At 70.0% G+C, this 92,944-nt stretch carries 88 protein-coding genes, 2 tRNA genes and 2 riboswitches; of the genes, 45 read left to right on the plus strand and 45 right to left on the minus strand.

Annotated elements, in window-relative coordinates; genetic code table 11:
• Both JLI01S_RS17105 and JLI01S_RS04780 read left to right on the plus strand, forming a co-directional pair.
• Positions 1 to 755, plus strand: a 755-nt coding sequence (locus JLI01S_RS17105; RefSeq protein ID WP_439645560.1) for an Lhr family helicase, incomplete at its 5' end; no start/stop codon positions are given.
• Between the two features lie 3 nt (positions 756 to 758).
• Positions 759 to 1,616 carry a DNA-formamidopyrimidine glycosylase family protein gene (locus tag JLI01S_RS04780; RefSeq protein ID WP_068260817.1) on the plus strand — a complete coding sequence of 286 codons (858 nt, stop codon included), beginning with the start codon at positions 759 to 761 and terminating at the stop codon, positions 1,614 to 1,616.
• A 7-nt stretch (positions 1,617 to 1,623) separates the two neighbouring features.
• On the opposite strand, the gene JLI01S_RS04785 is transcribed toward JLI01S_RS04780, so the two are convergent.
• The 5 genes from JLI01S_RS04785 to JLI01S_RS04805 form a co-directional block, all read right to left on the minus strand.
• A complete protein-coding gene (locus JLI01S_RS04785) occupies positions 1,624 to 1,923 on the minus strand; it encodes a helix-turn-helix domain-containing protein (RefSeq protein WP_068261053.1) in 300 nt (99 codons plus the stop codon).
• A 61-nt stretch (positions 1,924 to 1,984) separates the two neighbouring features.
• Positions 1,985 to 2,461: a CinA family protein gene (locus JLI01S_RS04790; RefSeq protein ID WP_068260820.1), complete on the minus strand. Its 477-nt coding sequence runs from the start codon at positions 2,459 to 2,461 to the stop codon at positions 1,985 to 1,987.
• Positions 2,451 to 3,071 carry a CDP-diacylglycerol--glycerol-3-phosphate 3-phosphatidyltransferase gene (pgsA, locus tag JLI01S_RS04795; RefSeq protein ID WP_068261056.1) on the minus strand — a complete coding sequence of 207 codons (621 nt, stop codon included), beginning with the start codon at positions 3,069 to 3,071 and terminating at the stop codon, positions 2,451 to 2,453. The genes JLI01S_RS04790 and pgsA overlap by 11 nt, the downstream gene beginning before the upstream one ends.
• Before the next feature lie 26 nt (positions 3,072 to 3,097).
• Positions 3,098 to 4,504, minus strand: coding sequence for a 30S ribosomal protein S12 methylthiotransferase RimO (gene rimO, locus JLI01S_RS04800; RefSeq protein WP_068260821.1), 1,407 nt, complete (start codon positions 4,502 to 4,504; stop codon positions 3,098 to 3,100).
• 51 nt (positions 4,505 to 4,555) lie between these two features.
• Complete coding sequence (locus JLI01S_RS04805; protein ID WP_068260822.1) at positions 4,556 to 5,260, minus strand: ion channel; 705 nt, start codon at positions 5,258 to 5,260, stop codon at positions 4,556 to 4,558.
• Between the two features lie 22 nt (positions 5,261 to 5,282).
• On the opposite strand from JLI01S_RS04805, the gene JLI01S_RS04810 reads away from it, so the two are divergent.
• A complete protein-coding gene (locus JLI01S_RS04810) occupies positions 5,283 to 6,308 on the plus strand; it encodes a TlpA family protein disulfide reductase (RefSeq protein ID WP_068260825.1) in 1,026 nt (341 codons plus the stop codon).
• Here JLI01S_RS04810 and JLI01S_RS04815 read toward each other — a convergent pair.
• A complete protein-coding gene (locus tag JLI01S_RS04815; protein ID WP_068260828.1) occupies positions 6,292 to 9,144 on the minus strand; it encodes a DNA translocase FtsK in 2,853 nt (950 codons plus the stop codon). The genes JLI01S_RS04810 and JLI01S_RS04815 overlap by 17 nt on opposite strands.
• Before the next feature lie 121 nt (positions 9,145 to 9,265).
• Between JLI01S_RS04815 and JLI01S_RS04820 the strand changes: the two genes are divergently transcribed.
• Positions 9,266 to 9,910: a prepilin peptidase gene (locus JLI01S_RS04820; protein ID WP_068260830.1), complete on the plus strand. Its 645-nt coding sequence runs from the start codon at positions 9,266 to 9,268 to the stop codon at positions 9,908 to 9,910.
• Positions 9,911 to 9,984: 74 nt separating this feature from the next.
• Positions 9,985 to 10,100, plus strand: a riboswitch (SAM riboswitch).
• 40 nt (positions 10,101 to 10,140) lie between these two features.
• Positions 10,141 to 11,355, plus strand: a complete 1,215-nt coding sequence (locus JLI01S_RS04825) for an aminotransferase class V-fold PLP-dependent enzyme (RefSeq protein WP_068260836.1) — start codon at positions 10,141 to 10,143, stop codon at positions 11,353 to 11,355.
• A 92-nt stretch (positions 11,356 to 11,447) separates the two neighbouring features.
• On the opposite strand, the gene JLI01S_RS04830 is transcribed toward JLI01S_RS04825, so the two are convergent.
• Positions 11,448 to 13,133: a ribonuclease J gene (locus JLI01S_RS04830; RefSeq protein ID WP_068260839.1), complete on the minus strand. Its 1,686-nt coding sequence runs from the start codon at positions 13,131 to 13,133 to the stop codon at positions 11,448 to 11,450.
• Positions 13,130 to 14,026: a 4-hydroxy-tetrahydrodipicolinate synthase gene (gene dapA, locus JLI01S_RS04835; protein ID WP_068260841.1), complete on the minus strand. Its 897-nt coding sequence runs from the start codon at positions 14,024 to 14,026 to the stop codon at positions 13,130 to 13,132. Before dapA ends, JLI01S_RS04830 begins: the two co-directional genes overlap by 4 nt.
• Positions 14,027 to 14,069: 43 nt before the next feature.
• Between dapA and JLI01S_RS04840 the strand changes: the two genes are divergently transcribed.
• The 4 genes from JLI01S_RS04840 to JLI01S_RS04855 are packed head-to-tail and all read left to right on the plus strand — an operon-like array spanning position 14,070 to position 17,285.
• Positions 14,070 to 14,879 carry a thymidylate synthase gene (locus JLI01S_RS04840; protein WP_068261059.1) on the plus strand — a complete coding sequence of 270 codons (810 nt, stop codon included), beginning with the start codon at positions 14,070 to 14,072 and terminating at the stop codon, positions 14,877 to 14,879.
• A complete protein-coding gene (locus tag JLI01S_RS16600) occupies positions 14,876 to 15,835 on the plus strand; it encodes a dihydrofolate reductase (RefSeq protein ID WP_084349205.1) in 960 nt (319 codons plus the stop codon). The genes JLI01S_RS04840 and JLI01S_RS16600 overlap by 4 nt, the downstream gene beginning before the upstream one ends.
• 59 nt (positions 15,836 to 15,894) lie before the next feature.
• Positions 15,895 to 16,524 (plus strand): SatD family protein, encoded by a 630-nt coding sequence (locus JLI01S_RS04850; RefSeq protein ID WP_068260845.1) that lies wholly within the window; start codon positions 15,895 to 15,897, stop codon positions 16,522 to 16,524.
• Positions 16,521 to 17,285, plus strand: coding sequence for a hypothetical protein (locus tag JLI01S_RS04855; protein ID WP_068260848.1), 765 nt, complete (start codon positions 16,521 to 16,523; stop codon positions 17,283 to 17,285). Before JLI01S_RS04850 ends, JLI01S_RS04855 begins: the two co-directional genes overlap by 4 nt.
• A 6-nt stretch (positions 17,286 to 17,291) precedes the next feature.
• Here JLI01S_RS04855 and JLI01S_RS04860 read toward each other — a convergent pair whose 3' ends face one another.
• Positions 17,292 to 18,293: an SMP-30/gluconolactonase/LRE family protein gene (locus tag JLI01S_RS04860; RefSeq protein WP_068260850.1), complete on the minus strand. Its 1,002-nt coding sequence runs from the start codon at positions 18,291 to 18,293 to the stop codon at positions 17,292 to 17,294.
• A gap of 77 nt (positions 18,294 to 18,370) precedes the next feature.
• Between JLI01S_RS04860 and JLI01S_RS04865 the strand changes: the two genes are divergently transcribed.
• From JLI01S_RS04865 to JLI01S_RS04880, 4 genes are read left to right on the plus strand one after another with little or no spacing between them, the layout of a single operon-like run.
• Positions 18,371 to 19,093: an enoyl-CoA hydratase-related protein gene (locus tag JLI01S_RS04865; protein ID WP_068261065.1), complete on the plus strand. Its 723-nt coding sequence runs from the start codon at positions 18,371 to 18,373 to the stop codon at positions 19,091 to 19,093.
• The gene (locus JLI01S_RS04870; RefSeq protein ID WP_068260853.1) at positions 19,093 to 19,647 is read left to right on the plus strand and encodes a GNAT family N-acetyltransferase; all 555 of its coding nucleotides are present in this window, start codon (positions 19,093 to 19,095) and stop codon (positions 19,645 to 19,647) included. The genes JLI01S_RS04865 and JLI01S_RS04870 overlap by 1 nt, the downstream gene beginning before the upstream one ends.
• The gene (locus JLI01S_RS04875; RefSeq protein ID WP_068260856.1) at positions 19,637 to 20,359 is read left to right on the plus strand and encodes an AzlC family ABC transporter permease; all 723 of its coding nucleotides are present in this window, start codon (positions 19,637 to 19,639) and stop codon (positions 20,357 to 20,359) included. The genes JLI01S_RS04870 and JLI01S_RS04875 overlap by 11 nt, the downstream gene beginning before the upstream one ends.
• Complete coding sequence (locus JLI01S_RS04880; RefSeq protein WP_068260859.1) at positions 20,356 to 20,676, plus strand: AzlD domain-containing protein; 321 nt, start codon at positions 20,356 to 20,358, stop codon at positions 20,674 to 20,676. The genes JLI01S_RS04875 and JLI01S_RS04880 overlap by 4 nt, the downstream gene beginning before the upstream one ends.
• 18 nt (positions 20,677 to 20,694) lie before the next feature.
• On the opposite strand, the gene dapB is transcribed toward JLI01S_RS04880, so the two are convergent.
• Positions 20,695 to 21,435 carry a 4-hydroxy-tetrahydrodipicolinate reductase gene (gene dapB / locus JLI01S_RS04885; RefSeq protein ID WP_068260862.1) on the minus strand — a complete coding sequence of 247 codons (741 nt, stop codon included), beginning with the start codon at positions 21,433 to 21,435 and terminating at the stop codon, positions 20,695 to 20,697.
• Between the two features lie 114 nt (positions 21,436 to 21,549).
• Here dapB and JLI01S_RS16860 point away from each other — a divergent pair, with 114 nt between their 5' ends.
• On the plus strand, positions 21,550 to 21,702 hold the full coding sequence (locus JLI01S_RS16860; RefSeq protein WP_157074829.1) for a hypothetical protein: 153 nt from the start codon (positions 21,550 to 21,552) through the stop codon (positions 21,700 to 21,702).
• A gap of 71 nt (positions 21,703 to 21,773) precedes the next feature.
• Here JLI01S_RS16860 and JLI01S_RS04890 read toward each other — a convergent pair whose 3' ends face one another.
• Positions 21,774 to 23,648: an AMP-binding protein gene (locus tag JLI01S_RS04890; RefSeq protein ID WP_068260870.1), complete on the minus strand. Its 1,875-nt coding sequence runs from the start codon at positions 23,646 to 23,648 to the stop codon at positions 21,774 to 21,776.
• Complete coding sequence (locus JLI01S_RS04895; RefSeq protein ID WP_068260873.1) at positions 23,641 to 24,405, minus strand: IclR family transcriptional regulator; 765 nt, start codon at positions 24,403 to 24,405, stop codon at positions 23,641 to 23,643. The genes JLI01S_RS04890 and JLI01S_RS04895 overlap by 8 nt, the downstream gene beginning before the upstream one ends.
• 163 nt (positions 24,406 to 24,568) lie before the next feature.
• On the opposite strand from JLI01S_RS04895, the gene JLI01S_RS04900 reads away from it, so the two are divergent.
• Genes JLI01S_RS04900 through JLI01S_RS04930 form a run of 7 tightly spaced genes read left to right on the plus strand, consistent with a single transcriptional unit; the run spans position 24,569 to position 32,716 of the window.
• Positions 24,569 to 25,450 carry an ABC transporter ATP-binding protein gene (locus tag JLI01S_RS04900; RefSeq protein ID WP_245634529.1) on the plus strand — a complete coding sequence of 294 codons (882 nt, stop codon included), beginning with the start codon at positions 24,569 to 24,571 and terminating at the stop codon, positions 25,448 to 25,450.
• Positions 25,443 to 27,431, plus strand: coding sequence for an AMP-binding protein (locus JLI01S_RS04905; protein WP_068260877.1), 1,989 nt, complete (start codon positions 25,443 to 25,445; stop codon positions 27,429 to 27,431). The genes JLI01S_RS04900 and JLI01S_RS04905 overlap by 8 nt, the downstream gene beginning before the upstream one ends.
• A complete protein-coding gene (locus JLI01S_RS04910) occupies positions 27,428 to 28,300 on the plus strand; it encodes a branched-chain amino acid ABC transporter permease (RefSeq protein WP_068260880.1) in 873 nt (290 codons plus the stop codon). The genes JLI01S_RS04905 and JLI01S_RS04910 overlap by 4 nt, the downstream gene beginning before the upstream one ends.
• A 6-nt stretch (positions 28,301 to 28,306) precedes the next feature.
• Positions 28,307 to 29,371 (plus strand): branched-chain amino acid ABC transporter permease, encoded by a 1,065-nt coding sequence (locus JLI01S_RS04915; RefSeq protein WP_068260883.1) that lies wholly within the window; start codon positions 28,307 to 28,309, stop codon positions 29,369 to 29,371.
• A gap of 53 nt (positions 29,372 to 29,424) precedes the next feature.
• Positions 29,425 to 30,621 (plus strand): ABC transporter substrate-binding protein, encoded by a 1,197-nt coding sequence (locus JLI01S_RS04920; protein ID WP_068260886.1) that lies wholly within the window; start codon positions 29,425 to 29,427, stop codon positions 30,619 to 30,621.
• Entirely contained in the window at positions 30,618 to 31,460 is an 843-nt protein-coding gene (locus JLI01S_RS04925; protein WP_245634530.1) for an ABC transporter ATP-binding protein, read from the plus strand. The genes JLI01S_RS04920 and JLI01S_RS04925 overlap by 4 nt, the downstream gene beginning before the upstream one ends.
• A 38-nt stretch (positions 31,461 to 31,498) precedes the next feature.
• Positions 31,499 to 32,716: a phenylacetate--CoA ligase family protein gene (locus JLI01S_RS04930; protein WP_245634531.1), complete on the plus strand. Its 1,218-nt coding sequence runs from the start codon at positions 31,499 to 31,501 to the stop codon at positions 32,714 to 32,716.
• Positions 32,717 to 32,803: 87 nt separating this feature from the next.
• On the opposite strand, the gene JLI01S_RS04935 is transcribed toward JLI01S_RS04930, so the two are convergent.
• The 4 genes from JLI01S_RS04935 to lpdA form a co-directional block, all read right to left on the minus strand.
• A complete protein-coding gene (locus JLI01S_RS04935; protein ID WP_068260889.1) occupies positions 32,804 to 34,417 on the minus strand; it encodes a DUF8094 domain-containing protein in 1,614 nt (537 codons plus the stop codon).
• Positions 34,418 to 34,593: 176 nt separating this feature from the next.
• Entirely contained in the window at positions 34,594 to 36,999 is a 2,406-nt protein-coding gene (locus tag JLI01S_RS04940) for a polyribonucleotide nucleotidyltransferase (RefSeq protein ID WP_068260892.1), read from the minus strand.
• 167 nt (positions 37,000 to 37,166) lie between these two features.
• On the minus strand, positions 37,167 to 37,436 hold the full coding sequence (gene rpsO, locus JLI01S_RS04945; RefSeq protein ID WP_068260895.1) for a 30S ribosomal protein S15: 270 nt from the start codon (positions 37,434 to 37,436) through the stop codon (positions 37,167 to 37,169).
• Positions 37,437 to 37,584: 148 nt separating this feature from the next.
• Positions 37,585 to 38,982: a dihydrolipoyl dehydrogenase gene (lpdA, locus tag JLI01S_RS04950; protein WP_068260898.1), complete on the minus strand. Its 1,398-nt coding sequence runs from the start codon at positions 38,980 to 38,982 to the stop codon at positions 37,585 to 37,587.
• Positions 38,983 to 39,057: 75 nt separating this feature from the next.
• On the opposite strand from lpdA, the gene JLI01S_RS04955 reads away from it, so the two are divergent.
• Together JLI01S_RS04955 and JLI01S_RS04960 are read left to right on the plus strand one after the other, a co-directional pair.
• Positions 39,058 to 41,355, plus strand: coding sequence for a carbon starvation CstA family protein (locus JLI01S_RS04955; RefSeq protein ID WP_068260901.1), 2,298 nt, complete (start codon positions 39,058 to 39,060; stop codon positions 41,353 to 41,355).
• On the plus strand, positions 41,352 to 41,555 hold the full coding sequence (locus tag JLI01S_RS04960) for a YbdD/YjiX family protein (protein ID WP_068260902.1): 204 nt from the start codon (positions 41,352 to 41,354) through the stop codon (positions 41,553 to 41,555). Before JLI01S_RS04955 ends, JLI01S_RS04960 begins: the two co-directional genes overlap by 4 nt.
• Here the strand turns inward: JLI01S_RS04960 and JLI01S_RS04965 are convergent, their stop codons facing one another.
• From JLI01S_RS04965 to JLI01S_RS05005, 9 genes are read right to left on the minus strand one after another with little or no spacing between them, the layout of a single operon-like run.
• Positions 41,556 to 43,556 (minus strand): penicillin-binding transpeptidase domain-containing protein, encoded by a 2,001-nt coding sequence (locus JLI01S_RS04965; RefSeq protein WP_245634532.1) that lies wholly within the window; start codon positions 43,554 to 43,556, stop codon positions 41,556 to 41,558.
• Complete coding sequence (locus JLI01S_RS04970) at positions 43,553 to 44,041, minus strand: hypothetical protein (protein WP_068260908.1); 489 nt, start codon at positions 44,039 to 44,041, stop codon at positions 43,553 to 43,555. The genes JLI01S_RS04965 and JLI01S_RS04970 overlap by 4 nt, the downstream gene beginning before the upstream one ends.
• Positions 44,038 to 44,814, minus strand: a complete 777-nt coding sequence (gene mreC, locus JLI01S_RS04975) for a rod shape-determining protein MreC (protein ID WP_068260911.1) — start codon at positions 44,812 to 44,814, stop codon at positions 44,038 to 44,040. Before mreC ends, JLI01S_RS04970 begins: the two co-directional genes overlap by 4 nt.
• Positions 44,814 to 45,851 carry a rod shape-determining protein gene (locus tag JLI01S_RS04980; protein WP_068261082.1) on the minus strand — a complete coding sequence of 346 codons (1,038 nt, stop codon included), beginning with the start codon at positions 45,849 to 45,851 and terminating at the stop codon, positions 44,814 to 44,816. The genes mreC and JLI01S_RS04980 overlap by 1 nt, the downstream gene beginning before the upstream one ends.
• 4 nt (positions 45,852 to 45,855) lie before the next feature.
• Complete coding sequence (gene ndk, locus JLI01S_RS04985; protein ID WP_055993944.1) at positions 45,856 to 46,290, minus strand: nucleoside-diphosphate kinase; 435 nt, start codon at positions 46,288 to 46,290, stop codon at positions 45,856 to 45,858.
• A gap of 14 nt (positions 46,291 to 46,304) precedes the next feature.
• On the minus strand, positions 46,305 to 47,132 hold the full coding sequence (locus JLI01S_RS04990) for an undecaprenyl-diphosphate phosphatase (RefSeq protein ID WP_068260914.1): 828 nt from the start codon (positions 47,130 to 47,132) through the stop codon (positions 46,305 to 46,307).
• Positions 47,133 to 47,134: 2 nt separating this feature from the next.
• Positions 47,135 to 47,530 (minus strand): DUF4233 domain-containing protein, encoded by a 396-nt coding sequence (locus JLI01S_RS04995; RefSeq protein ID WP_169797285.1) that lies wholly within the window; start codon positions 47,528 to 47,530, stop codon positions 47,135 to 47,137.
• A 16-nt stretch (positions 47,531 to 47,546) separates the two neighbouring features.
• Entirely contained in the window at positions 47,547 to 48,989 is a 1,443-nt protein-coding gene (locus JLI01S_RS05000) for a bifunctional folylpolyglutamate synthase/dihydrofolate synthase (RefSeq protein ID WP_068260929.1), read from the minus strand.
• Positions 48,990 to 49,008: 19 nt separating this feature from the next.
• The gene (locus JLI01S_RS05005; RefSeq protein WP_157074831.1) at positions 49,009 to 50,619 is read right to left on the minus strand and encodes a bifunctional NAD(P)/FAD-dependent oxidoreductase/class I SAM-dependent methyltransferase; all 1,611 of its coding nucleotides are present in this window, start codon (positions 50,617 to 50,619) and stop codon (positions 49,009 to 49,011) included.
• 90 nt (positions 50,620 to 50,709) lie between these two features.
• On the opposite strand from JLI01S_RS05005, the gene JLI01S_RS05010 reads away from it, so the two are divergent.
• The 5 genes from JLI01S_RS05010 to JLI01S_RS05030 are packed head-to-tail and all read left to right on the plus strand — an operon-like array spanning position 50,710 to position 55,208.
• Positions 50,710 to 51,258, plus strand: coding sequence for a helix-turn-helix domain-containing protein (locus JLI01S_RS05010; protein ID WP_068260935.1), 549 nt, complete (start codon positions 50,710 to 50,712; stop codon positions 51,256 to 51,258).
• Between the two features lie 48 nt (positions 51,259 to 51,306).
• Positions 51,307 to 52,332, plus strand: coding sequence for an iron-siderophore ABC transporter substrate-binding protein (locus tag JLI01S_RS05015; RefSeq protein WP_068260938.1), 1,026 nt, complete (start codon positions 51,307 to 51,309; stop codon positions 52,330 to 52,332).
• Positions 52,333 to 52,342: 10 nt separating this feature from the next.
• Complete coding sequence (locus JLI01S_RS05020; protein WP_218005462.1) at positions 52,343 to 53,362, plus strand: FecCD family ABC transporter permease; 1,020 nt, start codon at positions 52,343 to 52,345, stop codon at positions 53,360 to 53,362.
• Entirely contained in the window at positions 53,359 to 54,414 is a 1,056-nt protein-coding gene (locus JLI01S_RS05025) for a FecCD family ABC transporter permease (RefSeq protein ID WP_068260947.1), read from the plus strand. The genes JLI01S_RS05020 and JLI01S_RS05025 overlap by 4 nt, the downstream gene beginning before the upstream one ends.
• Positions 54,411 to 55,208: an ABC transporter ATP-binding protein gene (locus tag JLI01S_RS05030; RefSeq protein ID WP_157074832.1), complete on the plus strand. Its 798-nt coding sequence runs from the start codon at positions 54,411 to 54,413 to the stop codon at positions 55,206 to 55,208. Before JLI01S_RS05025 ends, JLI01S_RS05030 begins: the two co-directional genes overlap by 4 nt.
• Here JLI01S_RS05030 and JLI01S_RS05035 read toward each other — a convergent pair.
• Positions 55,205 to 55,552 carry a cupin domain-containing protein gene (locus JLI01S_RS05035; RefSeq protein WP_068260956.1) on the minus strand — a complete coding sequence of 116 codons (348 nt, stop codon included), beginning with the start codon at positions 55,550 to 55,552 and terminating at the stop codon, positions 55,205 to 55,207. The genes JLI01S_RS05030 and JLI01S_RS05035 overlap by 4 nt on opposite strands.
• Before the next feature lie 53 nt (positions 55,553 to 55,605).
• Here JLI01S_RS05035 and JLI01S_RS05040 point away from each other — a divergent pair, with 53 nt between their 5' ends.
• Entirely contained in the window at positions 55,606 to 55,941 is a 336-nt protein-coding gene (locus JLI01S_RS05040; protein WP_068260959.1) for an ArsR/SmtB family transcription factor, read from the plus strand.
• Positions 55,938 to 56,444, plus strand: coding sequence for an SRPBCC domain-containing protein (locus JLI01S_RS05045; RefSeq protein ID WP_068260962.1), 507 nt, complete (start codon positions 55,938 to 55,940; stop codon positions 56,442 to 56,444). The genes JLI01S_RS05040 and JLI01S_RS05045 overlap by 4 nt, the downstream gene beginning before the upstream one ends.
• Before the next feature lie 30 nt (positions 56,445 to 56,474).
• Here JLI01S_RS05045 and JLI01S_RS05050 read toward each other — a convergent pair whose 3' ends face one another.
• From JLI01S_RS05050 to ileS, 3 genes are read right to left on the minus strand one after another with little or no spacing between them, the layout of a single operon-like run.
• Positions 56,475 to 57,179 (minus strand): LrgB family protein, encoded by a 705-nt coding sequence (locus JLI01S_RS05050; RefSeq protein ID WP_084349209.1) that lies wholly within the window; start codon positions 57,177 to 57,179, stop codon positions 56,475 to 56,477.
• Positions 57,172 to 57,537 carry a CidA/LrgA family protein gene (locus tag JLI01S_RS05055; protein ID WP_068260965.1) on the minus strand — a complete coding sequence of 122 codons (366 nt, stop codon included), beginning with the start codon at positions 57,535 to 57,537 and terminating at the stop codon, positions 57,172 to 57,174. Before JLI01S_RS05055 ends, JLI01S_RS05050 begins: the two co-directional genes overlap by 8 nt.
• A gap of 7 nt (positions 57,538 to 57,544) precedes the next feature.
• The gene (gene ileS / locus JLI01S_RS05060; RefSeq protein WP_068260968.1) at positions 57,545 to 60,856 is read right to left on the minus strand and encodes an isoleucine--tRNA ligase; all 3,312 of its coding nucleotides are present in this window, start codon (positions 60,854 to 60,856) and stop codon (positions 57,545 to 57,547) included.
• A 296-nt stretch (positions 60,857 to 61,152) separates the two neighbouring features.
• Positions 61,153 to 61,220: riboswitch (cobalamin riboswitch) on the plus strand.
• A 109-nt stretch (positions 61,221 to 61,329) separates the two neighbouring features.
• Between ileS and JLI01S_RS17625 the strand changes: the two genes are divergently transcribed.
• Genes JLI01S_RS17625 through JLI01S_RS05090 form a run of 6 tightly spaced genes read left to right on the plus strand, consistent with a single transcriptional unit; the run spans position 61,330 to position 67,640 of the window.
• On the plus strand, positions 61,330 to 62,604 hold the full coding sequence (locus JLI01S_RS17625) for a prenyltransferase/squalene oxidase repeat-containing protein (RefSeq protein ID WP_068260971.1): 1,275 nt from the start codon (positions 61,330 to 61,332) through the stop codon (positions 62,602 to 62,604).
• On the plus strand, positions 62,604 to 63,527 hold the full coding sequence (locus tag JLI01S_RS17270; RefSeq protein ID WP_068260974.1) for a hypothetical protein: 924 nt from the start codon (positions 62,604 to 62,606) through the stop codon (positions 63,525 to 63,527). Before JLI01S_RS17625 ends, JLI01S_RS17270 begins: the two co-directional genes overlap by 1 nt.
• A gap of 8 nt (positions 63,528 to 63,535) precedes the next feature.
• Entirely contained in the window at positions 63,536 to 64,663 is a 1,128-nt protein-coding gene (locus JLI01S_RS05075) for an energy-coupling factor transporter transmembrane component T (RefSeq protein WP_157074833.1), read from the plus strand.
• A complete protein-coding gene (locus JLI01S_RS05080; RefSeq protein ID WP_068260983.1) occupies positions 64,660 to 66,285 on the plus strand; it encodes an ABC transporter ATP-binding protein in 1,626 nt (541 codons plus the stop codon). Before JLI01S_RS05075 ends, JLI01S_RS05080 begins: the two co-directional genes overlap by 4 nt.
• The gene (locus JLI01S_RS05085) at positions 66,282 to 67,076 is read left to right on the plus strand and encodes an ECF transporter S component (protein ID WP_068260986.1); all 795 of its coding nucleotides are present in this window, start codon (positions 66,282 to 66,284) and stop codon (positions 67,074 to 67,076) included. The genes JLI01S_RS05080 and JLI01S_RS05085 overlap by 4 nt, the downstream gene beginning before the upstream one ends.
• Positions 67,077 to 67,100: 24 nt before the next feature.
• Positions 67,101 to 67,640 carry an NUDIX hydrolase family protein gene (locus tag JLI01S_RS05090; protein ID WP_068260989.1) on the plus strand — a complete coding sequence of 180 codons (540 nt, stop codon included), beginning with the start codon at positions 67,101 to 67,103 and terminating at the stop codon, positions 67,638 to 67,640.
• Here JLI01S_RS05090 and JLI01S_RS05095 read toward each other — a convergent pair.
• Entirely contained in the window at positions 67,627 to 68,091 is a 465-nt protein-coding gene (locus JLI01S_RS05095; protein WP_068260992.1) for a MarR family winged helix-turn-helix transcriptional regulator, read from the minus strand. The two genes, JLI01S_RS05090 and JLI01S_RS05095, sit on opposite strands and share 14 nt — an antisense overlap.
• 84 nt (positions 68,092 to 68,175) lie before the next feature.
• Here JLI01S_RS05095 and JLI01S_RS05100 point away from each other — a divergent pair, with 84 nt between their 5' ends.
• The gene (locus JLI01S_RS05100; RefSeq protein ID WP_068260994.1) at positions 68,176 to 69,984 is read left to right on the plus strand and encodes an ABC transporter ATP-binding protein; all 1,809 of its coding nucleotides are present in this window, start codon (positions 68,176 to 68,178) and stop codon (positions 69,982 to 69,984) included.
• A gap of 30 nt (positions 69,985 to 70,014) precedes the next feature.
• Here the strand turns inward: JLI01S_RS05100 and JLI01S_RS05105 are convergent, their stop codons facing one another.
• Complete coding sequence (locus tag JLI01S_RS05105; protein WP_068260995.1) at positions 70,015 to 70,779, minus strand: lysophospholipid acyltransferase family protein; 765 nt, start codon at positions 70,777 to 70,779, stop codon at positions 70,015 to 70,017.
• A gap of 86 nt (positions 70,780 to 70,865) precedes the next feature.
• Here JLI01S_RS05105 and valS point away from each other — a divergent pair, with 86 nt between their 5' ends.
• Complete coding sequence (gene valS / locus JLI01S_RS05110) at positions 70,866 to 73,487, plus strand: valine--tRNA ligase (protein WP_068261000.1); 2,622 nt, start codon at positions 70,866 to 70,868, stop codon at positions 73,485 to 73,487.
• Here the strand turns inward: valS and JLI01S_RS05115 are convergent.
• The 10 genes from JLI01S_RS05115 to tig form a co-directional block, all read right to left on the minus strand.
• Positions 73,468 to 74,208, minus strand: coding sequence for a hypothetical protein (locus tag JLI01S_RS05115; protein WP_068261003.1), 741 nt, complete (start codon positions 74,206 to 74,208; stop codon positions 73,468 to 73,470). The genes valS and JLI01S_RS05115 overlap by 20 nt on opposite strands.
• Before the next feature lie 40 nt (positions 74,209 to 74,248).
• Positions 74,249 to 75,526, minus strand: a complete 1,278-nt coding sequence (clpX, locus tag JLI01S_RS05120; RefSeq protein WP_068261007.1) for an ATP-dependent Clp protease ATP-binding subunit ClpX — start codon at positions 75,524 to 75,526, stop codon at positions 74,249 to 74,251.
• A gap of 140 nt (positions 75,527 to 75,666) precedes the next feature.
• The gene (locus JLI01S_RS05125) at positions 75,667 to 75,930 is read right to left on the minus strand and encodes a hypothetical protein (protein ID WP_068261011.1); all 264 of its coding nucleotides are present in this window, start codon (positions 75,928 to 75,930) and stop codon (positions 75,667 to 75,669) included.
• 265 nt (positions 75,931 to 76,195) lie between these two features.
• The gene (locus JLI01S_RS05130) at positions 76,196 to 76,870 is read right to left on the minus strand and encodes an ATP-dependent Clp protease proteolytic subunit (protein WP_068261015.1); all 675 of its coding nucleotides are present in this window, start codon (positions 76,868 to 76,870) and stop codon (positions 76,196 to 76,198) included.
• A 31-nt stretch (positions 76,871 to 76,901) separates the two neighbouring features.
• Positions 76,902 to 77,483, minus strand: a complete 582-nt coding sequence (locus JLI01S_RS05135; protein WP_068261089.1) for an ATP-dependent Clp protease proteolytic subunit — start codon at positions 77,481 to 77,483, stop codon at positions 76,902 to 76,904.
• A gap of 202 nt (positions 77,484 to 77,685) precedes the next feature.
• Positions 77,686 to 77,811 carry a hypothetical protein gene (locus JLI01S_RS17630; RefSeq protein WP_281177449.1) on the minus strand — a complete coding sequence of 42 codons (126 nt, stop codon included), beginning with the start codon at positions 77,809 to 77,811 and terminating at the stop codon, positions 77,686 to 77,688.
• Complete coding sequence (gene treS / locus JLI01S_RS05140; RefSeq protein WP_068261092.1) at positions 77,808 to 80,072, minus strand: maltose alpha-D-glucosyltransferase; 2,265 nt, start codon at positions 80,070 to 80,072, stop codon at positions 77,808 to 77,810. Before treS ends, JLI01S_RS17630 begins: the two co-directional genes overlap by 4 nt.
• A 10-nt stretch (positions 80,073 to 80,082) precedes the next feature.
• Positions 80,083 to 80,799, minus strand: coding sequence for a PaaI family thioesterase (locus tag JLI01S_RS05145; RefSeq protein WP_068261017.1), 717 nt, complete (start codon positions 80,797 to 80,799; stop codon positions 80,083 to 80,085).
• Positions 80,800 to 80,880: 81 nt separating this feature from the next.
• Complete coding sequence (locus JLI01S_RS05150; RefSeq protein ID WP_157074834.1) at positions 80,881 to 82,047, minus strand: MFS transporter; 1,167 nt, start codon at positions 82,045 to 82,047, stop codon at positions 80,881 to 80,883.
• 87 nt (positions 82,048 to 82,134) lie between these two features.
• On the minus strand, positions 82,135 to 83,502 hold the full coding sequence (gene tig, locus JLI01S_RS05155) for a trigger factor (protein WP_068261022.1): 1,368 nt from the start codon (positions 83,500 to 83,502) through the stop codon (positions 82,135 to 82,137).
• Between the two features lie 166 nt (positions 83,503 to 83,668).
• On the opposite strand from tig, the gene JLI01S_RS05160 reads away from it, so the two are divergent.
• Both JLI01S_RS05160 and JLI01S_RS05165 read left to right on the plus strand, forming a co-directional pair.
• Complete coding sequence (locus JLI01S_RS05160; RefSeq protein WP_068261027.1) at positions 83,669 to 84,202, plus strand: hypothetical protein; 534 nt, start codon at positions 83,669 to 83,671, stop codon at positions 84,200 to 84,202.
• Entirely contained in the window at positions 84,199 to 84,720 is a 522-nt protein-coding gene (locus JLI01S_RS05165) for a hypothetical protein (RefSeq protein ID WP_068261030.1), read from the plus strand. The genes JLI01S_RS05160 and JLI01S_RS05165 overlap by 4 nt, the downstream gene beginning before the upstream one ends.
• 42 nt (positions 84,721 to 84,762) lie before the next feature.
• On the opposite strand, the gene JLI01S_RS05170 is transcribed toward JLI01S_RS05165, so the two are convergent.
• Positions 84,763 to 86,586: a cation:proton antiporter gene (locus JLI01S_RS05170; protein ID WP_068261034.1), complete on the minus strand. Its 1,824-nt coding sequence runs from the start codon at positions 86,584 to 86,586 to the stop codon at positions 84,763 to 84,765.
• 49 nt (positions 86,587 to 86,635) lie between these two features.
• Positions 86,636 to 86,709, minus strand: a tRNA-Pro gene (locus tag JLI01S_RS05175).
• 90 nt (positions 86,710 to 86,799) lie between these two features.
• Between JLI01S_RS05175 and JLI01S_RS05180 the strand changes: the two genes are divergently transcribed.
• The 5 genes from JLI01S_RS05180 (at position 86,800) to JLI01S_RS05200 (ending at position 90,963) form a co-directional block, all read left to right on the plus strand.
• Positions 86,800 to 86,873, plus strand: a tRNA-Gly gene (locus JLI01S_RS05180).
• A 71-nt stretch (positions 86,874 to 86,944) separates the two neighbouring features.
• Complete coding sequence (gene efeU, locus JLI01S_RS05185; RefSeq protein ID WP_068261037.1) at positions 86,945 to 87,799, plus strand: iron uptake transporter permease EfeU; 855 nt, start codon at positions 86,945 to 86,947, stop codon at positions 87,797 to 87,799.
• A gap of 41 nt (positions 87,800 to 87,840) precedes the next feature.
• Positions 87,841 to 89,007, plus strand: a complete 1,167-nt coding sequence (efeO, locus tag JLI01S_RS05190) for an iron uptake system protein EfeO (protein ID WP_068261040.1) — start codon at positions 87,841 to 87,843, stop codon at positions 89,005 to 89,007.
• A complete protein-coding gene (efeB, locus tag JLI01S_RS05195; RefSeq protein WP_245634533.1) occupies positions 89,004 to 90,281 on the plus strand; it encodes an iron uptake transporter deferrochelatase/peroxidase subunit in 1,278 nt (425 codons plus the stop codon). The genes efeO and efeB overlap by 4 nt, the downstream gene beginning before the upstream one ends.
• Before the next feature lie 106 nt (positions 90,282 to 90,387).
• Positions 90,388 to 90,963, plus strand: a complete 576-nt coding sequence (locus JLI01S_RS05200) for an AMIN-like domain-containing (lipo)protein (RefSeq protein ID WP_068261044.1) — start codon at positions 90,388 to 90,390, stop codon at positions 90,961 to 90,963.
• Positions 90,964 to 90,999: 36 nt separating this feature from the next.
• Here the strand turns inward: JLI01S_RS05200 and trmB are convergent, their stop codons facing one another.
• Positions 91,000 to 91,722 (minus strand): tRNA (guanosine(46)-N7)-methyltransferase TrmB, encoded by a 723-nt coding sequence (trmB, locus tag JLI01S_RS05205; protein WP_084349212.1) that lies wholly within the window; start codon positions 91,720 to 91,722, stop codon positions 91,000 to 91,002.
• Between the two features lie 11 nt (positions 91,723 to 91,733).
• Positions 91,734 to 92,819, minus strand: a complete 1,086-nt coding sequence (locus JLI01S_RS05210) for a PP2C family protein-serine/threonine phosphatase (protein ID WP_068261050.1) — start codon at positions 92,817 to 92,819, stop codon at positions 91,734 to 91,736.
• Between the last annotated feature and the right edge of the window lie 125 nt (positions 92,820 to 92,944).

The following is a 92,944-nucleotide window of genomic DNA, read 5'->3' on the forward strand; positions in this document are numbered from 1 at the left end:
CCCACACGCCACAGCGGCGCCCGGCCGCCCGGAGCCGCTACGGCGGCCGACCGAGGCTGGGCCGCGCCACCCTCCCGCAGCGCAGCGGGCCTCCCCGCGTCGCTGGTCGGTGGTCGGCGCTCCCCCGTGCCGAGACCGACCCCACCGTCCGCCTCCACGCCACGGCAGAGGGACTGCTCGACCGCCACGGCGTCGTCACGCGAGGAGCGGTCGTCGCCGAAGAGGTCCAGGGCGGCTTCGCCGTCGTCCACCGGGTGCTCGGCGCCGCCGAGGAGGCGGGCCAGGTGCGACGCGGATACTTCATCGAGGGTCTGGGTGCCTCGCAGTTCGCTGTCCCCGGGGCCGTCGACGAGGTGCGCTCCTCCCGGGCACCCGAGGGGGCGGTGGTCCTGGCGGCCACCGACCCGGCCAGCCCATGGGGCGCCGCGCTGCGCTGGCCCGAGCGCGACGCGGGACACCAGCCCGGGCGCAAGGCTGGCGCGCTCGTCGTCGCCGTCGACGGGCAGCTCGTCCTCTATGTCGAGCGGGGTGGACGCACTCTGCTCTCCTGGGACACCGGCGAGGACTCGCTCGCCATGGCTGCCCGCGGGCTCGCCGATGCCGTGCACCGAGGGGCGCTCGGACGTCTGACCGTGCAACGAGCGGACGGTGCCCCCGTGCTCGGGTCTGCCGACCCGCTCGCCCAGGCCCTGACCAATGCCGGCTTCACGATGACCCCGCGCGGCCTGCGGCTACGCCCCCGCGGGCGGGGCTGACCCGTGCCCGAGGGCGACACCGTCTGGCGCACCGCGCAGCGCCTCCATGCGGCGCTGTCCGGACGACCGGCGACCCTCGTCGACATCAGGTGGGGCGAGGTCGGCGAAGGGCCCCTGCGAGACGCGAGCATCGATGAGGTGGTGCCCAGGGGCAAGCACCTGCTCCACCGATTCGACTCCGGGTGGACGCTGCACACGCACCTGCGCATGGAGGGGTCGTGGCGGGTCGAGGCCGCCGGGTCCGAGGCAGCCGCGCGCGGCCTACGACGACCTGACCTGCGGGCTGGGGTCGGCAATGCCGCCTGGACCACCCTCGGACTGCGACTGGGCGAGCTCGACCTCGTGCGCCGCAGTGACGAGCACCTGCTCGTCGGGCACCTCGGACCTGATGTGCTGGGCACCGACTGGGACCCCGGCCTCGTGGCACGACGCATCGTCGGGTCGAGCACCGGCACCTCGATCGCTGCGGCCCTGCTCGACCAGCAGGTGCTGGCGGGGGTCGGGACCTTTTGGGCGAGCGAGGTCCTCTTCGCCCAGCGGCTGCACCCGTGGCACGAGGCAGCCAGCCTGTCACCCGAGCAGGTGGACACCCTCGTCGCGCGGGTCCACGAGCTCATGGTGCGCGGGCGGGAGCACGCGATCCAGTCCTCGACGGGCATCCTGCGAGCTGATGCGCGCTCATGGGTCCACGGGCGCTCCGGTCGCCCATGCCGCCGCTGCGGCCAGGCGGTGCGAGTGGCACCGCTCGGTCGGCAAGGAGCTGATCGAGTCTTTTTTTACTGCCCGGCGTGCCAGGGCGGGATCTCGCCCACCGATGACGGGCGGCCGCAGGGACCGTTGGGGGCACGCAGACCCCGGTAGAGCACCATCAGGCTGCGGAGACGACGTCCTCGGAGTGAGTGGCCACCGGCAGGGTGACCGGAGCACTGACGCGCTCGGCGCGACGGGCTCGCTGGGCGACCTCGGTGAAGACGATCGAGAGCGGCATCTCGAGGGCCGTGCAGATCGAGGCGAGCAGCTCCGAGCTGGCTTCCTTTTCGCCGCGCTCGATCTCGCTGAGGTATCCCAAGGAGACGGAGGCAGTGGCCGAGATGTCGCGCAGGGTGCGCCCCTGGGCCCGGCGCGCGTCACGGAGCACATCTCCGAGCTCCTCACGCAGCAACACCATCAGGTCCACCTCCTCCACGTCGTCATCTTGGGACCACGGTACAACGCGCCACCGTCAAGGGTCAGGACGAGTCCCGGACGACCTCGTGACCGAGGTCGATCGCGGCAGCGACGGCGCCGGCACGCACAGCGGCGCGCTCCCCCGTCAACGCCAGGCACCGGGTCGATAGTCCCGACGGGGTCGAGCAGGCGAGCCAGACCGTCCCGGCCGGGTGACCCTCGCTCGGTCCGGGGCCGGCGACCCCGGTCGTGGCGATGGCGACGTCCACACCGAGGCGACGCCGCGCTCCCTGCGCCATCTGGGTGACGACCTGCTCGTCAACGGTCCCGACCCGGGCGACGAGGTCAGGGTCGACCTCCAGGAGAGAGATCTTGACCGCGGGATCGTAGGCGACCACCGAGCCGACGAAGACCCGCGAGGCACCGGGCACCTCGACGACCGTCGCAGCGACGAGGCCACCGGTGAGGGACTCCGCGGTCCCGAGGGTCCACCCCCGCTCGGCGAGGACCGCCAGGAGGTCTGCGACGTCAGCGGCCACGCGCGGCCTTGCGCTCCTGCTTCAGCCGAGCACGCTCGCTCGTCGAGCGGAGGGTCATCGCCTTCATGACGTAGTCGACAGCCGTGGCGATCGTGACCACGAGGGCGGCGATCAGGATGGCCCAGGCCAGCCCGCGCCACAGCCACTCGACCGGCAGGGTGCTCAGCGGCATGACGAAGAGGCCGATGGCCAGGGCCTGGAGGAAGGTCTTGACCTTGCCACCGCGGCTCGCGGGCATCACGCCATGGCGGATCACCCAGAAGCGCATGGCGGTGATGCCCAGCTCGCGGGCGATGATCACGACGGTGATCCACCACGGGATCTCGCCGATCATCGACAGCGTGATCAGGCCCGCGCCGGTCAGCGCCTTGTCGGCGATGGGGTCGGCGACCTTGCCGAAGGTGGTCACCAGGCCCTTGGCCCGCGCGAGATCACCGTCGATGCGGTCGGTGACGATGGCGACGGCGAAGACGCCCCAGGCCCACCACCGCATCGCCGTGTCCTCGCCGCCGTGCTGCAGCAGGAGCCACACGAAGACGGGTACGAGCAGGATGCGCAAGACCGTCAGCGCGTTGGGGAGGTTCCACGGACTCGGCTCGGGGATCGGCATCGAGATGCCGTCGGTCCGCTCGGTGCTCACGATCGCACCTCCGCGACGAGGTCGATGCCCTCGGTGCCAACCACCTCAGCCGTGACGATCTGGCCGACCTCGAGCGTCTCGACGTCGCCGCTCAGCATGGTCATCCCGTCGACATCCGGGCCCTGGTGAGCAGCTCGGCCGCTCACCTCACCCGTCTCCCCGTCGATCTCCTCGACGAGGACCTGCACGATCTCGCCGACGCGCTCCTCTGCGCGCTGGGCGGTCAGCTCCTCGATGAGGGAGCGGATGCGCTCGACGCGTTCGAGGATCACGTCCGCGTCGACCTTGTCATCAAGGAGCTCGCCCTCGGTGCCGTCCTCGTCGGAGTACCCGAAGACCCCGACGACGTCGAGGCGGGCCGCGAGGAGGAAGCGCTCGAGCTCGGCCACGTCGTCCTCGGTCTCCCCCGGGAACCCGAGGATGACATTGGAGCGGATGCCGGCGTCCGGCTGCCGCTCTCGGATGCCCTCGATGAGCGCGAGGAAGGAGTCGGTGTCACCGAAGCGGCGCATCCGACGCAGCAGCGGCCCCGAGGCGTGCTGGAAGGAGATGTCGTACCAGGGCACGACCCCGGGGGTGCTCGCCATGGCCCGCAGCAACCCTGGACGGATCTCGGCCGGCTGCAGGTAGGACACCCGCACCCGCTCGACCCCGTCGATCGCCACGAGCTCGGGCAGCAGCGCCTCCATGAGGTCCAGGTCACCGAGGTCCTTGCCGTAGGACGTGGAGTTCTCGCTCACCAGGAAGAGCTCACGCACCCCCTGGGAGGCGAGCCATCTCCCCTCGGCCACGACATCGTGGGGGCGGCGCGAGACGAAGGCCCCACGGAAGGTCGGGATGGCACAGAAGGAGCAGCGCCGGTCGCAGCCCGAGGCGATCTTGAGCGGCGCCCACGGACGGTCGTCGAGCCGGGCACGCGGCAGGTCGCCACCGGTGTTGTGACCCGGGAGTGCGACATCGCTCGCATCGCGGTCGACCGGGGAGATCGGTAGCAGCTTGCGACGGTCACCGGGCGTGTGCGCCTCGGGCGCATGCCCGTCGAGGACGGCCCGCAGGTGACTGGACATGTCGGCGTAGGAGTCGAAGCCGAGCACGGCGTCGGCCTCGGGCAGCTCGTCAGCAAGCTCCTTGCCGTAGCGCTCCGCGAGACAACCGACCGCCACCACCTTTTGGGTCTTGCCGTGCTCCCGCAGGTCGTTGGCCTCGAGGATGGCGTCGATCGAGTCCTTCTTGGCCTGCTCGATGAAGCCGCAGGTGTTGACGACCGCGACATCGGCCTGCGCCGCGTCGTCGACGAGGGTCCAGCCCTCGGCGGACAGGCGACCGGCGAGCTCCTCGGAGTCCACGTCGTTACGGGTACAGCCCAGGGTGACGAGGGCAACGCTGCGGGAGGGGACGGACATGTGCCCACTCTAGGCGGCCTGCGTGGGTGCAGCCGCCACCGGCGGGCCGGGTCAGTTGCGAGCGCGCATCACGGTCAGCGCCACGAGCCGCGAGATGACCATGGCGACGTACAGGACGCCGGTGAGCTGCTCGATGGTCACGGCGGCTCGCGCGTGGGACTTGACGGGCACGATGTCCGACAGGCCCACGCTCGTGAGGTTGGCTCCCGAGAAGTACAACAGCTCGAGGAAGGTCAGACGCTCACCCGTGGTCTGCCCGACGAAGGATCCGGGCGCGAGAGTCTGGATGGCGACGAAGAGATAGGCAAAGGCGAAGAGCAGGACGGTGAAGGCCGAGGCGACGGCAAACATCTCGTCCTTGGTCACCCACGTGTCGGCAAACATGTAGGACACGAGCCCATACGCCACATAGAGGTAGAAGAACCCCAGGAGCAGGTGTGCGGTGAAGGTCACCGCGACATTGCTGTCGTCCAGGACCGACCACACCTCCAGCACGAAGGCAGGGAAGCCGATCAGCAGGGCCAGCCAGGTCAGTGCCGGCGTGGACCGCACGACCCACACGCCGAAGGTGACCGCCACCAACGACAGGCCGGTGATGACCGCCCGGCCCCAGCTCTCCGACTCCACCCACGGCAGCAGCACGATCGCCAGGAGCTGGATGCTCACGAGGATCGCCGACGGTTGCTTGCGCACCACCGCTGCCCAGTACCGGGCCCCTGTCGGTCGGCTGTCGAGCTCGTACCAGGCCTTCGTCATGAGGCAACCCTAGACTCGCAGCGTGCATGCCAGCCCCCTCCTGCTCCCTCCGCTCCTGCTCGCGGCCCTCCTGATCGTCAGCGGAGTCGCCAAGGTGCGCCATGCCGAGGAGACCCGCAGCGCCTTCAGCCAGCTGCGGCTGCCCCGTCTGCTCACCGACTCGCCCGCCCCGCGGGTCCTGCCGTGGGCCGAGATCGCCCTGGCGCTTGCGCTGCTGGTGGCTCCGGCCCCCTTCGCCGTGGTGGTCGCGATGGTGGCCCTGCTGCTCTTCGTCGCCTACCTCGCGGTGATCGTGCGGGCCCTGGGCTTCGGATATCCGGTGACCTGCAGCTGCTTCGGCAGGCTCGGTCTGGGTGAGGTCACCCGCCGCACGGCCGTGCGCAATGTCCTGCTCGTGGTCGTCGCCGCGCTGACCGTGTGGTCGGCCACCGCGCAGGACAGCGTGGTCGTCCGGCTCGCCGAGGCTTCCGCGACGACCTGGGTGTGGTTGGCCCTGGTCGTCCTGACCCTCGCCGTGGTCATCGCGACCTTCGGTGGGTCGAAGGGGGAGCCCCTCGCCTCGTCCCTCGGTACCGACGTCGAGTCCGAGGGCGACCAGGAGCTGGACTACTCGCGCCAGCCGCTCCCCTTCGCCGCGCTCGAGGACCAGTCCGGCCGGTCGCTGCCACTCACCTCGCTCATCAGCGAGGGCGCCGTCCTGCTCGTCTTCGTCTCCCCCGGCTGTGGGCCGTGCGTCACACCGATCGAGCAGATCCCCGCGTGGGACGAGCTGCTCGGTCCGGTGAAGGTGCGAGCCGTCGTCTCACTGCCCCTCGAGACAGCACTGGGATCCGTTCCGCACCTGGCCGAGCGCATCCTGCACGACCCGCAGGGAACGCTGGCCCGGATCTTCGGCGTCGGCACCCCCGGCGCGGTCCTCCTGGGCGGCGACGGCCTGCTGGCCGGTGGCCCGGTGCAGGGGCGCGAGGCCGTGATGGACTTCATCGAGGACGTGCGCGCCGAGCTCGAGGAGGCCGGCGCGCTGGAGGTCCTCAGCCCCGGTCAGTGAGCGACCAGGCGTCCTCGTCGTCCTCCTCGGTCCACTCCTCCACGACCTCGGTCCCGATCGGGTCCTCGGGGTAACGGTTGTACGGCTGCGCCGGTGAGCCCGTGCGCACGTCGATGACATCGGTGTCGTCGGTCACCGCCACCGGGGGCGCGGCGTCGACCGACTCGATCGGCTCGTCATCCTCGTCAGCCGCTGCGGGCTCCTCGAGCGGCGGCGGGTCCTCTCCCTTCATCAGGGCGAGAGTGGTGGGCAGGTCCTCGGGCGTGATGAGCACATCGCGCGCCTTGGACCCCTCGGAGGGCCCGACGACGCCGCGCGACTCGAGCAGGTCCATGAGGCGTCCGGCCTTGGCGAAGCCGACGCGCAGTTTGCGCTGGAGCATCGACGTCGAGCCGAACTGTGTCGTGACGACGAGCTCGGTCGCCTGCAGCAGCACGTCGAGGTCGTCGCCGATGTCCTCGTCGATGTGCTTCTTGGGGGCCTCGGCCGGGGCTACGTCCTCGCGGTAGACCGGCTTGAGCTGGCCGGTCACGTGCGCGACGACGTCATCGATCTCCGACTCGGTGACCCAGGCGCCCTGGACACGCATCGGCTTGGACTTGCCCATCGGCAGGAAGAGGGCGTCACCCTGACCGAGCAGCTTCTCCGCACCGGGCTGGTCGAGGACGACCCGGGAGTCGGCGAGCGAGGAGGTTGCAAAGGCCATGCGCGAGGGCACATTGGCCTTGATCAGACCGGTGACGACGTCCACGGAGGGACGCTGCGTCGCGAGCACCAGGTGGATGCCGGCGGCACGGGCCAGCTGGGTGATGCGCACGATCGAGTCCTCGACATCGCGCGGAGCGACCATCATCAGGTCGGCGAGCTCGTCGACGATGACGAGCAGGTACGGGTACGGCTGGATGACCCGCTCGCTGCCGGGGATCGGCTGCACCTTGCCCGCCCGGACGGCCTTGTTGTAGTCGTCGACGTGCTTGTAGCCGGAGCTGGCGAGGTCGTCGTAGCGCATGTCCATCTCGCGCACGACCCACTGCAGGGCCTCTGCTGCCTTCTTGGCATTGGTGATGATCGGCGTGATCAGGTGCGGGATGCCCTCGTAGGCCGTCAGCTCCACCCGCTTGGGGTCGACGAGCACCATGCGCACCTCGTCGGGCGTGGACCGCATGAGGATCGAGGTGATCATCGAGTTGACGAAGGAGGACTTGCCCGAGCCGGTGGCACCGGCGACGAGGAGGTGGGGCATCTTGGCCAGGTTGGCGATGACATAGCCACCCTCGACGTCCTTGCCGACACCCATCACCATCGGGTGCTCGTTGTTGCGCGAGACGTCCGAGCGCAGCACGTCGCCGAGGCAGACCATCTCCTTGTCGGCATTGGGGATCTCGATGCCGATGGCGGACTTGCCCGGGATCGGGCTGAGGATGCGCACGTCCGCCGAGGCGACGGCGTAGGCGATGTTCTTGGACAGTGCCGTGACCCGCTCGACCTTGACACCCGGACCGAGCTCGACGACATAGCGGGTGACCGTCGGGCCACGGTGGAAGCCGGTGACATGGGCGTCGATGCCGAACTCGTCGAGCGTGGTGGTCAGGGCCTCGACGACCTTGTCGTTGGCCGCGGAGCGCTCCTTGTGCGGGGCGCCCGGCTTGAGGTGGCTGCTGTCCGGGAGGGTGTAGGTGACATCGCCGGCCAGCGCGAGCTGCTCGACGCGCTGGGGCAGCTGCGTCGTGGGCGGGGCCTCGAGGACCGTCTTGTCGGCGGGCTTGATCGGGGCGACGACGGGGTTCTTGGTCGGCCGCTTCTCACCCGGGCGGGGGCCACCGGTCTCGGCCTGCGGAGTCTCGGCGCTCTCGTCTGCGTCGACGGTGGCAGCAGGCTCACCGGTCGAGGCGGACCGACGCTTGCGTCCCTTGCCGGCCGGCTGCACGACGGCCGCCTGCTCGAAGGCGGTGTCGCCGTCGCGCTCGCCCGAGAGCTCGTCGTCCGCGGGGTCGATGGTCCGGCGGCGGGCACGAGTGACCGCAGCCTTGGGCGCGTCGTGACGCGTCTGGACGTCGGTGGTCGTGACATGGCTCGGGACCTCGCCGGTGAAGGCGGCCCGGATGTAGGCCAGACGCTCCGGGACCTCGTTGAGAGGTGTCCCCGTGAGCAGCAGCAGGCTGAAGAGTCCCAGCAGGACGAGCAGGATGGTGGCCGGCCAGGGCGTGACCGCCGTGGCCAGGGGGTCGGACGCGAGGAAGCCGAAGATGCCACCGGCATCACGCATCGGGCCCGCTCCGTCGGGTGGCTGCGGGATGTCCTTGGCGATGTGGGTGAGCCCTGAGGCGGCGAAGAGGCCCATGACCGCGCCGAAGCCCAGCCGCGCGTCAGCCGCGGAGTTGCCCTGCGAGCGCAGGAGACGCACGCCGAGCAGGAGCAGGACGATGGGCAGGGCATAGGCAACGCGACCGAAGGTGCCGGCGAAGACGGCGTGCACGATGTCACCGAAGGTGCCCGACAGGCCCCACCACTCCCGCACGGCAACGACGAGGGCCAGCGCCAGCGCCAGGAAGCCCCACCCGTCGCGGCGGTGCTCCGGCTCGATCTCGCTGGCGCTCTGACCGATGCGTCGCACTCCCGACCCGGTCGCGTGCGCGACGCCCATCCAGGTCTTGTGCACCGCGGCGATGGGCAGCGGCAGGCCCCCTCCGGACGCGGATGTGGTGCGGGAGGAGGAGGTCTTCCCCTTGGCAGCGGTCTTGGCAGGAGCCTTGCGACCCGCTGGGCGGGTGCTGCCCTTGGGGCGCGTGGACGCGCCCTTGGTGCTGCGCGAGGTGGTCGACGGACGAGTGGCCATGCTTCGCAGACTAGGCGAAAGCCACCCGTGACACACGTGTCACACGCGCACCAGCGGCCACAGATCCCACCGTCCACAGGCGCGGGCCCACGGTCGACCCCGGCCCGATAGCCTCGCCGTCGTGGACCCACGGACCCTCGTCGTCATGCTCGCGGCGCTCGCGTGCGGCGTCCTCGGGTGGTCCTGGCTGCGCACCGGCAGCTACCGACGCCCCGACGAGGACGGCGCCCTCCCCCGCAACCTCTGGGTCCCGGCGGTCGCTCCCTTCGTCGGGGTGGTCCTGGAGCGCTCCCTCGCGGACCGCTCGTGGCCGGTCCTCCTTGCCCCGCTGCTCCTCGCCATGGTCGGTCTGGTCCTCGCGGCGGTCGACGCCGACGTGCACCGCCTGCCCAATGCCCTCACCGTGCCGCTCGTGCCGGCGGTGGTGGGTGTGCTCGCCGTCGCCTCCGCCACCACCGGCGACTGGGACGCGTTGCTCCGGACCGCCGTCGCGACCGTGCTCGTCGGTGGCGGCAGCATCGCGATGGCCTTCTTCCTCTACGGCCGATCCATCGGGATGGGCGACGCCAAGCTGCTCGTCTCGATCGCCCCGACCCTGGCCTGGTTCGGGTGGAGCCACCTCATCGTTGGGATCTGGCTGGGCTTCGCCCTCGGCGGAATCGTCGCTCTCGCACTGCTGCTCGCTCGCAGGGCGACCCGCTCGACACATCTGGCCTTCGGCCCCTACCTCGTCGCCGGGGCGGTCCTGGCCATCGCCTTCGTCTGACGTCCCAGGTGGCGAGACATAACTGGTGAGCACTCGACAACGACCCGCCCCGGTGCGCTACTGTCCTGACCCAAGGTCACGAGTACCAGCGACAAGCCCCGGCTAGCTGGTCGGCAACCCTCCTTCCGCGGTGGGGTGCTCCGGGTGACGACCTGGCCGGCGACGACCAGTTGCCCGGCAAGCGCGGACCCGTGGCGACGCTCGGGTCCACAGGACCCAGGAGCACTGTCATGACCGTTTCCGATGTGCACACCACCACCCTCCTGCCCGAGCTGGTCTCCGCCGGCCTGAGCTACCGCGACGAGGACGGCTCGGTCATCGACTACGCCCACCTCGACCACGGCGCCACGACTCCTGCCTTCGCCGCCGTCGCCCAGGAGGTCGCCGCCGCCGCCGTGACCTACTCCTCCGTGCACCGCGGCGCCGGCTTCGCCTCCCGGGTGACGAGCTCGCGCTACGAGCAGGCTCGCGAGAGCGTCGCCGACTTCGTCGGTGCGCGCGAGGAGGACCAGGTCATCTTCACTCGCAACACGACCGACTCCTTCAACCTGCTGGCGCGGGCGCTGCCTGCGGACACCACGGTCTTCGTCTTCGCCTCCGAGCACCACGCGGCCCTCCTCCCGTGGGGCGACGCCGTGCGCCTGCCCGTGCCGCACAGCCACGACGAGGCGATCGACCTCCTCGACCAGGCCCTGCGCAACCACCCCGCCGAGCACCGCCTCGTCGTGGCGACCGGCGCCTCCAATGTCACGGGCGAGCACTGGCCGATCGAGCGGCTGGCTGCCGTGGCGCACCAGCACGGCGCCCGGTTCGCTCTCGACGCCGCCCAGGTCGCGCCGCACCGTCGCGTCGACATCGGCGCTCTCGGCATCGACTGGGTCGCCTTCAGCGGCCACAAGATCTACGCACCCTTCGGCGCCGGCGTCCTCGTCGGCCGCAGCGACTGGCTCGACGCGGCCGACCCGTATCTCGCCGGCGGCGGCGCCACGGCCCGCGTCGGGCTCGACGAGACCGAGTGGACCTGCGGTCCGGCCCGGCACGAGGCCGGCTCCCCCAATGTCCTGGGTGCCGTCGCCCTCGCGACCGCCTGCGAGATCATCGCCGAGCACGAGCGAGCGATCATCGACCACGAGCAGGCGCTGCGCATCCGCCTCCTCGCCGGCCTCGCCGACATCGACGGCGTGCACGTGCACACGCTCTTCGGTGGGGGCGATGGCGCACCGGTCGCGACGATCACCGTCGACGGCCACGACAGCGCAGAGGTCGCGCGTGTCCTCGGCGACGACCACGGCATCGGGGTGCGCGACGGCAAGTTCTGCGCCCACCTGCTCGTCGACGACCTGCTGTCGGAGCACGAGCAGGACACCGCCCTGCGGATCAGCGCCGGCCTGGGCAGCACGCCCGAGCACATCGACCGACTCCTGGGCGCCCTGCGCTCCCTCTGACCGGGCCACCCTCCTCGGGCAGGGCGAAGGGAGATCCCGGCAGGCTCCCTTCGCCCTCGACCCGAGAATCGAGTGGCGGGTGACGTGCCCGCTCAGGCCTCGATGACGACCGGAATGATCATGGGGCGACGACGGATCTTGCCGCCGACCCAGCCACCGACCGCACGGCGCACGACCTGCTGCAGCTGGTGGGTGTCGGTCGTGCCCTTGCGGGCGGCCTCGTCGAGTGCCGCGATGATCTTGGGCTTGACCTGGGTGAAGATCTCGTCGCCCTCGGCGAAACCGCGGGCGGTGATCTCGGGGCCGGCGATGATCTTGCCGGTCGAGGAGTCGACGACGATGATCACCGAGATGAAGCCCTCGTCGCGCAGGATGCGGCGGTCCTTGAGCAGGTCCTCCGTGGCCTCGCCGACGCTCGACCCGTCGACGTAGACATAGCCGCACGGCACGGCGCCGACGATCCGGGCCCGACCGTCGATCAGGTCGATGACGACACCGTCCTCGGCCAGCACGACATGGTCGGGGTCGACGCCGGTCTGGATCGCCAGGTCGGCATTGGCCACGAGGTGACGCCACTCGCCATGGACCGGCATGACATTGCGCGGCTTGACGATGTTGTAGCAGTAGAGCAGCTCACCGGCACTCGCGTGGCCCGAGACGTGCACCGTGGCATTGCCCTTGTGGACGACGTCGGCGCCCAGTCGCATCAGACCGTTGATGATGCGGTAGACGGCATTTTCGTTGCCGGGGATCAGGCTGGAGGCGAGCAGCACGGTGTCGCCGTCGCCCACGTCGATGCGGTGGTCACGGTTGGCCATCCGAGACAGTGCCGCCATCGGCTCGCCTTGACTGCCGGTGCAGATGAGCACGACCTCGTTGTCGGGGTACTGGTCGAGCTTCTTGACGTCGACGAGCACCCGGTCGGGGACATGGAGATACCCCAGGTCCGCGGCGATGCCCATGTTGCGGACCATCGACCGGCCGACCATCGCCACCTTGCGCCCATTGCGCTCCGCGGCGTCGAGCACCTGCTGGACGCGATGCACGTGGCTGGAGAAGCACGCGACGATGATCCGACGCTGCGCGTTGCGGAAGACCGTGTCGATCGCTGGTCCGATGTCACGCTCGGGGGTGGTGAAGCCGGGCACCTCGGCGTTGGTGGAGTCGGTGAGGAAGAGGTCGACCCCCTCCTCGCCGACCCGCGCGAAGGCGCGCAGGTCGGTCAGCCGCTTGTCCAGGGGCAGCTGGTCCATCTTGAAGTCACCGGTGTGCAGCAGCGTGCCGCCCGCGGTGCGCACGAAGACGGCCAGCGCGTCGGGGATCGAGTGGTTGACCGCGATGAACTCGCAGTCGAAGACGCCGAAGGACTCGCGCCCGCCCTCCTTGACCCCGAGGGTGAAGGGCTTGATGCGGTGCTCCTTGAGCTTGGCCTCGATGAGCGCCAGCGTGAGCATCGAGCCGACGAGCGGGATGTCGGGCTTGTGGCGCAGCAGGTACGGCACGGCGCCGATGTGATCCTCGTGACCGTGCGTGAGGATGATCGCCTGGACGTCGTCGAGACGATCGAGGATGTACTCGAAGTCCGGCAGGATCAGGTCGACGCCGGGCTGGTGGTCCTCCGGGAAGAGGACGCCGCAGTCGACGATGAGCAGCTGCCCCTCGTGCTCGATGACGGTCATGTTGCGCCCGACCTCGCCCAGGCCGCCGAGCGCGACCACGCGCACCGCGCCGGCCTCCAGCGGCGCTGGCAGGGCGAGGTCCGGGTGGGGGTGACTCATGCAGTGGCTCCTATCCGGGAGGCCGAGAGGCCAGCGCGCAGGATCTCGAGGTGCTCCTGCGGCCCCTCGACGTAGGGCAGCCGGACGGTCGCGTGCGTGATCACCCCGAGCTCGACCAGCGCGGCCTTGGCCATGATCGCGCCTTGGGAGGTCGTCATCAGGGCGTTGACCACCGGGATGAGGCGGTGGTGGATCGCCCGAGCGGTCGCCAGGTCACCCGCGTCGACCGCGGCGATCATGTCGGCGTACTGGCGCCCGGCCACGTGGCCGACGACGGAGACGACACCGTAGGCACCCTGGGCGAGGTGGGCGAGGTTGTACTCGTCCGCGCCGGAGTACCAGAGCAGGTCGGTCGCGGCCATCACCTGCGAGGAGGCCCACAGGTCCCCCTTGGCGTCCTTGACCGCGAGGATGCGCTCGTGCTCGGCGAGCGCGATGAGCGTGTCCACGGCGAAGGGGGTGGCAGTGCGCCCCGGGATGTCGTAGAGCATGACGGGCAGCTCGGCCGCGTCCGCGATGGCGCGGGTGTGCGCGAGCAGGCCCGGCTGGGTCGGCTTGTTGTAGTACGGGGAGACGACGAGGAGGCCGTCCGCGCCCGCCCGGGTGGCCTCGCCGGCCATCTGGATGGCATGGGCGGTGTTGTTGGAGCCGACGCCGGCGGTGACGGCGAGACGGTCGCCGGCCGCGGCCTTGACGGCCTCGACCATCGCGATGCTCTCGGCCGAGCTCAGCGTCGGGGACTCACCGGTCGTGCCGTTGACGACGACTCCGTCGTGACCGGTCGCGACGAGGTGCTCGACGACAGCGGCCACGCCCGTGGTGTCCACCGCGCCGTCAGGAGTCATGGGGGTCACCATCGCGGTGATGACCCGTCCGAAGGGGGAAGTCGTCATGCGGCTCAGCGTAGCCGTCAGTGGCGCCGTCTATCGTGGCGCCATGCGCCAGTACCTCGACCTCCTCGAGCACGTCCGTGACCACGGCGTCGACAAGTCCGACCGCACCGGCACGGGCACCCGCAGCGTCTTCGGGCACCAGATGCGATTCGACCTCTCGCAGGGCTTCCCGGTCCTGACGACCAAGAAGCTGCACCTGCGCTCGATCATCGGCGAGCTGCTGTGGTTCCTGCGCGGCGACACCAATGTCCGGTGGCTGCAGGAGCGCGGGATCTCCATCTGGGACGAGTGGGCCGACGAGCACGGCGAGCTCGGGCCCGTCTACGGACACCAGTGGCGCTCCTGGCCCGCGCCCGACGGGTCGACGATCGACCAGATCAGCCAGGTGATCCAGGCCCTGCGAACCAACCCCGACAGCCGACGCCACATCGTCTCCGCGTGGAATGTCGCGGAGGTCGGCGAGATGGCGCTGCCGCCGTGCCACACGATGTTCCAGTTCTACGTGACGCCCGCGCAGGACGGCCGCCGGGCGACGCTGTCCTGCCAGCTCTACCAGCGCAGCGCCGACATCTTCCTCGGGGTGCCCTTCAACATCGCCTCCTATGCCCTGCTGACGATGATGGTCGCCCAGCAGGTCGACATGGATCCGGGCGAGTTCGTGCACACGCTCGGGGACGCGCACCTCTACAGCAACCACCTGGAGCAGGCTGATCTGCAGCTGACCCGCTCCCCCGGCCCGCTGCCCACGATGCAGATCACCCCGCGTGACTCGATCGACGCCTACGAGCTCGACGACTTCACCCTCGTGGGCTACGAGGCCGCGCCGAGCATCAAGGCACCGATCGCCGTATGAGCGTGCCTCGCCCCGCGCCCGAGGGCCTGCGTGGCCGGGTCCCGTTGCTCGCCGCGTCCTATGCCGTGATGACCCGTGAGGGCGTCGACGGCCGTGAGGTCCTGCTCCAGCTGCGCCAGGGCACCGGATTCATGGACGGCTGGTGGGCCTGCGGGGCCGCCGGTCACGTCGAGGACGCCGGTTCGCCCACCGAGGCCCTGCACCGCGAGGTCGAGGAGGAGCTCGGGGTGCGCGTCGAGGTGTGCGCCCCGCTGACGACGGTCCAGCGCTCCACCCTGGCCGGCCCGCGGGAGCAACGCGCCGACTTCTTCTTCCACGTCACGCAGTGGTCCGGGGAGCCCACGCTGCTCGAGCCGGACAAGGCGGCGGAGCTGCGCTGGTGGCCGCTGGCCGAGCTGCCCGAGCGGGTCGTGCCGCACGAGCGCCTCGTCCTGGAGGGTCTGCACTCAGGGGACCTTCCCCCCTTCGTCGAGATGGGTCATGACCAGCGACTCGTGCTCGTCGCCGCGCTCGGGGCCAACCGGGCCATCGGGGTGGACGGTGGCATGCCGTGGCACCTGCCCGAGGACCTCAAGCACTTCAAGGCGCTGACGATGGGCGGGGTGATGATCATGGGGCGGCGCACCTGGGACTCGATCGGCCGGGCCCTGCCCGGTCGGACGACGGTCGTCATCACCTCCGACCACGACTGGAGCGCTCCGGGGGCGATCGCCGTGCACTCCCTGGCGGAGGCCCTCGTCGTCGGCGGACCCGGTGAGGTCTTCATCGTCGGCGGCGGGGAGATCTACCGCCAGACCATCGAGCTGGCCTCGCGACTGGAGCTGACCGAGATCGACGCCTCGCCCGAGGCCGAGGTCTTCTTCCCCGAGGTGGACGCGCAGCACTGGCACGAGACCCGACGCGACCCGCGTGAGGGGTTCGACTTCGTCACCTATGAACGCAACCTCACAGGTTGATCCTTGCTCACATTGACCACATAGGTTTATTTCGCCCTCGATCAGGCTATGGTGTTCAGATGACTCTGGTGGCCACCCTCATCGGCGACGTCGTCGGCTCACGCAGCGCGAGCGACCGGGCGCTGCTGCACGCCCGCCTCGAGGATGTCCTCGCCCACGTCAACACGGCCACGGATCCCGTGCACCCGGTGCGGATCACGGTCGGCGACGAGTTCCAGGGCGCGTGGGAGCGACGGGGCCAGGCCACGCATGCCGCCCTGCTCCTGCGCACGGGCCTACTCCCCGAGGTCGAGACCCGCTACGGCCTCTCCTACGGCGAGGTCACCTCGCTCAGCGAGGACGGGAGCGTGCAGGACGGTCCCGGATGGTGGCAGGCACGGGAGGCCATCACGCTGGCGAAGGGGGCCGAGGGCTCGACCCGCGCGGACGGTCGGGTCGTGCGCACCCGCTGGCACGAGGACTCCCCCACCGGTCTGGCGCTCGACGTCGCCCTGCAGCACCGTGACCTGCTCATCGACGACCTCGACGACCGGTCCCGACGCCTGCTGCGCGGTCTGATCGCCGGCGCCACCCAGAAGGACCTGGCCCAGACCGAGGACATCTCACCCACCGCGATCTCCCGACGCGTCCACCGCGACGCCCTCGACCACCTCGTCACTCTCGACGCCCAGCTGGAGGCCCTGCCGTGACCGTCCTGTCAGCCCTCCTCATCGCCATCGGTCTCGCCGACCTGCTGCGCAGCCTGGCCCCGCAGCCCTCCGAGTCCCCGCGCGAGACCCGCGGCCTCCCGGCCATCGGCGTGCTCGTGCTCGTCGTCGTCGCGGCCAGCGCCGGACTGCTCGCCACCTGGGGTGGGGTGCTGCTCACCGCCCTCGCGGTCATCGGGCTGGCAGCGTGGCTGGTCTGCGCCGAGCACGCCGACCGAGGCACCGGCCACGGGCGGGCACTGGCGGTCTTCGCCGGGGCGCTGCTCGTCCAGCTCCTCGGGTCGGGCTGGGCGCCGCCGGTCACCGGGTGGCTCGCGGACTGGCTCGCGTGGAGCCGCCTGCCCTGGCAGCCGGAGCCTGACCGCGCCCTGCTCCTGGTCGGACTGGTCCTCGTCCAGCTCGCGACAGGCAACCGGGTCGTGCGCCTCGTGCTCGTCACCACAGGCGCGCTCCCCGCGCAGCCCGTGGTCGGAGCAGTGGACGGCGAGCTGCGTGGTGGGCGCCTGCTGGGGCCGCTCGAGCGCCTCTTCATCCTCGGTCTCGGCCTGGCCGGCGAGCTCACCGCCGCCGGGCTGGTCATCGCGGCCAAGGGACTGATCCGCTGGCCCGAGCTGAAGTCCCACTCCCGGACCGACGAGACCGGTCGACGCCGCTCGGACATCGACAAGGTGACCGAGTACTTCCTCGTCGGCAGCTTCGTCAGCTGGTTGGTCGCGATGACCGCCCTCGTGCTCGCCGCCTGACCGGCGTCATCCGGGCAGGTCGATGTGGGCGAGGGCTGGCTGGACCAGACTGCCCAGCCACACCCGCCCGTCCTGCTCGCGCACGCCCGTGACCATGTGCCAGCCACTCGCGTCCGCCGTCAGGTCGTGCACGAGGACGCCGCCGTCGTCGTGCGCGGTCACCCGCACCGTGTGCTTCGGCGCGGGCTTGAGCGCGTCCGGGAGCCGCAGCGCGAGGTCGCGCACCCGCTGCGGACTCCGCTGGAGCAGACCGAGCACCGGATCCGGGGGCGAGGCGATCGCCGACCAGATCAGCCCGTCGGAGCCGCGCGAGATGTTGTCCGGGTAGCCTGGCAGAGCGGCGACGAAGAGTTGGTCCGCCGTCGGCTCGGCATCGGCCCCTGCCGTCCCCACGACGTGCCCGTCGAGGGGCCTGCCCCCGCTCAGTGCCACCCGGCGGATCCGACCGACCCCGCACTCGGCGACAAGCACGGCACTCTCGTCGGTGAGCAACGCCACCCCGTTGGCGAAGGCCAGCCCATCGAGGACCGTCGTCACGGACCCGTCCACGTCGCGTCGCAGGAGGCGCCCGCTGCGGGTGTGCTCGATGAGGTCGGACTTCCACACGTCGACGCCCCACCGCCGGGACGAGTCGCTGAACCAGATCGTCCCGTCCGCGGACACCGCGGCGTTGTTGGTGAAGACGAGCGGGACCCCGTCGACCTCGGTGACGAGCTCTTCCACCGTGCCGGATCCCTGCACGTCGACGGCCAGCAGCCCGCGGACGGCGTCGCACACGAGCAGCCGCCCGTCGGGCAACCACTCCAGTCCCAGTGGCCGTCCCCCGGTGTCGACGACGCGCTCGCTGTGGCGTCCGTCAGGCGTCATGGCGATGACTGCACCGTCCGAGGTGCCGGTCCACACTCTCCCGTCCGTCCCGACGAGGACGTCCTCGGCCCCCGGGCCCGGGACCGGGAGGACCCTGAGGAGCAAGGTCGTGGGGGCGGCGGCCGGCGCGTGGTCCGTCATCTGGCTCACCGTAGCCACCGGCGAGCGCGAAGGGAGCCCTGCGGCTGCTCCCTTCGCCCCTCCGTATGCTGGCGGGCGTGCCGATCCTCAGCGAGACCACCGATGGCGTCACGACCCTGACCATCGACCGCACCCACCGCCGCAATGCCCTCGACCTGACCTCGCTCGAGGAGCTCCACGCGGCCGTCGTCGCCGCCGTCGACGGCGGCTCCCGAGCCCTCGTGCTCACGGGGGCTGAGGGGCACTTCTGCGCCGGGGCGGACCTGACGGAGCTCGAGGACGTCTCCTTCACCGAGCGGCTCGCCGAGGTCCTGCAGCACCTCGCCGCGGTCCCGATCACGACGATCGCCGCGATCTCCGGGTCGTGCATGGGTCTGGGCATGCAGCTCGCTGTGGCCTGCGACCTGCGCGTCGTCGACGCGCCCGCCCGCTTCGCGGTCCCGGTGTCCAAGCTCGGACTCATGGTCGACAAGTGGACGCTCGACCGCGTCACCCGATTCTGGGGCGAGGGCGCCGCCCGCCACATGGTCCTGACAGCCGCCGTGCTCACCGACGACGATGCCTGGCGCCTGGGCTTCGCCCAGGAGCGCGGCGACCTCGACGCGGCTCTCGACCTGGCTCGACGGGCGGTGCCATTGGCCCCGCTGTCGCAGTCAGGATCGAAGCTCGGCATGGGAGCGGTCCCAGAGGCGGACGCCGCATACTCCGCCGCCTTCGCCCGCGCCTGGGCCAGCGAGGACCTCGTCGAGGGTCAACGCGCCTTCGGCGAGCGACGCACCCCCTCCTTCGCGGGGCGCTGATGACCTCCGCCGACGCGAGCGTCCGCTCCGCCACCGTCAACGACGCGCCCGCCGTCGGTCAGACCCAGGCCCTGGTCTGGCAAGAGGCCTACGACGGCATCGTCTCCCCCCAGGTCCATGCGGCCTTCGACCCGCAGGCCTTCGCCGCGGGCTGGCGCGACTCCCTGCGCACCCCACCCGAGGGAGTCCACCGCCTCCTCGTCGCCTGCGCCGGGGATGCGGTCATCGGGTTCGTCGCCATCGGGCCCAGCCAGGACCCTGACGCCGGCCAGACGACCGGCGAGATCACCGCACTCGGTGTGCACCCGATGCACCGCCAGCAGGGCCACGGCTCACGCCTGGTCAACGCGGCCGTCGACATCCTGCGCGAGGCAGGAGCCGAGCACGTGTCGACCTGGTGCCTCGTCGAGCACGAGGGCCTGCGCGCCTTCCTCACCGGCTCCGGGCTCACCCCTGACGGTGCCTTCCGCGATCGCATCATCTCCCCCGACGACGACACCGCCCGCGAGGTGCGGCTCGTGGCCACCCTCGTGGAGGAGCCTGGTGACGGCTGAGCCGCTGGCAGCCGAGCACGCGGCAGCACGACGACAGGGGCTCTCCGTCGGCCTGGCGACCGGGGTCTACGGGGTCAGCTTCGGCGCCCTCGGCGTCGCGGCCGGACTCGACACCTGGCAGACGGTGGCCCTGTCCCTCCTGCTCTTCACCGGCGGCTCGCAATTCGCCTTCGTCGGGATCATGGCCTCGGGCGGCAACCCGATCACCGCCGTCGCCACGTCGACGCTCCTCGGGATCCGCAACGGTCTCTACGGCCTCCAGCTCGCGCGCGTCCTGCGCCTGCGCGGCTGGCGCCGCGCCGCCGCCGCCCAGGTGACGATCGATGAGTCCACGGCCGTCGCGCTCGCCCAGGACGAGCCCGAGGTCCAGGCCACCGGCTTCTGGGCAGCGGGCCTGGGCGTGTACGCCTTCTGGAACCTCTCGACACTCGTCGGGGCGATCGCGGGCAATGCCATGGGCGACCCGCGGGCGTGGGGTCTCGACGCCGCTGCGGCCGCTGCCTTCGTGGCACTCATCTGGCCCCGGCTGCGCGATCGCACCGGCCGCATCACCGCAGGACTGGCTGCGGCCATCGCGCTGATCAGCTTCGCCCCGATGCCGGCCGGGGTGCCGGTGCTGCTCGCCGCCATCGCGGCGGTCGTCGTCGGACTGGTCACGGCCGGCCCCAGCCGCGCCCGGGACATCGAGCAGCCGGAGGGTGATCTGCTGTGAGCACCACCACGCTGTGGATCGCCGTCCTCGCCGCGTGCGCCCTCGGGTTCGCCGCCAAGTACGCCGGTTATCTCGTACCCGAGTCCCTCGTCGACGGACGTCGCCGCTCACGGATCATCGGGCTGCTCCCGGTGGCGCTCCTCGCCGGGCTCCTCGTCACGCAGACGGTCGGCGGAGACCACGGCATCGTGCTCGACGCGCGACTGGCTGCCGTGGCCCTGGCCGTGGTCCTGCTGTGGCTCCGGGCCAACTTCGTCCTGGTGGTCTTCGCCGCGGCCGCCCTCGCGGCCGGCCTGCGAGCGCTCGGCTGGGGCTGAGCCGCGGCCGGCCGGGTCTCAGAGGCCCAGGACGTGCTCCAGACCCACCGTCACGCCCGGGTGCTTGGCCACCTCACGCACACCCGTGAGGACACCGGGCATGAAGGAGACCCGGTCGAAGGAGTCATGACGGATCGTCAGCATCTCGCCCTCGTTGCCCAGGAGGACCTCCTGGTGGGCCACCAGACCCCGCAGTCGGACCGCGTGCACCGGGATGCCGTCGACGCTCGCCCCGCGGGCGCCGTCCGGGTCCTCGGTGGTGGCATCCGGGATCGCACCCAGACCGGCATCTGACCGGGCCTGGGCGATCAGCTCCGCCGTGCGCGTGGCGGTACCGCTCGGAGCGTCCACCTTGCGCGGGTGGTGCAGCTCGACGACCTCGACGGACTCGTAGAAGCGGGCCGCCTGCTTGGCGAACTGCATCATCAGCACGGCTCCGATCGCGAAGTTGGGGGCGATGAGCACGCCCACTCCCCCCTTCGCCTCGACCTCCGCGCGCAGCTCGCTCGCCTTGTCGTCGGTCCAGCCCGACGTGCCGACGACGACGTGGACGCCGCGCTCGACGCAGTGGCGGACATTGCGCTCGCTGGCCGCGAGGACGGTGAAGTCGACCACCACCTGCGCACCGCCGAGGTCGCCCAGATCGTCGCCGTCGTCGAAGCGCGCGACGAGCTCGAGGTCGTCCGCGCCCTCCACCGCCTCGCACGCCGTCGCACCCATGCGCCCCTTGGCGCCGATCACTGCCACCTTCGTCGTCATGGGCACAGCCTACGAAGGGGGCGGCCCGCCGACAGCACCGACGTGTCGTTCACCTTCTGTTCACCTTCGTGCTAATGTTGTAAGTGAACAGAACATGAACAGGAGGTGTCCACAATGACCGTGACGACACTGAAGACGGCCGAGACCACTCGCCCCGCTCCGAAGCTGACCTGCACCTGGGTCGCCGTGCGCGGCGACGACGGCCGGACCCGCATGGAGATGCGGTGGGTCGACCAGACCCAGCGCACCGCACGCCACGCGGCCTGACCACAGCACCGCCCTCCAGCCAGTGAGACCCCCGACACCGCATGGCGTCGGGGGTCTCACTCATGCCGCGGTCACTGCCCCGCGGCTGCGAGAACCTGCGACCACGTGACCTCGCGAGGTGCGCCGACCCGATCCGGGGTGGCCAGGGTGGCGATCGCCCGCGCCCGCTCGAGGCGACCGAGCTCGTCACCGAAACGGTCGATGACCAGCAGTGACCGCGGACGGGCCAGACCACCCATGATCTCGCGGACGGCATTCATCAGGCCGACACCGACCTCGTCCAGGTCCGGGTCGAGACCGGCCTGCGGGTCGAGCACGACAGCGGCGACGAGCGCGCGACCCAGCTCCGGGTCCTTGCGCCAGGTGACCTCGGCAGCCGACACATAGGGGTGGTCCTCCAGGACCTCGCGGACCTCACGCAAGGAGACGAGCTGGCCGGAGATCGAGACCACACCGTCGGTGCGGCCCAGGAAGGCGATGTGACCATCCTCGTCCCGCAGCGCAAGATCCCCGGTCGCATAACACCCCGCGTGCCGCGTCCAGTGGGACTCCGCGACAGCCGCCTGATCGCCCTCGACATCGACGAAGGTCCCGGCCCACGGAAGCCGGAGCACGGCCTCCCCCGCCAGCCCCGCACCCGCGGCGACACCCGCCGCATCGACGATGTCCAGAGCACAGTCCGGGAGGGCGGTGCCGTCCGCGGCGCCGCCGGCGTGCGACCCGGCGTCAGACGTGTCCATCACGCGCACGATCCCACCGAGCTCGAGCTGGCCCCAGGCGTCGAACACCTCGAGGTCCTTGGCCCCGAAGGCCTGCGTCAGCCACTCGGCGAGGTCATCCTCCACAGGCTCACCGGCCGTGGTCACCCGCAGGAGGGAGGGGATCCGTGAGACCTCGGGCAGCTCCCGCGCCCAACCCCGCACGGTCCGCATGACCGATGGCGTGGACACCATGCTCTCCACGCCGTACCTGGCGATGATCTCCCACGCGCGGGTCGGCGCCGGCTGGTCGAGAGTGCCCTCGTACATCACCGCCGTGTCGCCATGGGCGAGCGGTCCGTAGATGCCATGGAACTGCGTGACCGTCCAGGAGATGTCCCCGGCGCACCAGAAGACGCCTCCCGTCCGCAACCTCCGGTGCACGGCGAGCGCTCCCGCCAGCATCGTCGCGGTCCCATGGAGGACGGACACCGGCTGACCGCCCTTGGTGGCCAGCGGGACGATGGCGATGGGGTGATCGGGCGGGAGGTGGACAGGTACTGCGAGGTCGTCCTCCTCGTCACGCGACCCTGCCGGAGCACGTCGGGTCGGCCCGACGATGTCGTGGTACCATCGGTCCCCCTCGAACCACGCCACGTCCATGCCCGTGCGTCGCACCACGATGGTGTGCTCGACGGACCCGCTCGCCAGCAGGGCCTCGTCGGCACGGGCCTTGGTCGGCAGCACCGTCCCGTGCCGCCACGCTCCGTCCTGGGTGAAGAGCACCTTGAGGTCGAGTGCGCTCAACCGATCGGCCAGCGGCTCGGTCGGCAGCGGAGCGGGCAGGACTGCGTGGACGGCTCCGACACGGGCACAGGCGAGCATCGCGACGACGGTCTCGGGCAGCCACCCCAGGTGCAGGCCGACTCGGTCCCCCTCCCCCACACCCATCACGCGCAGGGCCCGCGCCAGGGCGGTGACCTGCTGGTGCAGATCGCGATAGGTGAGCGATCTCCGGTCACCCGGCTCGCCCTCCCAGTGCAGCGCCACCTGGTCGGCACGCTCGGAGAGGTGGCGGTCGACGCAGTTTGTCGACAGGTTGACCGTCGCACCGGGGAACCAGCGCCCCGACCGGGGCCCCGGTGTCCACAGCTCGGAGTACGGGTGGTCGAAGTCGATGAGTCCTGCGATGTCGACCCAGGCCGGGTCCGGAGGCGTGCTGCTGTGCTGCGGCTCACGATCAGGCATGTCCCAGCGTCCTCCCTGCTGCGCGAGCAGCTCGGCCCAGATGGATGGCCGTCTCGGCGACGCCCTCGGCGTCCGCCGCATCAGGGACCGTCGCGGCCAACGCCGCAACCGTGACGCCTTGGCCGTCCACGAGCCCCACGGCGACCTCCGCCGGGAAGGCCGGGTCCACGGGCGCCAGGGCGAGGTGCTCCACGCCCGCCCACCGGGCGCGTTCAGCATCCGTCGCCACCACGCGGTCCTCCTGCGTCGCCCTCTCCAGCGCCTGCCGCCACTCGTCATCGGTGGCGCGGGACGCGAGGATGCGACCCCCCGCGCACGAGAGCGCCGGACCCACCCGATGCGTCTCGCGGTAGGGACCCCGCTCGGCTCCGTCGACACGGTCGACGTAGATGACCTCACCGTGCACGAGGATCTGGACGTGCACCGTGTGACCCAGCTGGTCGCGCAGCTGGGAGAGGTAGGGACTCAGCGCCCCGAGCAGGGGCAGCCGCGACAGGTAGTGGTTGGACAGCCGGGTCAGCTCCGGCCCGAGCCCGTAGCGCGATGACTGGGGGTCCTGCACGACGAGATCGGCCAGGACGAGTGAGCGCAGGAGGCGGTGCACCGTCGGGATCGACATCTGCGAGCGCTCTGCCAGGTCGGTGAGGTGCTGCAGGGCCGGACCCTCGCCGAGCAGGTCCAACATGATGACCGCATTGCGGACGGTCCCGAGCCCGCCTCGCCCGACGCTGCCCTCGCTCGCTCGACCGCCTGCCATGTGACCTCCCTGCCCTTGTCGCCCCGAAAAGTTTCCAGTTCCGCGAGGCAAGTCAACCACAGGGCGAAGGATATTTCCGAAGAAGGTCTTGCGCTTACACATAGTGAAAACGTATTCTCACACCGTTCCGGTTTCACTGTCGAAGCGGCAAACAGGAGGGTCAGTGCTGACCAGGTCCTACAAGCACTCCTTGCGAGGAGGTCACCTGCCTGCGGGCGAGGTGCTCCTCGAGATCGAGGAGGCAACCCTGAGGTTCGGGGGCGTCACCGCCTTGAGCGAGGTCTCCTTCCGTGTGACCGAGGGGCACATCCACTCCGTGATCGGACCCAACGGTGCCGGCAAGTCTTCTCTCCTGAACTGCATCAGCGGGTTGTACCACCCGCAGGAGGGGCGTATCCGACTGCACACCGCGGAGGAGCCCCGCGCCGCAGAGGACGTCGGCGCTCGGCACGAGCACGAGCTGACCAAGCTCCCGCCGCACCGGATCGCCCGGCTCGGGGTGGCCCGCTCCTTCCAGAACATCGAGCTCTTCCACGCCATGAGCGTCCTGGACAACCTGATGCTCGGTCGCCACATCCACATGCGCCACGGCGTCCTGCAGTCGATGCTCTGGTTCGGGCCCGCCCGGCGACAGGAGATCGCCCACCGCCAGCTCGTCGAGGAGGTCATCGACCTCCTGCAGCTGCAGGCTGTGCGGACCAAGCCGGTCGGCTCCTTGGCCTATGGCGTACAAAAGCGGGTCGAGCTCGGCCGCGCGCTGTGCCTGCAGCCCTCGCTCCTGCTGCTCGACGAGCCGATGGCCGGCATGAATGCCGAAGAAAAGGAGGACATGGCCCGCTACATCCTTGACGTCAACGAGCTGGCCAAGGTCTCCGTCGTGCTCATCGAGCACGACATGAACGTCGTCATGGACATCTCCCACCGAGTGAGCGTCCTCGACTTCGGCGTCCTCATCGCTGACGGGACGCCTCAAGAGGTGATGGCCGAGCCGGCCGTCATCGAGGCCTACCTCGGTGCCGAGGGAGAGGGCGGCGCTCATGTCTGACCTGTCCACGGACACCTTCCCCCGACTGCTCGCCGGACTCGCTGCGACCCGCCCTGACGGTGTCGCCATGCAGGAGAAGCTCTACGGCATCTGGCAACCCCTCACGTGGTCCGAGTACGCACAGCGGGTCCACGCGACGGCCCACGGACTCGCGGGCCTCGGCGTCGAGCGCGGTCAGGTCATGGCCGTCCTCGGCGACAACCGGCCGGAGTGGCTCATCGCCGAGCTGGCCGCGCAGAGCATCGGCGCAGCAGTGGTCGGCATCTATCCCACCTCGATCGGCGAAGAGCTGCGTCACATCCTGACCACCTCCCGTGCTCGAGTGGTCGTCGCGGAGGACCAGGAGCAGGTCGACAAGCTGCTGAAGCTGATCTCGGAGGACAGCTCACCCGAGGATGCGCCGCTGCACATCGAGCGCATCGTCTACTACGACCCGCACGGCCTGGAGCAGTACACCGATCCTGTGCTGATGGACTTCACCGACCTCGAGGCGATGGGCCTGGAGCGCGCCGCCGAGCTGCCCCACTGGCTGGACGCACAGGTCGAGGCCGGGCAGGCCGACGACATCGCGATCATCTGCACCACGTCCGGCACGACGTCCAAGCCCAAGCTCGCCGAGCTCTCCCACCGCAACCTGCTCGCCATGGCTGAGCACCTGACGAGCGTCGACCCGGTCTCCACCAAGGACCGCTATGTCTCCTTCCTCCCCTTCGCGTGGATCGGCGAGCAGATGCTCGCGGTCGCCTGCGGCCTTTCCCACGGACTGACGGTCTCCTTCCCCGAGGACGCCTCGACCCAGCGCAGCGACATGCGGGAGATCGGGCCGGACCTGATGTTTTCCCCGCCACGGATCTGGGAGTCGATGCTCTCCGAGGTCCAGGTACGCATCGACGAGTCGGACTGGTTCAAGCGACGCGTGTTCGGTTGGGGCTACACCATCGGCGACAAGGTGGCCGAGATGCGGGTCAGTGGCCGCAAGCCCGGACCGCTCCTCGCGATGACCCACCGAGTGGCCGATGCCGTCGCCACCCGGCCGGTCCGGGACCAGCTCGGTCTCGCCCGGATCCAGCGCTGCTACACCGGTGGCGCGCCGCTGGGCCCGGACGTCTTCCGCTTCTTCCATGCGATCGGTGTCAATCTCAAGCAGATCTACGGGCAGACCGAGATCTGCGGCATCGCGGTCCTCCACCGCGATGACGATGTCCCCTTCAACACCGTCGGTACGCCGATCCCCGGCACCGAGCTGCGGATCACCGAGGCGGGCGAGGTCCTCCTGCGCTCCGCATCCGTCTTCCGTGGTTACCACCGACAGCCGGAGGAGACCGCCAAGGTCGTCGACGCCGAGGGGTGGCTCAGCACCGGAGATGCCGGGTACCTCGACGACGCCGGTCACCTCGTCATCATCGACCGGGCCAAGGACGTCCTGACCGCCCCGGACGGCACCCGGTACTCCAGTGCCTTCATCGAGAACAAGCTGAAGTTCTCCCCGTACATCGAGGAGGCCGTCGTCTTCGCGCCCACCGACGACTCCGGCGGGGGGATGACGGCGATGCTCATCATCGACCCGGCGACCGTGGGCTCCTGGGCCGAGCACGAGCGCCTGAGCTACACGACCTTCACCGACCTGACCGCCAAGCCCGAGGTCCAGGAGCTCGTCGCCGAGGAGACCTCCCGGGCCAACGAGGACCTCCCCGAAGGGATCCGGGTCCAGCGCTTCGTCCTCCTGCACAAACAGCTGGATCCTGACGACGACGAGATCACTCGCACCCGCAAGGTGCGCCGCTCGGTGATCGCCGATCGATACGGCGACATCATCGCCGCCCTCGGTCGCGGTGACGAGCGGGTCTCGGTGAGCAGCCGGGTGACCTACCAGGACGGCTCGAGCATCGACCGTGAGCTGGACCTGACCATCTTCGACCTGACCACCTACTCGGTCCCGCCAGGCCGGGGCCGCCGACCCGTCTGGAGTGGTCGCCGATGAGCACCTTCCTCAACCAGTTGATCTACGGGCTGGCCGATGGATCCATCCTCGCCCTCGCCGCCTTGGGCTTCGTCCTGATCTACAAGGCCACGGGAGTCATCAACTTCGCGCAGGGCGAGTTCCTCCTCGTCGGCGCCTACACCTTCTACACAGCCTTCGTCGTGCTCCAGCTGCCGCTCATCGCGGCCGCCCTCATCGGGGTCCTCGTTGCAATCCTGATCGGGGTCGTCGTCGAGCGCTTCATCCTGCGGCCGATGGTCGGCGAGAACCCGATCAGCATCATCATGGTGACGATCGGGCTCTCCGCGCTGCTCAACGCCCTGGTCCAGGCCTTCTACGGCACGTCACCCAAGAGCCAGCCGAAGATCCTGCCCACCGGATCGCTCAACCTGCTCGGGGCCACGGTGCCGATCAACCGGCTCCTGGCCATCCTCATCGCGGCCGTGGTCCTGACCGCCTTCACCATCTTCTTCCGCCGCTCACGTCACGGCATCGCCATGCGCGCCGTGGCCGACGACCAGCAGGCGGCCATGACGATGGGGATCTCGGTTCGCCGGATCTTCGCCCTCGCGTGGGCCCTGGCTGCCGTGAGCGCCCTGATCGCCGGAGTGCTCGTCGGTGACATCTCCGCGGTCGACCAGAACATCGCCGCCTTCGGTCTTCTCGTCTTCCCCGTCGTCATCCTCGGCGGGCTCGACTCCGTGCCCGGGACCATCGTCGGCGGGCTCGTCATCGGCCTCCTGCAGCAGTTCACCGGCGGGTACCTGGACCCGGGTCTTGCCACCGTCATCCCGTACATCGCTCTCGTCCTGATCCTGCTCGTACGTCCGTACGGGATCTTCGGCGAGACCCGCATCGAGAGGGTGTGACCGACGATGGCAGCCACCGCCACGGGTATCCACCACCGCACCTACGTCTCCGAGCTGCGCCTGCGGGCCACGCGCGCCGAGTACTTCCGCCTCGGCCTGCTCACGGTCCTTCTGCTCGTCCTGCCCTTCGTCCTCGACAACTACTGGCTCTCGCAGGTCAACCTGATCCTCATCGCCGTCATCGGCGCCGTGGGCCTGAACATCCTCGTCGGATACACGGGCCAGATCTCCCTCGGTCAGGGCGGGTTCATGGCCGTCGGTGCCTACAGCTCGGCGATCTTCTCGGACCGCATCGGGCTCCCGACACCACTGGCGATCATCGGGGCCGTCCTGCTGTCCGCTGCCGTCGGCACCTTCTTCGGGCTCCCGGGCCTGCGGCTGAAGGGCCTCTACCTGGCGATCGCCACGCTCGCCAGCCAGATGATCATCGAGTTCGTCATCCGTCGTTGGTCGTGGCTGACGGAGGGACACGGATACCTCAACGTCGACCGCTTCGAGGTCTTCGGCTTCAAGGTCGGCGCACGTGCCGTCTTCGAGCAGCAGTGGTACTGGATCCTGCTCATCCTGGCCGCCCTGACGGTGATCTCTGCTCGCAACCTCTTCCGGACCGGATTGGGCCGCTCCTTCATGGCGGTGCGCGACCAGGACATCGCCGCCGAGGCGATCGGCGTCAACGTGGCACGGGTGAAGCTCACTGCCTTCGCCATCTCGTCCGGGTTCGTCGGTCTCGCCGGCGCCCTCACCGCGCACTACAGCGAGGTCGTCTCCTGGGAGAAGTTCACCCTCGACGTCTCCATCCTCTATCTCGCGATGATCATCGTCGGTGGGCTGGGGAGCATCGCCGGGGCCGTCTACGGCGCGATCTTCATGACGCTGCTGCCCGAGGTCATCCGCCAGGTCGCCAACGCGATGAGCTCGTCCATGCCCTTCCTCACCGACCAGCTGCCCGCCGTGCGCAATGCCACCTTCGGCCTGGTCATCATCCTCTTCCTCATCATCGAGCCACGTGGTCTCGACCGCATCTGGCAACGGATGAAGGAGTACATCAGGTTCTGGCCCTTCCGCTACTGACCACCCCGACCACACCCCTTTCGATCTGTGCCCCACCCATGAAGGAGACAACGATGTCTGCACGAACCCGCTCACTGGCCGCCATGGCCGCCGCATCGGCCCTGCTGCTGACCGCCTGCGGCGGTGACGGCGCGGACGGCGCCGACTCGGACGAGCCCATCAAGATCGGCATCATCGCCGACCTCACCGGCGCCACCGGTGACGTGGGCACTCCCTACAACGAGGGCATGAAGGCCTACATCGACTGGCGCAACAGCGACGGGGGCATCGAGGGACGCAAGATCGAGGCCCTCTCCAACGACTACGCCTACGAGGTCCCCAAGGCCGAGTCCCTGTACAAGCAGTACCTCAACGACGAGGTCGTCGCCATCCAGGGCTGGGGCACCGGCGACACCGAGGCACTGTCCGGCAGCGTCGGCAATGACGAGCTGCCCTTCATGTCGGGGTCCTTCGCCGAGCCCCTGACCGACCCGGAGACGGCTCCGTACAACTTCGTCGTGGCTCCGACCTACTCCGACCAGATGCGCGTCGCGCTCAACTGGATCGCCGAGGACGCCGGCGGCAAGAGCGAGGTGGCCGTCTTCCACAACGACAGCCCCTTCGGCACCGCCCCGGTCGAGGACGGCAAGAAGTGGGTCAGCGAGAAGAAGCTGGACCTCGGCTACAAGGCCTACGCCATGCCTGGCGGTCAGCAGAACTACGTGGGGCTGCTCTCCCAGGCGAAGAAGCAGGGCGCCGAGTACATCGTCATCCAGAACGTCGCCTCGCCCGCTGCCCTCGTGGCCAAGGACATCGCAGCCCAGAAGCTGGACATGAAGATCGTCTGCCTCAACTGGTGCGCCAACGAGCTCTTCATCGAGTCCGCCGGGTCCAAGGTGGCTGAGGGACACATGCTCGTCCAGCCCTTCGCCCCGATGTCTGCCGACAAGGACGGCCACAAGGTCATCAAGGACTACATCAAGGACAAGGGCATCGACGAGAAGGAGGTCGGCACCTCCTGGGTCCAGGGCTGGTACGCCATGGACGTCATGGCCGGAGGCATCGAGAAGACGCTCAAGGACGGTGACGACCTGACCGGCGCCAACATCCGCAAGGCCCTGGAGACCATGGGTGGCCAGGACACCGGAGGTGTCGTCGGTGACGGCACCGTGGAGTTCACCGCGGAGAGCCACCGCGGCTCGTCGGCCACCGGCATCTACGAGGCCAAGGCCGGCAAGATGGTCGAGGTCAAGGCAGGCGCGACTCCGTGAACCAGCTCGCCACGCCGTCTCTCTCGGGGGCGTCCTCGGACGCCCCCGCGGGGGGCCTGCTCACCCTGAACAATGTCGAAGTCATCTACGACGACGTCATCCTGGTGCTGCGCGGACTCTCCCTGTCGGTGCCGGAGGGCCAGATCGTGGCCCTCCTCGGCTCCAACGGCGCCGGCAAGTCCACGACCCTCAAGGCCGTGTCCGGTCTGCTCCCGAGCGAGCGCGGCGAGGTCACCGACGGCTCGGTCACCTTCGCGGGCGAGGACATCACCACGATGGATGCGGCGGAGCGGGTGCGTCGCGGGATGAGCCTGTGCATGGAGGGCCGTCACGTCTTCTCGCACCTGACCATCGCCGACAACCTGGTGGCCGGTGCGTACACGCGCAAGGACAGCAAGGACGACCTCGAGCTCGTCTACGAGTTCTTCCCGAAGCTCGCCGACATGCGCAACCGCATCGCCGGCTACCTCTCGGGTGGTGAGCAGCAGATGCTCGCGATCGGTCGCGCGCTCATGGCCCGACCCAAGCTGCTGATGCTCGACGAGCCCTCCTTGGGGCTCGCCCCGCTGCTCGTCCAGGAGATCTTCGGGTACATCAAGCGTCTCAATGTCGAGCAAGGACTGACCGTCCTGGTCATCGAGCAGAACGCCCGACGAGCCCTCGAGATCGCCGACCACGGCTTCATCATGGAGCAGGGACGCATCGTGCTGGAGGGGCCCGCGGCCGAGCTGAGCGAAAACCCCGACGTCAAGGAGTTCTACCTCGGCCTCGGCGAAGAGGGCGGGCGCAAGAGCTACCGGGACGTCAAGCACTACAAGCGCCGCAAGCGCTGGCTCTGAGTCACTCATCCCCATCCGGACCTCCACGAGGAGCTGTCATGTCCATCCACGCTGCGCTCGGTGAGCATCTCGCCCACCGTGCGATGGATCAGGCCGTCACCGACCTGATCGCGCGGGCCGCCGCTGTCCCCGGGCTGGCCTCACGACTGGAGCGAGCAGGGATCGACCCTGCCTCGGTCCGCTCGGTCGCCGACCTGAGCGCTCTGCCCGTGCTGTCGAAAGACGACCTCGTCGCCGAGCAGGCGAGCGCACCCCCCTTCGGCGGTCTGCTCGCTCCTGACGCCGACGTCCAACGGGTCTTCCAGTCGCCGGGTCCGCTGTACGAGCCCCAGCTGGAGTCCCCGGACTACTGGCGCTGGGGTCAGGTCTTCCGCCATCTCGGTGTCGGGTCGCAGGACACGGCCATCAACTGCTTCGGGTACCACCTCTCCCCCGCGGGCGCGATGATGGAGGAGGGTCTGCGGTCCACCGGGGCGGCGGTGCTCCCGGCCGGGATCGGCAACCAAGATCTGCAGGCGCGGGCCATCGCAGACCTGGGAGTGAGCGCCTACAGCGGTCTGCCGAGCTATCTCAAGGCGCTCATCGATCGCTTCGACGAGCTGGGTCTGCCGTCGCAGGCTTGGCAGCTCACGCGCGCCATGGTCACGGCAGAGCCCCTCCCCGATTCGCTCCGCGAGGCGCTCACTGCGCGGGTGCCCTCGGTGTGCATGGCCTACGGGACCGGCGAGACCGGCCTGCTCGCGCACGAGGTGGGCGACGGTTCCGGGCTGGTCCTGGCCGAAGGGGTCCTGGTCCAGGTCTGCGAGATCGGCACCGGGACGCCGATCGAGGACGAGACCGAGGGTGAGGTCGTCGTCACCGTGCTGCGTCCCGACTATCCGTTGGTCCGCTTCGGGACCGGGGACCTGTCCGGCTGGATGCTGGGACCCGACGGCTCCCTGCGTCTGCGGGGTGTGCTCGGCCGCACGGGGTCAGCCGTGAAGGTCAAGGGCATGTTCCTCCACCCGGCGCAGATCGCGTCCGTGATGTCCCGGATCAGCACGGTCGCGGACCATCGCTTCGTCATCGGGCGCACCGACCACCTGGACACCCTGCGGTGCGAGGTCATCCCTGCCCCGGGCAGCGACACCGATGCCGTCGTGCGCGAGGTGAGCGAGCGCGTCCGGGAGGGCCTGCGGTTCAAGGCCGAGGTCGTCGCGGTCGAGCAGCTGACAGCCGGTGACGGACCGATCATCGACACCCGGGTCTGGGACTGACGCGGGACAGCGCCGCCCCGTGAGCAAGCCCCCGACACCACATGGTGTCGGGGGCTTGCTGCTGCAGTCATCAGAGGGTCCAGCTGGTCAGCGGGGGAAGTCCACGACCCAATCGACGGAGGACCCGAGGACACGCGCTGTGCCGGTATCCGGCACGAGCGTCGCCACGACGAGGGAGCAGTGTCGGGTGGAGACATTGCCATTGGCCCGGCTCCCGTAGATCGCCGTCTCCCTCTTCGACGGGTTCCACGTCCAGTTGGGCTTGAGATAGCGGCGGTTCTCCCACTCGAGCTCGCTCAGCACGAGGAGCCCTTCTTCGACGCGGATCGCCCGTACCGCGGCGCCGTCGCCGTCCCGGAGCGAACCACCCCAGGTCTCGGCCGAGTCGGCAACGCGCTCGACGCCCTTGGCCTTCTTGTGCAACTCCGAACGAGCGTCCTTCATCCCGTCGTCGATGACCAGTCCACCGGACTTCCCCTTCTCCACCCAGGACTCCAGTTGTCCGTCGACCTTCTCTGCGCGGGCCAGGTCCTCCGACGACGGCTTGGCCTCCTCGGCTGTCAGCGCTGTCGGCAGCCCCTCGTCGAGCCACACGGAGGAGCTGGCCTTCCACGGATCGGCGGCGTGCGCCTTTTCGTAGACGTAGAGCAGCTCCGCGCCGTCCCTGTCCGGCTTCGACGGCTTGACCTCGACCGCGGACCACAGCGGGTACTCCTGCTGGACCGACGCGTAGACCCGTCCGCCCTCATGGGTGAAGCTCTCAGTCCCACCCTTGGGCTTCTCGAAGGCGTTTTCTCGGGCGGAGAGCTCGTCCTGCGCCAGGAACGGACCCGTGTCCGCCGTGCTCCAGAGCGTTCCGTCGCCGGTGCGCGACTTCTTGAGCGCAGCATTGTTGCGCACGTCGTAGTCGTCGAGCATCGTCTGGACGTCGTCCTGCTCGAGTGGCACCACCCCGTGGGTGTCACCGTGATCGACCTGCTGCGGGATCGTGCAGCCGGCGGCGAGCACGGCGACCGTGCCGACGACCGCGACCCGGGAGACGCCGCGAGATGTCGTGGGCGCCGGCTCCTCGGCAGGCGATGTCACCTCTGCCGTCCGCCTGCCCGCCGTCTGCTTGGCGCGACGGCCCCAGCCGATCGTGCCGACGAGCAGCAGCAGGCCGAGGAGCGCAGTGACGACGCCCGCGACGAAGGCACCGGGCAGCAGGTAGCCGATACCGACCTGCGGGGTCGTCCCCTGCTCAGTGGAGGGCAGCACGGCGATCTGGACCGGAGCGTCCAGCGTGAGCTGGACCTCGAGGTGGGCCTCACTCCCCTGCGCCTGCTGATCCCAGACGTCGAGCTCTGAGGGAGGAGCCGCCGGGTAGGGCTGCTTCTCCGTCAGCTGTTGCGAGTCACCGATGCCATCGGCTGAGAGCCCGGTGATCTCGGTATGTGTCACCTCAGCGAGGTAGTCCTGCACGTGCACGGGGTGGGCGGATCCGGCGAAGACCTCGCCCTCCCCTGCCGCGGCATTGACCACCAGAGTGACCCCGGCGACGTTGAGCAGCTGCGGCGCCGTCGCGACGATCGGGGCGCCCTCGGACAGCGCCTGGGGCTCACCACCCCAGGTGTCGTCGGGACCGAGCAGGATCGCGACGGCGCCTCCGACGACGATGAGTGCTAGTGCGACGAGTCCGGTGAGGAAGCGCACGATCTTCATACAGCTGTCCCCTGTCTGTGGCGTGATTTCCGCACCGCCCCAACGGTGCGAGACCACGCTAGGCCGGATCGGGCGGCCTCGCCCGGCGAGTGTCCACAGGCAGGCTCCGCCTGACCACGACGAAGGGGGCCGACCCTCCGTGAGGAGAGTCGGCCCCCTTCGGGGAACCCTGTGGGTCAGTCGTCCTGGGAGTCGTTGGACTCGGAGGACTCGTTGGTGTCGGAGCCCGAGTCGTTGGACTCGTCGTCGCCACGGCGACGACGACGGCGACCGCCGTCGCGGCCACCCTCACGACCGCCATCGCGACCGCCCTCACGGCGACCGCCACGACCACCCTCGTCGTCACCCTTCGCGCCAGAAGCCATCTCGGCCTCCTGCTCGGGGGTGAGGACCGCGGCCAGGCTCAGCTTGCCGCGCGGGTCGATCTCCTTGAGCTCGACCTGGACGGTCTGGCCCACGCCGAGGATGTCCTCGACCGCGTCGATCCGCTTGCCACCGACGAGCTTGCGCACCTCGGAGATGTGCAGCAGGCCGTCCTTGCCCGGCGTCAGGGAGACGAACGCACCAAAGGTGGTCGTCTTGACGACGGTGCCGAGGAAGCGCTCGCCGACCTCGGGCATCTGCGGGTTGGCGATCGCGTTGATCGCGTTGCGCGCGGCATCGGCAGAGGGGCCGTCGACCGCACCGATGAAGACGGTGCCGTCGTCCTCGATGCTGATGTCGGCGCCGGTGTCCTCCTGGATCTGCTTGATCATCTTGCCCTTCGGGCCGATGACCTCACCGATCTTGTCGACAGGAACGTTGACCGTGATGATCCGCGGCGCGGTGGGCGCCATCTCGTCGGGAGCATCGATGGCCTCGTTCATGACGTCGAGGATGTGCAGGCGCGCATCGCGGGCCTGGGTCAGCGCGCCACCGAGCACCGAGGCGGGGATGCCGTCGAGCTTGGTGTCGAGCTGGATCGCGGTGACGAACTCGCGGGTACCGGCGACCTTGAAGTCCATGTCGCCGAACGCGTCCTCGGCGCCGAGGATGTCGGTCATCGCGGCGTAGCGGGTCTCACCGTCGACCTGGTCGGAGACCAGACCCATGGCGATACCGGCAACAGCGGCGCGCAGCGGCACACCGGCGTTGAGCAGCGACATCGTGGACGCGCAGACGGAGCCCATCGAGGTCGAGCCGTTGGAGCCGAGGGCCTCGGAGACCTGACGGATCGCATACGGGAACTCCTCGCGGGACGGCAGCACCGGCAGGAGCGCGCGCTCGGCGAGCGCTCCGTGGCCGATCTCGCGGCGCTTCGGGCTGCCCACACGGCCGGTCTCACCGGTCGAGTAGGGCGGGAAGTTGTAGTTGTGCATGTAGCGCTTCTTGGTGACCGGGCTCAGCGAGTCGATCTGCTGCTCCATCTTGAGCATGTTGAGCGTGGTGACACCCATGATCTGGGTCTCGCCGCGCTCGAAGAGCGCCGAACCGTGCACGCGGGGCAGGACCTCGACCTCGGCGCCCAGGGCGCGGATGTCGGCGAGGCCACGGCCGTCGATGCGGACCTTGTCACGCAGGATGCGCTGGCGGACCTGCGCCTTCTGCGCGGAGCGGAAGGCTGCGGAGAGCTCCTTGTCGCGGCCGAAGAACTCGCCGGGCGCCTCCTCGGTGCCCGCGAGGGAGGCCTTCATGGCGGCCTTGATCTCGTCCAGACGGCTCTCGCGCTCCTGCTTGCCCGCGATCGTGAGCGCGGTCGACAGGTCAGCGGAGGTCGCGGCCTCGACGGCGGCGTACACGTCGTCCTGGTAGTCCAGGAAGATCGGGAAGTCCTCGACCGGCTTGGCGGCCTTGGCAGCCAGCTCGGCCTGGGTGTCGCACAGCTGCTTGATGAACTTCTTGGACGCGTCCAGACCCTCGGCGACGACCTCTTCGGTCGGGGCGGTCTTGCCCTGGTTCTTCACCAGGTCCCACGTCGACTCGGTGGACTCGGCCTCGACCATCATGATCGCGACGTCGTCACCGTCGACGACACGGCCGGCGACGACCATGTCGAAGGTCGAGCGCTCGATGTCGCTGAAGTTGGGGAAGGCGACCCACTGGCCGTCGATGAGCGAGACACGCACGGCGCCGATCGGGCCCGAGAAGGGCAGGCCGGAGATCTGCGTCGAGAGCGACGCGGCGTTGATCGCGAGGACGTCGTATTGGTGGTCCGGGTGGACCGACAGGACGGAGATGACGACCTGGACCTCGTTGCGCAGACCCTTCTTGAAGGTCGGGCGCAGCGGGCGGTCGATGAGGCGGCAGGTGAGGATGGCGTCCGTACCGGGACGACCCTCGCGGCGGAAGAAGCTTCCGGGGATGCGACCGGCGGCGTACATCCGCTCCTCGACGTCCACCGTCAGGGGGAAGAAGTCGAAGTGGTCCTTGGGGGTCTTGCCGGCCGTCGTGGTCGACAGGAGCATGGTCTCGCCGTCGAGGTAGGCGGCGATGGCGCCACCGGCCTGCTGTGCGAGCCGGCCGGTCTCGAACCGGATGGTGCGGGTGCCGAACTGACCGTTGTCGATCGTGGCTTCGGCGAATGTGATCTCAGGACCCTCCATCGGGTCCTCCTTTTCTCTCTGCGTACCGGGCGCATCGTCGTTGTGCCCCGGTCTTGTCTTCGGTGGTGACGATCTTCAGTTGTCCTACTGTTTGCCGGCGGTGTGGTCCACCCCCGGATACGCGAAGAAGCGGCCCCCATGGTTGGGAACCGCTCTCCACGACGTACTTATCGGCGAAGGCCGAGGCGCTTGATCAGCGCACGGTAGCGCTCGATGTCGGTGCTCTCCAGGTAACGCAGGAGGCGGCGACGCTTACCCACGAGGAGCAGCAGACCACGACGGCTGTGGTGGTCGTGCTTGTGCTCACGCGAGTGCTCGGTGAGGTCCAGGATGCGCTGCGTGAGCATCGCGACCTGCACCTCGGGGGAGCCGGTGTCGCCCTCGACGGTGCCGTAATCGGCCATGATCTGCTTCTTGACTTCAGCGGTCAGCGGCATGCGGTGACACTGCTCCATTTCTTGGTTGTTGCGCGGCGCGCCCGGGCTGGTTCACCGGGGCTCTGTGGATCCGCGGCCGATCTAACGGCAACTTGAGCAGGCTACCAGCGTCCTCGCGGACTCCCCTAATCAGGACGAAGGGAAGGGATCACAGGTTGATCATGTGCCCCGCGATGCCCTCGACGGCCTCCTTGACCGCCTCGGACAGCGTCGGGTGTGCGAAGACATTGCGGGCGACCTCGTCGGCCGTCAGGTCCCACTTCTGCGCGAGGGTGAGGACCGGCAGCAGCTCGGTGACGTCGGGGCCGATCATGTGGGCGCCGAGGATCTCGTTGTGCTCGGCATCCGCGACGATCTTGACGAAACCGACCGCGTCGCCCAGGCCCATCGCCTTGCCGTTGGCGGTGAAGGGGAAGGTCGCCGTCTTGACGTCGTAGCCCTTGTCCTTCGCCTGCTCCTCGGAGTAACCGAAGGACCCGATCTGCGGGTGGCAGTAGGTCGCGCGCGGGATGAAGTCGTACTCGACCGGCATCGTCTCGGCGCCGTTCATGTGCTCGGCGGCGACGACCCCCTGGGCTTCGGCGACGTGGGCGAGCATGAGCTTGGCCGTGCAGTCACCGATGGCGTACACGTTGTCGACATTGGTGCGGCAGTACTCGTCGATGGCGATGGCGCCGCGCTCGGTGAGCTCGACCCCGATCGCGTCCAGGCCGAAGCCTTCGGTGCGGGGTGCGAAGCCGATCGCGGAGAGCAGCTTGTCCGCCTCGAGGACCTGGGCGTCGCCCCCCTTCGCCGGGGTGACGGTGACCTTGACGCCCGAGCCGGTGTCCTCGACGGAGTCGACCTTGGTGCTGAGCATGACCTTGACGCCCAGCTTCTTGTAGTGCTTGGCCAGCTCCTTGGACACGGCCGCGTCCTCGGTCGGGACCATGCGGTCGAGGAACTCGACGATCGTGACGTCGACACCGAAGTTCTTGAGCACGTAGGCGAACTCGACGCCGATGGCGCCCGAGCCGGCGATGATCATCGAGCCGGGGAGGTCCGCGTCGAGGATCTGCTCCTCGTAGGTGACGACGTTGTCGCTCACCTCGACACCGGGGAGCATGCGGGTGGTCGCACCCGTGGCGATGATCAGCTTGTCGAAGGAGACCGTCCGGGTCTCGCCGTCGTTGAGGGCGACATCGACGGTGTTGCCGGAGGTGATGGTGCCCCAGCCGTCGATCTCGGTGATCTTGTTCTTCTTCATCAGGAAGTGGACGCCCTTGACGATGCCGTCGCTCACCTGGCGGGAGCGGGCGTGCGTCGGGCCGAAGGACATCGTGGCGTCGCCCTCGATGCCGAACTTCTTCTTGTCATGGGCCAGCGTGTGTGCGAGCTCGGCGTTCTTGATCAGCGCCTTGCTGGGGATGCAGCCCACGTTGAGGCAGACACCGCCCCAATACTTCTTCTCGATCACCGCGACCGTGTTTCCGAGCTGCGCCGCGCGGATCGCCGCGACGTAACCACCAGGTCCTGCACCGAGCACTACGAGGTCAAAGTCAGCCATGTCCGACAGCGTAGTCGGGACTGCGTTACGTTCGACACACAGGCCGAAGACACGACGACGTGGTGGAGGATCCGCATGGCGCAGCAGTCGCCCTCGCAGACCGTGATCGACGAGCGCGACGGGGTGGAGGTCGTGCGTACCGATCCGGGGCGGCCCCCCGTCGCCGTGCGCTCCCCGCACCTCGTGACCGGAAGGGAGAAGCTCGTCTTCGCCCTGATCGGCCTGCTCGGGGCGGTCGGCTGGGCGATGATCGCGGTGGTCCGCGGCGAGCACGTCAACGCCGTCTGGTTCGTCTTCGCCGCCGTGAGCACCTACATCATCGGCTTCCGCTTCTACGCCCGGCTCATCGAGTACAAGGTGCTCAAGCCGCGCGACGAGCGCGCCACTCCTGCCGAGGAGTTCGAGAACGGCAAGGACTTCATGCCGACCGATCGGCGGGTGCTCTTCGGACACCACTTCGCCGCGATCGCCGGCGCCGGTCCCCTCGTCGGACCCGTCCTCGCCGCCCAGATGGGGTACCTGCCCGGCACCTTGTGGATCGTCTTCGGCGTGGTCTTCGCCGGGGCCGTGCAGGACTACATGGTCCTGCACCTGTCCATCCGTCGTGGTGGGCGCAGCCTGGGTCAGATGGCCCGTGACGAGCTCGGGCGGGTCGGCGGCATCGCCGCGATCGTCGGCGTGCTCGCGATCATGCTCATCCTCATCGCGGTCCTGGGCATCGTCGTCATCGGCGCCCTGGCCAACTCCCCCTGGGGCGTCTTCTCCATCGCGATGACCATCCCGATCGCGCTCTTCATGGGCCTGTACCTGCGCTTCCTGCGCCCCGGCGCCATCGGCGAGATCTCGCTCATCGGGGTCGTGCTGCTCGTCCTCGCGATCGTCGGGGGCGGCTGGGTGTCGGACCACCCGACCCTCGCCGACACCTTCACCCTCGAGCCGATCACCCTGGCCTGGCTGCTCATCGGTTACGGCTTCGCAGCCTCGGTCCTGCCCGTGTGGCTCCTCCTGGCTCCCCGCGACTACCTGTCGACGTACATGAAGGTCGGCACCATCGGCCTGCTCGCCATCGGCATCCTGGTCGCCCGCCCCGAGGTCAAGATGCCGGCGGTCACGGAGTTCGCCTCCACGGGCGAGGGGCCGGCCTTCGCCGGGTCCCTCTTCCCCTTCCTCTTCATCACCGTCGCCTGCGGTGCCCTCTCCGGATTCCACGCACTGATCTCCTCCGGCACCACCCCCAAGCTGATCGAGAAGGAGAGCCAGGCGCGCTTCATCGGCTACGGCTCGATGCTCACCGAGTCCTTCGTCGCGATCATGGCGATGGTCGCCGCGGTGAGCATCGACCAGCACATCTACTTCGCGATGAATGCCCCCGGCGCGCTGACCGGAGGCACGCCCGCCGACGCCGCCGACTACGTCAACGGCCTCCCGCTCGTCACGCCCTCGGGCGGGGCGGTCCCCCCGGTGGATGCCGCCACCCTCCAGCAGGCGGCCGACAGCGTCGGCGAGGAGACGATCATCTCCCGCACCGGTGGCGCACCAACGCTGGCCTTCGGCATGAGCGAGGTCATGAGCGTCTTCGGCGGGGACTCGCTGAAGAGCTTCTGGTACCACTTCGCGGTGATGTTCGAGGCACTCTTCATCCTCACCACGGTCGACGCCGGCACCCGCGTCGCGCGCTTCATGTTCTCCGACGCCCTCGGCAACGTGCCCGGTCTGCACCGCTTCAAGGACCCGTCCTGGCGCCCCGGTGCCTGGTTGTGCAGCATCGTCGTCGTCGCCGGCTGGGGCTCGATCCTGGTCATGGGCATCCTCGACCCGCTCGGCGGGATCTACACGCTCTTCCCCCTCTTCGGCATCGCCAACCAGCTGCTCGCAGCGATCGCCCTCGCGGTGGTGACGGCGGTCGTCGTCAAGCAGGGCAACCTGCGCTGGGCCTGGATCCCGGGCATCGCCCTGGTGTGGGACCTGCTCATCACCCTGTGGGCCTCGTGGCTGAAGATCTTCAGCAGCGACCCCAAGATCGGCTTCTTCGCCCAGCGTTCGCGCTTCGTCGAGGCCCGGGACAAGGGCGAGCTGCTCACCGGGGCCTCATCGACGGCGGACATGGACAAGATCATCTTCAACTCCGGCGTCCAGGGCACCCTGTCGATCATCTTCGCCGTGCTGGTGATCATCGTCGTCGCCGCATCGGTCGTCGTGATGGTCCGGGCTGCCCGTGCCGGAGGCCTGCCGACGAGCGAGGACGAGGGGGTGCCCTCGCGGATCTTCGCCCCGACCGGGCCGATCGCGACACCTGCCGAGAAGGCGGTGCTCCAAGAGTGGAAGGACGCCGGCCTGGATCCCTCGCCGGCCGCCTCCCGGGGGCACGGATGACCACGGTCACCGGATCTCCCTTCGAGCTGGTGCGGCGGGTCGGACGCTTCGTCAGCGGGGTGACCGGCGGTGACCGCTACGAGCGGTACGTCGAGCACCTGCGACGCGTCCACCCGCAGGACCCGGTGCCGACCCGGGCGCAGTTCTGGCGCTCGCACTACGAGGAGCAGGAGCGCGACCCCGGCACCCGCTGCTGCTGATCAGTCCCCGAGGTCCGCGAGCTCCTCGTGGATCTGTCGGGCGATCGGCGCGGCGGTGGCGCCACCGGTCCCACCCTGGGACACGACGACGGCCACGACATAGCGTGGCTTGGTGGTCGGTGCGTAGGAGACGAACCACGCCGTGTCCTGCTTGCCGTAGACCTCCGCGGTACCGGTCTTGCCCGCGACCGGCCACTCCTTCAGCGGAAAGCCGGCGAAGGCCGAGTGCGCGGTCCCGCCCCGCTCGGCCACCACGTCCTTGAGCGCTCCACGCAGCAGGCGGCCCGAGCGACCGGGCAGGTCGACCTGCTGTGCGGTGGGGACATCGAGGGAGGTGCGGACGCCGTCGGGCGAGATGCTCGCCCGGCCCAGGTGAGGGCTCGGCTGCGCGCCCTCCTGGGCGATGGTGCCGAAGACACGGGCCATCTGCAGCAGCGTCGCGGTGACATCGCCCTGACCGATCGACAGGTTGGCCTCGTCGCCCGGGCGGAACTGGTAGCCGGTCTCGCAGTTTTCCTTCGCGACCGCGGTGAGGTACGCGCGTCGGGTGCGGTCCGTGATCTCCGGGTGGCCGCGGCGGGCGTCCCTGCACGATGCGACCTTGGTGCTCTGCCACCAGTCGCGCTTCCACGCACGGTCGGGGATGCGTCCGGCGGACTCCGACGGGAGGTCGATGCCGGTCTGCTCGCCGAGCCCCAGGTCCCGGGCGGTGTCGATGAGCGGGTCCCCGGCGTCGTCGCCGGCAGACAGCCCACCCTGGTCGCGCCAGACCTGCTCGGCGACCCGGTAGAAGACGGTGTCGCAGGAGACCTTGATCGCCTCGCTCCAGGTGATCCTCCCGAAGGCACGCGACTCGTAGTTGTTGAAGGTCCGGTCCCCGATCCGGTGAGACGAGGTGCAGTTGACCACGTCGTCGAGGTCGGTCCCCGCAGCCACCGCCCCGGGCAGGGTGACGGCCTTGAAGGTCGAGGCGGGCGGCTGGGCCACCCCGGTCACCCGGTCGATGAGCGGACTGCGGTCCCCCTCCGTGAGCTCCTCGTAGCGCTCCTGCGTCACTCCCTCGGACCAGACGGACGGGTCATAGGTGGGCACGCTCGCGGAGGCGAGGACGCCCCCATCGCGCAGATCGAGGACCACGGCTGCTGCGCTGTCGGCCCGGTGCCCACGATCACGGGCCCGCTCCACACCGTCGGCGAGCGCCGCCTCACTCGCCCGTTGCACCGGCAGGTCGAGAGTGGTGACGAGGTCGGCCCCGGCCACCGGCTCGGTGCGGCTCGTCTCCTCGACCGCGACCCCGCGCGCGTCGACGCGCACCTCGCTGTGGCCGGGCGTGCCGCGCAGCAGCTCGTCGTACTGATGCTCCAGGCCGGCAGCACCGACGAGGTCGGCGTCGGTGATCGTGCCGTCGGAGGCCTCGACGGTCTGGGCGTCGGGGCGGGTGAGGTAGCCGGTCGTCTGCGGGGCACCGCCCCCCTTCGCTGCGGGGTAGGAGCGCACCGGCTGGCTGGTCACGGCCACACCGGGGTAGCGCTCGGGGCGCTCGGTCAGGGTGGCGGCAGCGGCCGGGTCCACGTCGACGGCGATGGGCACGGGGACCAGGGCAGAGCCTGCCCAGCAGTCCGGCGGGTCAGCGGCGCCGGGTGCGCCGCACAGGGTGGTGCGTCCCCACAAGCGGGCGAAGGGGAGGTCCAGTGTCGTGGCGAGGCGGCGCACCGTGGCCCGTCCCCCGTCCTCGGCATCGGCGAGTGATCGGCGGTCGATGGTGACATCGGTGCGCACGGCGTTGTCCACGAGCGGCCGACCGTCCCGGTCGAGGATGCGCCCCCGCAACGCGGGAAGGGCGACGCGCGAGGCACCCGGGAGGGCCACCCGGTCGTCGCCTGCGGGGTGGTCGGTGAGCTGCAGCTGACCCAGACGTCCGACGAGGACGCCGGCGAGCAGCACGAGGACGACGAGCGAGGCGAGCATGCGCGCCTGCAGCCGCGGGGCCCCGCGCCTCACGCCCACCGCCTCCGCACCAGTCCGGCCTCGATCCGCTCGACGACCCCGACCAGGACCAGCCCGAGAGTGGCGGTGGCCAGGACCTGCCAGGCCAGAGGTCCCCACGCGACGGGTCGGGCACTGGCCAGGTCGATCAGGATCGGGGCTGCACGGGTGACGAGAACAGCGGCCGCGACGACGGGGACCGGCCACCACCAGGGGTGACCGGCACGCCGGTGCGCGGTCCCGGCGATCCAGCCGGCCGCGGCATATCCCAGGGCGGAGAGCCCGAGGGGTACCGCGACCGGTGGCGCGAGGTCGAGGAGCCAGCCGCCCAGGAGACCGGTGAGCGCGCCGGGGCCGGGCCCGGCTGAGAGCGCGACCCCGACGACGACGATGACGATGAAGTCCGGCGGTGCGAGCACCCCCCGGGTCCCCAGCGCGAGGACCACGACGAGCGCGACCGCCAGGAGCAGCAGTCGCACGGGCCAGCGCAGACCGGTCATGACGTGCGCTTCGTCGTGCGACCGGGCCCGGTGATCACGGCCACGACGTCGACGGTGGCCAGGTCCACGGCCGGCTCGACGACCGCAGTGTCGGTGAGCGCCCCGGGGGCCTTGGCGACTCGGCTGATCGTGCCGACGCGGACGCCGGGAGGATAGGGGCGGGCGCCGGGGCTGCCGAGGGTGGTGACCTCGTCCCCTCTCGCCACGCGGTCCCGGGTCAGCTGGGTGATGACGAGCTCGTCCGCGGCATGGGCAGTCGTGGGGTCCGACCCCGAGAGGGTGCCGATGACTCCCCGTTCACCCGTGCGCACGCCGACACCGGAATTGCCCGCGCCGATGACCTCGACATCCGCGCTCCACTCCCCCACAGAGACGACCCGACCGACGAGACCGCCGGGGGCGATGACGGCGCTGTCGACGCGCACGCCGTCGCGACGTCCGACGTCGAGGGTGATCCGCTCCGGGCCCGATGCCCCTGCGCGGTCGAGCGCCACGACACGGGCGGTGACGCTCGGGAGGTCGCCGGTGTCGAGGCCGACGGCCTGGCCCTCGGTGTCCTGTCGGTCCCGCAGCCGCCGCACCTCCTCCGCCAGGGCGATGTTGTCCCGCTTGAGCCGATCGCTCTCATCGCCGCGTGGGGCGACCAGCCGCTCCACCGGGCCGAGGACCGCGTCCCCGACCCCGCGGACAGGGCCGAGCGGTGCGCCGGCGAGGTCCGCGAGCAGGACGAGCAGGGTGAGTGCCAACAGGACCGGAAGGATGCGGCGACGCATCAGAACCGGTGCCCGTCGACCAGGACGGGCTGCAGGGCAGCGAAGTCGTCGACGCAGCGGCCGGCACCGCGCACCACGGCACGCAGCGGGGCTTCGGCCACGCTGACGGGGACCCCGAGCTCGTGCCGCAGCAGCGCATCGAGACCGCGCAGCAGCGCGCCGCCCCCGGTGAGGGTGATGCCTCGCTCGAGGACATCACCAGCCAGCTCCGGCGGGCACCGGTCGAGGACATCGCGCACGAGCCCGACGATCTCCCCGACGGGTCGAGAGATCGCCCGACGGATCTCGGCGGAGCCCACGTCGACGGTCTTGGGCAGACCGGTCACGAGATCACGGCCACGCACCCTGGTGGTCGCCTCCTTCGCGAGGGGGAAGGCGGAGCCCACCTCGACCTTGATGTGCTCGGCGCTGCGCTCCCCCAGCAGCAGCGAGAGGTTGCGCCGCACGTGCTCGGCGATCGCGTCGTCGACCGCGTCGCCCGCGGTGCGGGTGCTGCGTGAGGCGACGATCCCGCCGAGGGCGATGACGGCGACATCGGTCGAGCCGCCGCCGATGTCGACGACCATCGAGGCCTGGGTGTCCGTCACGGGCAGCCCGGCGCCGATGGCGGCGACCATGGGCTCCTCGACGAGGTACACGCGGCGGGCGCCGACCCGCAGGGCAGCCTCCTCGACGGCGCGGCGCTCGACGCCCGTGATGTCGCTCGGGATGCACACGACGACCCGCGGTCGAAAGACGCTCGAGATCCCGACGCGGTCGGTGAACCACCGCAGCATCTGCTCGGTGGCATCAGGCTCGTTGATGACCCCGGCCCGCAGCGGACGCACCGCCCGCAGGGCACCCGGGGTGCGCCCGAGCATCTCCTTGGCCCGCGTGCCGGCGGCCACGAGCTCACCGGTCTCGACGCTCAGCGCGACGACGCTCGGCTCGTCGAGGACGACGCCGCGGCCCTGCTGGTGGATCAGGGTGTTGGCCGTGCCCAGGTCGATGGCCAGGTCGCGCGAGAAGCGCGCACGCGCTCCCCGCGCTCCTGTCACCACGTCAGAGGCTCGGGAACCAGATGCCGATCTCGCGGGCAGCGGACTCCGGGGAGTCAGAGCCGTGGACGATGTTTTCGTCCACGGTGCCGGCCCACTTGCGCCCGAGGTCACCACGGATGGTGCCCGGGGCGGCCTCGGTCGGCTTGGTCGCGCCGGCGAGGGAGCGGAAGCCCTTGATGCACTCCTGGCCCTCGATGACGACGGCCGCGACGGGGCCGGAGGCCATGAAGTCCAGGAGCGGCTCGTAGAAGGGCTTGCCCTCGTGCTCGGCGTAGTGCGCTGCCAGCTGCTCACGGGTCGGGGTGAGGACGGACAGTGCGGCGAGGGTGTACCCCTTCGCCTCGATGCGGCGGATCACCTCGCCGGTGAGCCCACGACGGAAGCCGTCGGGCTTGACGAGGATGAGGGAACGTTCGGTCTGCGCAGTCTCGGTCACGGTGCCCAGCGTAGTCACGCCGCGATCGTGCCCGTACCCAGCAGGGCGAAGAGGCCCAGAGCCAGCAGGATCCGGTAGATCATGAAGGGCGTGAAGGTGTGGGTCGTGATGTAGCGCATGAACCACGCGATGACCGCGTAACCGACCACGAAGGCGATGACGGTCGCGACGACGATCGGCCCCCAGCCGGTCTCCCCCGTGCCCTCGCCACCGGCGATCTTGACGACCTGGAGCCCACCGGACGCGATGACGGCCGGGATGGCGAGCAGGAAGCTGTAGCGGGCGGCCGTCACGCGGGTGTAGCCCATGAAGAGACCACCGGCGATCGTGCCGCCGCTGCGCGAGACGCCCGGGATGAGGGCCAGGGCCTGCCAGAGGCCGTAGAAGATGCCGTGCTTCCAGGTGAGGTCGGTCAGCTCGCGGCGTTGCGTGCCCACGCGCTCGGCGACCATGATGACGATCGCGAAGACGAGGAGCATCGTCGCGGTGATCCACAGGCTGCGCAGCGAGGTCTCGATCTGGTCCTGGAAGAGGATGCCGAGCAGGCCGATGGGGATGGTGCCGATGATGACCAACCAGCCCATGCGCACGTCGGGGTCGTCCTTGGCCACCTTGCCCGCGAGCGCGAGGAACCACTTGCGGATGATCGTCGTGATGTCGCGCCAGAAGTAGATGACCACCGCGGCCTCGGTCCCGAGCTGGGTGATGGCGGTGAAGGCCGCCCCGGGGTCCTCCTGACCGAGGAGCTGCCCGACGATCGAGACGTGTGCGCTGGAGCTCACGGGGAGGAACTCGGTGAGTCCCTGGACGAGTCCGAGGATCACGGCGGTGAGGAAGTCCACGGTCAGCTCTCCTGCTGGGTCATGGCCCGTGCGGCCTGTTCACGATCAACGCGCCGACCGACGTGCTGGCAGTAGCCGTAGAGCAGCGCGAAGACGATGCCGACGACGAACATCATGCCGACGAAGAATCCGGACAGGATGGAAAAAGCCTGAACGGCCCATCCGAGAGCGGGCCCGAAGGGCCGGCGCATGAGTCCCGCGGCGACGATCGCGAGGACCGCGAGGATGCACATGAGGACGAAGGGGGTCAGGCCGGCGAGCACAGCACCCTGGTCCGGGTCGAGGCCCCGGCTGGCGAGCGCACCGAAGAAGATGACCAACCCCTGGCCACCGAGGACGGTGGCGAGCATCCGCCACATGAACTTGCCCTGCGGGCGCGGGCGATCGTCTGGAGTCACGGGGGTCAAGAGTAGGTCAGTCCTCGTCCTCGACCTCGATCGGCACCTCGACCGGGCGCCGCGTGGGCTGCTCGACATCGGTGACGCCCAGGAGCAGGCGCACCTCGGCGACGGTGACGATGGAGCCGGTCGCGACGACGCCGCCGGCGACTCCCCCTTCGTCCGCCAGCTGGGCCGCGTGGTCGAGCGCGTCGGGCAGCTCGGCGATCACGGTGACGCGGTGGTCGCCGAAGACCTCCGCCGCGATCTCACCGAGCCGGTCCGGGCGCATGGCCCGCGGCGAGGTGGAGCGGGTGACGACGATCTCGTCGAGGGCGGGCTCGAGGGCCTCGAGGATCCCGACGACGTCCTTGTCCTTGAAGATCGAGACGACGCCCACGAGGTGGGTGAAGGTGAAGGAGTCCTCGAGCGCCTCCGCGAGCACCGCAGCGCCGTGCGGGTTGTGGGCCGCGTCCACGATGACCGTGGGACTGCGGCGCACGATCTCCAGGCGGCCCGGCGAGGTGGCCGAGGCCAGCCCGGCGGCGAGGACCTCCTCCGTGAGGGGCTGCTCTCCCCCACCGATGAAGGCCTCGACGGCAGCGACCGCGAGCGCGGCATTGCTCGCCTGGTGGGCGCCGTGCAGGTTGAGCAGCAGATCCGGGTGCTCGCCGGCGATCCCGCGCAACGAGACCATCTGACCACCGACCGCGACCTCGCGGGTGAGCACGCCGAAGTCGATCCCCTCGACCTTGAGCTGCGCGCCGACCTCGTCGGCCCGCTCGCGCAGGATCGACATGACCTCCTCGTCCTGGGGCGCGCTGACGGTGATGGCGTCGGGGTGGATGATCCCCGACTTCTCCGTGGCGATCTCCTCGATCGAGTTGCCGAGGAAGTGCTGGTGGTCGATCCCGATCGGGGTGATGACCGCGACGTCCGCCTCGACGACATTGGTCGCGTCCCACGAGCCGCCCATGCCGACCTCGACGATCGCGACGTCGACGGGGGCGTCGGCGAAGGCGGCATAGGCCAGCGCGACGAGGACCTCGAAGTAGGTCATCCGCGGCCCCTCCTCCGAGACCGAGCGGGTGTCGACCGCGTCGACGAAGGGGGCGATGTCCGCCCACGCGGCGAGGAAGGCCTCGCGGGTGATCAGCTCGCCGCCGATGGTGATCCGCTCGCGGATGTCCTGCAGGTGCGGGGAGGTGAAGCGCCCGGTCTTCAGACCCGACTCGCGCAGGATCGACTCGATGATCCGCGCCGTGGACGTCTTGCCGTTGGTCCCCGTGACGTGGATGACCGGGAAGGTGCGCTGCGGCTCACCGAGCAGGTCCATGACCGCACGGATGCGGTCGAGGCTGGGCTCGAGGTCGTGCTCGGGCGCGCGCTCGAGGATGCTGTCCTCGACCTGGCGCATCCGCTTGCGCAGCTCGAGATCGGCGGTGGCCTGGCGCTGGGCGGCATCGGGGGCGGGACTCATACGGGCGATTGTCCCATCGTCAGGCACCGCGTCGCGCATGCAGGACGACGTCGTGCACGTGGTGGGTGGAGACAGCGCCCGCCGGGCGCTCACGACGGTCGTTGACCGCGACGGTCCAACCCGGCCGCTCGGCGATGGCGGCCACGAGCTCTTCGGTGTGGACGAAGGCCTTGTGGTCGAAGGGCCGGGTCTGCTCGACGTCGTCCCGGTCTGCAGCCGCGTCCATGTCCTGCGTGTCGTGGTTGATGACGACGAGGCGACCCCCCGGTGCCACGGCGTCGAGCACATTGGCCACGCCACGCCCGTCCGGGGTCCGCGGGAAGGACGCGTAGGCCGCGGTGACCAGGTCGTGCTGCCTACCGCCGAAGGGGGTCGACGCGTTGGCGTCGGCCTGCAGCAGCGCGATCTCGAGCCCGCGGTCGCGAGCGGCTGCGCCGACCCGCTCCAGGGCCAGTGCGGAGATGTCGCTGGCAGTCACCTGCCAGCCCTGCTGTGCCAACCAGATGGCGTCTCCCCCTTCGCCCGCGCCGACATCGAGAGCGGTGCCGGGTGCCAGGCCCTCGACCTCGGCGACCAGCGACCCGTTGGGGTTGCCGCTCCACTGCAGGTCGCCGGAGTAGCGCCCGTCCCAGTCCGCGGCGTGCGCGCTGGGTCGGGCGGCTGCCTGCAGGTCCTCGTGAGCGAGGTCGAAGCTGACCATGCTGCCCACCCGGCTCCCCGCCGCCGCGGTGGGCAGGACCTGCAGCATCGGCTCGGCGAGCGTGCCGGCGACGTAGACGCCCGGGACGGCCGTCGCGCCCGTCATGGCGTCGGCCTCGACGTAGGTGGCGACCCCGCTCGGGTGCTCGCTGGCGACCAGCCCCACCCCGGCGAAGGGGGCGACCCGGGCATGCAGGCGAGTCCCGATGAGGACGGTGTCGGCGTCGATGATGCTGCCGTCCTCTAGCCGGATGCCCCGCAGTGCGCGGGCGTCGTCATCGACCACACCGGCCGCGCGCGCCACGACGACCCGCACGTCGGCGTCCCGCAGCACCTGGAGCTGGGGCTCGTCGGCGGGCACGCCCTCGTGGACGAGCACCGTGAGGTCGTCGGTGAGCTGGCGCAGCAAGGGGAGCGGGTGCAGACCCATCGGCGAGGTCACGAGGGAGATGATCCGCTGGTCGCGGGCCTCGTACCCGTGGCAGAAGGGGCAGTGGATCACCGCACCGCCCCAGTGCTGTGCCAGCCCCGGGACATCGGGCAGCTCGTCGCTCAGCCCGGTGGCGGCGACGACGCGCCGGGCGTGCACGACGTGCCCGCCGGTGAGCTCGACACGGAAGCCGGTGTCGTCGCGCGTCACTGCCGTGGCCCGCCCGGTGAGCACCTCCGCACCGTAGGAGCGCACCTCCTCACGGGCGATCCGCAGGAAGTCGGCCGGCGAGCGACCTTCGTGGCCGAGGTAGCTGTGCATCTGGTCGGCCGGGGCGTTGCGGGGCTCACCCGAGTCGATGACGATGACCGACCGGCGCTGGCGGGAGAGCTGCAGGGTCGCGGCGAGGCCGGCGGCGGAGCCACCGACGACTGCGACGTCGACGTGGCGCTCGATGAGTTGGGACGCGGGGGTGCTGGAGTGCTGGTGGGTGGTGTTCATGCCATTCACCGTAGGCCTGCCTGGCGTATAGTGCATAGTTGCTTGCAGTATTCGCAAGAGCCGCCTGGCCAGGACGTCCGAGGAGGACCCATGAGTGAGATCGAGCAGACCGTCCGCACGCGACTGCGTGGCCTGCGCCGGGCACAAGCCCTCTCGCTCGACGACCTGGCCGAGCGCTCGCACCTCAGCCCCTCGACGATCAGTCGCATCGAGACGGGCAAGCGGGCGATCAGCCTGGACGTGCTCCTCCCCCTGGCCCGCGCCCTGCGCACGGACGTCGAGACCCTGCTCGCCGAGGACATCGACGAGGACGTCGTCATCCGTCCGACACCGACGCGTGAGGACGGCCGCACGACGTGGATGCTCACCAAGGCGACTGGCACGACGACGGCGATGAAGGTGCGCCTCGAGCCGAGCACCCGCAGACCCGAGCAGCAGGTCCACCCCGGGCACGACTGGTTCTTCGTCCTCGAGGGACGAGTCCAGCTCTTCCTCGGCGAGCGGACCATCATCGTGGAGTCGGGCGAGGCCGCCGAGTTCGAGACGATGACCCCCCATTCCTTCATCGCCGTCGGGGGCCCGGCCGAGGTGATCATGATCTTCGACCGGGACGGGCACCGGGTGCACCGCCACGACTGACTGTAGGTTAGCCTCTCCTAACCATTCATCGACTTCAGAGGTCCGACCATGCCCTTGCCCCGCCTGCGCACCACCGCTGCCGCCACCCTGATGACCGCCGCGCTCGCCCTGAGCGCTTGCGGGAGCTCCGGCTCCTCCGACGCCGACTCGACGTCGGGCGACTCCGACTTCAACGTGAGCATCAAGTCCTCCCTCGGCACCGCCGAGATCACGCAGAAGCCGGAGAAGGTCGTCACGCTCGGTCAGGGCTCCACCGAGACCTCGATTGCCCTGGGCACCATCCCGGTCGGCATGGAGGAGTACGCGTGGGCGGCGGACGAGAGCGGGTACACCCCGTGGGTCAACGAGGCCGTCACGGACGAAGGGGGCACCCTCCCCGCGTTCGTCGGTGCCGGTGAGGAGCTCGACCTGGAAAAGATCGTCGAGCTCGAGCCCGATGTCATCCTCGCCCCGTGGTCCGGCATCACCCAGGAGCAGTTCGACGAGCTGAACAAGATCGCGCCGACGGTCGCCTACCCGGACAAGGCGTGGAGCATCGACTGGGACGAGCAGATCGAGATCATCGGCAAGGCGCTCGGCGAGGAGGAGGCGGCCAAGGGCCTGATCGCCGACCTCGACAAGCAGCTGGCCGACGAGGCGAAGAAGCACCCCGAGTGGGCCGACTACACCTTCTCCTACATCTACACCACGCCCGACACCCTCGGGGTCTTCCTCCCGACCGAGCAGCGCGCCGACATCGTGCGCAAGCTGGGTCTGAAGAGCGACCCGGCCGTGGACACGATGAAGGAGACCGAGGGCACCGACTCCGCGGTCATCGGGTACGAAAACGCTGACAAGCTCAACAACAGCGACCTGATCTTCACCTTCTACAGCGACCCCAAGGCCAAGAAGCAGGCCCTGGACAACGAGCTCTACGCCTCGATCCCGGCGATCAAGAAGGGCGCCGTCGTCTCCAGCGACGACAACCCCTTCGTCACCGCCTCCTCGATGATCAACCCGCTCACCGTGCCCTACACGCTCGAGCGCTACCCCGAGATGATCGACCAGGCCATCGCCAAGGCCGACAAGAAGTGACCCTGCGCTGGTGACGAGCAGTACCACCGCCCGACGCACCCCACGGACCGCCCTGGTCCTCGTGGGGTGCGTCGCGGTGCTCGCGCTCGTCTGCCTGCTCTCCCTCGCCGTCGGATCGAAGGCCACCTCGCTGCCGGAGGTGATCGGTGCCCTCACCGGACGACCCGACACCTATCTGGCGACGGTCCTCGACTCGCGCATCGAGCGCACGCTCCTCGCCCTCGGGGTGGGGGCCGCGCTCGCCCTGTCCGGGGCCCTGATGCAAGGGGTGACCTCCAACCCGCTCGCCGACCCCGGCCTGCTGGGCATCAACGCCGGCGCGGCTGCCGCGATGGTCACTGCCAGCGCCTTCTTCGGGGTCGCCACGGGCTCGACCGCCTCGGCCTGGGTGGCCCTGCTCGGCGGCGGGATCGCCGCCCTGGTCGTCCACACGATCGGCACCGTGGGGGGTGGAGGTGCGAGCCTGGTGCGCCTCGTCCTGGCCGGCGCGGTCGTCGCGGCCGTCCTCAATGCCTATGTGCAGGGACTCGCGCTGTCGATGCCCCAGTACTTCGACAACTACCGCTTCTGGGTCGTCGGCTCCCTGGGCGACGGCGGCCTCGACCACCTGAGGTCGGTGGCCCCCTTCCTCCTCGTGGGCCTGGTCCTCGCGCTCCTCTCGGCCAGCGGCCTGAACGCCCTCGCCCTGGGGTCGGACACCGCGACCGGGCTGGGCGTCAACACGACCCTGCTGCGCGTCACCGCACTTGGTGCGGCGACCATGCTCTGTGCGGCGGCCACGGCCGCGGTCGGACCGATCGCCTTCGTCGGTCTGGCCGTGCCCCACATCGTGCGCTCCCTCGTCGGCCTCGACGTGCGCCGTCAGCTCATCACCTGCCTGCTCGTCGGACCGATCGTCCTGCTCGGGGCGGACATCATCGGTCGGGTCGTGCTGCGGCCCCAGGAGCTGATGGTGGGCGTGGTGACCGCCTTCGTCGGCGCACCCGTGCTCCTGCTGGCCGTCCGACGCCTCGGGAAGCGGGCCGCATGAGTGCCCCGTGGACCATCTCCGAGCCGGTCGTGCGCCTGGGCCGGCATGTGCGAGTACCGGTGCGACGCAGGGCGGCCCTCCTGGGCCTCGTCCTGCTGGTCCTCGTCATCGGCGCGATCCTCGCCACGTTGTCCTTGGGCCGCTTGGGCATCCCTGTCGCCGAGCTCCCGGCGGGCATCGCCGATGTCCTCGGCGGCGACGCCCACGGCAAGGCCACCTTCGTGCTGGGCAACCTCCGGGGGCCGCGACTAGCTGTCGCGCTCGGTGCGGGCGCGGCCCTGGGAGCCTCCGGCGCGCTCTTCCAGTCGGTGACGCGCAACCCCCTCGGCAGCCCCGATGTCATCGGGGTGAGTGCCGGAGCCGGGGCCGGAGCCGCCTTCGTCGGGCTGCTCATGCCGAGCGCCACGTCGATCGTCCTCGGCTCGGTGGCCGGCGCCGCGCTCGCCGTCGGCCTCGTCGCCGTGAGCACCGGGACCGGCCTGTCCAACCCCATGCGGATGATCCTCGCCGGCATCGGCGTCTCCGCGATGGCCTATGCCTTCACCCAGTACGTCGTCTACGTCGTCGCCCGGGACAAGGCCTCGGTACTCGCGGCCTACATCAACGGCAGCCTCAATGCCCGTGGCTGGGACCAGGCAGCGACGATCTGGGTCATCCTCGCCGTGACGGCCGTGCCGTTGACGCTGCTCTCGGTGCCGCTCGGGATGACCGAGATGGGCGACGAGGTCGCGGCCTCGCTCGGCGTGGAGTCAGGCGCCGTCCGGCGTCGGGCGGTACTCCTCTCGGTCCTGCTGGCCGGCGGCGCCGTCGCGGTCGCCGGACCCATCTCCTTCGTCGCCCTGACCGCACCACACATCACCCGCAGGCTGGCGCGCAGCGCCCGCCCACTGCTCGGCCTGTCAGCCGTGATGGGAGCACTGCTGCTCGTCCTGGCCGACCTGGCCACCCAGCAGGTCCCGCTCTTCGACGGGCTGCCCGTCGGCATCCTCACGCTCGCGATCGGCGGCGTCTACCTCGGCGTCCTGCTGGTCGGTGAATGGAGAAAGTCATGACACCCCCTTCGCCCCTCGCGGCTGAGCAGATCACCGTCGGCTACGGCGGTGACCCCGTCATCCCCGCTCTCGACCTCGACGTGCAGCGGGGCGACTTCATGGTCATCGTCGGTCCCAACGGGTGCGGCAAGTCGACGCTGCTGAAGGCCCTCGCGCGGGTCAACCGGCCATCGGCGGGTCACGTGCGGCTGGACGGGGAGGACGTGCACCGGATGCGCGGTCGCGCCGTCGCGCAGCGGGTCTCGCTGCTGCCGCAGAGCGCCGTCGCACCCGAGGGGATCACGGTCGCCGAGCTCGTCGCCCGCGGTCGACACCCGCACCACTCCCTGCTGCGCCAGTGGTCGCCCGACGACGAGAGCGCCATCGCCGCGGCGCTGGAACGCACCCACCTGAGCGACCTCGCGGACACTGCGGTCGACTCCCTCTCCGGGGGGCAGCGCCAGCGTGTCTGGGTCGCCATGATCCTCGCCCAGGACACAGAGGTGATCCTGCTCGACGAGCCGACGACCTTCCTCGACATCGCGCACCAGTACGAGCTGCTCGAGCTCTTCGCCGAGCTCAACCGCGAGGGACGCACGATCGTCGCGGTGCTGCACGACCTCAACCAGGCAGCTCGCTTCGCCTCACGTCTGGTCGTCATGAGCAAGGGGAGGATCTGCGGCGACGGCGATCCGACCACGGTCCTCACGGCCCAGCTCGTGCGCGAGGTCTTCGGCCTCGACGCAGATGTCGTCGCCGACCCGCAGGCCGGCACGCCGATGGTCATCCCCCACGTGCGTCCCGCATCCGCCTAGACAGATGCGGGTGGGGCGGCCGCAGGGTCGAGCATGACGAGCTGGAAGATCGCGTCGGTGACGCCCCGCACCTCGTGCGGGACGCGGGCGTCGAGGTTGGCGACGACACCCCGGGTGAGCCTCACCGACTGGTCCCCCGCGACGAACTCGATCTCCCCCTCGAGGCACTGGACGAGGATCGGGAAGGCGGCCGTGTGCTCGGCGAGCACCTGCCCGGCGGCGAAGCGCATCATCACCACGCGCGCGCCGTGACCGATGAGCGCCTTCTTCACCCCGGGCCGGTCCCCCTTGCCCTCGGGAGCCAGCTCGAGCAGTCCGTCCGCGGAGTACAGGGTCGTGTCCATACCCTCAGGCTAGTCATTGACAGGTGACCATATGGTCACCTAATGTCGATGGCGTGAGCGATGACGACCTCGTGTTCAAGGCCCTGGCGGACCCCGTCCGCCGGATCCTGCTGGACGCACTCTTCGAGCAGGACGGGCGCACCCAGTCCCAGCTCGAGGCGGTCGTGCGCGAGCACGTGGAGATGACGAGGTTCGGCGTGGCCAAGCACCTGCGGCTGCTCGAGGAAGCGAACCTCGTCGTCACCCGCAAGGAGGGACGGAGCAAGCTGCACCACCTCAACGCCGTCCCCATCAGGGCGATCCACGACCGGTGGATCGGCAAGTACACGGCGGCGCGGGCCTCCGCGCTGCTCGATCTGAAGCGAGCACTGGAAGAGGACGAGTCATGAGCGAGACCCAGATCCACCGCATCTTCATCAACGCCACCCCGGAGCGCGTGTGGGAGGCGATCACGACACCGGAGTTCACCCGGCTCTACGGCTACACCGGCGACGTGGACTACGACCTCTCCCCCGGCGGCCACTACGAGCACCGGGCGAGCGACGAGATGAAGTCCATGGGCATGCCCGATGTCGTCGTCACCGGAGAGGTCCTCGAGTCCGACCCGCCTCGCCGGCTCGTCCAGACCTGGGGCCCGGTCTGGATCCAGGACGAGGAGCCGGGCACCGTCACCTGGGACATCGAGCCCACTGCCGACGGCGCCACCCGGCTCACCCTCACGCACGACCTCACCGGTCGCCCGACGACCGCGGAGCAGGTGGCCGGCAACCCCGACCCGATGGGTGCTGGTGGCGGCGGCTGGCCGTGGGTCCTCTCCGGGATCAAGTCGGTCCTGGAGACCGGCAAGCCGATGGAGTCCGGCGTGTGGGAGCGGCAGGCCGACGCCGTCTGACGGGAGGCGAAGGGAGGTCGGTCCCCGCGCTCAGAGCAGCGCGACGACCACGGGCACGAGGATGCTCGTCAGCAGGGCCGTCAGGCCCATCGCCAGCCCGGCGAAGGCTCCCTCGACGATGCTGTCGTGCAGCGACCTCGAGGTGCCGACACCGTGCGAGACCGCACCCATCGCGAGGCCACGGACGCGTCGGTCCTGCACCCCGAGCCGGTCGAGCAGCCACGGGCCGAAGACGGCCCCGAGCATCCCGGCGAGCATGGTGAAGACTGCGACGAGGGCCGGTACACCGCCGATCCCCTCGGCGATGGCGATCGCCACGGGGGTGGTGGCGGCCTTGGGCGCGATGGTGTTCTGCAATGCCTCCCCTCCCCCGAGGGCGCGGACGGTGAGGACCGCCGAGCCGATGGAGACGAGGGCGCCGGCGGGCAGGGCGACGGCCAGGGGCAGGGCCATCTCGCGCAGGTGGTGCGCCTGACGGTGCAACGGGACCGCGAGCGCGACCGTCGCCGGCCCGAGGACCAGGTGGATGAGCTGCCCGCCGGTCATGTACGTGTCGTAGTCGATCCCGAGCACGGCGAGCAGGGCGATGATGAGCGCCGCAGCGACAAGCACCGGTTGGGCGAGCGGGTGGCCGTGGGTGCGCGCGCGCACCCACAGCCCCGCCCGGTAGGCGAGCAGGGTGACGAAGACCCACGTGAGCGGCGAGCCCCTCAGGAAGTCGAGTGCCTCAGTCATCGACCTCGACCCCCGTCTCGCGTCGTCGGGCCAGCCGCGAGGCCAGCACCGCCACGGTCACCAGGCCCGCGGCCCAGGAGAGCCCGAGACCACCGGCGATCGGCAGCCACTGCTGCCCGATCTCGCTGGCGTGGACCATGATCCCCACCGAGACGGGTACGAAGAACAGCTGCAGGTGCCGCAGCAGCCCGTCGGAGAAGCGCAGGGTGCCCGACTCGGGCCCCGGCCGGCGCAGGGACAGCACCCCGAAGAGGAGCACCATCCCGACGACCGGGCCGGGGATCGAGATGCCGAGCGAGCGCACCAGGACCTCGCCGACGAGCTGACAACCGAGCACCCACAGGATGCCGTTGATCATCGAGGCGTCACAGACGCGTGACCTTGATCCGCACCCGCTCGCTCCCGGAGAGCTCGGTCTCGACGACACCATCGCCCAGGGGCAATGCCTCGAGGTTGGGTGCCGAGCCGAACTGACCAGCGAGGGTCTCGTCGACGATCAGGCTCTGGTGGGCGACGGTCGCCTCCCACACCGGCTGGCTGCCGGTGATCGTCAGGCTGATCCGGTCGGAGACCTCCAGGCCGGCCTGCTTGCGGGCGTCCTGCACGGCGCGGACGACATCGCGGGCCAGGCCCTCCGCGGCGAGCTCGTCGGTGACCTCGGTGTCGAGGACGATGAAGCCACCCACGGAGCCGGGGAGCATCGCGGTGGCGCGCTGGCTCCCTTCGTCATCGGCCGCGACGGTCTCGAGCGTGTACTCGCCCTCGACCAGGTCGATGCCGCCAGCGGTCACGGTGCCGTCCTCGGCGACCGACCAGTCCCCGGACTTGGAGCCCTTGATCGCCACCTGCACCTGCTTGCCCAGTCGCGGGCCGGCGGCGCGGGCGTTGACCGCGAGCTTCTGGCTCACGCCGAACTCCTGCGCGGCAGAGTCGCCGATGTCGAGCAGGCTCACCTGACGGACGTTGACCTCGTCGGCGATGATCGCGCCGAAGTCGGCGAGCTTCGCCGCGTGGGGCACGACGACCGTGAGGTCGCTCAGCGGCAGGCGGTTGCGCAGCTTGTTGGCCTTGCGCAGGCCGCTCGCGGAGCTGCAGACGGCGCGGGCGGTGTCCATCGCCACGACGAGGTCGTGGTCGGCGGGCAGCTGCTCGGCCTGCGGCCAGTCGGCGAGGTGCACGGAGCGCTCCCCCGTCAGGCCGCGCCAGATCTCCTCGGTCGTCAGCGGGAGAAGGGGGGCGGCGACGCGGCAGAGCACCTCGAGCGCCGTGTAGAGAGTGTCGCAGGCGGCCTCCGCGTCAGCGCGGTTGGAGCCCGTGGCCCAGAAGCGCTCGCGGCTGCGCCGGATGTACCAGTTGGTCAGCACATCGGTGAAGCTGCGGGTCGCGTCGCAGGCACCCGCGATGTCGTAGGCGTCCATGCGCGCGGTGGCGTCCTCGACGAACTCGCGCAGCTTGGCCAGCAGGTACCGGTCGAGCGGGTCGGTGGAGTCGGTGGACCACTTCGCCTCGTAACCGGACCCGTCAGCACCCCCGAGCGCGTTGGCGTAGAGGGAGAAGAAGGACCACGAGCTCCACAGCGGGAGCAGGACCTGACGCACGCCCTCGCGGATGCCCTGCTCGGTGACGACGAGGTTGCCGCCACGCAGGATCGGGCTGGACATGAGGAACCAGCGCATGGCATCGGCGCCGTCGCGGTCGAAGACCTCGGAGACGTCCGGGTAGTTGCGCAGCGACTTGGACATCTTTTGCCCGTCGTTGCCCAGGACGATCCCGTGGCTGATGACGGAGGAGAAGGCCGGACGGTCGAAGAGCGCGGTGGCCAGGATGTGCAGCGTGTAGAACCAGCCGCGCGTCTGACCGATGTACTCGACGATGAAGTCGCCCGGGAAGTGGTGCTCGAACCAGTCGGCATTCTCGAAGGGGTAGTGCACCTGGGCATAGCTCATCGACCCGGAGTCGAACCACACGTCCAGGACGTCCTCGACGCGGCGCATCGTGCTCTTGCCGGTCGGGTCGTCGGGGTTGGGCCGGGTCAGGTCGTCGACGAAGGGACGGTGCAGGTCGGGCTCACCGTCGGCACCGAGTGGGAGGCGGCCGAAGTCGCGCTCGATCTCCTCGAAGGAGCCGTAGACGTCCAGACGGGGGTAGGCCGGGTCGTCCGACTTCCACACCGGCACCGGGCTGCCCCAGAAGCGGTTGCGGGTGATCGACCAGTCGCGCGCATTTTCCAGCCACTTGCCGAACTGACCGTGCTTGACGTGCTCGGGCGTCCAGGTGATCTGCTCGTTGTTGGCGAGCATCTTGTCCTTGATCGCCGTGACCTCGACGAACCAGGACTCGACGCCCTTGTAGATCAGCGGCTGGCGGCAGCGCCAGCAGTGCGGGTAGGAGTGCTCGTAGGTCTCGCGGCGCAGCAGGATCGTGCCGGGGCTGACCGAGTCGGCCTGCTCCCCTCGCGTGGTCGCCTTGAGCGCGTCGATGATCGGGCCATTGGCGTCGAAGACGAGCAGGCCGGCGTAGTCGGTGACGGGCGCGGTGAAGGTGCCGTCCTTGGCCACCGGCATGACGGCCTCGATGCCCTCACGGTCGGTGACCTCCTTGTCGACCTCACCGAAGGCGCCGGCGGTGTGGACCATGCCCGTGCCGTCGGTGGTCGTGACGGCGTCGTCCGCGGCGACGACGCGGAAGGCGCCAGCGTGACCGGCGTAGTACGACATCGGCGGGGTGTAGGTGCGGCCCAGGAGCTGCGCACCGGTGTAGCGGCCGACGATGCTCGGCTCCTCGCCCAGCTCGCGGGCGTAGTGGGTCAGACGGGCCTCGGCGAGCACGTACTTGGCGGTGCTCCCGTCGACACCGGGGACCGGCGCCTCGACGACGACGTAGTCGATCTCGGAGCCGACCATGACCGCCAGGTGGCTCGGGAGGGTCCACGGGGTCGTCGTCCAGACGAGCAGGTGGGCGCCGTCGAGCACCGGGTCCTCGCCGGTCGTGTCCATCTGCAGACCGACGGTGACCGCCGGGTCCTGGCGCTGCTGGTAGACGTCGTCATCCATCCGCAGCTCGTGGTTGGACAGCGGCGTCTCGTCCTGCCAGCAGTACGGCAGCACGCGGAAGCCCTCGTAGACCAGGCCCTTGTCGTACATCGACTTGAAGGCCCAGATGACCGACTCCATGAAGCCGGGGTTGAGCGTCTTGTAGTCGTTGTCGAAGTCGACCCAGCGCGCCTGCCGGGTGACGTAGTCACGCCAGTCACCCGTGTACTTCAGCACCGACTCGCGGCAGACCTCGTTGAACTTCTCGATGCCGAGCTCGCGGATCTCGTCGGTCGTCTTCAGCCCGAGCTGGCGCATCGCCTCGAGCTCGGCCGGCAGACCGTGGGTGTCCCAGCCGAAGCGCCGCTCGACGCGCTTGCCGCGCATCGTCTGGTAGCGCGGGACGACGTCCTTGACGTAGCCGGTGAGCAGATGGCCGTAGTGCGGCAGACCGTTGGCGAAGGGGGGTCCGTCGTAGAAGACGAACTCGTTGGCCCCGTCCTCTCCGGTCTCGCGCGCGTCGATCGAGGCCTGGAAGGTCCCGTCGGCCTCCCAGTAGCTCAGGACCTGCTTCTCGAGGTCGGGAAAGCTGGGGGACGTGACGACGGTGGTCGCGTCAGTGGTGGAGACCTTGGGGTAGGTCATCGCTGCGGCTCCGGGGGTGCTCGGCGTGGTCATTGCCACGAGGACGATGGCTGGGCCACCGCGGTACCACCCCGCTTGTCCACCCCCAACGCGAGCGAAGGGGGGAGACCGCTCTTGGTCGATCGGCCGTCACGTGACCATCCGTCCGGGTCTAGTGAGGATCAACGCCCTGTGTGGGGCCGATCCCGTTCTTCCGGAGGCTCGCCGCTGATGACGGCTCGAGCGCCTGTGGGCCCCAGTGTAGCCCCGGGGTAGCATGGGCCTCGCACTGCCGAGAGGCAGTCGCGACCCAGACGGGGGAAGCCGGTGTGACTCCGGCGCTGACCCGCAACCGTGAGCCGTCCGTCGGCGAGCCGGAGCACCCATGGATCGCGAGGCTCCGCCACACCCGTCGAGGACCACGGGTCGAGCCCCAGACGCACTCCGCGCCCGGGTCACGACCACCAGGTCCCCGCCCGAAAGGTCGCTCCACGATGCGTTCGCTCCCTTCGCTCGCCCTCACCGCCACGATCGGCGTCGCCGGTCTGGCCCTGGCACCCGCTGCCTCGGCGGCCACTCCCGACGACTCCGTCGCCTACCTCGCCGCCCAGCTCGAGGCCGGCGACGACCGACTCGTCGTCGAGTCGGGCGGACAGTCCTATGACGACCTCGGGCTGACCATTGACGCGGTCCTGGGCATGTCAGCGGCTGGTACCGGGGGCGACGCCTCCGCGGCGGCCACCGACTACGTCGTCGCCAATGCCGGCAGCTACTACGGCTTCGGCGAGGAGATCTACTCCGCGGCCAACGGCAAGCTGCTCACCTTCGCCAGCGCCCGTGGCCTGGACCCCCGCTCCCTCGGCGGTGTCGACCTCGTCGCGCAGCAGCTTTCGCTCGAGGCCGACACCGGCCAGTTCGTCGACCAGTCCCAGTGGGGCGACTACTCCAACACCCTGGGCCAGTCCTTCGGGATCATCGGCCTGAAGCGGGCCGGCACCAACCCCACGCCCGCATCGATCGACTTCCTCCTCGCGCAGCAGTGCGACGACGGCGGCTTCAGCCTCGAGTTCAAGGACGGCTGCATCTCCGACCCCGACGCCACCTCGACGGCCGTCCAGGCGCTCGACGTCGTCGGCGGCCACGACGCCGCGGTGCAGGACGCGGCCGACTACCTCGAGGCTCGCCAGGACAGCAGCGGCGGTGTCGGCGGCGGCTCGACCACCGAGGGCAGCAATGCCAACAGCACCGGGCTCGCCGCGACCGCCCTGCGCATCGCCGGGCGCGACGACACCCGCGCCCAGGCCCTCGCCTATCTCGACACGCTGACCTTCGGGTGCGACACCCCCGCACTCGCCGGCGCCGTCGCCTACAACCGGGCCGACTTCGACGCTGCCGTGGCCAAGGGAGCCCAGGCGGCGCCCGACGGCACCATCACCCGCTCCACCACCCAGGCACTGCTCGGCCGCACCGACCAGTCCTATGCCACCGTCACCTCCGCCGGCCAGGCCGCGGCCACCCCGGACCTCGACTGCGCCGCGCCGGCCCCCGGCGACGACACGGACGCCGGCTCCGGCGACAGCGACGACACGGGCACGGGCACGGGCACGGGCACGGATGAGCCCGTCGCCCAGCCCGAGATCCCCGCGGTCGTGCAGACCGACGGGGTCACCTCCACCACCCCCGTCTGGGCCCTGGGTCTGGGCACCGGCCTCCTCGCCGTCGGCGTGACCCTCGCGGCGCGGCGCCGGGCGGTTGCGCGGGTGCGCTGATGCGGCGACTGCTCGCCGGTCTCGGCGTGACCGCTCTCCTCACGGGGGGCGGTCTCGCCCTGTCCTCCCCCGCCCAGGCGGCTGCCTGCAATGGCACGAGCGGCGTGACCGTCGTGGTGCAGAGCGCCACGTCGACCGATGTGCGCTGCGCGGCGGGCGACCCCGCCACGGCCGGTGCGGCCCTGGAGTCCGCCGGCTTCGCGGTCGAGCGCGTGCAGAACCAGCCCGGCGCCGTCTGCACGATCAACGGACTGCCCAACATCTCCTGCGGTCGCATGCCCCCGGCCGACAACTACTGGGCCTTCCACCACGCGAGCGCGGGTGGGCCCTGGCAGTACTCCAGCTCCGGCATCTACCTGCACGACCCGGCACCGGGCAGCGCCGTGGCATTCCGCCTGGGCACCAATGCGTCCCCGAGCGTGGCGCCGCCCGCGGCAGCCTCGACGTCGACGGCGAAGCCCTCGTCCAGCACCATGGCTGCACCGACGACCTCCGCACCGCGGGCGAGCACCGACCCTGCCGGCGGTGGATCCACCGCGGCACCCAGCGGCGGCTCGACACAGGGCCCGGGGCGCACGTCGTCGCAGGGTGCTCCTGCTGCGTCGTCCACCCAGGGCACGTCAGCCGCCTCCTCGGCGGCCTCGTCGTCGGCCCGGGCCTCCGCGTCCAAGGACAAGGCCTCGAAGAAGGCCGAGGCGGCAGCCGTCCGGAAGAAGGCCAAGGACAAGAAGTCCTCGACGTCCAGCACCTCCGGCACCGCGACCGCGTCCTCGACGAGCGGCGTCGATGGTGAGACCACCAGTGCCGCAGGGGCCGAGTCCGACTCCGGCAGCGGCGCGCTCGTGCCCACCGCCATCGGTGGCGGTTTGCTCGTCGTCCTCGGCGGCGGCGCCCTCACCATGGCACGACGCCGGGAACACTGACCCCCTTCGTGCTCTCCTCGACACCGCGGGCCGTCCACCCCGGGGCCTGGTGGCTCTGGGCCATCGGCCTCGCGGTGGCGGTCTCGCAGACGACCAACCCGCTCGTGCTGCTGCTCGCGGCGGCGGTGGTGACCTTCGTCGTCATGGCCCGACGGGCCAACACCCCGTGGGCGCGCGCCTTCACCCTCTATGCCGTGCTCGGCGGCTTCATCATCGTCCTGCGGGTGCTCCTGCACATCCTCGTCGGCCTCAAGTGGGGCGAGATCGTCCTGGTGCCGCTGCCCGAGATCGAGCTGCCGGGCTGGGCCGCCGGGATCAACCTGCTGGGCGACCTGCGACTCGAGGGACTGCTCGCGGCCCTCTTCGAGGGGATGCGGCTGGCCGCGATGATCCTGTGCGTCGGCGCCGCCAATGCCCTGGCCGACCCCAAGCGGCTGCTCGCCGCACTGCCGGGCGCCCTGCAGGAGATCGGGACCGCGATCGTCGTCGCGATCAGCGTCGCGCCGCAGCTCGCCGAGTCGGTGCGTCGCGTGCACCGGGCCCGGCTGCTGCGCGGGGACAGCGCACGCGGGCTGCGCTCCATCCGCCGCGTCGCGATGCCCGTCCTGGAGGACACCCTCGAGCGGTCGATGGCGCTGGCCGCCTCGATGGACTCGCGCGGCTACGGTCGCCGCGGCGAGACCTCCCCCGCCCGGCACCAGCTCACCGGGCTGCTCACGCTCGGTGGCCTGCTCGGCATGGCGGTCGGCAGCTACGGCCTGCTCGACGCGACGAGCCCCGACTGGATGGGGCTGCCCCTCCTGCTCGTCGGCGTCGTCCTCGGCGCCCTGGGTCTGGCCAGCGGGTCCGCAGCCGTCTCCCGCACGACCTACCGGCCCTCCCCCTGGCGCACCCCGGAGACCGTGACCGCGATGTGCGGGCTGCTGGCTGCGGTGGCGGCACTGGCGAGCGCACACTGGGAGCCGAGGGCCCTCACCATGCCGCTGTCACCGCTCGGGGCGCCCCCGCTGCCGTGGGCCCTCACCCTGGGGCTGCTCATCGCGCTCCTGCCGGCTGCGCTCACGCCGCCCCCACCGGTGACCCGCGAGCGCGACCGCGTCCGACGGACCACCACGACCGAAGGGAGCCACTCATGAGCTGGTCGCCCGAACCCGCCGTCGTCTTCGAGGACGTGACGCTCACCTACGACGACAGCGGCGCCCCCGCGCTCGCCCATGTCGACCTGGTGATCGAGGAGGGCGAGCTCGCGCTCGTCGTCGGCCGCACCGGGTCGGGCAAGTCGACCCTGCTGGGCGCGATCAACGGGCTCGTCCCCCACTTCACCGGGGGTCACCTCACGGGCAGGGTCCTCGTCAGTGGGCGGGACACCGCGACGCACAAGCCCAGGGACCTCGCCGATGTCGTCGGCGTCGTGGGCCAGGACCCGCTCGCCGGTTTTGTCACCGAGACCGTCGAGGCCGAGCTCGCCTATGGCATGGAGCAGCTCGGGCTGCCCCCCGAGACCATGCGCCGCCGCGTCGAGGAGGTCCTCGACGTCATGGACATCGCCGACCTGCGCGATGCCCCTCTGCGTGACCTGTCCGGCGGTCAGCAGCAGCGTGTCGCGATCGGATCGGTCCTCACGCAGCACCCCCGCGTCATCGTCCTCGACGAGCCCACCTCCGCCCTCGACCCGACCGCGGCCGAGGACGTCCTGGCCGCGATCTCGCGCCTGGTCCACGACCTGTCGACGACCGTCATCGTCGCCGAGCACCGGATCGAGCGGGTCATCCACCACGCCGACTCGGTCATCCACGTCGTCGACGGTCGGGTCGAGCACGGTGCGCCGGCGCAGATGATGGTCACCTCGAGCGTCGCCCCACCCGTGGTCGAGCTGGGCCGATGGGCCGGGTGGTCGCCCCTGCCGCTGTCGGTGCGCGATGCACGACGCGCGGCGGGCCCCCTTCGCCGGCAGATCGGTGAGATCCCCTCGCCCGCACCGCCACCGGAGCAGCCGGGCGGCCTCGAGGCGAAGGGAGTGACCGTCCGGCACGGCCGACTGGTCGCCGTCGACGACGTGGACCTGACGCTGCGCCCCGGGACCATCACCGCACTGATGGGCCGCAACGGCGCCGGCAAGTCCTCACTCCTGTGGGCCCTGCAGGGCTCGGGTGCCCGGTTCGCCGGGAGCGTGTCCCTCGACGGCACCGACCCCGCCGAGCTCAAGCCCGCAGCACGACGCACGCTCGTCGGACTGGTGCCGCAAACACCCGGCGACCTGCTCTACCTCGAGAGCGTCGGGAGTGAGTGCGAGCGCGCCGACCTCGATGCCGGCGCCACGGGCGGCACCTGCGCGGCGCTGCTCGAGGAGATCGCACCGGGCATCCCGGCCAGTCGCCACCCGCGCGACCTGTCCGAAGGACAGCGGCTCTCCCTCGTCCTCGCCGTCCAGCTCACCGCGGACCCCCCGGTCGTGCTGCTCGACGAGCCGACCCGAGGACTGGACTACACGGCCAAGGCCGCGCTGTCGCGGGCACTGCGCTCCCTGGTCGAGCGGGGCCGGGCGGTCCTGCTCTCCACGCACGACGTCGAGTTCGTCGCCGAGGCCGCCGACCGGGTCGTCATCATGGCCGACGGCGAGATCATCGCCGACGGGCCGACGGCGGATGTCGTCATGTCCTCCCCCGCCTTCGCGCCGCAGGTGGCCAAGGTCCTGGCCCCTGCCCCGGTGCTGACGGTCGCAGACGTCCGATCTGCCGTCCGGGACGGCTCGACATGAGCACCACCACCGTGACCGGTCGTCGTGCGGTGGAGCTGCGGCCCCGCGCGGTGATCGCCATCGCGATCACGAGCGTGGCGGGTCTCTTCGCCTTCCTCTGGCCCCTCTTCGTCTCCCCGGAGAGCGGACTCTCGCACTCCGGGGATGCGCCGCTCGTCTTCGCCGCGATCCTCATCGGCGTGCTCGCCGTCGTCCTGGCAGAGGTGAGCGACGGCGGGTTGGACACCAAGGCCGTCGCGATGCTCGGCGTGCTCTCGGCGGTGGGCGCCGCCCTTCGTCCCCTGGGTGCCGGAACGGCTGGTCTGGAGACCGTCTTCTTCCTGCTCGTCCTCGCCGGGAGGGTCTTCGGGCCCGGGTTCGGCTTCGTCCTCGGGGCGACGACCCTCGCCTCGAGCGCCCTCATCACGGCGGGTGTGGGTCCGTGGCTGCCCTTCCAGATGCTCGCCGCCGCGTGGGTCGGTCTCGGCGCGGGCCTGCTCCCGCGGGCGAAGGGAGCCACCGAGATCGTCATGCTGTGCTGCTACGGCGCGGTCAGCGGACTGCTCTACGGGGCGGCGCTGAACTTCTCCTTCTGGCCCTTCACCGTCCAGGGCGAGGAGGCGCTGAGCTTCGTCGCGGGAGCACCGATCGCGGAGAACCTCGCCCGATTCCTCGCCTTCGACCTGGCGACCTCGCTGGGCTGGGACCTCGTGCGTGCCCTGACCAATGTGGTGCTCATCGCCCTCACCGGTCGCGCGATCCTGACCTCGTTGCGCCGCGCCGCGCGGCGCGCCTCCTTCTCCTCGGGCTGAGGGGCGTCTGCGAGGATGACGGGCATGCAGGCGGATCTGGACCGACAGGAAGCGTGGCTCAGCCACGAGGAGCTCGACGGTGTCCGCGGACGCGTGCCGATCCTCTACGTGGCCGCCGTCCCCGTGCGGGTCGCGGACAACGGTGACGTCGTCGGCGTCGGCCTGCTCCTGCGGGCCTCCGACACCGGCACCATGGACCGCGAGCTGATCGCTGGCCGGGTCAACTACCACGAGCGGGTGCGCGACGCCCTCGTGCGCCACCTGGAGAAGGACCTGGGTCCGATGGCCCTGCCGTCGATCCCCGCCTCACCGGTGCCCTTCACCGTGGCGGAGTTCTTCCCGACGCCGGGCGTCACCCCCTTCCACGACCCACGACAGCACGCGGTGGCGCTGAGCTTCATCGTGCCGGTGCGCGGCGACTGCGCCCCGCAGCAGGACGCCCTCGACCTGGCCTGGCTCACCCCCGACGAGGCCGGCGAGATCGGGCTGCAGGCCGAGATGTCCGGTGGTCACGGCGCACTGCTGCGTCAGGCACTCGCCCACCTGGGCGTCAACTCCTACTGACGCCGCTCCCCGGGTCGAAGGTGTCCTCGAGGCTCGTCAGTGCGTCCGCGAGCGCGGCGCGCTGGACGGGCGTGAGCGAACCCATCCGGTCGCCCATGGTGCGTCGTCGTGCCTCGTGCACGGCCGCCCAGACAGCATGTCCGGCCTCGGTCACGAGGACCACGCTCGCCCGACGATCCGCCGGGTCGGGCTGTCGCGCGACATAGCCCTTGGCCTCGAGCGCGTCGACGACATCGGTCACCGAGCGCGGTGCGATGCGCAGGGCGTCGGCCAGGTCCCTCAGTCGTGGGGCGTCCTGCCGATCCGCGGCCACCCGCAGCGCGCGGGCCTCGTGCGGCGACAGGTCGTGCGCGGACAGGTCGACCATCCACGCCCGACGCAGCCCGCGAGCCACCCGCAGCAGCTGCTCACCGAGGTCCTCCGAGCCCTGACCGGGTGTCCGCGTCGTCATGGGTCCACGATATCCACGTTGCCACCTTCCCTCATAGTGAGGTAACCTCAGCACTACGAATTGAGACAACCGAAAGGGGCCCGCATGGACACCCCGAAGAACAGATCCCGCCGGATCGACCCGCAGGATCGCGCCCAGCTCGCCGAGAGCCCCGTGAGCGCCCGCCGGGTCATCGCCTACTTCCGCCCCCACCGCTGGCAGGTCGCCGTGGTCGTGGGCCTGATCGTGGCCAGCTCGCTGATCTCGATGGCCTCCCCCTTCCTCCTGCGCGCCATCATCGATGACGCCCTCCCCCACCAGGACGTGCGCCTGCTGCTCCTCGCCGTCGGCGGGATGCTGCTGGTCACGATCGCGACCGCGCTCATCGGCGTGCAGCAGACGTGGATCTCCACGCGCGTCGGACAAGCAGTCATGCACCGGCTGCGCACGGATGTCTTCACCCACCTGCAACGCCAGGCGATGAGCTTCTTCACCCGGACCCGCTCCGGCGAGATCCAGTCACGCATCACCCAGGACGTGGCCGGCATGCAGTCGATCGTCACGAGCACCGCCGTGTCGATCGCCTCCAACCTCACGACCGCGATCGCCACGGCCGTCGCGATGGTCGCCCTCAGCTGGCGACTGTCCCTGCTCTCCCTCCTCGTGCTCCCCCCGGCCATCTGGACCACGCGCAAGGTCGCCCTCGCCCGCCGCGAGATCACCGCCAAGCGCCAGCGCCGCCTGGCCGACCTGCAGGCGCAGGTCTCCGAAGAGCTGTCCGTGAGCGGTGCCCTGCTGTCCAAGACCCTCGGCACCGCCGAGCGCGGCGCTGCCGGCTTCACGCAGACCTCGACCGATCTCGTCGGGCTCGAGGTGCGCTCCGAGCTCGCCGGTCGCTGGCGGATGGCAACGATGTCGATCGTCTTCGCCGGGATCCCGGCCCTGATCTACCTGGCTGCCGGCCTGCCCGTGACGAGCGGAGGCATGACGATCGGCACGATCATCGCCTTCACCACGCTGCAGTCGGGCATCTTCCGACCGATCATGGGCCTGCTCAATGTCGGTGCCTCGTGGGTCGCTTCGATGGCCCTCTTCAGCCGGGTCTTCGGCTATCTCGACCTCCAACCCGAGGTCGTCCCACCGCTGGAGCCGGTCGACATCGACCCCACGACCGTCCGCGGTGAGCTGCGCATCGACGGCGTCTCCTACGGATACCCCGACAGCGACCGGCTCGCGCTGGACGACGTGTCGGCCACCGTGCCGGCCGGCGCCCACCTGGCTCTCGTCGGCGCCACCGGCAGCGGCAAGTCGACCTTGGCGTCGCTCCTCGTGCGCCTCGCCGACCCCACGACCGGGAGGGTCACCATCGACGGGGTCGACTTGCGCGACATCGACCCGCAGACGCTCACCCAGATCGTCGGCATCGTCACCCAGGAGACCTACCTCGCCCACGACACGATCCGGGCCAACCTCCAGCTCGCCGACCCCGACGCCACCGAGGCCCGACTGTGGCAGGCCCTCGCGACCGCCCAGGCCGCAGACCTCATCGCCGGGTTGCCCGATGGCCTGGACACCGTCGTCGGAGCACGCGGTCACCGCTTCTCCGGTGGCGAGAAGCAGCGCATCGCGATCGCCCGCACACTCCTGCGCGACCCTGCGGTCCTCGTCCTCGACGAGGCCACCAGCGCGCTGGACAACGACACCGAGCGTGAGCTGCAGACGGCGCTCGACGCCCTGGCCCGAGGCCGCACGACGGTCACCATCGCCCACCGGCTGAGCACCATCGAGTCCGCGGACGAGATCCTCGTCCTCGCGGGCGGACGGGTCGTCGAGCGAGGTGAGCACACCGCACTCGTCGCGAGCGGCGGTGCCTACGCCCGGCTGGCGGGGAGTGACCTGGCCCTGACCGCCTGACGCCCCACCCCCCTGCGTCAGGTCAGGGCATCAGTCCTTGGTGAACTGGTCCTTGACCCGCGTCATGTCCTTGTGGTCCTTGGCGTAGGCGGCCTCGTAGGAGGGCGCCGTGCCGCCGAGGCGCGCGGGCAGGAAGCGCAGCTCGTCACCCGTGAGCTTCGGGTAGGCCGCGATGGTCTCGTCGAGCAACTGCTTCATGACCTCGCGCAGCTGCTGCGTGACGACGTTGATGTCATCATCGGGACCGACGTGGATCGGGTCACCGATGGTGATGTGGATCGGAAACTTGGTGCGGCCCAGGCGCTTGGGCACGTCCTTGGTCCAGATGCGGTGCGCACCCCAGACGATGGTCGGCAGGATCGGCGTCCCCGACTCCTGCGCCATCCGAGCCGTGCCCTTCTTCAGCTCCTTGATCTCGAAGGAGCGCGACATGGTCGCTTCGGGGTAGACACCGACGACCTCCCCGTCCTGCAGCTTGGCCACGGCCTCCTTGAAGGCACTCGCGCCAGCGTGCCGGTCCACAGGGATGTGCTTGAGACCGCGCATGATCCGCCCGGCCACCTTGTGCTGCCAGATCGACTTCTTGGCCATGAAGCGGACCCACCGGTGGCTCTTGCGCGCACCCAGACCGGCCAGGACGAAGTCGATGTAGCCGGTGTGGTTGATCGCCATCACGGCGCCCCCAGCCTTCGGGACGTGACGCTCACCCTTGATCGTGAAGCGATAGCCGTTCACGAGGAAGATGGTCCGGGCGAGGATGATGATGGCTCGATACAAGGGCTCTGGGCGGCGCATGGCCACAGACTACGGTCTGGCGCGGCGCCGTGGCAGGAGCGTGCCCGATTGGTGGGCTCGCCTCTCGCAATGGGAAGATCGGGCCCATGACCGCGCACTCCCCTGCCCCTGACGCCACCCGCATCCCGGACCGTCCCTCGCTGGACGGCCTCGAGGACACGTGGGGCTCGGTATGGCGCGAGCAGGACACCTACTCCTTCGACCGCGAGGGTGCCCGCGAGCAGGTCTTCTCCATCGACACCCCGCCCCCGACGGCCAGCGGGTCGCTGCACATGGGGCATGTCTTCAGCTACACCCACACCGACTGCATGGCCCGCTACAAGCGGATGCAGGGGTTCAACGTCTTCTACCCGATCGGCTGGGACGACAACGGCCTGCCGACGGAGAAGCGGGTGCAGAACTACTACGGCGTGCGGGGCGACTCCTCGCTGCCGTACGACCCGGACTTCACTCCCCCCTTCGAGGGGACGACCAGGACGATCAAGGCCGCCGAGCAGGTGCCGGTCAGCCGACAAAACTTCATCGAGCTGTGCGACGAGCTGACGGTGCGCGACGAGGAGGCCTTCGAGTCCCTCTTCCGCCGCCTCGGCTTCAGCCTCGACTGGAAGATCCAGTACCGCACCATCGACGAGCGTTCGCGCGCGACGGCGCAGACCGCCTTCCTGCGCAACCTCGCCCGCGGCGAGGCCTACACCGCCGAGGCGCCGGGTCTGTGGGATGTCACCTTCCAGACCGCCGTCGCCCAGGCCGAGCTCGAGGCTCGCGACTACCCGGGCGCCTACCACCGCGTCGCCTTCCACGGCGCCGACGGACCGGTCCACATCGAGACCACCCGCCCCGAGCTGCTGCCGGCCTGCGTCGCCCTCATCGCCCACCCCGACGACGAGCGCTACCAAGCTCTCTTCGGCACCACCGTGACCTCCCCGATCTTCGGCGTCGAGGTGCCCGTCGTGGCCCACCGCGGGGCCGAGATGGACAAGGGCGCCGGCATCGCGATGTGCTGCACCTTCGGTGACCTCACCGATGTCATCTGGTGGCGCGAGCTGCAGCTGCCCACCCGCTCGATCGTCACCCGCGCCGGTCGCATCCTCGGTGAGACACCGGAGTGGATCAGTGCCGCAGATGGCGCCGCCACCTTCGAGCAGATGTCCGGCAAGACCGTGCACTCGGCCCGTGAGGTCGTCGTCGAGGCGCTGCGCGCGTCCGGCGACCTCGACGGTGAGCCGGAGAAGACCCAGCGCAAGGCCAACTTCTACGAGCGCGGCGAGAAGCCGCTGGAGATCGTCACTTCGCGTCAGTGGTACATCCGCAACGGCGGACGGGACGCCGAGCTCAACGAGGCGCTGCAGGCCCGCGGTGACGAGGTCGACTTCCACCCTGCCTTCATGAAGTCGCGCTACAAGAACTGGGTGGCGGGGCTCAACGGCGACTGGCTCATCTCGCGACAGCGCTTCTTCGGCATCCCGCTCCCCGTCTGGTACCCCCTCGACGGTGACGGCCAGCCGCAGTACGAGACCCCCCTCGTCCCCTCCGAGGACCAGCTGCCGATCGACCCCATGGCACAGGTCCCGCAGGGGTACACCCAGGAGCAGCGCGACCAGCCCGGCGGTTTCACCGGCGACCCCGATGTCATGGACACCTGGGCCACCTCGTCGCTGTCCCCGCAGATCGCCGGCGACTGGCTGGCCTCGGAGCGCGGAGAGAGCGACCTCTTCGACACGGTCTTCCCGATGGACGTGCGCCCGCAGGGGCACGACATCATCCGCACCTGGCTCTTCGCGACCGTCGTGCGCGCGCACCACGAGCACGGAGTCGCCCCCTGGAAGAACGCCGCGATCTCCGGGTGGATCCTCGACCCCGACCGCAAGAAGATGTCCAAGTCCAAGGGCAATGTCGTCACGCCCGAGGACGTCGTCGTCGAGCACAGCGCCGACGCGGTGCGCTACTGGGCCGCGTCGAGCCGCCTGGGCACCGACGCCGCGTACGACACGGGCCAGATGAAGATCGGCCGCCGCCTGGCGATCAAGCTGCTCAACGCGAGCAAGTTCGCCCTCGGCTTCGGCGAGGTCGACGGTGACCTCGCGAGCGCTGTCACCAACCCCCTCGACCAGTCGATGCTCGCCGCCCTGCGTCAGGTGATCGCCGAGGCCACTGCCGGCTTCGAGGCCTGGGACTACACCCGCAGCCTGTCGGTCACCGAGACCTTCTTCTGGACCTTCTGCGACGACTACATCGAGCTCATCAAGGACCGTGCGCACGGCAGCCAGGGGCAGGACCCCGTGGACACCGCCTCGGCCCGGGCCGCGCTGCGTCTGGCCCTCGACGCGCTGCTGCGCCTTCTCGCCCCGGTGCTGCCCTATGCCACCGAAGAGGTCTGGTCATGGTGGAAGTCCGGCTCCGTGCACCGCGCCACCTGGCCCACCGTCGAGGAGCTGCCGACCGGCGGCGATCCGGCCGTGCTGGGTGCCGTCGGTGAGGCGCTGAGCCAGGTGCGCAAGGCCAAGTCGGACGCCAAGGTCGGCATGCGCAGCGAGATCACCGCTGCGACGCTGGTTGCTCCCACGGCGACCGCGGAGCTGGTGCGCGTCGGTGAGGCCGACCTGCGCGCGGCGGGCCGGCTCACCGGCAGCTTCGACCATGTCGAGGGCGACGAGGTGACGCTCACCGACGTCGAGCTGATCCCCTTCGTCAAGCCTGCGAAGAACTGACCGAGGGAGCCTCGCGCATCAGGTCCGGCGAGGGCTCCCGGACGAGTGACGGGATGGTCCAGGCGCTCCTGACCTGCGCCCGCGCGGTCACCCGTCGATGACCGGTCGGCTGCACGAGGATCCACGGCACCGACCATCCACCCAGGCGCAGCCGCCGTCTGGCGAAGGCCTCCTCGTCCAGTCGCTGCACCGTGCCGCTGGCCGGCTCGTAGACGTCCAACGAGTCCGGCCGGTCACCGGGCAGGACGAGCGTCACGTGGCGCGGCAGCAGTCGGTTGCCGACGTAGAGGACCGCCGGCTCGCCGTCGACGACGAGGTCGAGCAGGCGGCGGTAGCGAGCCCGTAGCGACTCCTGGGAGTGGGCCCGCACAGAGAGCATCCGGTAGCGGGTGCCGACCGTGGAGGCGCCGCGCTCGAGTTCGTGCTTCATCCCCCACGGCGGTGTGCCGAGGGCCCGCGGCCAGCCGAGAGCCAGACCACCGCTTGGTCCACGCCAGCCATTGGTGCGTCCGTGGACGGTCCGCTCCCAAGCGGCGAAGCGTTCGGCCGTGGTCGTGCCCTCGGCACCCGGGACGGGTTGCCCCTCGCCAGCGGTGATCCAGCGGGCGAAGGGAGCGTCCACGAGCATCCGGGCGACCGTCGCGCACGCGGAGCCGCAGGTCGTCGGGCTCTGCTGTCGCGGACCCGAGGAACCCTGCACGAGGCGGAAGGGCGTGCTCACCGCTCCATCCTGTCAGGTGCGCTGAGGTGAGGACAGCGCGTCAGGCGGAGCGCTTGTGCTTGCGCTTGCCACTCTCCTCGTGGCGCACGATCGTCGGCAGGACGTTGTCGCGCACCACCTCGGAGGTCACGACGATCTGCTTGATGCCCTCGTCGCTCGGGGTGTCGAACATGACCGGCATGAGCACCTCCTCGAGGATCGCGCGCAGGCCACGAGCACCGGTGGCGCGGGCGATGGCCGAGTCGGCGATGGCCTCGAGCGCGTCGTCGGTGAACTCCAGCTCGACGCCGTCGATGGCGAACATCTTGCGGTACTGCTTGACCAAGGCGTTCTTGGGCTCGGAGAGGATCTGGACGAGCGCGTCGCGGTCCAGCGGCGTGACCGTGGTGATGATCGGCAGCCGGCCGATGAACTCGGGGATGAGGCCGAACTTCATCAGGTCCTCGGGCATGACATCGGTGATCGCCTCGGCGAGGTCGCTCGCCTTGTGCAGCTGCGAGCCGAAGCCCAGCCCCTTTTTGCCGACGCGCGACTCGATGATCTTTTCCAAGCCGGCGAAGGCACCGCCGACGATGAAGAGGACATTGGTCGTGTCGATCTGGATGAACTCCTGGTGCGGGTGCTTGCGCCCACCCTGCGGCGGCACCGACGCCGTCGTGCCCTCGAGGATCTTCAGCAGGGCCTGCTGGACGCCTTCACCGGAGACGTCACGGGTGATCGACGGGTTCTCCGACTTGCGGGCCACCTTGTCGATCTCGTCGATGTAGATGATCCCCTGCTCGGCCTTCTTGGTGTCGTAGTCAGCGGCCTGGATCAGCTTGAGGAGGATGTTCTCGACGTCCTCACCGACATAGCCGGCCTCGGTCAACGCCGTCGCATCGGCGATGGCGAAGGGGACGTTGAGCATCCGGGCGAGGGTCTGCGCGAGGTAGGTCTTGCCACAGCCGGTCGGACCCACGAGCAGGATGTTGGACTTGGAGATGTCGACGTGGTCCTCGTCGCGCTTGGCGGCGGCGCCCTCATCAGCCTGGATGCGCTTGTAGTGGTTGTACACGGCGACGGCCAGGGCCTTCTTCGCCTTGTCCTGGCCGACGATGTAGGTCTCGAGGAAGTCGTAGATCTCGCGCGGCTTGGGCAGCTCGTCGAGGCCGAGGTCACCGCCGTCGGTGAGCTCCTCCTCGATGATCTCGTTGCACAGGTCGATGCACTCGTCGCAGATGTACACCCCGGGACCAGCGATGAGCTTCTTGACCTGCTTCTGGGACTTGCCGCAGAAGGAGCACTTGAGCAGATCGCCGCTCTCGCCGACTCGTGCCACGTCAGGTGTCCTCTCATCCCGGGTCGACCACTGTGGTCGCTGTCCCTCGACCGTACCCAACGGGGTCGGTCTCCTGCTCCATTGGACACTGCTCGAAGGGGGCGCGTCGCCCTGTTCCGCTATCAGCGGAACGGGGGCGCTCACGTGCCGTCGTCGCCCTCGTCCGGGTCCTCCCGCAGGTGCTCGCGGATGCTGTCGACCACCGCCGCGACGACGTCGTGCACGAGGCCGGCCGGGCCCTGCCGTGACGGGTCAGCGTCCGACGCCGCCTCAGTCACCCTCCCCATGCCGTACTCGGCGCGGATGTCCTCCATCGTCGCCGTCGAGCCCTTCCGGCCGTACTCGACGATGCCCCCGCACGAGCTCACGCTCCAGCCCTGCTCCTGGCTCCCGGTGGCGATCACGACATAGCGATACCCCCTTGTTCAGATTCAGACCGCAGGCGCTGCCCTACCTCGCGGTGCTCACCTCGACGGACGACCCAGTGGTGCCCTTCCAGGCGCGCAGGACGCTGGGGCCGTGGACATACAGCAGCGCCAGGAGGAGACGTCTCATGGTCATCGGACGCAGCGCGCGACCGTTTGGTTCCGCGTGTCGTACTGCAGTTCGTCCCCAGGCACGACACAGGGCCCCGGGAGTCCCGGGGCCCTGCGTCGTCGTCGATCTCGCTCAGTCCTCGATCGAGGCCTTGCGCGGGGTGAGCACCTCGTCGATGAGGCCGTACTCCTTGGCCTCGGCCGCGGAGAGGATCTTGTCGCGCTCGATGTCCTCGCGGACCTCCTCGGCGGTCTTGCCCGAGTGCGAGGCCCAGGTCTCCTCGAGCCAGGTGCGCATGCGCAGCACCTCGTTGGCCTGGATCTCGATGTCCGAGGCCTGGCCGTACTCGCCACCGGCGAGCGCCGGCTGGTGGATCAGCACACGGGCGTTGGGCAGCGCGAAGCGCTTGCCGGGGGCACCGGCCGCCAGGAGCACCGCGGCCGCCGAGGCAGCCTGACCGATGACGAAGGTCTGGATGTCGGGACGGATGTACTGCATGGTGTCGTAGATCGCCGTCATGGCGGTGAACGAGCCACCGGGGCTGTTGATGTACATCAGGATGTCGCGCTCGGGCTCCATCGACTCCAGCACGAGGAGCTGGGCGATGACATCGTCCGCGGAGGCGTCGTCCACCTGGACCCCGAGGAAGATGATCCGGTCCTCGAAGAGCTTGGTGTACGGGTCCGTGCGCTTCATGCCGTACGAGGTGCGCTCCTCGAACTGCGGCAGGACATAGCGGTTGGAGGGGCCGGGGCGGAGTGCGGCCGAGCCCGGCTGGTGGGTGCGCAGCTGTGCGTCGAAGTTCATGGGTTCTCCTCAGAGGCTCTCGGGTCGGGGCTCAGTCGCTGATGGGGTTGTCGTCCCCGCGGCCGGCCTGGTCGGAGCGCTCGAAGACGTGGTCGACGAAGCCGTACTCCTTGGCCTCCGTCGCGCCGAACCACCGGTCGCGGTCGGAGTCCTTGTGGATCTGCTCGATGGTCTGACCGGTGTGCTCGGCGATGAGCTCGGCCATCTGGTCCTTGACGAAGAGCATCTGCTCGGCCTGGATCTTGATGTCCGAGGCCGTACCGCCGATGCCGCCGGAGGGCTGGTGCATCATCACGCGGGCGTGCGGCGTCGCGTAGCGCTTGCCGTGGGTGCCGGACGAGAGCAGGAACTGCCCCATCGAGGCGGCGAGCCCCATGGCCACGGTCGCGACATCGTTGGGGATCCACTTCATCGTGTCGTAGATCGCCATGCCGGCCGAGATCGAGCCACCGGGGCTGTTGATGTAGAGCCAGATGTCGGCCTGGGGGTCCTCGGCCGCCAGGAGCAGCATCTGGGCGCAGATGGCGTTGGCGTTGTCATCACGCACATCCGAGCCGAGGAAGATGATGCGCTCCTTGAGGAGGCGCTGGTAGATGTGGTCGTCGAGACCCATTCCGCCCTGCGGGCCGGCCGCGACGATCTCGCTGCTGTTGCTCACGCTCACTCGCTTCTCCGCCCTGTGGCGGTTGCTCTCGTGGTTCACGACTTTCACTGACCCTAACGTCCGCTCCCTGCGCATGTTTCCCGCCTCCCGCACGTGTTCGCCCTGAGCGCAACACGGGGACGAAGGGGGAGGTCCCCCTTCGTCCCGCCGGTCACCCGAGGACGAGGTTGAGGACCACGGTGAGGACCACCGAGGCGAGGAGCGAGAACAGGATCATCCCGAGGCACCCCCAGGCGCCCCCCAGGGGACGGACCCGGATCCGTGGACGTTCGCTCATGACTGCTCCTTCGGTGGCGTGACGAGCAGGGCCAGTCCGCCGAAGCCCTCGAGCTCGACGGTGAAGCCCCGGAGCTGGTCGACCTCTCCGAGGGCACGACCGTCTCCCATGTCCATCAGCTGCGACCCGGGTTCGAGCACCTCACTGATGACGGTGCCGACGACCGGCTCCTCGCCGAAGTTGAGCACGCTCACCTGCAGCTGTCCGGGGACCTGCTCGTACTCGTGCACCATGACGAGCATCGAGGGGTGGGAGACGTCGGGCACGTCGACCTGTCGGGTCGTCGCGATACCGAAGTAGCCCCGCAGGTGCAGCACGTCCCGCAGCCGCGAGGCGAAGGAGCCCGGGTCCTCGAGCTGGGTGTCGAGCGGCCCGTAGAGTACCCGCGAGCGCGGGATGCCCGACGAGGACGCCGTCGCCTCCGGGGCCACGTCCAGCAGGTCGTAGGCCGGTCGGTGGATCCAGCGCGTGTCACCCTCGCGCAGCAGCGGCTCGATCTGCTCCGCCGGGATGGGCAGCGCCCCCACGAGGTCCCATCCCGACAGGGCGAAGACACCCGGCTGGAGGGCGTTGAACATCGCCAGGAGCAGGTGGGCACGGCGCACCCGGTCGATGTCGGCGTCGGTGAGTGCGTCGAGGTCGCGCAGCCCGAGGGCGGCGGTCACCACCGACGCGGTCGTCGAGGCGATGCCGTTGGTCGTGAAGACGAGGTTGTACGGCGCTGCCTCGCCCGTGAGGGCGTCGGTGAGCTCCTGCCGGATCGTCTCGGCGAGGTCCTCCCCGGTCGTCGCCTGCCCGCGGAAGGTGAACTCGTCGTCGCGGTGCCGGCTGGCGAAGTGGACGAGCTCGTAGGTCATCTCGTCGTGGTTCTGCAGCGCGTGGACCAGTCCGGCGGCATCGACCCCGAGCTCCATCGCCTCGCGCAGGGTGAGCCGGAGGAACTCGGTGTCCCCGGTCGCGAGCGCGTGGTGGTAGGCCGGTCGGTTGACGAAGTCGTACGACAGGTCGGCTCCGCCCGCCGCGGTGTCGCGGATGTCCTCGATGGACAGGTTGAGCTCCTGGAAGGTGAAGCCGCCGACCTTGCGCACCATCGACCCGATGAGCTGGTTGGCGGCCTGCGAGAGCGGATGCCCCTCCGACCACGCCGGACCGATGTCGAGGGTGCGCTCGACACCCAGGAAGCCGTTGGCATCCAGCCGCAGACCGCCGGACCCGAGGTCGCCGAGGCTGTGGAGCGCATCACCGATGACCAGCCGCATCCCGGCGAAGGTGGGGTCCAGCCAGTTGATCGACGGCTGCCCCTCCTTGAAGTAGTGCAGGTAGACCCAGCGGCGCATCACCCCGTCGGGACCGGTCACCGGGGCCGTCGCCGACCAGTTGGTGTCCTTCAGCCCCGGGACGTGGAAGATCACCCGCTGCAGCTCGCCGATGATGTGGCCGGCCTCGGCGAGCGCTGCCTCCGCGTCCTCGTCGAGGTTGACCGAGTCACGGCCCTCGGGGACATCCGGCAGCAGGTGCCACTCGTCCGGCGGGATGGCGACCATGTGGTAGATCCCGGGATAGTCGTCGACACCCAGCTCGGCGAGGCGGAAGTCCGCGCCCTTGCCCGTGTGCCCGGGGACGATGTCGTCCAGGACCGTGCCCTCGTGGTCCGCGGCCACCCGGCACATCTCGCGGTAGTCGTCCTCGCTGCCGAAGAGCTCGTCGATGTGTGTGGCCACCCGGTCGAAGTGCCCGTCGACGCTCGGCGTGGGGCTCCACCCCGACAGGCCGCCGGCCTGCTTGACAGGACCTGTGTGCAGCGCGTGGATCCCGATCTGCTGGAAGGTCTGCCACAGGCGGGGGTCCGCGAGGGAGGCGAGGAAGGAGCGGCCCGGTCGGGTGATCATCGAGATCGGGTATGCGGTGAACCACACCGACGCCGCCTGCACCGCCGCGCGCGGGTCCGGCTGGGCGTACGGGTTCTGCCACATGGCACCGATCCCGGTGAACTGCCCGGCGATCTCCTTGGCGTCCTGGAGCATCGACTGGCCGCGCAGCCACTCCACGTACACCGGGTTGGCGCCCTCGGGCTCCCCCGAGCGCACCTGTGCGGCCGACGGTGCGCCCTGCGGTCGCAGCCGGGCGCGAGGTCGCAGGGCCCGGGGCCGGGCGGGGTAGAAGATGTCGGCGAAGTTGGGCGCCCCCGGCTGCTCGACGTCGAGCGCCTCGGGCTGGTCCACCGGGAACGGCTCGGGCAAGGCCTCGTCGGAGTCAGTCATGCCGACCACGCTACGGCGCCGACGGCTCCTGCGCGGCCTCGCCACCGGGAGCGATGCCCACCGCGTCGCCCGTGGGCCGGTCGAGATGCTCGCGCGCCCACCGGGGCACGACGAAGAGCGCCTCGGCGTCGGCGGTGACCCGGTCCTGCGGATCGCGGATCTCCCCGCGCGCGTAGACCTTCCACCCGTCGACCCGCTCGACCCAGCCGCGGCACTGCAGCTCGACACCGAGGGGTGTCGGCAGCCGGTAGGTCGTGTTGAGGTAGGCGGTCATGCCGGGCAGCCCCAGGCGAGCGGGCACCGACCCGAGGACCTGGTCGAGGATCGCCGCGATGATGCCGCCGTGGACACATCCGGGCGGGCCCTCGTAGCCCGCGCCGAGCGTCGTGGTGCAGCTGGTGCTCCCGGTGTCGTCACCGGTGACGTGCAGCGGTGGGGCGATGGGGTTGCGCGTCCCTACCATGGCATTGCCGTGGTCGCGCAGCCTGCCGGCGCTGTCGGTCTCGAGACCAAGCGGTCCCTCCTGCGCGTCGGCGAGCAGGCGGGCGGTGAGCGCCTCGACCTGCTCGGTCACGGCGACCAGGTCAGGTCCGTCGACCCGCGTGCGCACGGTGGCATCCGCGAGCGCACGCACGCTCGTGGCCAGACCCGACTGGGCCTCCTCGAGCGCCGCGAGCCCCACGGGGTCCTCGACAGGGAAGGGGGAGGCGAAGGCTCCGTCGGTCATGTGCTCTCCTCGTACGCCTGCTGTTGAACACCTGTCCAACAGCGCATCTGCCTAGGGTAATGCCGATTCAGGTCGGCCGGGTCAGCGCCCTTCGGACCCGCGTTCCCGCACGGCGGGGACGGCGAGGAGTGCTGGTAGCGCGAGCAGTCCGACGACGAGGAGGGAGCGCAGGATCCCCGTGTGGTCAGCGATCATCCCGAGCAGCGGTGGTCCGACGATGAAGGCCAGGTAGCCGATGGTCGAGACGACGGACAGTCGGGCCGCGGCCCGGGCCGGGTCGTCCGCGGCGGCACTCATCCCCGTCGGGAAGCCCAGGCTGGCGCCGACGCCCCAGAGCACGACACCGACGAAGGCGGTCGCGGTGTTGCCCAGGACGACGAGCAACGAGCCCAGGATCGCCAGGACGAAGAGCACCCGCAGCACCGGCACGCGGCCGTGACGGTCGAGCAGCCGCACCCCGAGCAGTCGACCGGCGGTCATGGCGGCGAGGAAGGTCGCAAAGGCCAGCACGCCGATCTCCTCGGGCTGGTCGTGGCCCTCCGTGACCGCGAGCGCGATCCAGTCGTTGGCCGTGCCCTCGGTGAGCGCGGCGACGAGGACGACCAGACCGATGACGAGGGTGCGCGGCTCGAGCCAGGCGCTGCCGGGCCGCTCTCCGGCGGGGTCCCCCTCCCCCGCCTCGAGCCCGCGGGCGAGGAAGCGACGCGGCACCCACAGCCCGACGGCCAGCGCGAGGACCCCCGCTGCCGGCAGGTGGGCGATCACCGGCACGTCGAAGCGCACGAGCGCTGCGGCCACGAGTGCACCCACGACCGTGCCGCCGGAGAAGAAGGCATGGAAGATCGGCATGACCGTGCGCCCGAGCTGCTGCTCGACCGCCGCGCCCTCGTGGTTCATCGAGACATCCCACAGCGAGATCCCGACGGCGACGACGAAGATCGCGGCCGCCGTCACCGTGACATCTCCCAGGACGTCGACCGCGAGGCCCAGCGCCACCAGCCCCGCCGCGACGGTGACGACCCCGATCATCACCGTGCGCGCCGCACCGACCGCGGTGATGACCCGGCCGGCGAAGGGCAGGGCGAGCACGGAGCCGAGCGCCCCGACGAGCAGGGTGCGCCCGAGCTCGCCGGGCGTGAGGCCGAGCTGCTCGCGGATCGTGGGGATGCGCGAGGCCCAGGAGGCGAAGGCGAAGCCGCTCACGGCGAAGGTCGCCAGCACGGCATTGCGCGCGGTCGTGGTCTGCATCTGGTCCTCACCTCCTGCGACGGACATGACGAAGGGGGGTCACCGCCGGTCCGGCGGTGACCCCCCTGCGTCGGGGTGGAGCGTGGTTCAGGCCTGCTGGTCCGCGGTCTCGGTCGTCTCGGACTCCCCGGTCTCGGGGGCCTCGTCGTCACCGGCGAGGTCCTCGACGTCACCGGAGGCGCGCTCGCCCTCGGGGACGATGTCGTCCAGGTCGATGGCGTTGCCGTCAGCGTCGACGATCTTGGCCTTGTCGAGGGCCGCGGCCAGCGCCTTGCGGCGGGCGACCTCGGCAACCATCGACTGGACCTGGCCCTGCTGGTCGAGCAGCTGGGCGAACTGGTTGGGGTCCATGCCGTACTGCTGCGACTGCATGACGAGGTACTCGATGAGCTCGGGCTGGCCGACCTCGACCTCTTCGGCCTCGGCGAGTGCGTCGAGGAGGAACTGGGTCTTGAGCGTGGAGCGGGTGGACTCGTCGACCTCGGCGCGGTGGGTGTCGTCCTCGAGACGGTCCTCCTGCTCGAGGTGCTGGTGGATCTCGGCCTCGACGATGCCCTCGGGCAGCGGGATCTCGGTGTTGGACAGCAGGTGGTCGAGGACCTTGTCGCGGGCCTGGATGCCCTGCTCGAACTTCTTGGCCTGCTCGGCCTGCTTGGTCAGGTCGGCGCGCAGCTCGTCAGCAGTGTCGAACTCGCTGGCCATCTGGGCGAAGTCGTCGTCGACCTCGGGCAGCTCGCGGACCTTGACCGACTGGACGGTGACGGTGCAGTCAGCGGACTGACCGGCCTGGTCGCCACCGGCGAGCGGAGCGGAGAACTCCTTGGTCTCGCCCTGGGTCATGCCGACGAGGGCCTCGTCGATGCCCTCGAGCATGTTGCCCGAGCCGACCTCGTAGGAGACGCCCTCGACGGAGTCGACGGGCTCGCCGTCGAGCTCGGCCTTGAGGTCGATGGAGACGAAGTCGCCGGTCTCGACGGCGCGGTCGACACCGACGAGGGTGCCGAAGCGCTCACGCAGCTCGGTCAGCTTTTCGTCCACGTCGGCGTCGGTGACCTCGAGGTTGTCGACCTGGATCTCCAGGCCGTCGTACTCGGGGAGGGTGATCTCGGGACGCACGTCGACCTCGACGGTGAACTTCAGCGTCTCGTCGTCGGTCATCGGGACATCGGTGATGTCGACCTCGGGCTGACCGATCGGGCTGACGCCGGCCTCCTCGACGGCCTTGCCGAAGAACTCGGGGAGGGCCTCGTTGACGGCCTCCTGGATCACGGCGCCCTTGCCGACGCGCTGCTCGATGATGCGAGCAGGCACCTTGCCGGCGCGGAAGCCGGGCACCTGGATCTGGCTCCCGATGGTCTTCAAGGCCGCGTCGACGTGCGGCTGGAGCTCCTCGCTCGGGACCTCTACGGTCAGCTTGACCCGGGTCGGGCTGAGGTTCTCGACGGCACTCTTCACTGCAGGCACTCCACACGATCTGGACGACGAAGGGGGATTGGCGCAGACCCTCGAGGCCGTTGGACGACACTCGGGCGCACACGCACCGCCCCGGAGGACCGGGACACGATCAGTCACTCTATCCGTTGCCACCCTCGGGGACGAATGCGCGGCTAGATTGGCGTCCATGAACGAACATCCCGCGGGGAACGGGACCACTCTGCTGCTCCTCCAGATGCTGGCTGCCTGCAGCCTTGCCCCCATCCCCGTCTTCGGGCTCATCATGTTCTTCATCGGCGGCTTCGAGGAGCTCCCTTCCCTCGTCGCGGCCGTGGTCCTCGTCGTGCTCAACCTGCTCGCCTTCGGTCTGGCAGAGGCCGTCGGGTACCGGACCGTCGCCATCGCCCCCGGCACCGACGCCGCCCAGGCGCACAGGAGCGCGGTCAGCGCCCTCTACCTGGGCACCCTCCTGCGTCTGGCGATCACGGCCACGCCGGTGTTCTTCTCCCTGGTGGCCGCTTTCGTCGTCAACGGCTCACAGTTCTGGACCTACTGGTGCGGCGCCTCGTGGGCGGCCGTGTCGATGCTCTGGCATGCCTGGCCGCGGGCGGCCGCCATCCGCAAGACGGAGAGGAGCCTGGACCGCGCAGGGGGACGATCCGCTCTCGTCGCCGCGGTGGGTCTCCAGCCGGCCGCTCACGCGGATAGGTTTGCCGCATGAGCACCCCGACGCCGGCCCCGGCCGATCGCCTCCAAGCACAGCGCGTGCTCGCGGTGAGCGTCATCGCGGCAGTGCCCATGCTCGCCGTCGTCGCGGTCATCCTCTACGGCCTCGAGGACTACCCCTCCCCCGTCGTCGCCGGCGGACTCTTCGTCCTCAACCTCGTGGCCTTCGGGCTCGCCGAGGCCATCGGCTACCGCGCACCCGCCATCGCGCCGGGCACCGAGCCCGACATCGCGCAGCGTCAGGCATTCACTGCGATGCAGCAGTCGATGATGCTGCGCTTCGCCATCACCGAGGCACCGGCGATCCTGTCCTTCGCCGGGGCAGCTCTCGCCGGGTCCGCGTGGGTCTACCTCGTCGGCGGCTTCTGGTCGCTGCTGTCGCTGATCTGGCACGTGTGGCCCACTCGGCGCAGCGCAGCGAAGCTCGCTCGCAGCCTGGAGCGCGAGGGGTGCCCCTCACACCTCGTCGAGCTCTTCGACGGCGCCTCCGTCCCCGGCCACCAGCAGTACTGAGAGCCGACAGGGACGGCCCGGGCTGAGCTGTCGCCTCGCAGATCAGTCCTTGCGGGGCACCAGGGCGATCAGGGTGAGCTCCCCCTCGATCTGCGTCTTCTCCGTGACGACCGCGACCTCGTCGTCCTCGATGGTGAAGAGCGCGATGGCCTCGCCGCCGTACATCTGCTGGAAGTCGGCGAAGGTGTACTGCTCGGTCAGCGAGGTCCTCTTGACCTGCAGGCTCTCGACCCGACTGGTCAGCTCCTCGTGGCCCAGTGCCGGGGCGAAGGCGGTGCGAGCCGTGAGGTGGGAGGCGGTCTCGGTGCGGTCCTTGCCCACGGCCCGCGGGGCTGCCGGTGCCAGCTGGAAGACATTGGCCCGGCCCAGGACGTGGGCGAACTCGCGCGCTGCGGTGGCATTGCGCTCGTCCCCCTCGGTCACGGCCACCAAGGTCTTCATGCCCGCGAGGTCCATGTCCCGCACGGCGAAGTCACTGAGGATGTTGGCCTGCTCGGTACGCACGCCCGCCATCCGGGCCCGGGAGATCTCCTGCCGGTCGTCGGAGACGATGACGACGGGGACGCCGAGCTCGTCCAAGGCGGTCGCGGCACCGACGGCCCACTCGGGCCCTCCCGCCAGGACCACTCCCTGGGGGGAAGCGGTCGCGAGACCGAGTCGCTCGGCGAGCCGGCCGACGCCGAGCCCATAGATCGCGACCGTGGCGACGATGACGATGAAGACGAGCGGCACCATGCGGGCGGCCTCCTCGCCGAGCAACTCCAGCCGGGCCGCGTGGTCCGGGTCGGTGACGCCCTCCGCGGCGTGGGAGAGCTCGAGCGCGAAGACGCTCGTCACCGCTGCGGCCACGATGCCGCGAGGGGCCATGAAGGCCAGCAGCCGGCGCTCCTCGCTGGTCACCGCGGTGCCGTGGATCCCGAGCACGATGCTCAGCGGTCGCACGACGAGCACGAGGACCACGACGAAGACCGCCGCCACCGGCGCGATGTCCATGACCTGGGCAGGCGCGACCCGTCCGGCGAGGATGACGAAGAGCATCCCGACGAGGAGCACCTGCAGGTGCTCCTTGAACTCGATGACGTGCTCAAGGTGCAGGTTGGGGCGATTGGCCAGGTAGATGCCCATGATCGTCACCGTGAGCAACCCGCTCTCGTCCTGCACGAGGTTGGACAGGGACAGGGCCCCGACCGCGGCAGCGATGAAGACGGCACCGTGGAGGAAGTCCGGCACGAGCCGTCGCTTGATCGCGTACTCGAGGACAATCCCGAGCACCAGGGCGATGCCGACCGCCGTGACGATGGTGATGCCGAGGGTCGTGGCGACGGCCAACCACGGGTCGGCGGACGCGCCGGCCAGGACGGCCTGGAAGACGAGGACCGCGAGGATCGCGCCGATCGGGTCGACGACGATGCCCTCCCAGCGCAGCAGTGCCGCGACCCGTCGGGTCGGGCGCAGCTGGCGCAGGATCGGGGCGATGACCGTGGGTCCGGTGACGACGAGGATCGCCCCGACGAGCAGAGCCAGCTCCAACGGGAACCCGAGCAGCCACCCGGTGAGGGTGATGAGCGCCCAGGCCACGGCGACCGTCACCGAGCACAGCCTCAGGATCGGGCGGCGCAGATCGCGGATGTCGTGGAGGCGAAGGGAGAGGCTGCCCTCGAAGAGGATGATCCCGACCGCGAGGGAGACCCCACCGAAGAGGACCTCTCGTCCGAGGACCTCGTCCGGGCTGACGAGCTGCCCCAGGACAAAGCCGACGACCAGCAGGATGAGGATCGAGGGGATGCGCACCGACCAGGCGATCACCTGGCACAGGACGGCGAGGGCGGTCACGAGGGCCAGGTAGGTCGCCGGGTCAAAGGTCACGGGCGCCAGCCTGCCATCCGATCGAGCGCCCAGAGCGTCGAACACCGTGTCGGGGTAGCCGGATTCGAACCGACGACCTTCCGCTCCCAAAGCGGACGCGCTACCAACCTGCGCCATACCCCGCGTGCCCCGATTGTGATCGAGTCACGAGCGGGGTCTAGGCTAACCCCTGCTCAACCACCCGCTGGCACAGGCCAGTTGGTGGGCGAGCGCGCGGGCGTAGCTCAATGGTAGAGCCCCAGTCTTCCAAACTGGCTACGCGGGTTCGATTCCCGTCGCCCGCTCCACAGGTCCTCACATGTCGAGACACCCCGAGCCACTTAGGTGAGGCTGCCCAAAGCAGGAGTACATTCAGCATGTGCTCGCCAACTACCTCATCGGACTGCGTGAAGGCCTCGAAGCCGCTCTCGTGGTCAGCATCCTCGTCGCGTACCTCGTCAAGAGCGAGCGTCGCCACCTCCTCCCCCGCATCTGGACCGGTGTCGGGGTGGCCGTCGCGATCAGCCTCGCCTTCGGCGCGCTGCTGACCTTCGGACCGCGCGGCCTGACCTTCGAGGCCCAGGAGCTCATCGGCGGCAGCCTGTCGATCATCGCGGTCGGCTTCGTCACCTGGATGGTCTTCTGGATGGCCCGCGCCGCCCGCAACCTCGGGGGCGAGCTGCGCGGTCGCATCGACGCCGCCGCGGAGGGCAGCGCCTGGGGCCTGGTCGTCGTCGCCGTCCTCGCGGTCGGCCGCGAGGGGTTGGAGACCGCGCTCTTCCTCTGGGCCACCTCGCGCGCCGTGAGCAGCGACGGCGGGTCGACCTGGGTACCTCTGGTGGGAGCCGGCCTGGGACTGCTGACCGCGGTCCTGCTCGGTTGGCTCATCTACCGCGGCGCGATCTCGATCAACCTGTCCACCTTCTTCACCTGGACCGGCGCCTTCCTCGTCCTCGTCGCCGCCGGCGTCCTCGCGTACGGCATCCACGACCTGCAGGAGGCTCGCTTCCTGCCGGGGTTGAACACCCTCGCCTTCGACGTCTCACACGTCATCGACCCCACGTCCTGGTACGCGACCCTGCTCAAGGGCATCTTCAACTTCACGCCGCGCACGACACTGCTGCAGGCCATCGCCTGGGTTGCCTACGTCATCCCGGTGCTCACCCTCTTCATCCGCGGCAGCCGCCGCCGGACCCAGCCCACCACTCCCCGCCAGACCGTCGCGTCAGCGTGAGCACCCCCCTTCGCCCGATCCGCCACACACCAAGGACCCCGATGAACCTGCGACACCTCGCCACCGGCGCCAGCCTCGCCCTCCTCCTGCCGGGCCTGGCCGCGTGCACGAGCAACTCCCCGACCACCGGTGGCGGCGGGGGCGATGACCGGACGGTCACGGTCGCCTCCAGCGACGATGCCTGCGAGATCTCGAGCACCGAGGTCCCGGCCGGTCCGGTGACCTTCAAGGTGACCAACTCCGGGAGCAAGGTCACGGAGTTCTACCTCTTGGGCGAGGACGGGCTGCGCATCGTCGGCGAGGTGGAGAACATCGGCCCCCAGCTCTCTCGGGACCTCGTCGTCAATGTGCCCGCCGGGTCCTACTCGACCGCGTGCAAGCCCGGCATGAAGGGCGACGGCATCCGCGCCGACTTCACCGTCACGAAGTCCGACACCACGGTCGACCCCGGGGACCAGGCGAGTGTTGAGCAGGCCGAGACCAACTACGCCACGTACGTCAAGGACCAGTCCGACCAGCTGCTCACCAAGACCACGACGTTCGTCGACCTCTACGAGGCCGGCAAGGACGACGAGGCGCGCGACCTCTATGCCAAGGCCCGGGTGCACTGGGAGCGGATCGAGACCGTCGCCGAGTCCTTCGGTGACCTCGACCCCAAGATGGATGCCCGCGAGGCAGACCTCGAGCCCGGTCAGAAGTGGACCGGGTGGCACCGCATCGAGAAGGACCTGTGGCCCGAGGAGGCCAAGGACTACACCGCCCTCACCGACGCCGAGCGCACGACCTACGGCCAGGACCTGCTGAAGAACACCAAGACGCTCGACAAGCGCATCCAGAAGATGACCTTCACCATCGACCAGATCGCCAACGGCTCCCGTGGCCTGCTCGAGGAGGTCGCCACCGGCAAGGTCACCGGCGAGGAGGAGATCTGGTCGCACACCGACCTGTGGGACTTCCAGGCCAATGTCGACGGCGCCAAGGTCGGCTACGACGGCGTGCGCCCGATCCTCGTGGCCAAGGGTGAGAAGGACCTCGCCAAGCAGCTGGACGCCCGCTTCGAGGAGCTGCAGAAGCTGCTCGACCAGCACAAGGAGGGCGAGGGCTTCGTCCTGTACACCGACCTGACGAAGGACGAGGTCAAGGACCTGTCCGACGCGGTCAACGCGCTGTCCGAGCCCCTGTCCAAGCTGACGGCGGCGGTCGTGTGACCGACGATCAGGAGCAGCAGCCGGGCCCGTCGCGGCGCGCGATGATCGGCACCGGGGCGGTGGCCTCGGCCATCGGCATCGCCGGTGGCTTCACCGCCGGTCGGGCGTCCGCCGCTGAGCCGACGAAGGGGGCGGGAGACTCCCCCTTCGCGCTGCGGGGTACGCACCAGCCGGGGATCACGACACCGGTCCAGGACCGGCTGCACTTCGCGGCCTTCGACGTCACGACGACGTCGCGGGCGCGGCTGGTCTCCCTCCTGAAGGAGTGGACCCTTGCCGCCGAGCGGCTCATGGGCGGCGGCCCGGCCGGGCCGATCGGGCCCGTCGAGGGTGACTACCGGCTGCCTCCGGACGACACGGGCGAGGCCATCGGTCTCCCGGCGTCGCGACTGACACTCACCTTCGGGTTCGGCCCCGGGCTCTTCGTCGACGACGACGGCAAGGATCGCTTCGGGCTGGCGGACCGCCAGCCCGAGGTGCTCAAGGATCTGCCGCACTTCCCCGGCGACCGGCTCGACCCGTCCCGCAGCCGTGGCGACCTGTGCATCCAGGCCTGCGCCGATGATCCGCAGGTCGCGGTCCACGCCATCCGCAACCTCGCGCGCATCGGCTTCGGCACGGTGTCCGTGCGGTGGTCCCAGCTGGGCTTCGGCCGCACCTCGAGCACGACGGCCGGCCAGGCCACACCACGCAACCTCTTCGGCTTCAAGGACGGCACCAAGAACATCCTCGCCGAGGAGACCCAGGCGCTCGACGAGCACGTCTGGGTCCACCCCGACGACCACGGCGGTGACTGGCTCGCCGGCGGGTCCTACCTCGCCGCGCGCCGGATCAACATGGTCATCGAGACCTGGGACCGGCAGGGGCTCGGCGAGCAGGAGGCGCTCATCGGCCGCACCAAGGACAGCGGCGCCCCCATGTCGGGTGGCAAGGAGCACGACGACCCGGACTTCTCGATGCCCGGCCGGGACGGGCCGATCGTGCCCAAGGACTCACACGTCGCCGTCGTCCACCCCGACCACAACGACGGGGTGCGCATCCTGCGCCGCGGGTACAACTTCGTCGACGGGTCCAACGACCTCGGCACCCTGGACGCCGGCCTGTTCTTTCTCGCCTACGTCCGTGACCCGGCCACGCAGTTCATCCCGATGCAGAACGCCATGGCCAAGCACGACGCCATGATGGAGTACCTGAAGTTCACCGGGTCGGCCCTCTTCGCCATCCCCCCGGGCGCCGGTGAGGGCGAGTACATCGGGCAGTCGCTCTTCACCTGACCGCGCACCGACGCAACCCGACTCCCCCTTCGCGCGTCTGGACCCGTGAGATGTGAAACAGGTCACATCACATCGGGCGCGGGCCCGGCACGAAGGAGAAGAGATCATGAGAGCGAATCGACTCGTGGGGCGGGCCGGCATCGGCGCCGTCGCTGCGGCAGGAGCCCTGCTGCTGAGCGCACCGGCCGCGGCTCCGGCCGCCACGGCCGCGCCCTACTGCGGCATCACGTGGGGCTCCACAGCGGAGTACACCAGCTCGGGCTACAGCTCAGGGCACCTCGAAAACGTGCGGTCCGGCCGCCACACGTGCTTCGACCGCCTCGTCCTGGACATCGACGACGCGAGGCACGGCGTGAAGTACGACGTGCGCTACGTCGGCACCGTCCGCGAGGACGGCAGCGGCACGGCGGTTCCCCTGCGGGGTGCCGCCGATGTGCGGATCATCGTGCGAGTGCCCTCGTACGACTCATCAGGACGGGTGACCTACCGTCCGGCCAACCGTCGAGAGCTGGTCAACACATCCGGGTACTCGACCTTCCGTCAGGTGGCCTCCGCGGGCAGCTTCGAGGGGCAGAGCACCGTCGGGCTGGGCGTGCGCGCCCGACTGCCCATGCGCGCCTTCACGCTCGCCGGTCCCGGCGACCACACGCGTCTGGTCGTCGATGTCGCGCACCGCTGGTGAGCACTGCCGTCGGTCGGGGTGACGGCGAGGCCGGGGTCATGCCTGCTCGGTGACCCGGAACTCGTGGATCTCTCGACCGACGGCCTTGCCCTTGTCCTCGAAGCCGGCGCTCGGCCGCCACTGCGGCCGCTCCCCCTCCACCACCGCGACGCGGGGGTGCTGGGCGAGCTGTCCGCGGACGTGATCGGCGTAGGCCGCGTGGTCGGTCGCGATGAGCAGGTGGCCCCCGGGGCGCAGTCGCTCCAGCACCATGTCGAGGGTGTCCTGCTGGACGAAGCGCCGCTTGGCGTGCTTGACCTTGGGCCAGGGATCGGGGAAGAAGAGGTGGACCGCCTCGAGCTGATCCGGACCGACGCACTCGAGAAGGTACTCGATGGCGTCGCCGCGGTGGGTGCGCACGTTGTCGACGCCCGCCTCCTCCGCCTTGAGCATCAGTGCAGCGACACCCGGCACGTGGACCTCTGCGGCGATGATGCCGTGCTCGGGGTGCTCTCGCGCATACGCGATGGCTGACTCCCCGTAACCCGAGCCGATCTCGAGGACGACGGGCACGTCGGAGCCGAAGAGCGTCGCGGGGTCGAGCCGCGTCGTCGGTACGCCGTAGTGGGGCAGCAGGCGCTCCATCAGCTCGTCCACGCGCGGCGAGTTGCGCCAGCGCGGGGTGAAGGTGCGCACCGTGGCCCGGTGACGACGGCCGTCAGGTGTGAGGGGCGTGTCCTTCATGGGTGCCTTGTGCGGGTCGTTGTGCGAAGTGGTCACGGGCGGACAGGTTAGTCGCGCCAGATGAGCACGGCCGCACGATCGTCGTCGTCTCCGGCGCGCCCACCGGCCACCAGGCGCTTGACGAGCCCGGAGAAGCCTTGGGAGACACGCGCCTCCGCCTCACCCAGCATCCAGTCGATCCCGTCGTCGAGGTCGCGAGCGCGGGACTCGATGATGCCGTCGGTGTAGACGAGCAGCGCATCCCCGCGCTGCAGCACCGTGCGGGAGCGCGGGTAGGCAGCGCCGGGGATGAGGCCCAGGGCGGGGCCACGCACCTCGTCCAGGGCCGACCAGCGGCCGCACCCGGCGTCGTAGTGCATCGCTGGCGGGTGCCCGGCCGACGCGACGCTGACCTCACCGGTCGTCATGTCGAGGCACAGGTGGACTGCGGTGGCGAAGCCCTCGTCCCACCCGTCACGGTCGAGGAAGTCGTTGGCCATGGGCAGCACACGCTCCGGGTCGGTCGACCCGATGACCCCGCCGATCGCTCCGGCCAGGACGAGCGCACGGGTCCCCGCCTCCTGCCCCTTGCCACTGACATCGGCGAGCACCATCTCGAGCGTGCGGCCACACCGGCTGCGGGAGGTGACGTTGAAGTCACCGGCGAAGGCATTGCCGTGGGCCGTGGCGAAAGATCGCTCGGCATGCCATCCACGAGGCAGCGTCGGGATGTCGCCCATCTTGAGCAGCCGGGTGCGCAGATCACCCAGCATGCGGTTTCCCGCGAAGGCCGCCGCGCCGTGGTGGGAGCGTGAGTCCGCCAGGGCGTACATCAACCCCATCGAGACCAGGAGGGGCAGCTCCCGAGCAGGCCCGCCGGGCATGGCCACTGCGGCGAAGACGATGTAGGCCAGCACGAGAGCGAACACGACGCGCACCTGGCGGATGGGGCACAGCATCGTCGCCACGAGGCAGGGCGGGACGAGCGCCACCAGAGGAACGGCCGTCGGCCAGACATGGTGCGCGGAGGTGATGACGACGACGGCTGTCAGGACGAGGACGAGGAGGGGCAGGCCCTCCAGGACGGGCAGGGTCCGCGGCAACCAGCGACGCTCGGCCCAGGCAGGGAACCGATTGGGCAGGATGGCTGACAAGCGTGCTCTCCCCGGTCTGGCGTCACGGTCACCTTGTGGTGCCGTGACCGCACCATAAGCACCAATTCGCCCGCGGGGGAAGGGTCGTGACAAAAGAGAGACCCGCCGCAATCCCTCACGGCGGG

The organism is Janibacter limosus NBRC 16128 (genome assembly GCF_001570985.1).
Taxonomy (GTDB): domain Bacteria; phylum Actinomycetota; class Actinomycetes; order Actinomycetales; family Dermatophilaceae; genus Janibacter; species Janibacter limosus.

What these genes read in the sequence shown, in the direction of transcription:
- JLI01S_RS04785 (WP_068261053.1), bottom strand. Translation starts at nt 1,923, where the DNA reads ATGGTGTTGCTGCGTGAGGAGCTCGGAGATGTGCTCCGTGACGCGCGC.
- pgsA (WP_068261056.1), bottom strand. Translation starts at nt 3,071, where the DNA reads ATGCCGATCCCCGAGCCGAGTCCGTGGAACCTCCCCAACGCGCTGACG.
- rimO (WP_068260821.1), bottom strand. Translation starts at nt 4,504, where the DNA reads ATGTCCGTCCCCTCCCGCAGCGTTGCCCTCGTCACCCTGGGCTGTACC.
- JLI01S_RS04805 (WP_068260822.1), bottom strand. Translation starts at nt 5,260, where the DNA reads ATGACGAAGGCCTGGTACGAGCTCGACAGCCGACCGACAGGGGCCCGG.
- JLI01S_RS04815 (WP_068260828.1), bottom strand. Translation starts at nt 9,144, where the DNA reads ATGGCCACTCGTCCGTCGACCACCTCGCGCAGCACCAAGGGCGCGTCC.
- JLI01S_RS04825 (WP_068260836.1), top strand. Translation starts at nt 10,141, where the DNA reads ATGACCGTTTCCGATGTGCACACCACCACCCTCCTGCCCGAGCTGGTC.
- JLI01S_RS04830 (WP_068260839.1), bottom strand. Translation starts at nt 13,133, where the DNA reads ATGAGTCACCCCCACCCGGACCTCGCCCTGCCAGCGCCGCTGGAGGCC.
- dapA (WP_068260841.1), bottom strand. Translation starts at nt 14,026, where the DNA reads ATGACGACTTCCCCCTTCGGACGGGTCATCACCGCGATGGTGACCCCC.
- JLI01S_RS04840 (WP_068261059.1), top strand. Translation starts at nt 14,070, where the DNA reads ATGCGCCAGTACCTCGACCTCCTCGAGCACGTCCGTGACCACGGCGTC.
- JLI01S_RS16600 (WP_084349205.1), top strand. Translation starts at nt 14,876, where the DNA reads ATGAGCGTGCCTCGCCCCGCGCCCGAGGGCCTGCGTGGCCGGGTCCCG.
- JLI01S_RS04850 (WP_068260845.1), top strand. Translation starts at nt 15,895, where the DNA reads ATGACTCTGGTGGCCACCCTCATCGGCGACGTCGTCGGCTCACGCAGC.
- JLI01S_RS04860 (WP_068260850.1), bottom strand. Translation starts at nt 18,293, where the DNA reads ATGACGGACCACGCGCCGGCCGCCGCCCCCACGACCTTGCTCCTCAGG.
- JLI01S_RS04870 (WP_068260853.1), top strand. Translation starts at nt 19,093, where the DNA reads ATGACCTCCGCCGACGCGAGCGTCCGCTCCGCCACCGTCAACGACGCG.
- dapB (WP_068260862.1), bottom strand. Translation starts at nt 21,435, where the DNA reads ATGACGACGAAGGTGGCAGTGATCGGCGCCAAGGGGCGCATGGGTGCG.
- JLI01S_RS16860 (WP_157074829.1), top strand. Translation starts at nt 21,550, where the DNA reads ATGACCGTGACGACACTGAAGACGGCCGAGACCACTCGCCCCGCTCCG.
- JLI01S_RS04890 (WP_068260870.1), bottom strand. Translation starts at nt 23,648, where the DNA reads ATGCCTGATCGTGAGCCGCAGCACAGCAGCACGCCTCCGGACCCGGCC.
- JLI01S_RS04895 (WP_068260873.1), bottom strand. Translation starts at nt 24,405, where the DNA reads ATGGCAGGCGGTCGAGCGAGCGAGGGCAGCGTCGGGCGAGGCGGGCTC.
- JLI01S_RS04905 (WP_068260877.1), top strand. Translation starts at nt 25,443, where the DNA reads ATGTCTGACCTGTCCACGGACACCTTCCCCCGACTGCTCGCCGGACTC.
- JLI01S_RS04910 (WP_068260880.1), top strand. Translation starts at nt 27,428, where the DNA reads ATGAGCACCTTCCTCAACCAGTTGATCTACGGGCTGGCCGATGGATCC.
- JLI01S_RS04915 (WP_068260883.1), top strand. Translation starts at nt 28,307, where the DNA reads ATGGCAGCCACCGCCACGGGTATCCACCACCGCACCTACGTCTCCGAG.
- JLI01S_RS04920 (WP_068260886.1), top strand. Translation starts at nt 29,425, where the DNA reads ATGTCTGCACGAACCCGCTCACTGGCCGCCATGGCCGCCGCATCGGCC.
- JLI01S_RS04930 (WP_245634531.1), top strand. Translation starts at nt 31,499, where the DNA reads ATGTCCATCCACGCTGCGCTCGGTGAGCATCTCGCCCACCGTGCGATG.
- JLI01S_RS04935 (WP_068260889.1), bottom strand. Translation starts at nt 34,417, where the DNA reads ATGAAGATCGTGCGCTTCCTCACCGGACTCGTCGCACTAGCACTCATC.
- JLI01S_RS04940 (WP_068260892.1), bottom strand. Translation starts at nt 36,999, where the DNA reads ATGGAGGGTCCTGAGATCACATTCGCCGAAGCCACGATCGACAACGGT.
- rpsO (WP_068260895.1), bottom strand. Translation starts at nt 37,436, where the DNA reads ATGCCGCTGACCGCTGAAGTCAAGAAGCAGATCATGGCCGATTACGGC.
- lpdA (WP_068260898.1), bottom strand. Translation starts at nt 38,982, where the DNA reads ATGGCTGACTTTGACCTCGTAGTGCTCGGTGCAGGACCTGGTGGTTAC.
- JLI01S_RS04955 (WP_068260901.1), top strand. Translation starts at nt 39,058, where the DNA reads ATGGCGCAGCAGTCGCCCTCGCAGACCGTGATCGACGAGCGCGACGGG.
- JLI01S_RS04960 (WP_068260902.1), top strand. Translation starts at nt 41,352, where the DNA reads ATGACCACGGTCACCGGATCTCCCTTCGAGCTGGTGCGGCGGGTCGGA.
- JLI01S_RS04970 (WP_068260908.1), bottom strand. Translation starts at nt 44,041, where the DNA reads ATGACCGGTCTGCGCTGGCCCGTGCGACTGCTGCTCCTGGCGGTCGCG.
- mreC (WP_068260911.1), bottom strand. Translation starts at nt 44,814, where the DNA reads ATGCGTCGCCGCATCCTTCCGGTCCTGTTGGCACTCACCCTGCTCGTC.
- JLI01S_RS05000 (WP_068260929.1), bottom strand. Translation starts at nt 48,989, where the DNA reads ATGAGTCCCGCCCCCGATGCCGCCCAGCGCCAGGCCACCGCCGATCTC.
- JLI01S_RS05005 (WP_157074831.1), bottom strand. Translation starts at nt 50,619, where the DNA reads ATGAACACCACCCACCAGCACTCCAGCACCCCCGCGTCCCAACTCATC.
- JLI01S_RS05010 (WP_068260935.1), top strand. Translation starts at nt 50,710, where the DNA reads ATGAGTGAGATCGAGCAGACCGTCCGCACGCGACTGCGTGGCCTGCGC.
- JLI01S_RS05015 (WP_068260938.1), top strand. Translation starts at nt 51,307, where the DNA reads ATGCCCTTGCCCCGCCTGCGCACCACCGCTGCCGCCACCCTGATGACC.
- JLI01S_RS05025 (WP_068260947.1), top strand. Translation starts at nt 53,359, where the DNA reads ATGAGTGCCCCGTGGACCATCTCCGAGCCGGTCGTGCGCCTGGGCCGG.
- JLI01S_RS05030 (WP_157074832.1), top strand. Translation starts at nt 54,411, where the DNA reads ATGACACCCCCTTCGCCCCTCGCGGCTGAGCAGATCACCGTCGGCTAC.
- JLI01S_RS05035 (WP_068260956.1), bottom strand. Translation starts at nt 55,552, where the DNA reads ATGGACACGACCCTGTACTCCGCGGACGGACTGCTCGAGCTGGCTCCC.
- JLI01S_RS05045 (WP_068260962.1), top strand. Translation starts at nt 55,938, where the DNA reads ATGAGCGAGACCCAGATCCACCGCATCTTCATCAACGCCACCCCGGAG.
- JLI01S_RS05050 (WP_084349209.1), bottom strand. Translation starts at nt 57,179, where the DNA reads ATGACTGAGGCACTCGACTTCCTGAGGGGCTCGCCGCTCACGTGGGTC.
- JLI01S_RS05055 (WP_068260965.1), bottom strand. Translation starts at nt 57,537, where the DNA reads ATGATCAACGGCATCCTGTGGGTGCTCGGTTGTCAGCTCGTCGGCGAG.
- ileS (WP_068260968.1), bottom strand. Translation starts at nt 60,856, where the DNA reads ATGACCTACCCCAAGGTCTCCACCACTGACGCGACCACCGTCGTCACG.
- JLI01S_RS17625 (WP_068260971.1), top strand. Translation starts at nt 61,330, where the DNA reads ATGCGTTCGCTCCCTTCGCTCGCCCTCACCGCCACGATCGGCGTCGCC.
- JLI01S_RS17270 (WP_068260974.1), top strand. Translation starts at nt 62,604, where the DNA reads ATGCGGCGACTGCTCGCCGGTCTCGGCGTGACCGCTCTCCTCACGGGG.
- JLI01S_RS05080 (WP_068260983.1), top strand. Translation starts at nt 64,660, where the DNA reads ATGAGCTGGTCGCCCGAACCCGCCGTCGTCTTCGAGGACGTGACGCTC.
- JLI01S_RS05085 (WP_068260986.1), top strand. Translation starts at nt 66,282, where the DNA reads ATGAGCACCACCACCGTGACCGGTCGTCGTGCGGTGGAGCTGCGGCCC.
- JLI01S_RS05090 (WP_068260989.1), top strand. Translation starts at nt 67,101, where the DNA reads ATGCAGGCGGATCTGGACCGACAGGAAGCGTGGCTCAGCCACGAGGAG.
- JLI01S_RS05095 (WP_068260992.1), bottom strand. Translation starts at nt 68,091, where the DNA reads ATGACGACGCGGACACCCGGTCAGGGCTCGGAGGACCTCGGTGAGCAG.
- JLI01S_RS05100 (WP_068260994.1), top strand. Translation starts at nt 68,176, where the DNA reads ATGGACACCCCGAAGAACAGATCCCGCCGGATCGACCCGCAGGATCGC.
- JLI01S_RS05105 (WP_068260995.1), bottom strand. Translation starts at nt 70,779, where the DNA reads ATGCGCCGCCCAGAGCCCTTGTATCGAGCCATCATCATCCTCGCCCGG.
- valS (WP_068261000.1), top strand. Translation starts at nt 70,866, where the DNA reads ATGACCGCGCACTCCCCTGCCCCTGACGCCACCCGCATCCCGGACCGT.
- JLI01S_RS05130 (WP_068261015.1), bottom strand. Translation starts at nt 76,870, where the DNA reads ATGAACTTCGACGCACAGCTGCGCACCCACCAGCCGGGCTCGGCCGCA.
- JLI01S_RS05135 (WP_068261089.1), bottom strand. Translation starts at nt 77,483, where the DNA reads ATGGGTCTCGACGACCACATCTACCAGCGCCTCCTCAAGGAGCGCATC.
- JLI01S_RS17630 (WP_281177449.1), bottom strand. Translation starts at nt 77,811, where the DNA reads ATGAGCGAACGTCCACGGATCCGGGTCCGTCCCCTGGGGGGCGCCTGG.
- treS (WP_068261092.1), bottom strand. Translation starts at nt 80,072, where the DNA reads ATGACTGACTCCGACGAGGCCTTGCCCGAGCCGTTCCCGGTGGACCAG.
- JLI01S_RS05145 (WP_068261017.1), bottom strand. Translation starts at nt 80,799, where the DNA reads ATGACCGACGGAGCCTTCGCCTCCCCCTTCCCTGTCGAGGACCCCGTG.
- JLI01S_RS05150 (WP_157074834.1), bottom strand. Translation starts at nt 82,047, where the DNA reads ATGCAGACCACGACCGCGCGCAATGCCGTGCTGGCGACCTTCGCCGTG.
- JLI01S_RS05160 (WP_068261027.1), top strand. Translation starts at nt 83,669, where the DNA reads ATGAACGAACATCCCGCGGGGAACGGGACCACTCTGCTGCTCCTCCAG.
- JLI01S_RS05165 (WP_068261030.1), top strand. Translation starts at nt 84,199, where the DNA reads ATGAGCACCCCGACGCCGGCCCCGGCCGATCGCCTCCAAGCACAGCGC.
- efeO (WP_068261040.1), top strand. Translation starts at nt 87,841, where the DNA reads ATGAACCTGCGACACCTCGCCACCGGCGCCAGCCTCGCCCTCCTCCTG.
- JLI01S_RS05200 (WP_068261044.1), top strand. Translation starts at nt 90,388, where the DNA reads ATGAGAGCGAATCGACTCGTGGGGCGGGCCGGCATCGGCGCCGTCGCT.